The sequence below is a fragment of the Oceanobacillus sp. J11TS1 genome (assembly GCF_018333215.1).
In the GTDB taxonomy this organism is placed as follows: domain Bacteria; phylum Bacillota; class Bacilli; order Bacillales; family Amphibacillaceae; genus Oceanobacillus.
Window position 1 is genome coordinate 57,672 of record NZ_BORO01000003.1, and the last position, 115,343, is coordinate 173,014.

Below are 115,343 nucleotides of genomic sequence, written 5' to 3' on the forward strand. Positions count from 1 at the left end.
CACTGCCACCTCTGGCCATAATTTCTTAATAATCTGAACTGTTTCCTTCTCATGACTAGGATTGACATAAGAATGCAGATACGCTACTGCAACTGCCTCAACCTTCTCTTTTTTGAAATAATCTATGATTTCCCTAATCTGATCTGTATTTAAGGCCGTCAATTCTTCCCCTTTGTAATTGAGACGTTCATCCACTTCTCTTCTTAAATAACGTTCAATAAACGGCTCTGGCTTTTTATATCTGATATTGAATAAATCAGGCCGGTTTCCCCGAGCAATTTCTAAAATATCCCTGAAACCTCTGGTTGTGATTAAACCGGTTTTAGCACCTTTTCTTTCAGTTAACGCGTTAATGATTACGGTCGTTCCATGAATAAACGTGGAAATATCCTCTTTATTGGGGATATTTTTATCTATTACATTTATTACTCCCTTTTCAAATTTCGGCGGAGTGGTATGATCCTTTGCTATTTCAACCAGCCCTTTTTCATTGACATAAACCAGGTCTGTAAACGTTCCGCCAATATCTGTTGCAACTCTCATTCCATTCACCCTTTTTCTTTTAGATTCTAAAATATAACCGGCGTCAAAACACTTAACAGCACCGTTTCCTGATTCGAAGGATTCTTCCATTCATGCACTTGTTCAGATGGAAAATGAATCGAGTCTCCAGGATTTAATAGATACTCTTGTTCTTCTATTCTAAAAACTACACTGCCTTCAATAACATAATAAAATTCCTCCCCCGGATGACTATAACGTTCCACGTAAGATGTGTTTGCAGGGATGGTAACCATAATCGGTTCCATTTTTCTCTCTGGAAATTTCCCAGCCAGTCGTGTATAAACCTTATCCGTACCTTCCAGCTTAAACGTTTTCATTTCTTCTTTACGTACAACATAATTATGATTTTCAATATCATTAAAAAAATAAGTGATATGAATATTAAAGGCATCTGCTATTTTTTTTAATGACGTTATAGCCAACGAAGAGGAGCCACGTTCAATCTGTGACAGGAAGCTAATCGAAAGTCCTGTACGGTCAGCCAAATCCTTTAATGTCATTTCATGGTCTAATCTGAGACTTTTAATTTTCTTATGAATATTTTCCATTAACCCTTTCCTTTATATCATATTTTTTAAAGTATAAAAGTAATTATTACACCTCCACTTCATTTTTTACCATACTAGCATAATCTATTTAAAATTAAAAGAAAACTTTCTCAATTCTTTATACTGTAAACTTTCTATCAGGAAGAGTAATAACTTCAAAGATTGTCTATTAGATACCCTAAATTTTTATTACCCTCAATTACCTTATTAGAATTATCATTTCTTCCGTAAAGCAATATAAATAAATTTTTAAACTTAATGATAGTAAATTTAGTAGAAGGTTAAGGGCGTGGATTTAGCCAAGGCGAAACGGAATAACTCCGAATTCCCAAGACGTATACTCTGATGTCTGCAATCTTGCTTTCAATAAAACTTCCCTTTGTCCAACTAAGGAGCAGAACTGACTTTACTTATGATAATTTAACCGACGAAGAACGAGACATAATTGCTCTTGAACAGGAGAATGATATAATTGACCCAGCGGCACTTGATATTGCTGAAATGTCGCAGACAAGATAATCTGTTTTCTAATAAAAACCGCTCTTTTACCAACGAAAAGAACGGTTTTTTATTAGAAAAGGCTATTAGGCTGTGATTTTTCGTAAAAATGGAGATATACTCCCTCTTATAAACAGGGTAATAGCCTGATACTTCATCCTACTTTTGTCAGCGACGAGAGCAAAAAACCCCATAAGCAGCAGTTGTTCTTCTTCGCTTACAGGGTCTTCATCATTAAGTTACCTCTTACTTCTCAATTGTAATCGTACTCCCAGGCTTCACTTCAACAATCTCTTTATCTTCTAAATAAAGTGATCCAGATTGTCCTGGCTCAGTACTTCCATCAAATTTCAATGTGATATGTCCTAGATCATTTAAGTTCTTTCTTACTGCATCACCAACACTGGTAATTTGATAAGAAACATCATCCAGTTTTAAAATATCTCCTGCTTTAATTTCTTCATCGACAGATACTAAATTAATCACATAACAGAAATCTGCTAACTCACTTGGTGCATTATCTCCGAATAGGATCATCATTTTTTCTGCTTCAAATGCTTTTGCGTCTTTTCCGATACTTTTAATTGTTGTTTGATACATGTTAAAACACCCCTAAATTTATTAATCTTTTTTCAATTATTTATAGAGTCCAAAACTTGCCAGCCAGGCGACAAATACCCTCGGCACACCGTTTAAGAATCTAGAATACAAGACTGATGGTACACCGACTTCAATTGTTTTGGTTTCTGCTTCTGCTAGACCTAAACCAACTGGAATAAAGTCAGCAGCATTTTGTGTATTGATTGCAAACAATGCTGGTAATGCTAAGTTTGGCGGGATATTTCCTTTTCCAATCTCCACACCAATTAGTGTTCCTAGTACTTGTCCAATAACTCCACCAGGTCCGAGTAACGGACTCAAAAATGGTAATGAACAAATTAAACCAATAGCCATTAGTCCCCAAATGTTACCTGCTAGCGGTGACATAATATTTGCAAATAAATCACCAATACCAGAACCTTGGATAATACCAATTAATAAAGCAACAAATCCCATAAAAGGAATAACTGTATGCAGCATCGTTTCTACTGCGTCACGAGCAGCTTGATAGAAAGTATTAATAACTTTCCCCGCACCTAAACCAATTTTGGTAAGCAAACTTTTGTTTTCTTGCTCTGCCCTTGTCTCCATAATCTTCTTATCTTTAGAATAAGTGGATTTTTGCTCTGTCTCCGTTTCTTTCTCTGTTTCTTCAGAAGAAGTCTGCTGAACCGTCTCAGAAGGTTCTTCAGCTCCTTCTTCTTCACCAGCTACACTTACTTGATCCACATCTACATTCGATACATAAATTTCTTCTGTAATATACTGTCTTAGCGGACCACTTTTTCCTGTTGCCATAATATTAACAGTTGGAATACCTTTTTGCGGATAAATACCACATCTTAATGTACCGCCGCAATCAATAACAGCAACCATAATCTCATCTTCAGGCACCGAAGTTTCAAATCCGTTTACCGCAGTAGCACCAGTAATTTCACAAATTTTATCTACAATGGCAGGTTTATGACCGCCTGTCACATACATTACTTTATCTTTTTTACCATTTACACCGATTACTAAAGGGCCACCAAAGCCACCGGAACCTTTAACTATTTTTACCTTTTTACTCATGGCCAGCAACCTACCCTTCTACATGTACTTTTTTACTTAATTTTACTTTTTGCTGTTTTTCTACATAGCTTGTTGTAAAGTCAGTTACCCAACCACCGATAAAGTTCATAACTAAACCTACCAGTAAATAACGAATGGCCAAATCTGTCATCGGTAAGCCAAGCTGTTGAATTCCGCTTGCAATCCCCAAGAAAATAAATAACTCTGCTGGATTAATATGAGGGAAAATCCCATTACTTGTATGAGCAAACTGACCTGCTGCTGCAAAATAACTAGGCTTGTACTTTTCCGGCATAAACCTACCAAGTGAGTGCACCATTGGGTTTGCCAGCATAAAAGAACCTAAAAATGGCAGAACCATATATCTTAACAATGGATTCCCCGCTGATTTTTGAGCAATTTTATTAATACGATTCTCTCCAACTAATTGAATTAACGTATTCATCGCGATGAGTAACATAAGAACCAATGGTACGATAGATCCCATCCAGTCAATAAATGTATCTGCACCTGTTTGGAAAAGGTTGATAAACCCCTCCGCTAGTTTAACTATGAAGTCCATGTTTCCTGACCCCTTTCTTTGTGAACATTTTATTTACTTTTTTCACTGCTTTCATCATTGGTGAAGGGATTCGTTCAATTTCTCCACCTGCCTGTACCACATTAAATGTATGTTGCGCGTCTATAATGGCACGTTTTAAAAGCTTATTGCAGCTTGCAAAATCTGCTTCACGAAGCTTATTTATCTTTTTCCCTTCTAAGCCCTTTAATTGCTTAAACCTAGAAAACACGGTCACCCCTTGCATATAACGGGCTTCCTCAATTTCGTTTTTATTGTTTAATTGAAATAACACAAGTGTTCCTGATCTGATAATCGCAGGACGTCTTCCAATTGCTACACGGCCCTTTTCTCTAAGCTCCGTATAATGTTTTGTGAAATGCTTAATTTGCACAAAACCAAATAGATATTGGACGACAAAACCAATCGCCAAAATTATAATTAGCATGATAAAAAACATATGCTACTTCCTCATTTCTTGATTTAAAATATGTGCAAACGATGTATAATCCGTATCCTTTGTCAGTTTATGAAGCAGATAACTATTGGCAGTCATTGCTAATACTTCTTCATAAACTCTAATCAAAATAGCTTCATTGCCAGCTTGATCTGGTGTAGCTAATAAGATAACAATGTTGACATCTTGATAATCACGCAACGGTTTATCCAACAAAGCAACTTTAATAAAAATACCGTTTTTAAGATGGCTTACATGGGGGAAAGCTAATTTTCCTGCCACTGTTGATTTCGCTTGTTCCCGCGCAATGATACGCTCTGTAAATGCCTCGTCAACTTCCCCTTCTCGGATCATTTCATCAGACAAAAAGCGAATCACATCTTCGTAGTAATCAAACGTATCGATATGGTAAAAATCTTTTTCCTCAATAAAATCTACAAGGACACTTTGATTGAATAACTTTTTATTCTTCACATCTTTATAAACCAAGAATTGCTCTATTTTTAATTTCAGCAATTGGGTATCCAGGATATTCTCAATATAGACCACTTTATTAAACAAGCGACTTGTCCAAACGGTAGAAACAATTAAATCGAATTGCTGAATTGCCTCTGTTTCAAGTGCCTCTTCATTAAATAAACCGATTTCAATTTGATTACTAAATATTTTCTGTAAATTAATTGTCAATAACTTCGATGTGCTCAGGCCTTGATTTGTGATAATTGCAACCGACTTAATTTCACGAATTTGCTGCTCTAATTGCTCCAAATAGACACTAAAATATAACGATAGAAAACCTAGTTCATTAAGCGGGACATCCATATTTATTTCTTTTTTAATATTTTCAGCCAAAACACTCGATAACTCATAGGCAAACGGAAAGCGCCGCTGTACATCTTCCATCAAATTGTTATTTACCTTTACATCAAAAATCAAACGATTGATTAAATGTTTAATATGAAGCTGAATATCTTTACTAAACATCGATTCATCAATCTTAATCGTGTAATAATAATTAATGTCTTGAATTGTATTCTTTATAACCCGCTCAAGCATCGAATGCTCATTCTCATTAATCATTTCATCAACAATGGAAGCTCTGCGTCCTAACAGTTGAAGAACGATAACAAAAATTTCCTGATTCGGTTTTTCCAGAGCGTATCTATTTGTCATCGCTTCCTTTAATGCTTGAAAGCTTTTAAAGTCTTCTGATTGAAAAACCTGTTGGTCAATACCTAAATCTGCATCGATAAAGTTCCCGTTTTCAAGTCTAGATAGCGTTACTTGTGTAGCTAATCGCAATCTTGAAAAAGAGGACTCATCTAAGCTATATTTCTTCTTCAAGTCCAATAAATGGCTTTCCATTTCTTCAGGAATTGGCTGCTCTTGATACCTAATAGGAAACTGTTCAATAATCACTTTTCGAATCGCAAGCTCATTTCCTTCTAATCGTAACCCGACATTTTGTGTTCCATTGATATCCACTGCGTAAGATTGCAGCTTATCTTTTAAATCCGTCACAGTATTATTGATAACACTTTTGCTCAAAAACAACTCCTCAGCGATATCATCGATCGTGCTCTTCTTGTAATCTAACAAATGATGAAAAACAGCATCCAGCCGATCCCTCAATTCGTTCTCATAGCTATTCATTTCTTGTCTCAAAGTTGCCAGCCGCTCTAAAAATCCATTTTCATCGCTAATAAGCATCGATAAAATATGGTGCTCTTTTATGATTTGAGAAGTGCCTTCAAAGTAATCATTGATTTGTGCTATATAATTGGATAGCGTTCGTTGCGATATATTCATTAGATGGGAAAGCTTTCCGGCTGAAATAGTCTCCGACATAAGCACTTCTGTTATTTTCAAATGCTTTTTATTAAGCTCCATAACTCCTCCCCTATTCTAATTGGGGATTAACCTCTTGATTTACCCCCAGAGATATTGATTGTTGTTCCAGTGATATAGCTTGACTTCTCTGAACTTAGGTAACATACCAAATCAGCAACTTCTGTTAATTGACCAACACGACGAATTGGAATAGATTTAGAATAATCGCCATTTAATTGATCCACTGTTGTATTTCTTGTATAAGCAAGTGCTTCTTCATATTGCTGTGTTCTTAATCCTGTCTCTTCCAAGATTCCTGGTGCAATGGCAACAACACGAATATTATGCTTTCCTAATTCCTTTGCCCAACTTCTTGTGAATCCGATTAAAGCTGCTTTAGTTGCAGAATAAATGCTTTGTCCCTCAGAACCTTCTTGTCCAGCTTCACTAGAGATATTGATGATAACACCTTTTTGCGCTTTAATGAAGTAACGGGACACTTCTTGACTGAAAAGAACAGGCCCTTTTAAATTAACACCAAGCATAAGGTCCAGATCCTTCATATTAATTTCATATTCAGGCTTTTCCCCTTTTGCATCTACTAAAAGTCTTGGTAAATTAATACCTGCATTATTCACCAATACATCAATCTGAGATTGCTCTTCCAGGATAGAAGCGACAGTGCTGCGAACCGCTTCTACATCTGTCACATTTGTTTCTTTAAAGTGGTAACGCGGATGGTCCATCGGATTGTCGCGCAAATCTGTGTTATATACAACCGCACCATTATCTAAAAGAGATTGAACGATTTGTCTGCCGATTCCGGATGATCCCCCTGTTACAATAACAACCTTATCCTCTATATTTAACCAATTATTTTCCATGATGATGATGCCTCCTCTTTCTTCTTCCATATTCATTATATTTCTAATCGCTTTCAAAATTAATTTGGACTTTTATGCAGATTTGGGAAAAATGGAAAATAATCTAGTTAACACGAATTAGTCTCTATGTATTCAGATACATTTTTTCAATTACAGCACTTTTAACTTTGGAACAGGAATTTTCCTTAATTCATTTTCAATGGCTAAAACTTCATGCCCGTCGTTCAAATAAAAAACTATTTCCCCGGATAACTTAATAAAAATTCTAAAAATAAACACTATACAATCAATTCCGCCTCGTATATAATTGAGAAATATACTTAGCTCTCTGGTAATCATTTTCTCAACTCCATACGAAAACTAAAAATATTGATACCAGATAACAGAAAGCGCTAACAAACAATAAGGAGATGGATGATATGGAATATGGTGTGTTGTCGCTATTACCGCCAATACTGGCAATCATTATTGCCATCATAACAAAACAAACGATTATATCTTTATTTATAGGTGTCTGGCTTGGCGCAACAATAATCAATAGTTGGAATCCACTAGTAGGTTTTACATATACAATTACGGACACCATGATACCCTCTATTGCTGACCCATGGAATGCCAGCCTGTTATTGCTTGTTACAACGACAGGGGGATTTGTTAACATTCTCCGCACTACCGGAGCTGCGCAGGCGTTTGCCGAAACTACTACGAAAAAAATCAATACAAGAAGGAAAGCACAAAATTTTGTTTGGGGAAGTTCTTTTCTTTTCTCTTATACCGAGCCAGTCTTAATACTTGGAGCAGTCACCAGACCCATTACTGATAAAATAAAAATTTCAAGGGTGAAATTAGCATATATATTAGATTCTATGGGGAGTCCATTAGCCGCAATGTCTCCCATTAGCAGTTACGGCCCTTTTATTACAGGATTAATCGCAACACAAATTGCTGCACTGAGTATGAATGGTAATCCGTGGGGCCTATTTATACAGATGGTTCCCTATAATTTATATGGCGTCTTTGCGATGATTGGTGTTCTATTCGTTATTAACATGAATTTAGATATCGGACCCATGTATCAAGCAGAGAAAAAAGCAATGAAGACGGGAAAATTGTATGGAGATAATGATAAATTGATGATGGATGAAGACGAAGAAAATGCGCAGAACAACGAAAGAAAAGATGCAGATATATTTAGCTTTTTGATTCCTATGATACTGTTGCTAGGAACAATATTTACAGTCATATTTTGGACTGGCGATATTGGAGAAAATGGATTTAGAGGTGCATTTTTAAATGCTGATATCGTACTCGGTATCATTAGTGGCTTTATTTGCGGTTCTGCTGGCGGTATTGTCTACGCAAAATTGCGTTATGGTAGATCATTAGTGAATTTATTTGAAGATTTCACAAATGGGCTTTTAAAATTAATGATCGTTACATTAATTCTGATTATGGCATGGTCGATTGGCTCTATAGCCACTACGATGGGGTTAGGAGAATATATAGCTCATATTACTGGCAGTTACTTACCGTCATTTATTGTTCCAGCAATTATATTTATGGTTGGAGCTTTCATCGCTTTTGCTACTGGAAGTTCTTGGGGAGTATTCTCGATTATGATGCCAATCGCAATACCTATGGCTGCTGCAATAGACATCAGTTTACCAATAGCTATTGGTGCTGTCATTAGCGGCGGACTATTCGGGGATCATTGCTCGCCCATATCAGATACAACCATTATGGCTTCAACAGGAGCGGCAGCGGACCATATTGAACACGTTAAAACACAGCTGCCATACGCCATTATAATTGCAGCCTCGTCTGGAATTGGTTTTATTTTTGCAGGATTGACACAAAACCCAGTCGTAAGCCTGCTCGTTACAGCTTCAGTATTATTAGTTATTTTGTATTATTTGAACCGTAAAGTGAAAAAAGCGGATTTGTCTGTCCCCTTGGAGAAAACATCTTAGCAAAAAATATCGTATGATTACACAAAGGAGTTGTTTAGATGAAGGTTGATATCATTATTCACAATGGGCATCTTATGACAATGGAAGGAAAAGGTGTGGGCTATATTGCTGACGGAGCAGTTGCAATCAAACATAACAAAATTGAAGCAGTGGGGCAGACACAGGAAATTTTGCGTAATTATACTGCTGAAAGACAGATTAATGCTGCAAATAAGTTAATTATGCCAGGTTTCATTGATGCTCACATTCATACAGGTATTTGTCTCTTCAGGGGTGTCGCACAGGACATGTCAAACTGGATGCAGAAAGGATTGTGGCCATTCCAAAAACACCTCCGTCCAAAGGAAAGCGCCACTGGTTCCATGGTAAATATTATCGAGGGTATAAAAGCAGGCACGACAACATTTTGCGACTATGACGGAAGAATGGATCTCATTGTAAATAACTATAAAAAAATAGGCGCCCGTGCCAGAGTAGCTGAATTAGTAAATGAAATCCCGGACAACATCGGCGACCTTCCTGTAGGTGAATTATATACATTTGAACCATCTATTGGTGAAACAAAGTTGAATCGTAATCTAGAACTGTATGAAAACCATCATGATACAGAGGATGGACGTATTACAGTAATCTTGGGTCCACATGGTCCAGATATGATGAGTCTGGAATTGTTGAAAGAATTAAAACATCATGCAGAAAAACTAGATACAAAACTGCATATGCATGTAGCACAGGGGGATCGGGAAATTGATCAAATGAATAAGCGTTATGGAAAAAGAAGCATTGCATTTCTGGATGAACATGGTTTCTTAAATGAACGTTTGATCGCAGTACACTTGACAGAAGCTACAAATGAAGAGACTGCTTTTATAGCAAAAAGCGGTGCCAGCATGATTTACTGTGCCGGAAGTATCGGTATCATCGACGGAATGGTACCGCCCGTTCAGCATTTTCTGGATTCAGGAGGACCAGCTTGTTTAGGATCTGACCAGGCACCGGGAAACAACTGTAATAATATGTTTAATGAAATGAAGCTTGCAGCGATATTGAACAAGGTGAAATATAAAAACCCGCAAGTGTTCCATGCAACACAATCGCTGAGGATGGCTACCATCGAGGCCGCTAAAGTCATGGGCATTGAACATGAAGTAGGAAGTCTGCGCAAGGGCAAAAAGGCAGATATCATCTTAGTAGATTTAAATGCTCCTACCTTCTACCCGGTTTTAACCAAACCGATTCGCAATATCGTGCCGAACTTGGTGTATTCAGCAAGAGGCGATGAAGTAGATACAGTCATTATTGATGGTAAAATCATCGTGGAAAACAAACAAATTGTAACAATCAATGAAAAAGAGGAAATTGCGAAAGCGCAAAGGGTGGCGGAAAATATTGCCCGGCGAGCAGAGGAAGACATTTTAAAAGCAGATAGCGATATCTTAAACATGGTTCGCGATGGTCTATTATAAACATATTTTTTTCCATATCAAAGAGCCGCTCTTATTGCTAAAAAGCGGCTCTGACTTCTATTCACTTCTACACAAGCTTTCTTCTTTTTAGCTCACATCATGATTTCCTACATTACGTAAAACGATATACTCAGGGTTCTGAAAGTAGAATCAGTTCGACTTATCCTATATTCCTATTTATCCATTTCATCATTTTCCAATAAAAATCTATCCTAGCGCGCTTTTTGCTTTATCGTCTTTGACAATTAGAAATACTTTTCCTTCGTCCATATCTTCTTCATATTCTCGGGCATCTTCATCAGAAATTCCAAGTTCACGCAGCTTTTCTCTTAATTCATCACCTTGTTTTTCAAAGTCTTCTCCAATATCCTGCTTATTATAATCAATACCTTGCAATTCTGTGTTTTTCACAATACGTGCAGTACGGTCATCATCATGTGAGAGGACATAAATATCCTTTGAATGAATGTCTTTGTCTTTTAATGTCTTAACGTCATTTTCCAACATTTCATCGTTTGTATACGATTTTACAAAAGTCATATTTTATTACCTCCTAGGATGTTATATTATGTGTTTTCCCAGTTCTCTTAAAATAAAACTTCCAACGGCGGGAATTTTGCTGTTCTCCCACTGAATTAGCTATAACTATGACCACAACTTCAAAATGACCGCGAAAAACACTATTTAAGGAACTTCTATTTGAATACGTTCACGCTCTTCTCCATCCGCACTAATCACCCAATAGCTGTAGTCCGGCTCAGATGAAGCAAACCCTTTATCCACTGTAACAACCAGTTTATTTTGATTATTAAAAAACACTGGTTTGGTAACATGTTCACCGAATGACGTAATTTGCTCTGCCTGCTTCGTCTCCAAATCCATTCGGTATCCTTCGTAAATATAGTTTCCATTTTCACTTGTCCTAGCTACGTCAGAGAACGCAACGTACTCTCCATCAGGTGACAATGCAGGTGCAGCTATTATCGGTACATCGACATCGAAATCTCCTATAGGGGTAACCGTTGTTTCGCCTCCATCTTCCAAATCCTGAAATATTAACTGGTCTCTCCCATCATAACTTCGATACATTAATGCTTCACCATTAGGAGTTAAATCCAAGTCAGACATATCATAAGCCGCTTTTGCAGTAATCTGCTCAATCTCCTCTGTATCTAATTCAACACGGTAAATATCAAATTCATGAGGCCGTTCTGATGCAATTGGAGAGTAATTTGTGTGAACACCAGCTTCAAGGAAAAATAAAGACTGACCATCCGGTGAAAAGGCTGCCTCAGTCACTAAACCTTTCTCGTCTGTCATTTCTTTTATCTTTCCATTTGTGCGATCAACAATCATAAGCTTTCCAAACGGCTGCTCATTACCTTCTTCCCATTGTTCAACATAGGCAATTTTTTCGCCATCAGGTGAGAACGTTGGGTTAAGAAGGGATTTCCCTTCAGCGGCTTCCACTTCTAATTCCGCATTTCCACCGCTAACAGGTGCTGTATAAATTGCAGATACTCCATTATGTTCATAGACGAAGGCGATTTCCTGGTCATCCGGTGAAATATCTGTAGACTCACCGAACCCGGAATAGCCCTCAGAACCTCCAGCTAAGCAGCCTATCCCCAACAAAATGAGGAATAGTAATATCATTCCGAAGATAAAGCTTATATTTTTCATTTTTAGTGACATTTTTTTACCCCCCGAAAGAAAAGCGAAGAATGACAAAGGACAACGCGATAGCTAATGTAGAAACCAATAGTCCTGTCGCAAGAGATAAACCCGGTTTTCTCGCGATGAATGTCATTTGATACTTATAAAAAATTAGCCAAATAAGAATCGGAATCAACGTAATAAAGGCATATATGTTTATCCCAGAGAATAGAGCCAATGACCATAAGAAGAATAAACACAAAACGATAATGATAATTCCATACAGCAGATTCATGATATAACTAAATTTTACGAGCACTTTTCGATGTTTATTATCTGTTGGCTTAGTAGAATAATAGGAATTCCGAAAAACAAATAGGAAACCCAGACCAATTAAAATAAGCAAATAGAGACTGAAAAAGATAGCCTGCAACTGTGTCAAACTTGGCATCATCATCAAATTAATGCCATTCCAGATAATATTGACCATGAGTAGAACATTAAGTAAATAAAAATAACGGCCAACAATAGAAATATTAATGGCTGCCAACATGACCATGCTTCCTGACAGCAACTGGATGATCAGCCAAACAGGAGCTGGCTCACGGATAACAAAAATAAGGTTTACGTAAAAAATAACTCCGAATAAGATGGTGACAATTCCTATTAGATACAATAATCCCCTTTGAAACGGATACATCGATTCCTGCAACTCCCGTCCAATCAAACGTGGATTCCCAAATGCAGCTACTACTTTTTCCTCTGCTTGTTCTTCAGAGAAACCCTCGCTGATATAATTACTTTTCGCCTCATTTAAGTGACTAAGTAATTCCTCCCTTATCTCTTCACGTTCATTTTCCGGACTCTGCGTCTGTTTCAGCACCTCTTCTACATGTTTTTCAATCCGATTCATGATAAATCTCCAGATGTTTTCGTTATTAAATGATGAATACTGTTCCATTCTTCCAGTTTCTTTTCTAAAATGGCGCTACCTTCATCTGTTATCTGGTAGTACTTCCTTCTTCCATGTTCCGTTTCCGACCAGTAGGAATGAAGCCACTGCTTTTTTTCCATCCGCTTTAAGGCAGGATACAGCGTCCCTTCTCCCATGTTGTACAGCTGATCACTTTTATCTTTCAGCACTTTTACCATTTCGTAACCGTACATATCTCTTCCAGATAATAGATTAAGCAATAAAATATCAATGCTGCCCTTCATTATTTCTCGATCCATTTTATTATCACCCCTTTAAGCATATTGTAATACGATGTACATCGTATTGCAATGTATGGAGATAAAGTTTTTGTAGAGGACGACCCTTCCCAGTTCCGACAATTAACAAACCATACTACAGGAATAAATACTGTAGTGGATCTAATTTCATATACTTGTTATTAAAAAGGGTGCAGTTCTTTTTAAGAAACGCACCCAATAGAGAAACAAAATAGAACTTAGTTACTTACACTCACTTTCCTACACCCAACGCTTCTCTCGCCATCTGTGCATATTCCTCCACACCAGAAACGATTGCAAATTCCGCAATAGCTATAACATACGCCGCATCCAGTTCAATAATATGCTCCTTCATCTTCGGCCAATATATACCTCCAGCTTGTTTATAATAATGAATAAGCTTCTCAAGTGCTTCTTCTCCAAAAGCTTTATACTGAAATACAAAATCATTGGAAACATCGGTTACTTTTGCTTCTGTCCAATCAATCAAACCAATAACCCTTGTCTCCTCATCAATCATCATATGGCCGGCATGTACATCCCCATGCATCAGTCCTGTTTCTTTTGGCCACAGCTCTTCATTGTTCAACCAAGCTTGCCAACGATTCCAAAGATCATCCGCCACACCAAAATGTTCCTTTACTTTCTCCATTCGTTCCTTCATCAATGTTTTTGCTTCTCCAGCTGTATACGTAGGAATACCGGCTTTTTCTACTTCATTTTTAGGCACCCCATGCAAGGAAGCTAAAACACTAGCCTGCGTTTGGTGAAATTGTTCTGGAATGTTCTCAATATCCATCTCCCACTCATAGTTTTGAATTTCTGGATTAATTGTACCAGCTGGAACACCTTGCAGCTTTTTATATGCAATTAAGTCCTCTTCATAGATGGACCAAACCGGAACTTGAAAGGATACATGATCATGCACGACTTCTAAAACCTTCCGTTCATCAACTGTGCGCCCCATCACATCATCGCGTCGGGGTATTCTTAAAACCCATTCTGTTCCAGCTGTGTCCTGCGCATAAGCAACGAGAAAATCCAATCCAGATTCATTAAATTTAACAGAATCCTCTTTTAAATCTAACCCATATTTTGCAGCTAACGTTATCACGGTTTGTTTATCCAAATTTGCCACATCCTTCTTTTTATTTTAATTTAAGGTTGTATTTCAATCAGATTATTTATACTATATTAAATCATATAGCTTTAATATAATCATTTCTCTGAGACGACCACTAGGAACGGATAGCTCTGTTCATCCAAGCTTAAGCCTATTTGCAGCGGGGAAGCCTTTTGGGGAGCGACTTTGGCTATTTTCGAGCGGGTTAGCCTTGGCTTGGAGCGACTTTTACTTTTTTCGAGCGCTTTAGCCTTGGGATGGAGCGACTTTTATCTTTTTCGGGCGCCTAGCCTTGACTTGGAGCGACTTTCTCTTTTTTCGAGCGCTTTAGCCTTGGGGTGGAGCGACTTTCTCTTTTTTGAGTTCTTAGCCTTGGCTTGGAGCGACTTTTACCTTTTTCGAGCGCCTAGCCTCGGGGTGGAGCGACTTTTACTTTCTTCGAGCGCCTAGCCTCGGTTTGGAGCGACTTTCTCTTTTTCCGAGCGAGTTAGCCTTGGGATGGAGCACTTCCCACTTTTTCTGAGCGCCACGTCCCAGTTAATTGGATTTTCGTTCAGGTTATTTAAAAAGCAATTAGAGAGTTGAGGTCACATAGATGTTTACATTTTTTATTGTATTTATAGCAAATTTAATTATTGGCATCTTAGTAGGCTTATCCGGGGTATCTGGCTTCTTGCTTCCGATTATTTATGTTGGTTTTCTGGGATTGCCCGTTCATGACTCACTGGCACTCAGCTTCCTAGCTTTTATGGTTGCTGGTGTCATTGGCGCGTATTCCTATTGGAAGCTAAAATATATGGATTTAAAATTAGCGCTTTATTTAAGTATCGGCAGCCTGCCAGGAGCTTTTCTCGGTGTACAAATTAATGTACTTATTTCAGAAACAATGGCTAAGCTGCTTCTGTACTTATTTGTCTTATTGGCAGGACTATCGATTTTATTTAAGAAAAACAAGGACCAGCCTGAGATTGAAGCCGGGGCAAACCAATCATTTATTCTGAATCGTCCGGTGTTGACGATGTTGCTCGGTCTTCTTACCGCAGCAATTTGTGCCTTAACTGGTGCAGGAGGCCCAATATTAGTAGTGCCGTTGCTTGCAAGTCTTGGTGTAAATATTCGGACTGCAGTCGGCGTAGGTCTATTAAACTCGATTATTATTGCAATCCCATCTATTTTTGGATATTTTTCCTATGCCAGCATCGAGAACATACATTTATTTATCCTCTTTAGCTTGGTCGGGACAATGATTGGAATTTTAACTGGATCTCGAATTGTCAATAAAGTGCCTGTGGAACAGTTGAAAATTATCATTGCCCTAATTACCATTATTTCTTCTGTCTATATGCTTGGCAGTTTAGCATTTGCAGGGTAAAGAAAAAGCGCAACCTATTACAGGTGCGCTTTTTCTTTATCTATTAAAGTTAACTTCCTCTTTTGTATCATGTAACAAAATCGATGCTTCACTTGGTTTAGTATGAGCAATCATTGTTCCATTTCTGAAAGAATGTGTCACAACTGCCTGCTTGCGGATTGCATCATATTCATTATCAGCGGACAAGACGATGAAATTCGCTGGCTTGCCTACTTCCATGCCGTAACTCTCTTCTATATGAAGTGTTTTCGCACTGTTTTTTGTAATTAAGTCAATGGAATTAACAATCTGTTCATAACCCATTAATTGCGATGCATGGATACCCATGTGCAATACTTGCAGCATATTGCCAGTTCCCAGCGGATACCACGGATCAAAAATATCATCATGACCAAAACAGATATTTAGCCCTGCTTCTTGCAGCTCTTTTACTCGAGTCAGGCCTCTACGTTTTGGATACGTATCAAATCTGCCTTGAAGGTGAATGTTCACAAGCGGATTGGAAACAAAATTAATATTCGATAACTTTAATAAACGGAATAGTTTTGACGTATAGGCATCGTTATAAGAACCCATTGCCGTCGTATGACTCGCTGTTGTACGTTCACCTAAACCACGCTCATAAGCTTCTTTAGCGACTACTTCCACGAATCTGGATTGCTCATCGTCAATTTCATCACAATGAATATCCACTAATTTATCGTACTTCTCAGCGAGATCAAATGCTACTCTCATCGAATCTACGCCGTACTCCCTTGTAAATTCAAAATGTGGAATACCACCTACGACATCAGCACCCATTTTCAAAGCTTCTTCTAAAAGTTCCTTTCCGTTCGGATAAGAGTGGATTCCCTCTTGCGGAAAAGCAACCAGCTGAATGTCTACATAAGGAGCCATTTCTTCCTTTACTTCAAGCATTGCTTTTAAAGCAGTTAGTTCCGGATCCGTTACATCCACATGGGTACGGACATTCTGGATTCCTTGCGCGATTTGCCACTTCAATGCTGTTTTCGATCTCTTTTTCACATCTTCCATGGTTAATGTTTCCTTGCGCTCCGACCATCTTTGAATTCCTTCAAATAAGGTACCGCTTTGATTCCATGCAGGTTCACCTGCTGTTAAAGTGGTATCCAAATGAATATGCGGTTCAATAAAAGGCGGAAGCACCAATGATCCGTTCACATCCAGAACTTCTTTATCTTCAAAATCCTGTAATTCTTGGGTTATTGCACTAAATTTCCCGTCCTTTACAACAATATGCCAAACCCCATCTTTTCCTCTTAATTTTGCATTTTTAATAATCACTTACTACCTCATCCTTTTCTGTTAATGGCGCTATAACCGCTTCTTTTTGAGACATCATTTTCATTCCTGCTACATAAATAATAGATGTTCCTAATAATGCATTGATTGGCGGGATGCCCGGCACAAAGTTAGCAATAACTACTCCCCCTGCCCACGCAACAATGGAAACCCAATTTACTGCTTTAAACTTCATGGTTTCAAAAGGTTGATAGTTCCTGCGTTTTACCAGGAAATAATCTGCCAGGATAATCGCTCCAATGGATGGTAGCGCAGACCCTAGAATATTTAAGAATCCTACAAAGTTGTTATATAACCACATCGCTGCGATTGTTCCGACAATCCCGTTAAACACGACAATTTTTTTCTTCGGTAATTTTGTAATATTAGCAAATCCTAAACCAGAAGCATATAATGCACTGTCATTGGTTGTCCAAATATTTAAACCTAGCACAATAATAGCAGGAATCATCAGTCCCTGTAAAAACATCACGTCAGAAATATCCGCCACACCAAAAGCCATCGCTCCCACAGCTCCGAATAAAAACATCAATGAATTTCCAAGGAAAAAAGCAATAATATTTGCCCATACTGCTGATTTCGCTGATTTCGCAAACCGAGTAAAGTCGGGAGTAAGCGTCCCTGCACTAATAAATGACCCCACACAAATTGTTAGTGCCAACCCTATGCTGATAGCCTGTCCAGGTTCATAAGCGAACAATCCTTGCATGCCGCCCATCGTTCCTGCCGCATCCACCATCGAATAACTTCCAAAAATCGCAATCGCCGGAACACCGATAAATCCCAAAATCGTTAATGCCTTTATTCCAAAAATAGCTGAAAAAGTCATCAATAAACCAAAAATAACGATTAACAGATACACATTCGCTCCTGTTGCTTTCGCTACGGGTACAGCAAACATCGCCAGTCCTACCCCAAACCAGCAAACCTGTGTCGAAGCAAGCAAAAAGGAGGTTAAATAGGATCCTTTTTCTCCAAATGCATAACGGGCCAATAAATGCGTAGACAATCCTGTCTTTGAGGCAATATAAGCTAAGGACCCTGTATAAAGTCCAAGGATAAGGTTACCTGCCAGCACAATACTAATAAACTGCATAAATGAAAGCCCTGTTCCTAACGTGCCCCCAGACCACATGCTCGCTGAGAAAAAACTAAGCGAAAGCATTACCGCTAAAATCTTCCAAAATCCATTCCGATGCGATTGTGGCACCGGTTCTAATGAAAATTCTTTATCTGTTTGTGACATACCAATTCCTCCAAATATTGAAATTTAAGAAACTGGCACCGAAAAATATTATTCTATCGAGATAATAGACAAGAAAAAAAGCTCCTTGTCCAATCTCTGACAAGAAGCTTTTTCTCTATAATGCACACCGGAAGACACCCTTCATACAGGGTATCAGTGAGTGAAGCATTATATTTCGCGCTGTCCTTGTCAGCCTCTCTGGACTGATTTAAAGGTACCAGTATATTTATCAAAATACATTATGCCATAAAATTGCCGGGTTGTCATCTTAGAAATATTGGAAATTGGGATTTTTAAATAGTTTTCTATTTCAGTATTATGCAAAAGTTTACGCATGTATAATGTATTACAGATTCCAAAAACACACGCTCTTAGTTTTGAACGTGTGTTTTGGTATGCCACCGCTCCTCTTATGGAACAAGCTTAAGAGGTAGATGTGAAAAAGTTAGTGTTTTTTCAAAGCGATATGTGGACCGACTTTACCATGCATGTAATAAGGGCTTATTCATTTCACGATATCACTCATTATATAAATGTCTTCATTCGTAACAACATGATTAGATCGTAGTGCCTTCATCCGTTCTATTCCATTTTAATACTGGCGGATCTTTTATCATCATATCCTGTGTGTTTTCCCAGTCCTGATATTCATTATCCGCTGCCAACGTGTCCACGAAATCTGCAATAAGCCATTCATTTGCATCTTCATCATAAGTTAGTTCGTAAAAACGGACAGAGTGATAAGAAGCGTCTTCAAACGTATCTTCTTCTTTCAACTTTATTTTTTCGTCATAAGATACGAAGGCAGATACTTCTGCAGTCCAATCTCCATCAAAATAGCTGATATCAAAATCTCCTAAGTTTACAATGGCACCCTTATATTGTGACTGAATTTCACCGATATGCTCCTTAATCATATCAAATTCATTGTTTACCATCGTTTGATCGCTATCCATCATTCCCGCTACATTCGTAAATGTTGATAAATCAAATTCTGATGTCGTCCATTTTGACATATCACTATTAAACGTATCAAGGGCCTTCATAACATCTCGCTGTATCGTTTCATCTTCCTTTACCAGTTTATCTGTATCAGTGATTAAACTGACTTGATTATTTCCCCATATTTCCATTTCACGTTCATCTGTAACGGTTCCTAGATTATTCCGAATCGCAAGAACAACCTGATAGTCACCTGGTAAAACCGGTCCATACACACCATCATCATTTTCCTCAATTGCATTTTCCAGACCTTCTATTTGAAGATTTACCTCATCATTGTCATTTTGTCCACTTACTTTAATAAAAGCCGTATTTACATGCAATTTATAATCGGGAAAAATGCCCCACTTTTTCCCATCCTCTACTAAACTGATTTGCTGACTTGTTGCAGAAAAATTGTCTTTTTCAATTTGTTCATTTAACCCATCTTTAATCACTTGATAACTGTTATTATTTTTCTTAAGATATCTAAGCAAGGGCTGAATGGAACCATTACTTACTTCCGCATTATTATCATCTACAACAAGTAAACCATCTAACGATTCAGAACTTTCCTCCGTAATCGCTTCATCTAGTGCTTGAACAACTTTACCTGGTTTACTAAGTTGTTGGAGAGTAATAAGGATAGCTATAACAACACAAGCTAGCGACGCAATCAGAATATACAGCCATTTTCTTTTCACTATCTCATCATCTCCTTAATATCAGGACCCTGTTGAAAAAGCCTCAGCTAATCGTTCACTATTCCAGTCAGATGTATCAACAGACCAGTGACCGTCTTCTTTAACCATTAAAATCTCCAGTGTTTCACGTGCTGATTTCGGTTCAATATCATTTAATATTTTATCAAAATTCGATAAGGCATATTCCTCCATAGCATCCCTATCGTAATCATCCTTTTTTTCTCTATACTCATCCGCGTAATCACTTACTGGGTCATATAGATCCAATGGAAGTGTGGAATAGTCTACATTGACAACAGCTTTATTGTTTGCATTGGCAATGGTCTCTGCTGTGATTTCTACTTTATCAGTCAACAATGATTTATATGTTTCATAATTTTTGTCAATTTCCTCTTCTGGTACGTCCATCATAAACGGCGATTGCATTTTTTCTGCAAATAATTTTTTTGCTTCATCTTGTAAAGCTTCTTTATCTGCTGAAACTAACCTTTCATAATCGTCGTTTTCCTGATCCAAATAGATAGTATCGATATATGCTAACAATGCCTCTTCTGGTTCGTTAAGCGCATCAAAACTATCGGAGAACTCCGCAGTATCTAATGCAACCGTTACATCTTCAACATCAGCTTCAGGATTTGTTGAAAAAGGAATCATTCTAACTTCATACTCTTTATCTTTTTCAACATAAAAAATAGAAGTTATTTTTGCCATCTTCTCAGCTCCAATATCTCCTGAAAAAGTACTTTCCAGATCAACTTTTGAGTTATACAAATCCGTCTGCGGGTTTTTTTGCTCCCCTTCATCGTCTAATTTTATTCCATCATATGATGAGATAGTAATAGGATATTCATTATTATTTGTAACTGCAAACTCAACAGCAAGCATACCTGCATTCTCATTATTAGAAGTGCCACCTTCACCTGCTAAAATATAGGAAGCATTTTCAATTTCAACTTCGATATTTCCCTTTTTACCACCGCTAGTACTATCGCTAGCACTATCATCTGAGCCACATGCAACTAATCCTAAAAATAAAAGTAAGAGCAAAGGAATAATTCCGTATTTTTTACTCATGTTTCTCCCTCCATCCACAAGACCGGTATATCCAGTCTTCTCATTATTTTAAACCTTTTTAAAGGATAGCCAATTAAAAACCTTTCGTCAATATCTGTGTATTCTTTTCTTTATTTTCGGTAAAATCGTCTGATGTCATTTGAATAAACCAAGATTAGTAGTAGGTTTTTGTACCCAATTCTGTGAGTAAATATCTATACTTGATTTGTCTATTAATTTTGTGAAACAGTAGAAAAGAGATGTTTTCATGTGCCAATTTATTGGAGATAAGCCGTATATTTACTTCAAGCCCTTTAGTATTTTTATATTCAGATCACTGATTTCTGAAAAATGCCATTCAAAAGTGGTTATTATTCGATGAATTTCAAATAATATTCCCTCTACTTCTTCTCCATTCTCTTTATCAACCGTTTTAAAATTGGTTAATAAAATTCTTAAATCTTCAGTTAATCTATTCAAATCTATTAAATTGTCGTATTGTTCGTCTATTTCTTCTTTACTAATAATGTCAGTATGTAAATTAAGTTTTTTTTAATATATCCAATACCCCTTCTAGCTCTTTTTCCATTTGTATCCCTCCTCGTTTTCACTTCCACTCTCTAACTACTCTTCCTATTGCCAACAAATCGTCTTTTAACTAATATCAATAATGCGGGAAATTTAGTTACAACTTATCCGGCACCGAACCATAGGAAGGTTAATTGAAGAACACCAAATAAACCATGGCACTATAACGATTTGTATGTTCGAGTTTTGCGAACTCTCCGTTACCCTTTCTAGATAACGGAGCATAATTGTATTATAATAAGGATAGCATAGAGAAAGACACAGGGTGTTAGGGCACCTAAGTCAATCATAAATAGTTGTCCGCTTTGAAGAGCGACCAGCATTTTGAAGTGAAATTAAAAAGTAATCACCCGCTGAGCCGGCTAGCTAGGGGTGATTACTTTTTGCATGATCATAATTACAACCATTAGAAATGTTAAGGTTAATGTTGAGAAACGTACTATAACATTTGCTACATCTGCAGTAATTAACCGGCCTTACCCCCCTCTATTTCGGAGGTTTTGGCCGCTCACCTAGCTAGTACAACTATAACTCTAGTATACATTTTTTGCTGCTTTTTCCCATCGACCCAAGCAGGCTACATCAAATTTTGACACTGATTCATGGACTTTTTACCGCAGAAAAACTTTTCACTCTCTATTACATTACTTATATTCCCAAAAAAAAGAATTACCTTTCGTTTCCACTTCTTCGACAAATATATCTTTACATACTATACTCATTGTCATAATCGATAAATCAATTGAACTTTCAATAAAACTTTCATTTTCTTTATATTTCTTTATAGAGATATCTTGTCCATAATAACCTAATTGTCCTCCTCTCATATCTTTTACATTATCTATGTTTCTCCAGTTTGCATCCGTTTCATAGTTAACTTTATAACAGGAAATAAAACTAATCTTCCAGCATTTCTCTTCATCATTCTCTACAAATAAATAAACTTCATCTCCAAAGTATTGAGTTTGAACATCTAATATAGGCATATCCCAGTATGCCGTTTGTTCAATTCTTTTTTCCAAAACTTCAATCTTCATTATTATCCACCTCATTTATTTATCAGTCCATGGAATATGTCCCTCAGGACTCTTTTTATCAACTATCCCATTCAAAGTTTTTTTATCAGAATCATAAAGGGAAAGATGAGCTTGCTTCCTAGCCAAGCTTATCTCAGTTTTGAATCGCTTTAATTCTGGTTCCATTACTTCTTTACTTTAGACCAATCAAGTATTACTGGATAAAATGCATACACAACGGGAATAAGATACGATCATTTTTGATTTAGATTTCACCCAGCAGATACGTATAGCAAACAGGAACTGTCTGACTACAATACGCGCTCTGGGACAGTTGGTTATCATCCAATGGCTGCCTTTGATGGAGTAACAAGTGATTTTCTCAAGCCGGAACCGCGCCCAGCAAAACTTTATACGTCAAATTGCGTAAGATTTGGTGCGCTTGCTTATTGCGTATCACAACGAAAATTCCCCATGGATAACACCGTTTATGCGTGCAGACAGCAATTTTACCGTCCTAGATCTTATGATTTATGCGAGGACGAATCGGTTCCTGATGTGATTCGTTTAAAGCTGAATGCCAAACTACAGAGCTTGGCTGATGAACTGTATCTAGATTCTTCTTCAAGTCCGAGCGCTATTTTGAAGAGAGCGATCACAAGGCAAAACCATGGAAAAAGCACGAAAAATCATTATTAAATCTATTTGTCCTGCGGTAGAAATGTATTTCACACACAGCCTAAAAACAGATGCAGATCCAGACCATCCGGACACGTATCAGTAAAGTTGCCAGTAAATTAATGAAATCAGGACGTTCAACTCTATTTCAAAATGGCTTCGAGTTTTAAGTTTTACGGAGTGTACAATGTCTCCAGTTTGTGTAATTTTAAGAGGGAATGCTTAGAAATGTTATATAGAAAATGATTAGCTTTCATTTTGATTTGTACCTTTCAATTAATGGCAAATAATTCAGGCTAATTATTTGCTATCAATTGAAAAGCAAATAAACCCAAACATTAATTCGCTTTCTCCAAAATGATATTCACTTTTCAATGTTTTTATCATTTGTGGAACTAACGTATCTAAATAATCAATATAGGTATTGATAGCCCTAATAAATGTATCTACGTCATTATTTGAGCATAAGTAAAAACGTTTCCGTATATCATCTGATATTTCTTGACCCTCTTCACAACATTGATTTAGAAATGCATTAAGGTCATTGTCACTTACATTCTCTTTACATTCTAAATAAAATACCATACTCTCAAACTCAATTTGACCATTTCTCTTTGCATTTCTATAAAAAGGTATCATGGTTAAACTGTCCGTAGTCTCCCTAGCTTTCTTCACTTTATCTAGTACTCTAAATAATTGGGGAACTGATGGATAAATTCTATATTCTCCATTATGATATACTGTATTATCATATATTATTTCATTTATTTTCCCAGTTCTTTTTTTTATCATAAAATGTCGAGCCTCCTATAACCTTCCAAGAATTGAGGGATAGGTACAACAGATTAATCTTAAAGGTGAAAAATTTAAGGCTATCAAAGCTATTTATCCATAAACTTGCTTACTTGATTTCTTGTTGCAGCAACCATCTCTTCAGGTCTATTAATAAATTCATCATTTAAAATAGTTATTAAACAATTATCACAAGTCCTGTAAATAATTGTTTGATTGATAGAGAATGAGATCTTTAGATAATCTATCTTGACAACTTAGACATATCTCCTTTGTCATATAAGCTGCAATATCCCATAATAAATGTATTACATTTTCGCAAATATCTTTATTGCTAGCATTTTTTAATCTTCCAGCATAAAGATGTATGCTTCCTTCTAAATTTTCATCAGACGTGCCTAGAAAAAAATCTTTAGCCTTAAATGTTTTAACAACTTCCAAAGTATTTTCAAAAATAAATTCCCTAAACATATCATCATGTTTGTTTATAAATCCAATCAGCTTTTCAAAGAAAACAGATAAATTATCTTTATCAAAATTACTATACAGTCTAACTATTTCTTCATTCATAATACTTACCAACTCCTTTCGCTGTACCAAAAGCATTAATGGAGGTATTCCTCATAATAAACTCCGGTAAACAAATGAAAACGCGATTGTTCATATAAAAATTTCCCATTGAGTTTTATTTAGCATAATCTTCTTTATTTAGTTGTATTCGGCACTAGGGCGCTTCATATAAGAAAAAATTCCAGAGGAAGACTTTGTCAATCACGCTAGCAAGTAGTTGCAGAGATTCACAAGCCTCTTACGTATCAGTAACTACAATGAACATTTAGCTAAACCATTACGCTGGACTAAGGAGTTAAAACTTTACAAATTTCATGGTGGGGAAATTATTTCAGTGGTGTGCACTTCTATGTTCTTCTATCGTCACTATCGACTGCTTTCATTTTGTTAAAATTATTCAATTAAGTAAAGACTAAAACTACGATTTTCTCCGTCCACCATTGTTGTCACTACTTTTTCTTCCCAAAAACGAAAAGCATTTATTATCTATCCAGCTTAAATCTGTCATCCAATCAGTGAAAGAGTCCCACCCTGAGATATCGGGTAAATTATATTTCAGACCCATTATTTGAAAAAATTCTTCCTTAAATTGTACTTGCCGCCCATCTAAAATAACACTATAACAATTATTCTTTTTATCTTTATTTATTATGGAATCAATCTCATGGCTACTTATTTTAACTATTCTATTTTTAGTCATAAACAACCCTCTCCTTAGTTAACTTTCACAATACTTTTATAATGATTATTAGTATAATATATACTTCCAGCTTTTGTACCAGGCGTCTGTCCTTTAACATTACCATTCCATCCGTTTGCTGAGATTATTCCGTCCCTTATCCTTTCGTACTCCCAAGCCCCATAACATCGTCAAATGGTTTTAAAAATTTTAACGGAGTAAACGTAAAGGCAGCCGATATAACTTGCTCCCCCGAAGTTGATTCCGAACTTACCATCGTAACGACATCTTCCAATTGATAATTCACTACTGATGCAAATATATAACCTAACCCTAATTGGTCATATGTATCGGAATTGGCGGAAGTGCCTCCAAGAACTTTCTGTTTATCCCAAAACGTAATTTCATCACCTCTTGGAAATTCGTAATTTCCCACTGTATAGTCGCTATTGGATCCGTTTTCTTCCATATCCTTTACATAGTTTCTAATCGCTGCTTCTTCAGAGGCTGTCAGCGTATTTTGTTCTACCAACTCTTGATACTTCTCCGTTTTTTCTAATTCCCCACCATTGATCGGCTTTTGACTTACTTCATGATTTCGATACGTAATAATGCTAATTTAAAAAACATATTGCAACGGAACATATAGCTTAAAGTAAATAAAGTAAGAAGCCACATTTGCAAATCCATTAAAAATAAAAGAAAGATTCCTCTATCACAACACGATATAGGAATCTTTCTTCTTAATTATATTCATTCTATCAAAATCTATCTTTGTTAAATAAACAGACTTAAAACCATTGCAAATCCAAAAGCAACAAATGCCAGTATCGTTTCCATCACTGTCCATGTTTTAAATGTTTCCTTCACCGTTAATCCCATGTACTCCTTCACTAACCAGAAACCGGCATCATTTACATGCGATAGCATTAAGGAACCTGCCCCAGTTACAATAACGAGTAATTCTAGATTTACACCTGTCATATTGGCAACAACAGGGGATACAATTCCAGCAGATGTGGTTAATGCAACGGTTGCCGAACCTGTTGCCACCCGAATCAAGCCTGCCACTAAGAAAGCAAGGACTAGCGGGGATAAGGAAATCTGTTCAGCCATAGAAGCAATCGCTGTTCCGACACCGCTGTCAATAAGGATTTGTTTAAATCCGCCGCCAGCGCCAATAATAAGAATAATAGAAGCTAGTGGTAATAGGCACTCTTCAGTTAATTTCTTAAGTAAATTTCTATCCATTCCTTGGCGATATCCCAAGAAATAGTAGGCTGCAAAACAAGATATTAACAACGCGATGACAGGGCTTCCAATAAATAAGAAGAACTGTTCAACAAGTCCTGTAATTGGCAGGTAAGGTGTAAATACAGTTAAACCCATGAGTATAACTGGTAATAAAATAATAAAGAAAGAAATGCCTGTACTTGGCAGATCATTTTTTGTTTTTGTTTCTACGCGGATTAATTCTGGTTCACCAACAGGGATGACACGTTTGTGAATCCATTTTGAAAAGACTGGTCCAGCAATAACCGCTGTTGGAAAAGCAATAAGTAAGGAATAAAGCAGTACTTTCCCCATGTCCGCACCATAAATTCCAATCGCTGTCATTGCACCTGGATGTGGCGGCACAAGACCATGGACGATCGATAAACCGGCAAGAACTGGAATTCCAATTAATAAGATATTCTGCTTGGTTGATTTACGAATCGAGATAACTAAAGGTAGTAAGATTACTAAACCAACTTCAAAAAATACAGGAATCCCGATGATAAAACCGGATAGAAGCATCGCCCAAGGAAGCTTATTTGCTCCAAATTTACGGGTGAAGAAATCAGCTACTTGCATTCCTGCACCAGAGTCAGACATCATTTTACCTAAGATCGTTCCCAATGCTAATATACCGATTAAATGTCCAAGTACATCGCCAACACCTGTTTCATACGCAGTGACGATTTCGCTCATTTGCAATCCTGAAAAGACAGCTAAAAACAAACTGGCCACTGTTAAACTAATAAACGCATGCCATTTCCACCATGACACTCCTAAAATAACAATAACGATAGAGATAATCGTAATCCCTAATAAATATAATTCCATATTGTCCCCTCCAAGGCAATCGCTTACAAATCTATTAAAACAACTTGTATTCGGTAATTCTTCTGCTACTGAAACCATTCATTTTATCATTTACTAATGATCCGGAAAGATTTAACCGGTTTCATAAGCAGGCTAGTAAAGCTATTGATTAAAAATCATTATACGTAACAATATAGTTATGTTTGGGGGTATTATAGTAGCCTTCACTATACTCCAATATATCTCCTTTTGCATCGCTGGATTTTCGTATTCTTTTCAAAACAACCGAATCCTTTTCGAGATCTAATGTTTCGCATATATGATCTGGTGCTTTAGAAATCGTGAATTCATCTCGAAACGACTCCAAGCGAATATTATTTTCCTCTAGAAAACGGTACAAAGAAGTGATGTGAATGTCTTTTGCATCTTCTTTGATATCCAATGAAATATAATGCGTGAAGTAAATATACGGCTCGTGATTTAACAAATAAATGCGGTCCACCTTCAAACATTTACCGCCAAATATAGAATATAATGGCATTCCAGGAGATAAGGTAATCCTATCTATACTGATAATACTTTTGGTAATGTTATAGCCTTCTTCTACTAAAACTTCTGTGAAACGTTTCCCTTTTGAAAGCTTTGCAATCGAAACATTGGCAATCACTTTTGTGCCGATACCGCTTCTTTTTTCAAGATATCCTTCTTGTACCAGTTCTTTAATCGCATTTCTTATCGTAATTTTACTGACATTAAATTCTTTCTCTAATTGAGGCTCAGAGGGAATGTTTGTGTTAATTGCATATTCACCATGTAATATGCGGTCCTTTAATATTTCTTTGATCTGTAAATATAACGGGCCTTTCTTCTTCATAACATGCATTCCCTTTTCCCCTCTCCTTCATTTAACGTTTGACGTCTCCAACTGTTCCTGACATCGCTGCCAAAATTTCCGCTTCTGTTGACATAGGTGTATCGCCAACGATGGTACAAGCCAGCATGCCAGCAGCGGCTGCAAATTCCACTGTTTTCTCAGGTTCATAGTTTGATAATTCACCATGCAAAATTCCAGTAGTATACGCATCACCAGCACCAATTCTGTCATAGACCGAAAAGGTAATATTTCTGGAAAACACAAACTTGTCTTCTTTATAAATATAGCCTTTTAAAGAATGGGTGTTATCTTTATTAATTCCTCGGTGTGTACCTGCAATGGTTTGGATGTTATATTTTGCAGCTACTTTAGGAATTAAATCTTGAAGCTGTTCTTCTCTTTCTGTCTTCTCCGTTTCCATTCCTAATATATACATTGCATCTTTTTCATTCATCATTACAATGTCAGCGAGGGAAAGCATATCCTCATAATGGGGCTTTGCTTGCTCGTAGCCTCCATCCCATAAAGAAGGGCGATAATTACAATCAAAGCAAACCTTTCCGCCATTTTCTTTTACCTTTTTAGCGAGGATTTTCATGCTCTCACGGACTTTATCTGTCATCGCCAGGCTTATTCCGCAAAAATGGATAATGTCTGTACTCCCTGCAATCAAATCTACATCATAATCGGAAATATCCGCTGTATTAAACGTACTTTCTAAGCGATTGGTATAGGTAACACGACTCGCTCGCTGACCGAAACCGTTTTCCAAAAAGTACATGCCAATATATTTACCATCCCTTGCAATAAAATCACGCTCTATCCCTAAGCGCTGCAAGAAGGATATTGCCGCATCCCCCAAAGGATTGTCCGGCAACTTTGTGATAAGGTAGCCATTATGTCCAAGTTTTGTCATTGCAGAAGCAACGTTTATCCCTGTGCCTGAAAAGGAATACTGTAAATTGTTTGCTTGTGCCAGCAATTCATAGCCTGGCACTTGCAAACGCATCATTACTTCTCCAAATGAAACAATGTTCTTAGGCATATTTATCAGCCAAATCTTTACTAATAGCTAGAAGCTTTTTAACATCTTCCTCATTTGTTTTCCCCGTCTCCTTGTCAATGATAGAAGAATACACATGAGGGATTACTTTAGGCACTTTTGCTTCTAACGCAATTTCTAAGATTGTAGCGAAGTTGTCCAAATCAATACCGCCTGTTGGCTCTAAAGCAAATCCTTCTTCGCCACAAGCTTGGGCAACTGCGCGGAATTCGTCTTCACATTGCAATCCTTTCATCGGGAAATATTTCAATGCATTTCCGCCCATATCACGAACAAGCGCAACAGCAGATTTAATCGGAACAATAGCAGTTTCGCTAGCTTCTGCACTAATAGGACCAGTAGAAATGTTTACATAACCAACTTTCCCTGTAGGTGATACAAGGGAGTTAATCCAGCTATCTTTTTCACCTAAATTCGCACGTGTTGCCCCCACAGCAGGGAAAACCTGATTAATATGGGAACCTGGGTAATGCTTTGCAATCTCAGCAACAACGGCTGCTTGTCTGTTGTCCCCTGCCCCTAGTCCAATGGAAACAGCATCTTCAATGGCTTCCCCATATTCCTTCATGGCGGACACAGCTGCTTCGACGGTTGGATAATCCTTTGAAAGTACACCAACCAGCACATGGCCTTCTGCTGCATCAAAGACCTCTTTTGCATTTTCAATACTATTTGCTAACACGTTTAGTGCCACTCTATTTTTATAAAAACGATTATCAATATTCATTACTTGTTCCCTCCTAAAATGTGTGTTCAAAAAGGCTGTTAAAAAGGACCGAGAAGTTCGAGGCAGCGTAGCTTTGAGTAGCGGAATGTATGCTTTTAAATACATGAGCAACGCAGAAGCAAGCTAACGAAGAAATTCGACGCGTCATTTTGATTAGTCTTTTTGAACGTCCTCTAAAATGGATTTTAATTCTGATTCAATAACATAAATATCATCCCCCTGCAACGGGCGAGGATCGATATCAAAGAAACCTTGGCGAATTCCATAATCACGTGTATAAATTGCTATATCTCCATTACGAAGCTTGTCATTTACTTCTTTTGCCGTAGTTCCCGCAACAGCAGGATCAATTTGAATGCGAGCCCTGAAAATAGCACGTCCTGCCTCATCCTGTACAACCGTTACTGTTACACCATCGATTTCATTTAGTGACTGCAGAACTTCTAAACTCCTCTTTTCGGCTTCACTATTGTCCGTTTTCACAAAATACTCATCCAGTGCTTGCAGCAAGCCAAAGGTGGTTTCCTTCCCAACCTTCATGCTTCTTCCAATATAATGCAGTTGTGTTTTTACCCACTCAACATAATCTTTCTTACCTGCAACAATACCAGATGTCGGTCCTTCAATAGCTTTGGACCCGCTATAAATTGCTAGATCAGAAATCTGTACGTATTTTGTTAAATCTTCTTCAGCCGCTGCATCAACAATTAGCGGAACATTGTATGCTTGTGCAACTTCCCAAGCCTCTTCCACAGAGATCATATTTTTTTGCACGGCATGGTGGGACTTTACAAATAACACAGCTGCTGTATTTTCATTGATTGCATCGGCAATATGTTCTTTTCTTCCTTCATTGGCATAGCCTGTTTCTACAAGTTTTCCCCCGCCAAGTGTAACCATTGTTTCTACCGGTGCACCATATTGCACATTATGGCCTTTTAACATAACAATTTCATTTTTTTGGATTGCTTCTTGATGCAGTTTTTCACTTTTTCTGCTATTTCCTTCCGTCACCACCGCAGCGACGGAAAGAGCAATCCCACTAGAAGCAGAGTTGATGACAACGGCAGCTTCTGATTGCAGCAATCCAGCGATATGCTCCCCTGCTTTATCTACTAAATCCGAGATTTCAACATAATTTTGTCCCCCAGATTTCATCGCTTCCATTACTGTATCCGTTGGAGCAGAAACACCTAAAATACTCATTCTCCCACTGGCATTAATTACTCGCTTCAATCCATATTTAGCATTCAATGTATTCGCCATTGACAACCACTCCTTTTACAACTAACTTTTGGTCTGCTTCTCGCTTTTCACCTTCCGAGTCGATTAAATCAACTTTCTCGTCTTCTACGGAAAACAAGGTAAGATTTGCAACGTCTCCTTTAGCAATGCGTCCGAGTTCAGGCTTGTTCAGCCATCCTGCTGCGTTAACAGTTACAGCATCAATCACTTCTTTTAAGGGGTATCCTAAACATAAAAATTTATTTAAAACACTTGCCATATTATAAACCGGTCCATGTAATCGGTTTTTTCGATAAATATCTGTACTGATTGTGTTAAAATGGATATCATGTTTTTTCGCTTGTTCAGCTGTTTTAAAAGAAAAACTTGCATTCCCATGTCCAACATCTAAATGAACACCGCGCTTGATTGCATCTAAAGCTTTAGGGAGCGGCTTACCTTCATCATCGAATAAATTATTAGCCTTGCCGTTTAAGAAATGCGTAATCACATCATTTTTCTCGAGTAAATCTAATACATCGTTAATGTCCGGAGGTCCTGAACCAATATGGACCATTAATGGCAAGTCCGTCTCCTTGGAAAATTCTCGCGCAATCTTTAATGGCTCAACATCATTCGCGCCGACTACACTGCTGCTTATTCTTGCTTTCAGACCAACAATAAAATCTTTATTTTCTTCGACTGCCCGTTTTAATTCTTCTTTATTCAGTAAAGACAAATCCGATAACTCATCCACTCGCTTCAAACCAATTCGTGAAATATTAAGGAAAGCGAATACATTTGTCTTAGAATTTTTGGAATTACTAACGAGTTCATGAACCCGGTCAGCCCCCGTACTGCCCGCATCCACAATCGTTGTTACACCTGTTTTATAGCCAATCTCATCAATATCATCCCCATATGGATCAAATTCCGGAAAGGCATGCACATGCATATCAATCCAGCCACTGGAAACGTATACTTTATTTTTATAATCAATTACTTTTTCACCAGTTGCCGTTCCTGGTGAAACAATATCTACAATTTTTCTATTTTCTACAACAATATCTACAGAGGTACCATCCAACATTTTTATATTCTGAAGAACAACATTGTCTGCCATTTTTACCATCCCTTTTGATTAGGCTTCGTCGTTAAAAAATGATAACTGATATAATGAACAAGGGTATAAAACGGATTACGTTTACACTTGTTTAACTTTGTATAAAATAGATTAACATTAATTCTTCATTTGGTCAATATAACGTTATAATGTTTTATATAGAAACAAAAACGAGACGCATTAAGAAATTGTGTATTCTTAACATCGCCTCGTTTTAAATTACTCTGCTAACCCTTCTTCCAACAAGCTCTTCGCCTGCTCCGGATCCGCTTTTAGTTCTAATCCCGTATCAACCAATGAGCTGAGGGTAGAAACAGCTGGTAATTTATTACCTTCATAGAAAGAGATAAATTCATCCTGATTAATGGAATGTAGTACCGCTTGGCGTAGTGCAACATTATCGGCAAGTATACTATCGTTTAAATTAAAGGCTAAATATGTGATACCATTACTTTCATTTTGCTGTAAGGTTAAATTATCCTCTTCTTCCACTGTGTCATAACGATTTTCAGCTACACCATTTAAGATATGAATCTCATTATTACGCAATGCAGATAACGCACTTTCTGGATCTTGGATAAATTTCACAACTACCTCGCTGATTTTTGGCTCATAATCTGTTCCAGGCATATATCCTGGGTTCTTCACAAAATCTGCCTCATAGTCATTTTTAGAAACCATAATATACGGTCCGCTTGCATAAAGTGTGTTTTCATAGTCACTATCTTCTAGCACTGTACGCTGGTCACCATAAGCTATATCTTCGTTAACATCGTAGTCCTCTACATCAAATGTATTGATGCTTTCCACTTGTTCTTTTGATACAATACCAGCTGACTGATGCGCAAGGTAGTTCAATACTTGCGGGAATGGTTCTGCTGTAGTGATTTTCACAACTTGGTATGTTCCCGCATCATTATCTGCCTCTGTTTTATCACTTGTTAATGCTTCAATCTTTGTATCAACGCCTTCTTCTAGCGCCTGTTTAACAGTGTTTCCATCGATTGAAGAAGCATCTTCCAATTCAGAAAGATCATTTACAATTTCAATCGTTTCCATGTTTTCATGCAGACTATACGTACGATGATCAGGAACAGAATTTGGATCTTTTGCACGTTCTAAACTAAATTGAACATCTTCTGCACCTACGCGTTCACCTGTATCAACCGCTGTATCTCCATCTACTTTTGCAAAATTAATATCGTCACGCAGTAAGAAATAAAATTCTTGGCTTCCCTCTGCAATAGCATGATTTAAAGAAAGGGACCCATCGGAAACTACCTCATCATCATCAGTTAAGTTCACTAAACGAACATACATATTCGTATTCAGTGTATTGATAGAACCATCATTTCCTTTAATGGGATCTAATGAAGTTAAGTCACCAATCGCCTGATGAACAAGCAAAGGCTCACTATCGCGCAAGGATGTATCATTATAGTCTACATTTTCCCATACGGCTGCACGTGATTTCGGCAGACGTACTGTTTCTTCATTGATAATATCATGGTTAATACCTTGTGCTTTTAATGAAATATAAAGCGGTGCAAGATATGCTTGGTCAAAAACAATATGCTCTTCTAATTCTTTATAAGTTTCTTCATATTCACCCGGTAATTGGGTACTCGCTTCCTCAACTAACTCGTCAGCCTTTTCATCTGCAAATAAAGCATTGTCACCATCTGAAGTGAATAACGAACGAACAGCATAATCAGGGTTGCCGGTTACGGTTGTCCAGCCATTAATCGAAATATCATAATTTCCTGCTTCACGCTGTGTAGTAAAACTGCCGTAGTCTGGCTGAATATTTAATTCTACATTAAAGCCCGTATTCGTTAATTGATCTCGTAGGATATTTACGTTATTTTCATCTGTACTCATTGCTAGTATTTCAATGGTTGGTTTATCTGCATCTCCATCGCCGCTTGAACCTTCTTCCTGAACATCAGACTCTGTACTTACACACCCTGCTAATAGCAAAGCAAGTACGATTAGAAAAGAAAAGCTTAATTTCTTCATGTTGTGTATTTCCTCCCTTTTGTTAAGTTAATTTATTTTTGGATCTAACGCATCTCGCAGCCCATCCCCTAAGAAGTTAAAGGCTAGTACTAGCAAAATAATCGCTATCCCCGGAAAAATCGCTAAATATGGTTCTGTTTCTAAATAAGCACTTCCAATCCGGAGAACATTCCCCCACTCTGGAACATGAGGTTCTACACCAAGCCCTAAAAAGCTTAGACTGCTTGTTGCAATCACTGCTCCACCAATCGTTAAGGTAGCTTTGACAATCATTGGCGCAAAGGCATTCGGGATAGCATGCTTCGTCAAGATTTTCCAATCCGATTCCCCCAGTGCCTTTGCAGCTTCGATATATTCTAAATTCGATACCATTAAAATATTGGCACGCATCGTCCTTGCGTAAATCGGAATAGACCCAATACTTAAAGCAATAATTAAATTGATGGTACTGGAGCCAAACGCAGCGATAATAGCAATAGCCAATAAAATCCCCGGAATCGCATACAGCGCATCAAGTATACGCATGATAACTTGGTCAGCGGCATTATAATAATAACCTGCTACTGCCCCTAATAGACCACCAATAATCATTGGTATAATGGTTGTTAATAGACCGATGATTAAGGATATCCTTGCTCCAAAGACGATCCTGGAAAAGACATCACGGCCAAAGTTATCGGTTCCAAATGGATGTTCAAAACTTGGCCCCTGCAGCAACGAACCATAGTCATTAACTGTTGCAAAGCTGGTTACAAACGTACCAAAGCTTGTAATGGATATGGAAAAAGTAAAGATAACAAACAACAACCCAATCATTGCTGTAAAGCTCTTGCTCAGCTTTATCCAAAAGAACTGCCATTTATCTATAACAGATTGATCCTTTTTAGATGTTTTTAACAAAATGCTGTATGCCAGAATAAATCGGAATATATTTCCTGTTACGGTGGCAATAAATAACAAAAGAGCCAATAGGCGCAATGATTTTTTCCCGGTTAAGGAGGCGTCATTTTGCCGATGAAAGAAGATCACTAAAGCTATATCCATAATTAATAATGCTACTAGCACAGCCACCGATAACATAAAATAATTGGATACATACGGTTTAAATAAATTCAACGATGTAACCGCAATAATAAGAAAATCAGTAATGAGCATATAATATGCAAATGTGTATTCAATAGATGTGTTCTTCTTGAAGAGTCGAAAAGCAAATGTTGCTGTAAACACATTTCCACAAACTAGCGATAGAATCTGAATTGCTGCCAGCTTACGTGTACGATCTTGAATTTCTCCTGTTTGCAATAAATCTCTCCGTAATAACAGCACAATAAAAAGCTGGTATAGGCTATTCACTAGAAAGATAATCGTAAATATGCTAAAAACGGTGTGAAATGTATTACTTCCAAAATCATAACTATTGAATAAAAAGATGAATGTTATTCCCAAAGATATAACAAACGCAAAGTGACCGTGCTTGTAGAGGTCAGATTGCTTTAATGACTGTTGATTAGCACGATTCATGTAAACATTTCACCCCTAACTATTCTTCATTTGCGAACGAATACGCGGATTCAACATCGCATAGACAAGATCCACAATTAAATTAACAATCGAAATGGTAATAGCGATATAGACAACCCCTGCCAGAATCGCTGGCGTATCAGGAATAAATTGTTTATCGACAATGTAACTTCCTAAGCCACTGATATTAAAGACTTTTTCCGTTACAGCAGCTCCACCGAGCATACCGCCAAACTGTAAACCAATAACAGTCAAAATGGGAATCCACGCATTTCTTAGCGCATGGCCGACAAATGTTTCTCTGCCAGTTAATCCCTTAGCTTTTGCCGTAACCATATAATCTTCATGCATTACCTCTAACATGGAAGAACGTGTCATTCTCGCAATCGCCGCAGCTAACCCCGTTCCTAGTACAACAATTGGCATTATAAGTGATAAGAAGTTTCCAGGTGAGTAACTCGATGGCAGGAGGTCTCCTTGAATCGAGAATGTAATAATGAAAATGAGCCCTTGCCAGAAACTTGGAATAGATAGCCCAATCAAAGCAATAAACATAAACGTATAATCCCAAAAAGAATTTACACGTGCTGCCGAGATCATTCCTACAGGAACAGCGATAACAATTGCTAGAATAAGAGATGAAATGGCTAGGACCAGTGTCACTGGAAAACGATTTGAAATACTGTTCATAATCACTTCATTACCCGTATAGGATTGGCCTAAATCAAATGTCAAAATTCCGCTTAATGCATGCCATAGCTGCACAAAGTAAGATTGATCTAAACCATATTGGACATTAAAAGCATCTCGCTGTGCTTGTGTTGCAGACTCACCCAATATATTTGCCGCCGCATCTGATGGCGAAATATAAAGAATGGTAAATACAATGATAATCACGGAAACGATCACAAAGACAGTCATCACAATCCGCTCAAACACAAAACGTTTAAATGCTCCTTGATAAATAAAGTACATACAATAGGCTAAAATCCCTGGAATAAACGTAAGTAAAACGAAACGCTTATCTGTCAACAGACGATGAAAAAATTCCGTATAGTTCATCGGCTTTCTTACTTCTTGTCCTAATTCTTCTTGAACGATTGCCTCTGAACGCTTTTTAAGCTGACGTTGAACAAACTTTTCTTTTTCCGCCGCTTTTAGATTTCGGTTGAAATAGGCTTGTTTCATATCATACTGCTTTTCATAGCTTCTTTTTAAATTTACATAGGCTTCGGATTGCTTTAAATCCTGCATTTTTTTCTTAAACAACGCATCATATGTATTGGACTTTCTTTTACTGAAATAGATACAGAGAGCAATAATATGAACTGGAAACCCAATTAATACTTGAATCCATCTAAGAAATGCATGACGATGGACAACCATAAAACCTTGCGAAAACACATTTTCACGTGTTGAATGTAACAATAGTTTCCCTACTCCCTTCTATAAATCTTGATAATCCCTACCAATTTAGTATAGAATAGATCTATTAGGAATTATAGAAATAAATGTTGTAATTGTCAAATCAATTTTAGAGACTTTGAAACGCTCTACTATACCAAATTCATAGAATTTTCTTTTACAAGTATTGAGGACTGAAAATATTTAAATCACACACCATGCTAATTACACAATAATTGGAGATATGATAATGAAAGATATATTAAACGTACAAAATTTATCCGTTCATTTCGAAACTACAGAGCAACATGTGCAATCTGTGAATCAAATTTCTTTTGCAGTGAAAAAAGGAGAAACATTAGGTATTGTCGGCGAATCCGGCTCAGGAAAAAGTGTCACCGCAAAAGCAATTATGCAATTACTTCCTGGCCAATCTGCACATACCCATGCTGATACAATAGAATATGATGGGGAAAATCTTGCAAACTATTCAGACCATGAAATGCAAAAAATTCGCGGTCAAGAAATTAGTATGATATTCCAAGATCCAATGAGTTCTTTTAACCCAACGATGAAAATTGGTAAACAAATTGATGAAGTACTTATCAAACACCGCAAGCATTCTGCGCATAAAGCGCAAGAAGAAACCATTGAAATGCTGAGGCTAGTAGGCATCACATCAGCTGAAGAACGCTATCACCAGTATCCACATGAATTTTCTGGCGGTATGCTGCAGCGTGCCATGATTGCGATGGCATTAATTTGCCGGCCGAAATTATTAATTGCAGATGAGCCTACAACTGCATTAGATGTGCGCATTCAGGCACAAATTCTGCAATTAATGAAAAACTTACAGGAAAAGTTTAATATGAGCATCATCTTAATCACCCATGATTTTGGTGTTGTTGCCGGTATGTGTGATCGGATCGTTGTCATGAAGGACGGGAAAATTGTTGAACAAAATGATACAGCATCTATTTTTACAGAGCCGGAGCATCCTTACACCCAGCGCTTGCTTAACGCTTTACCACGAATTGACCAAAAGAAAGTTAGCAGGAGGACACAACCATTCCAAGATGCGGAAGCCTTGGTAAATGTAAAGGACTTGAAAAAGATCTTCCCATTAAAATCAGGAGGCCTTGTGCAAGCTGTAGATAATATTGACTTTTACATCAAACCTGGTGAAACCTTAGGATTGGTAGGTGAATCTGGCTCCGGAAAATCAACAACCGGTCGTCTTATCTTGAAACTGCAGCAAGCAACAGAAGGTGAAATTATTTACGAGGGCATGGGGATCCACGACTTTAATCGAAAGGAACTCAAAAAGCTCCGCAGAGATATCCAAATTATTTTCCAGGACCCGCAGGCATCCTTAAATCCTAGAATGAAAGTGCTTGATATTATTGGACAGCCATTGGATATTCATAAACTATACAAAACAAAAGCCGAAAGACGTGCTCGGATAGAGGAATTATTAGAGCTCGTAGGTCTTAAAAAGGAACACGCCAACAGATATCCTCATGAATTCTCAGGAGGACAGCAGCAGCGTATCGGTATCGCCCGGGCACTCGCTGTAAAACCGAAATTCATTGTTTGTGACGAACCACTCTCTGCTTTGGACGTTTCCATTCAAGCACAAATTGTGGAATTATTAGAGGACCTTCAAGAAAAGCTGGGACTCACCTATTTATTTATTGCCCACGACCTGGCGATGGTAAAACATATATGCGACCGTATTGCTGTCATGTATGCTGGAAAAATTATTGAAGTAGCAGAGAGCGAGGAGCTCTACGAAAATCCGCTTCATCCATACACCAAGTCATTACTTGATGCCGTCCCAATTCCAGATCCTAGTATTGAATCAAAAAAAATACGAGAGCATAATATCAAAACAGAAAATTATCATTTTGAAAAAAATCAGTTAGAGGAAGTACAGCCGGAGCATTGGGTACTGGTGTAGAAGGCAAATATTAAAAAGCTACAGCGATTCTGAATAGAATTGCTATAGCTTTTTAGTTGATAGATGAAGAGGGATTTCTAATTACTTATCAAAAATGCAAATAATTAAAGTCGATTCATCCCATGATTAAAATCACGAGTGTTCTCGGCGCTTTATAAATACTCATCATTCAATCTAAAATTCTTCTAATAACTTCTATCTTATCTCTATCCATTCCTTCATCAAACGTTTGATTAAACCTAACTCCACTTCCAAAATGATACTCCTCTGCCTGAATTACTGTATGCAGCTTTTTGATATTATCTACATGAAGTCCACTTCCCGGCAAAATACTTGGTCCCTGTAATCGATATTGCATTTGAACAAGCGTATGCAAAGCATCCTTTCCTTGGTCACAATTCGCAGCACCACCAGAAGTTAGGATTCTTTTAATATTTTCCCGATATGGTATTAGCGCCTGATAAGCCTCCACTTGATCCCTAACTTCATCAAAAGCACGATGGAACGTGACATCCAAATCAGGAAAGTCACGGAATAAATCCGCTAAAAAATCTATGTCTATCGTTTTATTTTCTGTCAAGGCACCAATAACAAACCGCTTATGCCCCATTTCATAGAATAGAGAAATATCTTTTTTCATCGTCATTTTATCTTCTGCACGATACATAAATCCATAAGGATGGGGCCTTATCATCACTTGAACAGGTATCTGCACACTATTAATCACATGATGAACAGTCCCGTATGAGGGAGTCAAGCCGCCTAACTCGATGGCTGAAAGCAATTCTAATCTTGTAACTCCTAACCTCTCTGCGTCTCTTGCATCTGGCGCATTTTGAACAATACATTCAATCATTGAAGTGCTCCTTTCCATGAGTATCATGGGTAATTAATTTATACATCAGTTTGATACAAGGACAAAGCCAAATTATAAGAATTGATATTCTTCGCTATGAGACTTTAGCCATTCGCAGAAGTAATATACCGATACAAATCATAATCTACTGGATTTTCTAACAACATATTCATATGAACAACTGGAATTTCTTTATCGTTCTTATCTCTCATGGTATCTTCTTCCACCGTCTTTTTATCTGGTATTGCTTCACCAAGATAATAAAATCCGCTTCCTTCATCATCATCCTTTTTCACAAAAAGATGGATATCAGACCCTTTATCTTGCGCATGAACTATTTTTTGTACTTCTTCCGACTTTAAAGTTCTATTGCTTCTCGTATACCATTTAAAAACATCTGGGTTAATAAACTCATCACCGTAATCCACACTAGATTCGACCTCATTATCTTTATGATACGTAACAAAAATCGGGCAAGTTTGGTGCTTTGGCTTATAGCCATACATTGTCGAGCTTTCATCCTTGTGCCAATTCAATAGTTTACAAGCATCTTTCCTTGTATATTTTTCATTTAATGTTAGTAACGTATTAGATTTATACTTTTTACTTCGTTCCATTCCCGCTTCCACAACATCCCGGATTAAAGATTTAAAGTACCTATTGATTTGTAAACTACGTTGTACCTCTTCATTAAATGCATATATTTCTCTCTCTGATAGATGAATTATTGCTTTATCACCATATTTTTTCCGATCGGTTTGTGTAAAAAATGATAAATCCATTATTCTGTCCACAGACTCTAATACGTTATTATCTGTCAAACAATTGTTACCTTCTAATGTACGTATATATTCCTGCTTATTTAATGTGCCATGTTCCAATAACAATTTTAATAATATCAACTCATGTTTCCTTTTACCGTCTAATAATTCTCTTGAAAACATTGCCAACACACGTTGCTCATAATCATTTAGTACAGGAATCTCCTCTTTCATCTTCATGAGAAATGCGTAATAAGTATTAAATTTACCAATAATAACCGTTGGATCAATAGAATGATTATGAATAAAATCCGCTAAATAAGGAATGCGTCCCAAGCGATTCTTTAATTCGATATAAGCATCTCTTAATACTTTTTGCGAAGTTAGATTACTTGAATTAATCGATTTGAAGATTTGTTTTTTAGCAATCTCTTCAAAATTAATACTAGAAACACCTTTAATATAGCTTGTTTCCACCGTATGCCTGCGAATATTATCCTTATTTTGTGTTTTATCACCAGATAAAGCAATTGGAATGAGATAATTATTTTTATAATTTCCGATAAAATCAATAATCGTCACAAAATCCTTGGACGCATGTTTACGCAAACCTCTCCCTAGTTGTTGGATAAAAATAATACTAGATTGTGTTTGCCTAAGCATGACAACTTGATTCACACTTGGTATATCGATTCCCTCATTAAAAATATCTACGGTAATAATATAGTCTAGGGACCCGTTTTCTAAACGCTCCACCTGCTGTAATCGAAATTCTTGAGCATCCGCTCCTGTTAAAGCTACTGTACGATATCCTCTACCGTTCAAAGCCTCTGACAATTCGATCGCTTCTTTATTTCTGCTACAGAATATTAAGCCTTTAACGCAATCACCGGAATAACCATAGTAATTCACCTTTTCAAGAATATGATTCACACGCTCTTCAGTAACCAAATTGGATACAACTGTAGTGTCATCTATCAGTTCACCATCATACTCTATATCTGTTACACCAAAATAATGGAATGGACAAAGCATGTCTTCCTCCAATGCTTCTTGGAGGCGGATTTCATACGCGATGTTGTAATCAAAAAGCGCATAAATGTTAAAATCATCCGTTCGCTCAGGTGTCGCTGTCATTCCTAATAAAAATTCTGGCTTGAAATAATCAATTACACGTTGATAAGAACTAGCACCAGCTTTATGTACTTCATCAATCAAAATATAATCAAAATCCTCTGGATCGAATTCATTTAATCTATCTTGTTTAGATATCGTTTGAATCGTTGTAAACAGATACCGAGCATCTGTCTCCCTACTTGTTCCTGATAAAATTCCAAAATCACTACTAAGACCACCGAGTACTCGTTGAAAGTCTTCTTTCGCTTTGCGTAAAATTTGCTCACGATGAACAATAAATAACATTCGTTTTGGCCCCACATTACGGACGTCAAACACAGATAAGTATGTTTTCCCGGTTCCAGTAGCTGAAATAACTAGCCCTTTATCATGCCCTTCTTGCCTTACTGCTTCAATTTCCTTTAGAGCAGCCTCTTGCATTTTATTCGGTTTGATGGATAAAGCTTCTTCTATTGCATTCTTTTGATATACTTCCGGCAATTCTATCAATTTTTCTGCATTAAAAAAGTCTACCGGTCTATGATTTTCCTCATAGTTACTAATCCAATCATCTGTCAATTTATCCGCATTCTCCCAAACATCCTCAAACTGGTTTTTAAAATGTGAAATCACTTCTCCATCCTGATAAGAAGTTAAATGAATATTCCATTCATAGTTTTGCTTTAAGGCATATGCAGTTAAATTAGAGCTACCAATAATTAACGAATAATGATTATCGTGATCAAATATGTATCCCTTTGAATGAAATCCTTCTACACTAGTCAAACGAACTTCTACATTTGTTATTTTCATCAACTCTTTGAAGATCTTAGGTTGATTAAAATGAAGGAATGTGGAAGTCAAAATTCTTCCTTTAATGCCTTTTCGTTTCAAGTCCAACAAATGGGATTTTAGCGTAGCTAGTCCACTCTCTGTTATAAACGCTACAGAAAATATAAAAGACCGACATTTATCCAGTTCTTCTAGTAATGTGCTAAGAACATTTTCACTGCTCTTCGAATTATTAATTAACAATCTCGGTTTATATCTATCTGCTTTCCCACTATCCTGATTGATAAATCCCTTATATAAAGAGGTTTCTAGTTCTTTAAGGAAATTATTCTCCATTATCCATTCCTCCCTCCTTTAAGTATAATATCTACCATAGTTCACATAACAGATTTTTTAAACCATTCATTTCATTATATTTTATAATCCATTAGCACCCTAATACAACCCATAGCATAGGGTATCGTTTCTTGGTCTTTACTTCATTGCCTTTTTAGATACCCCCAAAACCACATATTAATTATCCATATATCCCCTTTGCTAATGCCAATAGATTTCGTCTTATGAAAAACTGGTAGATACGTAATTTCGCCCTTCCATACACCTAGGGTTATTGTATACTAATATTAAACATAAAGGGGGGAATAGTCATTCGCACTCTATCTTCATATCTTATGTTAATTGGAATTTTAATGATTGCTTTAGAAGGCAATTGGATCGTATTAAACTATGATTCTTTATCTATTTATCCGTCAAATGCATATCTCATTTTGGCAATTGGTGCGGCCATTATTGTAATGGCATATATATTTAATCGCTTCTCATCCTATAAAGACGATACGAATGCAAAGGATAATAGGGAGTTTATAAATAAATGGTGGACTGAAACGGATTCAAAAATTATGAACTGGGTTTTGGCCATCGCCATTTTATCACTTGTTATCGTCGCAATTTATGATTGGCCAACTGCTTTTAAATTGTTTTATATCTTTTTATTTGTAGGTATAGCTGGGTTTGGTTTTCTTTACATCATGCATGGAGAGAGGGTAGACCAACCAGATGAGGAAACATATAAACCTATAACAAGAAAGTTCCTTGATTTAATTGATTACCGCCGCCACCCATTTAATCTTTCATTCGTCATCTTTGTACTTGTTCTCATAAGCTTTTTATTAAGTAAGGAATTTGGGATTCCGCTGGACACAGAAGTAAGTGGTAACCCTCGATATGTTACATCTCTGCCAGCTAGCGCATTTGTCATGTCAGGGCTGATGCTGGCTAGTACATTTGTTTATATTATTAATAACAGTGACATTTTTGGAATTCGTAAAGCAGAGCAAAATGAGGAAAAAGTGCTTCTGATTCATTTTATGGAGATTATGTGTTGCGGTGTAACCTTCTTTATTTGGCTTGTTACTGTTATAAGTGCTTTTATTTAATAAGATAGGATGGAAGTTTTAATGCTAATATATGTCATACAGTTTTGGATATGTAAAATGAACATATAGCGATGTGTCAATGTTCTCGCAGGTAAAAAGAATCATACGATATACACAAAAAGTGAGCATAACATCAGATGGAAAACTGTTATACTCGCTTTTTTAAGATATAGGAGACATTTCACTTATCCACCATATGTCTACTGATGCCAATTGGAGCGGATTTCTCTTTTTCCGATCGGTTTGGGTCCTGGTTGGAGCGACTTTCTCCTTTTTCGAGCGCTTCAGAACCCCGTTGGAGCGACTTTCTTCTTTTTCGAGCGCTTCAGAACCCCCCGTTGGAGCGACTTTCTCTTTTTTCGAGCGCTTCCGGATCCGGGTGGAGCGACTTTCTTCTTTTTCGAGCGCTTCAGAACCCCGTTGGAGCGGATTTCTCATTTTTCGAGCGCCTCGCACCTCGGGGGGAGCTTCTCTTATTTATCATTATTGTAGGTCGATGCGAAGTCTTTAAGGATTTTTTGATACTCTCTTACAGAGTCTACGTAGACCATTTCATTGTCGCCGTGCCAGTCATCCCCGGCTGGTCCAAACTCTACGACACAGCCACCATGTTTAATGAAAAATTGACCATCGTTTGAACCGTGCTGACCAAAGATGTTTACCGTTTTAAGTTGGGTTTGCTTCTTGATCGACTCGGCCAGTGAAATCACATAGGCATTATCCTCCTTCGTCTTGACTGGGTGATTTTTCATATGAATGTTTACGGTCCCCTCCGTTATCTCTTGAATCTGTTTAAATATCTCATTCGGAGATTGTTCAGGTAAATATCTAATATCAAGGGACATTTCGCATGTTTCTGGAACCTTATTATATACCGTTCCACCACGTATTTTTGCAAGATTAATCGAGGCTTTATCATACATTGGCGGACCTGTTTCTGTTGCAAAAGGAAGCTCCAGAATATTTTCATAAAGCTGGATTGCCTTTATGATCGCATTATCACCTTCCCACGGGCGGCTTCCATGCGCTGGCTTACCTTGAATAACAAAATCAAGCTGAAGCACACCTTTCGCTTGGACAGCAATTCCCAAGTTCGTAGGCTCTCCACAAATAATAAAGTCTCCTAAATACCCGTTCTCTGTTAAAAACTTGGTGCCATTGGTGCCTCCAGTCTCCTCATCTGGAACGATCTGCAACATTATTTTTGATGGTAAGTTACTGTTTTTTAATTCGGCAACTGTCTCCATCATTGCCGCTACTCCAGCTTTCATATCAGCAGAACCTCGACCATACATTTTTCCATCATTAATATATGGTTTAAACTGGCTATCCTCTGCTTCGATAACGTCAATATGACCATTAAATATAATGGTGTTATCTCCCTGACCAATCTCACATACTAAAATGCGATATCCGTTATTTTCTATTTTTTCTACAGGAAGACCTCGATTTTCTAGCCATTCTTCACAATAATCAATTGCTTTGTTTGCACCAGCTTTGGTAGAACTGTCTATTCTAATCAGTTGTTCTACCAATGGGATTGGATCACCCATCTTACCCCTCCTAATCTATTATTACTAGCAACTGGTTGTAAGACTCCCACTTCATCCATAGAGAGAAGATCTGATGATTGGAAGCGGAGATCAAACAGCCACTAACGACCCTAACAACCCGTTTCGTTCAAGAACTTTTAGGGACGCCTCTTTTGAATCATACCTTTAATTACACGCCCTTATGGTGTTAATATTCAATAACCTCTGAAAAGCAAATTAAAACATGGCAGGTTTCGTTTATGTTCTTTGGTGGAAATACAGTATAAATAAATAAACTTCCAATAATTTTAAGTCTGAGGAGATAAGGGGGATGAAAATGAAGAAGAATAAACCAATTATTGGCATAACCAGTACAATCCTTGATATAGAGATTAAGGGGGAGGTAAATCCTTCCGTACAAACGAATCATCAATATGTTAAAACAGTGAATGAAATAGGTGGCCTGCCAATTGTTCTCCCTGTGACTAATAAGGAAATTGCCAAAGATTATGCCGAGCTTTGTGATGGTATTATCTTTACGAGTGGTGAAGATATCAGTCCATCCAAATATAATAAACCGCCTTTAGAGGGGTTACAGAAACCACATATTACAAGGGATGAAGTGGAATTGCCCCTTGCAAAGTACGCCGTGGAAAACAAGATCCCTATACTGGGTACCTGTCGTGGACTAGGGGTAATAAATGTAGCACTAGGTGGTTCCATGAAGCAGAATATCGAGACAAAGGACAGGCCATTTTCTCACAATCAGGAGATTAGCCGTAAATTGCCCAGCCACCAAATAGCAATCAAAGAGGACAGCCACTTATACCAATTATTAGGAATAAAACATGCGATGGTCAATAGTAAGCACCATCAAGCTATTGAAGACTTGGCAGATTCTCTTAAGGTAGCTGCTGTAGCAGAAGATGGGGTGATTGAAGCTGTAGAAGCCAAAGATAAGGACTTGTTCATTCTTGGATTGCAATTTCATCCGGAAGAATTGTATGACCAGGATACCAATATGCTAAATTTATTGATGCTTTTCCGGGAAGCATGTGAGAAATGACTAAATGGTTTTAAAAAAAGTCCTTCATAAAATTAAATTGTATCCTATAGAGCAGACACTAAAAAAAGCCTACTTTATAGGGTACTTTTATATATAATGAGAGAAGATAATTTGTGTGCTTTAGGGCCAACACAGCAGGCAACGAAGTTAAACATTTTGAATTAACCTTTACGCAGGGCAAATAGGTGGTTTTTCAAAAAGTATTCGAACAAGGTGAAAAGGGATCTTTTTCATTCGACTCTTCAAAAAGTCGCTGTCATCTTTTATTTGACGGAAGAAAAACAAAAGGAAGCTGTTATGTGGAATTTCATCTCCCAAAACAGAAGTTATTACAATGAACGCAATATGTATAAATAGCTGTGCCCTACTTAAATTGTAGCTGCACAGCTATTTTTTACTGATAATCCTGTTTACTTCCTATTTCACTAGTCGTCGATTAATTACTTCAATATCTTCCGTTCCTTTTGCACTTGACACAGTTATTACAACGCCTCCCGGATCACCCGCTTATAATACAAAACGGATAATATGCCAAAAATAGAATACAATGCTGTATAAATAATCATGACAATAATCATCGGTGTCCATAATTCTGTCCCGAAAAAGAACCAGCCAGATTGGACTGCGAAATAACTGTGGGCGAGTCCAATTATCAATGGGATGCCAAAGTTAAAGAGCTGTTTTCTCTTGATACCGCGCAATAAATCTTTTTGTGTAAATCCCAATTTTCGTAAAATCGTGTAATTCGCTCTTTCATCTTCGCTTTCATCCATCTGCTTAAAATAAAGGATACATCCAGATGTAATAAGAAAAGCGAGGCCTAGAAATCCCACAATAAACATGATGAGTCCCATGGCACTTTTTTGGTTGTATAACATTTCAAGCCGGGAGACACTCGAACCATTATCCTTTAAGCCTAACGATTGGAAGACTTTATCAGCCTCTTCCAATTCAGATTGGTCTTCAATCTCAATTCCAATATAGACTGGTGGTTGATCTTGAATTGCTGAATCCATATTTTCCCTCAATTGCTCAAATATTGTGCTGTCAACAATAGCAGTTGGTAACCCGCCGCCAGTAAAATTATAGGAAAGGATGGCGCCTTCACGTAAGCCTAGAAATCGTTGCTTGATTGCCCCACTGGCAGTTTCCAACTCAACTTCACCAGATTCCTTAAATGACATCATCTGCTCCAGAACCCCGCTATAGCCAGTAAAGATAACCTCTTCCGAAGATACATCAATTCCTTCAACAGCTTCTTCACTGACGACAGGCAATATCATCTTATTTGGATCAGCTACCATTTCTGACTCGCTGAAATCGGCCTCCATAATTTCTGACACATCCACGTTAACTTGAACAACATCCATTTTTGTTTCTTCAAACGCAATGGCTTCCGTATTTAATGCATCTTTAAATGCTTCTGCTTCTTCTATCGTTGCTATCTGAAAATGATTTGGTGCACTTTGTTCTGCAGATTTTTCTGCTGAATAATAGGAAATATAGCTTAAACATAATAATCCAATTGCAAGGGCTGACACAGTGGTAATAATGGTTAAAAGCAATGCATTCGACTTCATGCGAAACATGATCGATGAAAGAGATAGGACATCGTTCAAGTTTAAATAGCCGCCCTTACTTTTCCGGATCAGGTAAAAGATAAAACTTACGGAACCTTTATAAAATAAGTAGGTGCCAAAGATGACAGATCCTAAGATAGCAGCCATCGCAATGAATAATTCGGTCATCGTTACAAAATCACCACTGAATAGTTTCGTTGAAAGAAAATAGCCAAGAATAATCAGGCCAATCCCGACAACACCGATACTAATCCCGAAGATGGACATTTTTTTCACGCCCGCTTCTGTTGTGGAACGAATCCGGAATAATGACAAAATGCTTTGCCTTTTAATAAAGATAAAATTCATTACCATTATACAAAGGTAAATCACAGCAAAAACGATTAATGTTTGAATCAAAGCCTCCGTTGAGAAGCGTAAATTTGCTACTTCCTCGATGCCAATCACGTTTAATAGAATCATCATAATAAATTTCGAAGCAGCAAAACCGATAAATATCCCGATGGCAAGTGATCCGAAGTATAAGATGAGATTCTCAAGCGTAAGGATTTGAAAGATTTTCCCTTTTGTCATTCCGATCAATTGTAATAGCCCAATCTCCTTGCTGCGTCGTTTAATAAAAATCGTATTCGCATACAATAAGAAAACCGCAACAATACCGACAAGGACAATGGAAGCAGCACGAATCCCAGCAGCCCCTTTAATCGACCCTTCAACCTCATCCATTGCCGGGTCAAACTGCAAGGTCACAAATGCAAAATAAAGCGCGACACTAAAGATCAAGGCGAAGACATAGAGATAATAGTTTTTCAGGTTTTTCTTTAAGTTACGGTAGATCAAACGATTAATGCTCATGATGAACCCCACCTAATACGCCCTGTGTTTTCATAATATCTTTGAAAAATGTTTGCCTTGTTTCATCACCCTTATTTAATTGGGTATAAATTTGCCCATCTTTAATAAAAATGACTCTGGAAGAATAGCTTGCAGCAACAGGGTCATGCGTTACCATCACAATGGTCGATTGCAGCTTTTCATTGAGATCGCTCAATTTATTTAATAGGTCAGAAGCAGCTTTTGAATCAAGAGCTCCTGTTGGTTCATCTGCAAAAATAATGCTCGGCTCATGAATGAAAGCACGCGCAGCAGATGTACGTTGTTTCTGTCCCCCAGAGATTTCATTTGGATACTTATCTTGGATATCGGCAATTCCAAGCTCCGTAGCAAGTACATGGAATTGTTGATCAGCCGTTTTTTTAGGCGTCTTCTTGACGGATAAAGGCAGGAGGATATTTTCCTTTACCGTTAATGTATCTAGCAAATTATACTCCTGAAAAATAAACCCCAAATGCTGCTTTCGGAATTCAGCTAACTGTTTCTCCCGCATGCGTGTAAAATCCGTGTTCTCAATTTTAATTGAGCCTTGCGTCACTCCGTCAATAGAGGATAACACATTGAGCAGGGTGGTTTTTCCTGACCCGGATGGTCCCATAATACTAACGAATTCTCCTTTATCCACCATCATATCAATGCCTTTTAACACTTCTTGTTTATTAAATTTATTTCCATAGCTTTTATGGATTTTAGTTGCTTGCAGAATATGCATGTTTCCACTCCTAATTTTTTATTCGTTACAATTAGCTTAAAGGATTCCTCCTTTTGTTTCCTTCGATTTACCGAACAAAAAGAAAAAGCATATGACAATTTTGTCACATGCTTGTGAGTTGTACAAATGCATTCTTTTTTGGAAAGGTTAAAGTGAAGGTGGTGCCTTCTCCAAGTGTAGATTGTACATCGATCTCAATTGCTAACGATGCAGCGACCTTTTTCGTCAAGTAAAGCCCCATGCCAGTTGCAGCATTATCATGGTGGCTTGTCGTTGATGTAAATCCTTTATCAAAAATACGCGGCAGGTCTCGCGGATCAATTCCGCGTCCGGCATCTTGAATCTCGAGCCTAACATGTCCCTCTTCTAGATAACTTGAAAGGAGGATGTCAGCATTCTCACTGTATTTGACGGCATTTGTTAACAGTTGCCGTACCATAAACGAAAGCCACTTTGCATCTGTTAAAACCTCCGTGCTCTGTAAGGAAAGATCAAATCCGATACCTTTTTGCATACACCATGATTGTAAATCCTTTATTTCTTTGTAAAGCAACGGCTCCAACGCAGTGACCTCGATGTATAAATCATTTTTAATAAAGGGAATGCGGCGCTGATGGAGCTGCTGATCGAGCAGGAGATGAATTCGTATCCATTCATTATTTAATTGCGTTCTTAAGTGTTCATCTTCCAGGCGGTCCATCATTAATTGCATGGTCGTTAATGGTGTTTTCACTTCATGAATCCAGCTTAACAAATCATCTTTTTCCTGCTCGATATGGGTCAGGTGATCGGATAATAATTCTTTGTAGTGCTTGGCTTGCTCCGTCAATTGTGTTTCTGTTATTTTTTCAAATGGTGTCCTCGCTTCCCTTAAGCTGATGAAGTCAACGTCATCATCCAATGCTTCTATTTCCTTATAAAAAGCTGTCTCTTTCTGATAACGTATTATTAAAAAAAGGACGAAAATGATGCAGCTCAAAAAAACAATGTACAAAATAGATGGAAAAGGAATCGATGCATCAAGGTATGCGATTAGCAGGAAGAGGGCTTGTAGGGCAAGAAAGAGGATGATCCAGCTGCGTCTTTCCATCATATATTTTCTAACCATGCGGATTTGCCTCTTCTATCGCGATATAGCCCTGTCCAACTTTCGTTTCAATAAAACGCCCTAACCCTAAATCTCCCAAGCGTTTACGTAACCGATTAACGTTAACGGTTAATGTGTTATCACTGACAAAACGCTCATCATCCCATAAACGTTTAATTAGTTCTTCACGACGAACAATTTGATTTTTTTGCTCGATTAAAACGTTCAAAATATACATTTCATTCTTGGTTAATTCAATACTCCCCAGATGATTGCTGACCATATTTTTCTTAAAATCGACTGTTGCACCACACCATGTCCGTAAGTCCGTTTGTTCGTTGTTGTAATTATACACACGGCGAAGGATCGCTTGGATCTTAGCGATAAGGACATCGAAATGAAACGGTTTTTGAACAAAGTCATCTGCACCAAGCTGCATCGACATCACCATATCTGTCGGATGGTCCCGAGATGACAAGAAGATAATCGGGACGTTGGAATGTGTACGAATCATACGGCACCAATGAAACCCATCGAATTTCGGAAGCTGAATATCAATAATAACAAGATCAGGCTTCGCCGCTGTGAATTCCTGTATTACCTGATTGAAATCTTGAATGCCATACACATCATACGACCATTGCGATAAGCGTTCTTTGATTTCGTTAAATAAGGAAGCATCGTCTTCCACAAGCATAATTTTAAACAAGGAAACCACCACATTTCTTCTTTGCATTCTATTATTATTGTACCTTAAAAAAGTGATGTGAAGCTAGGTCTTGGCAGAACTTTTAAAGAACTTTGACTGCTTGCAGACGAATGATCGCACTTTAAAAGTTTCCAGATAAAAACCAGTCTTTACCACAAACTCCTGTAAAGACTGGTATCAAAATAAAACTTCCGTTATTTCAAAAGCCGCTGATTAATTTCCTCAATAACACCAGGCAACTCCCCAAGCGTTCTAATCGTAAAATCAGCCCCCTGCTCCATAAACGTTTTTTCAACTCTTGCAATCAATTCCTCCTGCGCCACTTCTGATAATGCATCAAATTCTTCTTCACTTACTCCCATTTCCGAACTGCCAATAACCACTGCTACAGACCAGACTCCTGCGTTTAATGCTTCCTCTATATCTGGAACTGTATCGCCAACTTTGACCACATGGCGTGCTGCTGTTAATTTTAAAACTTCCATATTGCGATAAATCATATATGGATATGGTCTTCCCAACGAATTTGTCCCGTCAGCTGTAATATAGAAGTCAGGCTGGTAACCTTTTTTCTTCGCTTCTGGCACAACTACTTCCATCATTTTTTGCGTGTAACCAGAGGTAGAGCCAATCTTTAAGCCTTGATTTCTTAAATGCGCAATCGTTTCTAACACCTCTGGCTTTGGATCTGTATATATTGCCAACGTTTCTAAAAGAGCAGATTCAAAATCAACATACAAGCTCTCTATATCTTGCTCAGCGAATTCCCGTCCGTATTTCTCTTTCCATAACGCTGAAATTCTTGGCATAGAGAGCATGGTCCGAATATGATCAATCTTCGTCAGCCCCATCGGCTCCCTTGCTTCCTCTATTGTTACTTCTATCCCAGCATTTTTAAAAACGGTTATAAATGCATTTACCGGGGCAAAACAGCCAAAATCAATCGTTGTTCCTGCCCAATCAAATATGACGCCTTCTACTTTTTTCATTTTATCCCTACCCCCATATATTCTTGGATAACATTGCATAGTTTTTCTATATCCTCTTCATAGACTTCTCCAATATTACCAATCCGGAATGTATTCATTTCTGTGAGCTTTCCCGGATAAAGAACAAACCCGTTTTCCTTCACATACTGATAAAAATCTTCAAATTCAAAAGTGCTATTCGGGAACAGGAACGTCGTAATAATCGGTGACTGTCTCTCATCGGTTATATAAGCATGGAATCCAAGCCTTTCTAACCCCTCGCGCAGCAGCTGATTATTACGTTGATAGCGCCGGGATCTTGCTGGGATACCTCCTTCTGCAATTAATTCATCGATTGCTTTAGAAAAGGCTGCTACCACGTGGGTTGGCGAGGTATAACGCCACTTTCCATCCTTATTCATTTCCTTCCACTGATCATATAAATCTAAAGACAGGCTGCTTGCATTTCCCTCACACGCCGTTAATTTATCTTGCTTTGCAATAACAAAACCGAACCCAGGCACGCCTTGAATGCATTTGTTTGCACTGCTGATTAAGTAGTCTATGCCCAAATCCTGGACGTTCATTTCTACACCGCCAAAACTGCTCATTGCATCAATAATAAGTGTCTTCTGATAAGTTTTAGCAAGCTCAGAAATCATTTCAACTGGATTTAATATGCCTGTAGTTGTTTCGCAATGTACCATCACCAGATGGGTAATCGCAGAATCATTGTCTAAAATGGACCTTAATTCCATTTCATCTGGATAGGCATTATAAGCAACATCGTAATGTTTATAACGTAAACCGATATAATCAGCCATTTTCACGATTCGTTCCCCATATGTACCATTCGTGATAATCAATGCTTTATCCTCCTTATTCAAAGCTGTTGTCATCACTGATTCAACAGTAAATGTTCCGCTTCCCTGCATGAGTACAACCGTATAATCATCCGCTGAAGCATTCGCCAGATCAAGCAGCTGCTTGCGAATTTTCTGGGTAATATCCTTGTAATCCTGATCCCAAGTGCAGCGATCAAAAAGCATTTCCTCTTTCACGGAAGCAGATGTGGTTAATGGACCTGGTGTTAATAGTTTATATTGCTTCAAAATATATCACTCCATTTCATAGAATAAAAAAGTTTAACATTCCCCTCAGCGTCAGCCGCGTCCAGCCCCTATTTTGCAGAGTTGAAGATTTCCTGATGTTGTTTTAACAGTTCCACATTTAACGGCTGGTCAAATGTCATGGAATGCGCCGGTTTATGTGCATCATCCACCGTTTCTCCTTCGTAAAGAGCTACAGGGTAATAGGTTAACAGCTCTTCTCTCGCATCCTTTGTGATAACCTCCACCATTTCCATTGCTTTTTCTGATTTTTCATCATCATCCTTGTTAACAACTGCTACTGCTTCATTCAGTGAAAAATTCCCTTCTATCGGATCGACAAAGTCAATTGGTGCTCCAGATTCCTTTGCTGCAACCGCCTGATGCCTGAGCCCGAACCCAGCAGCAACTTCTCCTGCTTGCACCTTGCTGATTGGGCCCGATCCAGAGCTTTCCAGATGCGGCCCCGCATTGGCAATTAAATCTTGAAGAATTTGGCTAGCTCCTTCTTCCCCATATTCGCTGATTACCGCTTGTACCATCAGCCATGCTGTAGAAGAGTCATCAATATTTGGAATCGATACCAGTCCTTTATATTCTGGCTTTGCTAGATCTGCAATTGTTTCCGGAACTTCCAAGCCGTTTTCCTTTAATACTTCGGTGTTTACAAAAATGGCACCTGTATTTCCTAAAACCGGCGTATAATAGCGTGGATACTCTTCCAATGCATTCGTTTCAAACGTTAAATCTTTAAACATAGCATGCTGTTCCTGTGCACTTTCTAGAAAGTAAGAGCTCATTGTTACCACATCGGCTTCGATTTGTTCTCCTTCTGCTAGTAATTTCCCTCCCAATTCAGATGTCCCCTGAGACTGCAAAATATATTCGCCTTCATAGCCCGCAGCATCTAATGCATTCTCCATCGCTGACTGCGCTTCTTCATCTGCATTAGTATAAATGACAACATCATCACTTCCTTGTGCACTGCATCCTGCTAAAACAAACGCTAAACCAATTCCTAATCCTGTGACAGATTTCTTGATTGTTTTTATTGCTTTCAATATGTTTTCGCCTCACTTTTTATAGATTGCTGCCCTTTTCTGAAGAGCCTCACACACAAATCTGACCAATAAGTTAGTCAAGAAAATAAGTACAGATAAAACAAATATTTCATTGAACTTCGCAAAATGCTGCAGCTCATTAATTTTACTTGCTACAACCGTTGTCTGTGCGGATACCAGAAAGATAACACCGCTAATCGTTACCATTGCATTGATAAAATAGTAGCTGAATATTTCTATAACAGTAGATACAGAGTTTGGGAGTATAACGCGGTAAACCGTTTTAAGCCAATTATCCCCCAGCAATTCACCTGACGTTTCCCAGCTAGGATTCATCTTTGTCAATGCATTTTTAGCCATTAAATATGGGGTTGTAAAGTAATGCATGATATTACATAAAACAATAATGAGAAAGGTTCCTTTTAAACTGCTCTCATTAAAGAGCAATAAATAGGATAACCCCAGTACCATACCAGGCACTGTATTTGTAATCATCGAAAAGATATCTACGGTTTGTTTCCCTCTTAGCGGTGTGCGTGCATTAAGAAGCGCTGCTCCATAGGCAATCACTGTTCCAAAAACAGCTGTTAAAGCTGCAACGAGGAGTGAATTTCCATAAACAGAAACCAAGTCATTCGATTGGAAGACGTCTGTGATATGCTGCCATGAAAAACGTAAATCATATGGGAAAGCCGTCACAAATGGCGCAATAAACATGACCGCAAATACAGCAACCATCGCCAGCAGAATAACAAGAGATAGCGTTCCAAAAAAGCTGTCTCGGAATTTACTGGGGGTTAATTCTGTTTCACTGAACTTATCATAGTGAAAATTAAATCGTTCGAGATAGTTTAGGAGAAAAACCCCTACCAATGCCGGAAACAGCATCAGTACAGCAATTACAGCTCCTATGCTAAAGTCAGGAATTGACCCGAGCATTGCCTGGTAAAGCTGTGTTGCAACAACCTCATACGTCCCGCCTACGGAAGCCGGTATCCCAAAATCTGTGAAGCTAAGGATAAAAGATAAAACAAATGCCCCACCCAACGCTCCTAACAATGGACGGAAAACAGTGTTCAAAAAGCTTCTTAATGTTCCGTCACCCATCAGCTTAGATACGATAATAAACTTCTTATCAATATATTTGAATGAATTATGGATGACCAGAAACGCTGCCGGCAATGTATAGATAACATATCCAATCAGCAAGCCATTAAATCCATAGATTTCAAATAAATTTCTGTCAAAAAGCTTTGTCAGTAGCCCTTGGTTTCCAAAAGTATACATAATGGCAAAACCATAGGTAATGGTAGGGGTCAGCATAGGAATAAGAATCCCTGCTTTTACAGCATTTTTTAAAGGCTGATAGATTCTCGTACAATTCACTGCATAAGCTAAAGCAAATGCTAGCGTCGTAGTAATGACAGCTGCAGTACTTGAAACCTTAATGCTATTGCCGATTGCCCTGGTTAATGTTTCATCGGACAAAGACGTCATATAATTTGAAAACCCTACTCCCTCTTCTGTTACAAATGACCGAAACAATAAAACAATCAGCGGGGCTATCAGAAAAGCAAAGAATAGTAATAAGATTACGATAAAAATAATTCGCATCTCTGGTTTTGCATTACGCATATTTTTCACCAAACAGGTTGTATATATTTTGCCGTTTAATTTGCAGCTGTCTTAGAATAAATTCCTTCACAAAGTCATTGCTGGGCTGGTTAATAATTTCAAATGGTGTTCCAAACTGCGATATATTTCCTTGATTAATAATCAAAATCTTATCGGATATCGTTAAAGCTTCCTCTGGATCATGTGTCACAATAATTGTTGTCAAGTTAAATTCCTTGGCAATTAATTTAATTCTTTCTTTAATCGATTCCTTTATCACACCATCTAACGCACTTAACGGCTCATCCAAAAGTAACAGCTTTGGTTTGGTTACAAGGGTTCTGGCCAAGGCAACCCGTTGCTTTTGCCCGCCTGATAACTCACCAATTCTCTTTTTTAAATGCGGTGTCAGCTCTAAGAAATCAATATATTCTCTGACCTCTTCCGCTGATGCAGTGTCTTTTTGATTTCGTAAGCCATATACAATATTTTCATATGCGTTTAGATGCGGAAAAAGCGCATAATCTTGAAATACAATATTAAATCCACGATTTTTCATGCCTACATTACTTACATCCTCGTCATTAAATATGATTTTGCCCTGGTCCATCCTGGTCAGCCCCAGGATAATATTCAATAAGGTTGTCTTTCCACTTCCACTAGGTCCAAGCAGCGATACGATTTCACCGCTATTGATTTTAAGGTCAATATTCTCTAAAACAACTTTTTGGTCGAATTGTTTGCTTATATTTTTCAATTCCAACAAACGGACCACCTCCTCTGGGTTACCTCTAGCATATAAAACGAATATTAAGATAAATCACTTATTGTGTTAAAAATATGTAAGTTATGAATAGATAAAGCATAAGTAATGCATAAATAGTTACTAAATCTATTCAAATCTATGCATATTCTATTCTAATTTTTTGTAATTAGATTGATTATGCCGCAAACTGCTCGTAAACTGATATAAAGAATATCCAAACAAAACGTTACAGGAGGAGGAAAAAATGCTTCCAGTTGAGAGACAAAAGAAAATAATTGATTTATTAAAGATAAAGAAAGTGATGAAGATGCCTGAGCTTCAGGAAGAGCTGGCCATCTCTATCGATACACTCCGAAGAGATATCCACGCCCTAGCTGAACGAGGAAAAATCAAAAAAATATATGGCGGTGTCAAAGTGGTGGAGCCAAAGTTCGGCGAAGCTTCCATGGAGGAACGGATGATAAGCAATCTGGACGAAAAGGTGGCCATCGCAAAAACATGTAAGGAATATATTGAGGATGGTGACTGTATATATTTGGACAGCGGCTCTACTACTTACCAAATTGCAAAATATATTAAAGAAAAAAGGAACCTGACAGTCGTTACAAACTCTGTTCCCGTAATACTAGAATTAATGGACAACACGACGATTGAACTTATCGTTATTGGCGGCAAAATCAGAAAAAATGAGCGGTCTGTCGTAACATATGATCACTTATTTAATTTCAATCAATTAAATATCCAGAAAGCATTTATCTGCGCAAGCGGTATGACAATAGAAAAAGGAATTTCCGATTACAATATGGAAGAAGCCATCGCCCGCAAGAAGATTATTGACCTTTCTCAGGAAGTCTATGTTGCTGCGGACAGTTCTAAATTTGGAAAGAATGTAACCGTGCATATTACCGGGCTGGATGAGATTGATTATATTGTTACAGATGAGAAGGTGGATAAAGAGGTTGTACAGGAATTTAATGAAGTGAAGACGGAGTTGGTTGTTGCTGAGGGGTGAATATTATAACTGCCTACCTTTTAAACTACTTAAAAAGCATCTATAGACATCTGCGCAATCGTGTCTATAAATGCTTTTTTATATGATATTCGTTCTTAATATTTACTACACTTTTATCCTCTTTTTTTGTTACTAGTTAAACAAAGTCCATGCCTCATCTCCTTCAGGCGCCCCCGATGCTTTCCTATTGAAAATAAGTATGAAGCAACCAACCTTCCCTTTTTATATGAATAAATTAATTCCGCCCTATTACCACTATTAAAAACTAAATAATCAAAATAGTCACATATAAACGCAAACTCTCGAAATAGGGAGTATTTCTAAGATAACAACTTTATAAACTTTGTACAGTAAATATTGTACAAAGTTTTCGCATTATATGGACTAATATGGTGTTTTCTATTATTTCTATATTTTCATATACTAAGATAGTAGTTCAACACGGAGGTGCTTTAAGATATGTTAGAGTTTCATAATGTTACAAAGCGTTATGGTAACGGTAAACCAGCTGTCAACAATTTGAATTTAACAATCAAAAAAGGCGAATTTGTTTGTTTTATCGGTCCCAGCGGCTGTGGCAAAACAACAACAATGAAAATGGTGAACCGTTTAATTGACATAACGGAAGGAACTATTTTAGTTGATGGCAAAAATATAAAGGAGCAGGATTCAGTCAAATTGCGCAGGTCCATAGGATATGTAATCCAGCAAATTGGGTTGATGCCGCATATGACAATTAGAGAAAACATTGTGCTTGTAGGTACGTTACTCAACTGGACAAAGGAGAGAAAAGATAAACGAGCACGTGAGCTAATTAAGCTCGTAAATTTACCTGAAGAATATCTTGATAAATATCCACATGAGTTGAGTGGCGGGCAACAACAGCGAATTGGTGTATTACGTGCACTTGCTGTGAATCCGCCATTGATATTAATGGATGAGCCATTTGGAGCACTTGATCCGATTACAAGAGATGCCTTACAAGAAGAGTTTAAAAAGTTACAAAAGGAATTAAATAAAACCATTGTTTTTGTAACACATGATATGGATGAAGCATTAAAACTGGCAGATCGGATTGTCATTATGAAAGATGGAGAAATTGTTCAAGCGGATACACCAGAAGAAATTCTCAGAAACCCGGCAAATGAATTTGTGGAAGAATTCCTTGGTAAAGACCGTTTAATTCAAGGTCGTCCTGATGTTACAACGGTCGGTCAAATTATGAATAGTACTCCAATTACCGTACAAATCGGTACCACATTAAAATCCGCTATCACAAAAATGAGAGATGGACGAGTTGATTCCCTTCTTATTACAGATTCAGACAATGTTTTAAAAGGATTTTTAGATATTGAATCTATTAACAACAACTACAAAAAGGCAAGTAAGGTAGAGAATGTAATGGAAACAAATATTTATTCGGTATCTCAGGACAGTTTGTTGCGTGATACGATTCATAAGATACTCAGGCGCGGTGCACAATACGTTCCTGTTGTGGATGAAAATCACCGTTTGGTGGGAATTGTTACTCGTGCAACGCTTGCCACCCTTGTTTATGACACGATTTGGGGCGATGGAACAGAACTTGAAGAGATCGTAGCGCAGGCTGAGTAGGAGGTGGACTTAATGATGAATTTTTTTGCTACACACGGGAATGAACTAATAATTAAAACATGGGAACATTTGTATATTTCTATGGCAGCCATTTTACTTGGAGTGTTCGTTGCAGTTCCTCTTGGGATCTTGCTTTCTAGAGCACCAAATTTTGCAGACCGATTTATTTCTTTTATTGGTATTCTGCAAACTATTCCAAGCCTTGCAATCCTTGCATTTTTTATTCCGATTCTAGGCGTTGGGAAATTGCCTGCCATTATTGCGTTGTTTTTCTATTCGTTATTACCTATTTTACGTAATACGTACATTGGTATTCGTGATGTCAACCCTGCAGTCGTTGAAGCAGGGAAAGGAATGGGAATGAGTGCTTTGCAATCAATTATAAAAGTAGAACTCCCAATGGCACTTCCTGTTATCATGGCTGGTATTCGCCTATCAACCGTTTATTTGATTGGTTGGGCAACATTAGCAGCATTTATTGGTGGCGGTGGTCTCGGTGACTTTATCTTTGATGGATTAAACCTTTATCAACCTTCCTTAATTATTGCAGGTACAGTACCAGCGACCATACTTGCCTTAATTGCAGATCGCTTGCTAGCCTTTTTAGAAAATCGCTTGATGCCAGAGGGGTTAAAGAATTCGTATGAAACAGCATAAGAGGTTGTTCAAAAAGTCCGGTGAAAATGACGCATCGAGAACAGAGGACCTTCGACTAAAAACCGACACGTCCTGTGTCGAACGCCGAAGTCACCACATCCTGTGGAAGCTCGTTGGCTTGCTTTTCCGCTGCTCACGTATTAACTGCATACGTTCCGCTCCTTGGAAAAGAAAATCACTTTTCCTGCGTGCAAGAACGTTTGCTCAAAGCTGCGCCGCCTCGAACTTCTCGGTCCTTTTCATCCTCTTTTTGAACACGCACTATAAGCTTGGAGGTGAAAATGTTGAAAAAGATAGTATATAAAGGAATCATGATTGTACTCTTACTTGTGGCGCTTGCAGGATGTTCGTTGCCAGGCCTTGCTAGTACGACGAAAGACACGATAAAAATAGGTGCCTTGGCTACTTCTGAATCCCGTATTTTTGCTGAGATATTAGCGATTATGATCGAACGGGAAACAGATGCCAGTACCGAACTTGTGACACATCTTGGTTCATCGATTGTTCAACATCAAGGAATGTTAAGAGGAGATCTTGATATAACAAGTACACGTTATACAGGAACAGATCTATCTGGAGCACTTGGAATGGATCCGGTTACAGATCCAGAGGAAGCACTGGACATTGTAACAAAGGAATTTCAGGATCAATTTAATGAAACATGGACAGCACCGTATGGTTTTGAAAATAGTTATTCTGTTGCTGTGACAACGGAATTTGCCGAAGAACATAATATTGAAACCATCTCCGATCTCGAACCTTTCGCAGATGAATTGCATTTTGGAGTAGATAATTCATGGGTTAATCGTAAAGGAGACGGATATGACGGGTTTCAGGAATCCTATTTTTCATTTGGTCATGTTTTTCCAATGAATATTGGTCTTGTTTATCAGGCGGCAGCTACTGGTCATATGGATGCCGTATTGGCATATTCTTCAGATGGGAGAATTAAGGAATTTGATTTGAAGGTTTTAGAGGATGATCAGCGATTTTTCCCGCCGTATGATGCTTCTGCTGTTATTGATAACAAGGTTTTGGAGAAGTATCCAGAGATTGCAGCGATTACAGAACGTCTGCATGATCAAATTTCTACAGAAACCATGCAGGAATTAAATTATAAAGCGGATGTTCAATTAATGAATCCACAAAAAGTTGCCATGGAATTTCTAGAAGCCAATAACTTCTTTGAGGATATGGAGAAAGGAGAGAATTAATATGGATACATTGGAACAGTTAGTGCACTATGTCACCCAAAATGGCGGATATATCTGGGTTCAATTTTACAGGCACTTTCTAATGGCAGCTTATGGGGTTTTATTTGCCGCAATTATTTCCATTCCCTTAGGTATTCTTATTGCAAAATATGGGAAGTTGAGTAGCTGGGTATTGGCTCTTGGAAGTATTATTCAAACGATTCCTGCCTTAGGTGCGATGGCTGTCATTATGATTGTACTGGGGCTTGGCACCAATACTGTAATTATTACATTGATGCTGTACTCCATCCTGCCAATTGTGCAAAACACCTATGTTGGCATGAAGGATGTTGATAAAACCATTATCGAAGCGGGTTTTGCTTCTGGGATGACTCGATTTCAATTATTACGAATGGTTGAGCTTCCCCTTGCAATAAGCGTCATTATGGCAGGGATACGGACAGCACTTGTTATTGGAATTGGGATTGCAGCAATTGGCGCATTTGTCGGTGCTGGAGGATTAGGATCCATCATTTTAACGGGAACGAATGCAACGGATGGAACAGCAATTATTTTAGCAGGTGCTATTCCCACAGCATTGATGGCCATTATCGCTGATTTAATAATGGGTTGGATTGAACGGAAGCTCCAACCAATTAAAACTTCAAAATCACGCACAGCATAAAAGAGGTGAAAGTCTTGGGAGAAATCAGGATTAGGCTTGAGAAAAATGTTCCTTGTTCATTAGCTGATGGAACGATTCTACGATCGGATATATACCGTCCAGATGATGAAAAAAGCTATCCAGTGTTAATGATTCGGTTGCCATATGATAAAGAAACACCACGTTATTACGATGAATATTTGGAAGTACCGCGGATGGTACAAGCAGGTTATGTGGTGATTCTTCAGGACGTAAGGGGTAGATTTGCTTCAGAAGGCGAGTTTTATCCATTTATGTATGAGAGACGTGATGGATATGATGCAGTAGAATGGGCAGCAAATCTTCCTTATTCAAATGGAAAAGTTGGCCTGTTCGGTATGTCCTATCATGGATATACCCAGTTAGCTGCAGCTGTGGAAAAACCACCTTCCTTAAAGGCGATTGCCCCAGTGATGACAGGAGCAAACCTCATGGGAAACTTTCTAGGAAAAGAGGCAGGACCTCATCCAGTAGCAAAACTGGAAACGTGGGTTTTAGGATCGATGTTAGAAGATCATCTGAAACGGGAAGGGAATTTTGATAAAGAAAAATTCCACTTTTATTTCGATAAGATGGCAGAATGGTTCGTTGCTGCTCCTGCTGATGAATGGACACCGCTCAAAGACCTTGCTCCAGATTCGTATTATTTTGATTTTATGCAGGGTCGTTTATCAAAGGCATTTAAAGACGATGTAAATTTAAAACAAGACTTAATGGATGTGGATATTCCAGCATTATTTATAGGTGGCTGGTTTGACGGATTATTGGCACCAACACTAGAAACCTATCAAGCTTATAAGGGAACAAAAATGCTCTGGATTGGCCCTTGGACACACGAAGAAATGACAGGTCGATGTGGAGAGTGCTTTTTTAACCATGCAGCTTCTAACCTGGGCGTTGACAATATTACAGATCCAACTGATCTTCATATTAAGTGGTTTGATAAATGGCTGAAAGAAAAGTCAATGCCTATCAAGAAACCCGTTCATCTTTATCTGATGGGACAGGAGCGTTGGGAAGCTTTTGAGGAATGGCCTATCCAAAAGTCTGTAAAGTTAATGGAAGTATTCCTGCATAGCCAAGGTATGTCGCAAAGCCGAAACGGAGATGGAAAATTAACATTTCAACCTGGCCCTGCAGAAACAAAGAGTGCCTTAAAACTAGATCCAAAACATCCAGTACCAACACGCGGAGGCGGAACATTGATTGCAGGATATGCGTCAGGAATGTTTGAAGTGAGTGATATACAGGATCGACAAGATGTTCTCGTCTATACGAGTACAGAGCTTGACGAAGATCTTTCATTGCTAGGTTCTATCAAAGCAAGAGTCTGGGCTTCATCTCCATCTAAGCTTTTAGATATTTCCCTAAGGCTATCAGAAATTGATAGCGAAGGACGGGCGTATAACATTATCGATTCGTTTCATAGAAAAAAGGTAGAAAATGAGAATCAGCCAATTTGTTTAGATGTCGAAATAGGATCTACCGCATATACCTTGAAAAAAGGCCATCGCCTCCGTCTCGATATAGCAGCAAGCAATGCACCACTGTATGATATTAACTTAAATAACGGAACGACAACAAAGACACATTCAAAAGGGAAGTCTGCAGTGGAATATATTTATCAAAGTGGAGATAAAGCATCAAAATTGGTCTTACCAATCGCTAGGTAACAAAATGCTTTTCTTGGCAGATAAGATTTTATTCCGCTAAAAGAGCCTCTGAGAAATAAGTTATACAAGGAGGAAGTATATTGGGGAATTATGATGAACAGATTGACGCTGTTAAAACACAATTCATTGAAAAAATAACAGACAATATGAATGCATTCGGTGTATCTACAAGCATTGGGCGTGTGCTTGGAATTATATATATGAACAGGGAGCCGATGACGCTTGATGAGCTATCCGAAGAAACCGGGATGAGTAAGACACGGATGAGCCAGGTAGTCCGCGAAATGATCGATTTAAATATTGCGGAACGCGTCTTTAAAAAAGGGGTTCGGAAAGATTTATTTCGAGTGGAAGAGGATTATTATCAAACATTCATCTACCTTTTCACCTCTACATGGAAAAAAGCTATTAAACGCAGCAGGTCTTTTGAACAAAAAATGATGAAACAAATGGATCAATTACAAGCGGAAACAGGTTTGACGGATGAAGAGGAACAGTCCATCAATGAACTTCTGCAGGAAATGAAGGAATGGATGGATTACTATGATTGGATCCGCCGTGTCACGGAGTTCTTTGAAAGCGGCGAAATCTTTAAACATGTACCAAAAAAAGAACGGGGGAATAAAGCGTGAATAACAAAGTAATTTTATCGTGTGCAGTAACTGGAGCAGGAGAAACAACGGCAAAGAGTCCTCATGTCCCGATTACACCAAAAGAGATTGCGGATTCGGCAATTAAAGCAGCAAAAGCAGGAGCTACTGTCGCGCATATACATGTTCGCAATCCGAAAACTGGAAAACTGAGTCATGATGTCAACCTATTTCAAGAGGTTGTGGAACGAATTCGTTCATCAGAGACAGATATTATTATTAATCTTACCTCTGGTGGTGGTGGAGATTGGATTCCAAGCGAAGAGGATCCTTCCAGAGGTGGAGAAGGAACCGATATGCAAACTCCTGAAGAACGTCATGAACCAATAGGTAAACTTCTTCCAGAAATGTGTACCCTTGACTGCGGCAGTATTAACTTCGGTGATATGTTATATGTCAGCCCAACAGACTGGTTAAGGAAACAGGCAAAATTAGTAAAGGAAAGCGGAGTTAAGCCAGAATTAGAATGTTTTGATACAGGTCATGTTCGTTTCGCCAATCAATTAATTGAAGAAGGTTTGATTGCAGGAGATCCATTATTCCAGTTCTGCCTCGGTATTCCGTGGGGAGCAGCAGCAGATGCGGAAACCATGGCTTATATGAAAAACCGAATTCCCGAAAATGCAAAGTGGGCAGCTTTTGGAATTGGCCGAATGCAGATGCCAATTGTGGAGGAATCTATCCGCCAAGGTGGAAATATTCGAGTCGGCCTAGAAGATAACCTGTATTTAAAAAAGGGGCAGCTTGCAACAAATGAACAGCTTGTTGATAAAGCAATCGGGACTGTCCACTCCTTTGGTTCCGATGTGATGACACCTGCTGAAGCAAGAAAACATCTAAATTTACGAAACCCATACGGAAAGGAAGACTAGTAGCATGACGAATGACCCAACAATTCGAAACATCACGGTTGTCGGTACAGGTGTAATTGGTAATGGATGGATAACCCGCTTTTTAGCAAATGGTTACCAAGTAACGGCTTTTGACCCAGATCCGAAAACAGAAGAAAAGACACGAGCAGCGGTTGAACGAGCATGGCCCTGGATGGAGAAAATGGGGCTGCATAAGGATGCCTCAAAGGATAAACTGATTTTTCATTCCAATTTAGAAGAAGCATTAAAAGAAGCAGACTTTGTGCAGGAAAATGTGCCAGAGCGTGAGGAAATAAAACGGAAAGTTATTGCGGATATTGATACGTACGCAAAGGAAGAAGCAATTATCGCCTCCAGTACATCCGGAATACTGCCAAGTAGCTTACAGGCTGATTGTCACAACCATCCGGAGCGTATTATTGTCGCCCATCCCTTTAATCCAGTTTACCTTATGCCGCTTGTTGAGCTTGTTGGAGGAGAAAAAACGGATGCACATGCTATCGAAAAGGCAAGAAGTTTCTATGACTCCTTAAAAATGAAGCCGCTTGTTGTTCGCAAAGAAATTGAGGGGCACATTGCAGACCGCTTAATGGAAGCAATCTGGCGTGAATCCCTCCACATCGTAAACGATGGGGTGGCGAGTACAGATGAAATAGACTCCTCCATTATATATGGACCAGGGCTTAGATGGGCATTAATGGGTCCATTCATGACATTGCATATGGGCGGCGGAAAAGAAGGGATGCGTCACTTATTGGAGCAATTCGGTCCGGCATTGAAATTACCATGGACGAAATTAGAAGCACCAGAATTAACAGAAGAATTAGCTGACCAGGTGATTACGGGGTGTGAAGCACAAACAGCTGGAATAGAGATGGAAAAGCTTGAAGATCGCAGGGATCAGTTTTTAATTGAGCTCCAGCAGCTATTGGAAAAATATTGGCCAGGATCAACATTATCCGGAAAATTGTAAATGGGGACTCATCGGCTTTAAGAGGAGGCAAGAACACGTGAGGGAAGCAAAATTATTAATTCAAGATAGAGTATCAGAGGCTTGGATTGACTATAATGGACACATGAATGATGCAGAGTATGTTCGAGCATTCAGCCAGGGTGTCGATCAACTTATGAGCATGATTGGGTTGACCGAAGATTTTCTAGTGAAGCGTAAATATACGATTTATACATTGGAAAATCACATTTGCTATTTAGATGAAATGAAACAGAATGAACCATTTGAAGTCTTTATGAATGTAATTGATTATGACAATAAGCGTATCCATCTTTTTTTTGAACTGTATGGTGAAAATGGAAAGCGGGCAGCAACGAGTGAACAATTGCTAATGGGAATTAATCAGGAAAAGGGGAAAGCATCCCCTTTCCCAGAAGAAATGTTCACACATATACAAGAACTTGCCGCCAAACACACACCGTCAGAAACACCAAAAGAAGTAGGTCGCATTATTGGCATTAGAAAAAAGAAATGAACACATAATAAATACGTGGGTAGCCGTCTTGCACAGGGCTATATAAAGAAAGGAACGGTTTTCCTTTAGATGGGGAGCCATTCCTTTCTATTTTATGTCCATTTCTGAAAGGATCGGCAACAAAAATCCTTTTAAAGACCACTGATAATCTCCCCAATAACTGGCAATTCCTATTGGTGGAATCAAATAATGACTCCCCACCAGCAAGCGGAAAGTCACTATTTGTCATTCGCAATCTATCCCTCAGGAACCAACACTAACTCCATTCCATCCGTCTCATCCAATCTCGTCTCATGATAGTTCCCTTCCACCCAATCGTTCATTTGGTTATGATACCATTCACTTCTAAAATGCCCATCCTGACCTGGGCCGACAATATGATACCCTGCATTCATATCATTTGCATCGATCACAAATCGCCAGGAAGCGCCGTGATCAACTTCTCCTGTTACAGAATTGAAAGCTGCCGCCATTGGTGTCACACCGCTCCCTCCAACTGGAATTGCGTCCTCCTTATTAAAGAAAAACGCTAAGAAAGAGCTAACACCGGATAATGGATGATGGAATTGGACCTGATGATAGTCGCCCCATGCCCAGGCAGACATATCCTCTCCATATTCTTCTGTCAACTTTTCTATCGTAGTCGCCAGGGAGTTCTGCAACACACTTTCGATCCCGCCATTTTCTTCTATCCAAATAGACCGCTCGCCGCTTCCAGCTTTTCGTAACATATTTTCTACTGCTCGGGATTGGGTAGAAAATAGGCTTTTCATGGTATCCGGTATTTCTCCTGCATAAATTGTATGTTGAATTTCGTGCATCCAATGCTCAAAAAGGAGTGGCTGCGGGCTATCCTTATCTGCTACAAAGTCCCAGTCTGCAAGCAACTGTAATGCTTCTTGTTCTTGCTCTGTCAGTTCTACATTTGCTAATGCCTCCTGAAAAACAGGAACAAACTCACGAGCTCTTAGATCGGTCACATCCATTTGTAAATCCTGCATATCCTCAATCGTAAAATCATCACCTGATTCCAAAACTTCCTCAATCCGGTCATAACGGTAGGGCATTGCCCACACATTGCTAATATGATAAGGATAACTATCTGGCGCAATCTTATTATTAGCAGTTGCAATAAAGCCTTTCCCCGGATTGACAACCGTTGGAAGCTCATCAAACGGGATAAATTCCTGCCATTCATTCTCAGCTTCCCAGCCGTTTAATGGCAATAAAGCATCTTTTCCATCTTCATAAATCGGAATTTTCCCATTTGCTTTAAAGGCAATCGTGCCATCCGTGGATGCAAACACAAAATTCTGGGCTGGAACAAGGAATTTCTCCAGTCCTTTTTCAAATTCTTCCCAATTGGCAGCACGGTTCATTTCCATAATTGCTTCTAATTCCGTACTTGCATCCAGCGCTGTCCATCTTAAAGAAAGCACTGTCTCCTTCCCAGTATCTTCTGCAAACTCCGAAATAATTGGCCCATGCCGTGTTTCCATCACTTCATAAGCAATCGTTTCAGCGTCTTTTACTTTAATCGGCTCCTTAATGATTGTTGCCTCTTCCCATTCATCCTCGTATAAAAATTCATTTGGATTATCCGGATTGCGCTTCTCGATATATAATTGCTGCACATCTGGTCCCGTGTTCGTCACACCCCAGGCTATCTGCTCATTATGGCCAAGAATAATTCCCGGAACGCCAGCAAAAATAACCCCGCTTACTTGAAGACCATCTTCTGATTCCAAATGCATTTGCAGCCAAATAGACGGGGTAGCCAGTCCAAGATGCGGATCATCTGCCAAAAGTGGCATGCCGGACGCTGTTTTATCTCCGCTGACAACCCAGTTATTACTGCCATTGAAAGGATGAGGGATAACCGCATGCTCAAAACTCGCTGCAATATCTAATTCCTCATCTTTTATAATGGTTGAACCATTTTCTGGATAAGCAGGGAACAATTCATAGGCTTTTTCCTCTTCAAATTCATTTAGCAAATAGTAATTAAATGCTTGCTGTTGCCAGTGCCCGCCGAGGTCAAAAGCCATAAACTTTCCTATCGTTAACGAATCCACCGGTGTCCATTCCTCCGGTTCAAATCCCATTAATGTAAATTCAATCGGTAAGCTATTATTTGCCTTCGCTTCTTCCAGATAGGCATTCACCCCAGCAGCAAAGCCTTCCAGAACTTCTATCGATTCTTCAGAATAAACTTTATAGGATTCCTCCGCAGCACGCCTTAAGCCTAGCGTACGAAAATATTTGTCCTGGTTAACAGCATCTTCTCCAATCACTTCACTCAACGTACCCGATGCCTGCCTTCGTGATAACTCCATTTGAAACATGCGCCGATCCGCTTGTATATAGCCCTGTGCAATATACAAATCACGTGCATTCTCTGCTTGAATATGCGGAACCCCGTCCTTATCCGTAATAACGGTAACCTCATTTTCAAGTATCGAAAGCTCGATGGTTCCTTCTGTTGTAGGAAGTGATTTATTTATGTATCCGTTTACAAACAAGAAAACAACAAGACCCATCACAACGATAAAACTAAACAGCCCAAGTAATATCTTCTTTTTAGGAACTCTTTTTTTCTCAGATACTATTTCAGTGACTTCCTTTCTCTCTGCCATTTGCATACCCCCTTCTTGACTAGTGTTTGAATCTATTTATTTAAAAGAATCATAGCATGATAGGACGGGATGTCAAGACGCACATTTTTTAAGTATCAAAAAATGGATTATAAGATTAATGAACTACTGATCACACGGAAACTGGAGGGCAGCCTGAGATAAAAGCTACCCTCCTCACAAGTCCGTTCCGTTTTTTATTATTTTGTAAAGGAACCCCTCTCCTTGTCCTTTTTCTCCTCCTCTTCCTTCTCTCTTTCCTTCTTCAGTTGTTCATGCCGCTGTCTCTGACGATAGCCATAGGTTGCATTCAACACAACTTCTTCATTTTCTAATGCTGTGCCAAGCGCCCCGATGACCGTAGAAACACTTGTAGCAATCCAGGCAATCAAGAAATAATGGACTAAACCAGGTTCCCCTGAAAGTTGGGAATCAAGCATTCCCGTTGGAATAAACACAAACACGCCTACAAGAAATAAACAATACAGTGTCACATAGTAAATACAGACTGTGATAAACAAGGTGATAAACGTGGTCGCGTTATAGAGCCTTCGCACATAGTTATTCCCCTGATCCCGTTTCCTCTCCCATAGATGATGAATCAGAATAATCCATATCGTCATTGCCATAATCGAAAAGAAGGTAAGCAAAAACATTCTAGGAATCGAATAATACTCACTCAATAGCCACAAGGTCGGAAAAACGAGTGCATAAGAACCTGTAGCAAAAGCAATGGTCATAATTTTCATAAATGCCGGGAACAAGGACCAAGGCCGGTTTGCACGGACCATCCCCCCCAATAAGCGGAGAGAAATAATCCCTCTTCGTGCTACTGTAAAGCGAACATTCATATAATCATCTTCGTTATCGCTCGGCGTCTCACGTTTTAGCGGAGATAGCCACCCGAAGAACCGGCTCGTCATAAGATTTCTCGAATCTTTTAAATCTACATCCTTGCGCTTGCTTCTTTTTGATTCGATACGCGATGCAGAACGCTCCCGACTCTCCTCGGAGCTTCCATAATACATTTCATTCACCAGCTGCATAATAGACTCTCGCAGGCGCTTCATCATAAGAGTTGAACCAAAACTAGGCATACTAATCAGCGCAATATTTTCCTTCTCATTTACCTCCGCAACAATCATTCGCTTTTCTTTAAATAAAGGAAGATCTGTTAAACAAATCGCATAATCCCATTCCTTCTCTTCTCTCATTCTCTTTGTCGCTTCTAATATTTCCTTTGATTTTGCATCCCCGCCCAGTAAGGGATCTTCTATATAATTAATTTTCCATTCTATTCTTTCTTTCACATAATACGCTAATAGCGATGGTAACTCCTCTTGCAGCTTTGCCCCTATTTCATTCGGATAACCAGGTGCTGTAATTAGACCGATATATCTTGTTGTCTTACTCAACTTTCATTCACCTCGTTTTTTATGTATGCTGTTTTTTTCCCATACTTATCTTTTTTTAGCCGAAAACAGGGGGAGTTAAACCTTTTCTTACTGGAATATAATTGGCTGGAGGTTATCTATGTTTTCCTATAAGAGGTTGTTCAAAAAGTCCGGTAAAAATGACACTTCGAATTTCTTCGTTGGCTTGCTTTTCCGCTACTCACGTATTAATTGCATACGTTCCGTTGCTCAAAGCTACGCAGCCTCGAACTTCTCGGTCCTTTTATCCTCCTTTTTGAACACACACTATAATGTTATACGTATTAATTTGTTCTTAAGAAAATGCATCTTTTATAAAGGAAGAAACATTACCTTTGTTAAGGGTAGCAAAGTTTTTTTCAGCTAAAAAACCTCTGCCCATCTCAGGTAGAGGTTCCATCGTTGAAGAATTATACTTTCAAATAATCAGTGGTTCCTTTTGATATACCGTTACAGGCGAGAGTGCTTTCTAGCCATATTAAAAAAAGCACCCCCTTATTGGATAGATCCACCAAACAAGAAGGTACTTCTATATTTGTATACCTAATCCGTGCAAACCTTTTATAAAATCGATTACATCAAATGTATCGCGTGGAATACAATACCAACTACAAACAATCCAAGAATCATCACGATTGGAGAAACTTTCTTCCTCAGCAGCCACATACAAAGAAGTGTCAGCAATAATCCTGCCAAACCAGGAATTAAGCTATCTAAGTTGTCTTGTAAAGTAGTGACATTATATTCACTTAATGACCGACCAGCCTCTTGCTGTTCCAGTGCCGTCTTAATTCCTTCCGATCCCGCAGGCAAGTTTTCCCAATCAATATAAGCACCTTCATCCAATTTGACCTCCGATACCGTCGGGGTAAAGGCGACAGATACCCAGCGGTTAACTAGGGCTCCGAGAATGAACATACCCAGAATGGATGCACCTTTTGTAATATCTTGAAGCAGTCCGCCAGATAAGTCATCTGTAATTTTAGAACCAGCTCTGTAACCAAGTTCCTGTGAATACCACATGAATCCCATCCGAATCAGATTCCATAAAACAAAGTAAAGAATAGGTCCAAGTATATTACCGGATAGAGCAAGAGAAGCCGCTAATGCACCAAGAATCGGTTTCACCGTGAACCAGAAAGTAGGATCCCCAATACCTGCTAAAGGTCCCATCATTCCGACTTTAACCCCTTGAATTGCCTTGTTATCCACCGGCGCGCCATTCGCACGCTCTTCTTCAAGCGCCAACGTCACACCAAGAATAGGGGAAGCTACATATGGGTGCGTATTAAAAAACTCTAAGTGACGTTGCAGTGCAGCAGCACGATCTTCTTTTGTTTTATATAATCGCTTGATTGCAGGAATCATGGAAAATGCCCAGCCGCCGTTTTGCATACGTTCATAGTTCCAAGAACCTTGAAGGAAAGTGGAACGCCACCAAATAGCAATACGATCTCGTTTTGATAATTTCAGTTCTTGTGCCATCTTCATATCCTCCTTCTTTTTAGTAGTCATCAATAATAGCGCCTAGCGGATCGCCAGTATTTCCATTTCCGCCGCCTGAACCGCCTTGTTTAGAAAGTGCTAAGTATATAAGGGCGAGAGCTACACCAATACCGCCAAGACCTAAAAGCGTAATAGACGGGATTGTCGCTAATACGAAACCGATTGCAAAAAATGGCCAAACTTCTTTGGTAGCCATCATGTTAATAACCATCGCATAACCAACGGCTACTACCATTCCCCCGCCAACTGCTAAACCATCTGTCAGCCAACTCGGCATTGCCTGAAGCATCTCTCTCACCGGAGCTGCTCCGATAGCTACAATCAATGCAGCCGGGATTGCAATACGCAGTCCTTGCATGCAGATAGCGATAATATGCCACATTTCAATTTTGCGGTAGTTTCCTTCTTTCGCTGCAGCGTCCATTAAATGCACGATTCCTGTTGCTAGGGTACGAACAATAATTGTTAGTAATAAACCCGCAACCGCAAGTGGAACAGCAATCGCAATGGCTGAAGACACTCCAGCTTCCCCTTGACCGCCTAAAACGAGAATAATAGCGGATGCCACAGATGCCAAAGCAGCATCCGGAGCTACGGCTGCTCCAATGTTTGCCCAGCCTAAAGCAATCAGCTGCAAGGTACCTCCTAAAATAAGGCACGGTACTATTTCTCCTGTAACTAAGCCGATTAACGTACAAGCAATGATTGGCTGGTGAAAGTGGAACTCATCCAAGATTCCTTCGATACCAGCTAAAAATGCGACGATAACAATGAGTATTATTTGAATAATCGTCAAATCCATAATGGTTAATCCTCCCTTTTAATCTAGTGATTAGGATTATTTCTTTCTATTTAACTCTGCTTGAGCTCTTTTTAAAATCTCGTCCATATTGCCTTTTGAATCACTTGGAACTTTACGCACATCGAATTTCACACCAAATTCCTTCAGCTTATTAAACGTATCAATATCGTCTTGATCGAAAGCCAGTACCTTATTCGGCTGAACTTTACCTGTAGAATGAGACATCGATCCGACATTAATGGTATCCAGCGGAACACCGCCTTCCACTGCTCTCAGTACATCTTGCGGGTTCTCGAAAAGAAGTAATGCACGCTGTCCGCCAAAGTGCTGATCATCTTTTGCCAATTCAATCATTTTTTTGATCGGAACAACATGTGCCTTAATACCTGAAGGAGCAGCCTGCTGGATTAATCGTTTACGAAGGTCATCCTTTGCTACCTCATCAGACACCACAATGATACGCGTAGGCAGTGTATTTCTTGTCCACGAAGTTGCTACTTGCCCATGAAGCAAACGAGAGTCGATACGCGCTAATACGTATTCAAAGGAACCTGGAGCACCTGCGCTTGACGAACTGGCAGTAACTGCTGTGGCAGGGGTTTCTGGTTCTAATTCCTCAGGTTTTACCTTAACTGCTTCTTTCGCGGTGCCGATAATATGCTTAGCTATTTCATGCGCTGTGGTCATGGAGTGGCGCGACGCATAAGTTTCAATCAACATTGCTAAATTCATACCAGCAACGATTGCCCATTTGTCTTTACGTTCTTCTACCAGGCTGTTGGCTTGATTAAAAGGAGTTCCACCCCAAAGATCAACTAAGAATAATACTTCATCTTGATTGTCGAAAGAGGCAATCGCTTCTTCCATTTTCGCCTTTACATCATCAGGTCCTTCGCTCGGCAACAATGTAACAGCTTTTACATTCTCTTGCTCTCCAAAGATCATTGCTCCAGATTGCAAGAGACCCTCAGCAAATTCACCGTGACTGGCAACGATAATTCCTACCATCTTTTTACCTCCTCTTATGATGATTAAGACTAAAATAACTTGGCAAGCTCTTAAAGTAGTCATGTTTATTTTATAAAACGCTTTCAATAACAATAAAAAAGGCATGAGAAAAAAGCAGGTTAAATGAAGACAGGGATATAGAAGTGCCCTTGCTCTTCGCTTTAATCAATACCTTTCACTCATGCCTGATCGAATCAGTAACACGTAAAATACCATTACAGGAATTATTTAATTTTGCACTGAAAACGCTTAAAATATATTTTAAAATAATTGATTACTTAAATTACTTTAATAAGCTTCCATAAGTTATTATAGCACCCTCGTATTACCCTTTCAAGAGGAATTTCCCGCAACCATTTATTCATTAAAAAGGCTGATATGCTGGTATAAACAGAAACTTTCCAGCCTGTATCGGTTGCCTAACAATTATTTGTTAGATTTCATCTTGAAATTACGTTTGAGGACATCAAAGAAACTTAAGGATCGGACCATATGATCCGGATCAACATATTCCCGCATTGCTCGAAATACTTTTTTCGGATCTTTAGAAGAAAACGTAAATGTCCCATTCTGTTTCGTTTGAATCGCATAACGCGGAATCCATTTCCCTTTGAACATAACGGAAGCAATCACGTAATCTACTTCTTCCCAAGGAATTTGGATAAATTTACGAGCGTCACGTTTATTAAAGAATTCAAACCCTTTATCTCCAATCATAATCTTCCCATAATCTGAAACCCTTATATGTGAGGTTGCATCAATAACTAAATCGACTTTTGTATTGATAGATTGGACCATTTCATCTCCCCCCATTTCTCTTAATTAGTATTATACACGGTTTGGGAGGATTCGCAAAAGTAGTTTGGGTGGGTAATGTGCTATAGAACAATGAAGGAGAGTATTATGCCTTTTGGAGCCAAAGTTTATTTATTTCTGAAAAACCAGTTTTGGAAAAGGGATAACCCTTCGTAACTTCCACTCCTTCTGTATCCATAGTATTGCCAGCAACTAATAAACCTCCTACTGGGGGCTCTCGGAGTTTAATATAATCACAGTATATTTCATCAAAAGTAATAAAACATCTTAATTTTCGTACAGACAAATACATTCCCGCTCTCTCTTTGTACCGATAGCTATCTGGACTATTGTAAATGGTCTGGCGGGCTATTTTTATGTGATTTTCTTTCTACTTCTTCAAAAATAGTTTCTTGATCAGGTCGCTGCGATTGTTCACTCCATTGAGCAACTTGACCTTGTCCCGTTTGTTGATAAAGAAGGTTTTGTAGTTGCTCTATCGCATTTGCTAATTCCTTTACATCCTTCTTTGTTGCAGGCTGTAAATCTTCTTTTAATAATAACGCAACCTGGCCATTGGGTTCTAATGCGGCCCACAGAACATCATCTATCCGCTGAACACTTTGTTGTCGTAGCTTCATTTCTAATTGATCGACCGTCATTCTTAACTTTTTTAAATTTTGTTCCTGTAAGACACCATTTTCGATTATTATCTTAGATTTTCCTGTTATTAGCTTTTCAAATGAATCTCCTTTTATTTGCACGTATTCCATCACTACTAACGTCAAAACAAGAACAAGCCCTACAATTAAAGTACTCCATACACTCTTACCAGCTATTGGTTGAATAAGTAATGATCCAATTCCAACCATGATTACTGTTTGGGTAAGTGTCATTTGCGATATAGATTTTCTACCCGCTATCCGTAACAAAAAAGTCCCACCAAGGACGATAATAATTGCTTTCCATAATAAATCCCATTCCACTCTAAGTACCCCCTTTATCTTTTAGTTTTGCTTTAAGCTTTCGTTTTATACAAGTTAAAGAAAGAGGGTATTTTAGGAATACAAATATAAAAACGTATTTTTAATGTTTACGAAGTTTATTTTTGAATTTTGATGAATCATTAACGAATCGGATACAATTTCTCATTTGGGTTAAACTAACAGAAACGATAGCCTAGGAGTGATTGCATGTTGCTTACAGGGAACATTATTTCTGGAGAATTTGATGAACGTGTAAACGAATTTTCGATACAAAAAGTAAAGCATTTCACCACAGAATCGAGCATAAAAGAAAACCAGTTAAAAAGCTTACATGATTATTTAAAAAAGCATCAAAATGATGCAGATGGTCAAATCATTACGTTATACGATCAAATGCCGATACGGTTGAGCCAAGAGGAAGTTAACCTCATTATAAACGACCTTGAAAAAATTCAGACCATGTATCATTAGCAAAACGTAAGACTACCATTAAACAACTGTGTCAATTGCGGATGGGGTGATTTTAAGGGGTACAACGTATGGCTGAACACAATGATTAATTTAATTTTTTCAACCTATTATTTTTATTCAACTGTATCGGCCTCTTCAATAACTATTCATTTAGCATCTTTTTTAAGTTTTTATAACTGATTTCAATACTCTCCAGTTGATTTCTAGTAGTTAAATCTTGTTCTACTAAAATATATTCTGCACTTCCAATCTCCTTCGCCGTTTTGATGATTTCTGAAACTTCCATCATCCCATCTCCAATTTCCGTGAAGTACTCAGGCTGGGAAAATGGAATGAAGGCATCAAAATCAATTACTGCATTCTCATCTATACTTTCAAAGACATTTACCGGGTTCGTTGATGACGGCATATCCTTTTGGTGAATAATCTTACATCTCTCTTTTACTTTTTTAAGATAATCAACAGGGTCTACACCACCCCTTAACGTCCAATAAGCATCAAATTCCAGCTTTACCAGTTCAGGATCTGTGTTTTCTAATAGAATATCAAGGACATGTTCTCCATCAAATTTTTGAAACTCTTGGAAATGATTATGATAATAAAAGTCGAGCCCTTTTTCCTTACACATTTGCCCATATTTATTGAGTGTTTTACTAAACTCTAAAACTTCTTGTTTATTACTGAAAAATGCAATCGAACAGCCAATTCCTCCGCTTCCCAGCTCTAAGTTATAAGCAATCGCCTCTTCAATTATTTCATCAGTCAGAGGTGATACATGCATAGAAATTGCTTTAAGACCCAGCTCGTCTAATCTATTTTTTAAATCTTTCGCTACCAGTCCTTCTATCTTCATTTCCTTATCAGCATCATGGATAAAAAATTCTAAATTTTTATAACCAATACTGGCAATTCTTTTTAATGTAGAGAAATAATCCTTTGCCAACTCATCACGTACTGAAAATAACTGTAATCCCATAGATAATGTCATATGCGTCCTCTTTTCTATTTTGAGATCGATTACATTTTGAAATTTAATTTATACAAACCACCAAGACCGCTTTCCAAGATTTGTTCTTAAACATTCAAGATAGAATACACTCAAATTTCATAAAGCGGAATCGTTTATTTAGGAGTCTATAGCCACTCAAAAATAATGTCAAGAAAAATTCTTATTTGTCTGTTTTTTTATTGTTTTAAAACATTACGCAATATAGGAATACCTATTCAGGTAGTTTCACGCATAATTAACACGACTTCCTTTTCCTCTCCTTTAATCTTGCCCATAAGCATCTGAACTAAAATAATTCCGTGGTTAGTAGACTTATTGTGTTAACCTTCTTCGATGAGACATCACAAAATCCAGCTATATTTTCCTGTCATGTTGTTTCCTGCTCAGAAAAAACTGCCATCTCTTTGGTCTTCACTAAAAAAACTATAAGAACCTGAATAAACAATTCAGCTTGTTCATCCAGGTTCTATCCGTTTATCCAACAGCACCATTCTGCTTTTTTAATTTAAATGTTTAATTCCTGTCTCCAACATTTCCATCTGCAACAGTGTCTGCTCGTCCGTAATTGTTTTCTCTTTCCCATTTATAACAGCTTCATATAAATCATCATATACACGACCATAATCGCCATCTACTGACTTCACTGTTTCCTCGTGGACAGTACCTTCTTCATCGATATACGTCAGTACACCATAATGATTTATTGTATCTTTACCAAAATCCATATTGTCAGGCATATAAAATAACTTTAAGTGTTCTTCCTGACGATCTTTTGTTTCTTTGATAAAACATCCTTTTTTACCATGCACAACAAAGCTCGGTCTTTCTTTCAGTCTAAAATAACTGGATTTCACAGATACTTTTAATCTGCCATAATATAAATCTAAATCAAAATAATCATTCATTCTTCCTTGTCCCAGCAATTGTTTCACATCATAATGGATATCATCCGGCTTACCAAAGTAGCTAATTACCTGATCCAGTGTATGGCAGCCATGTCCGTACAGAAATGACGAATTAGGATCAAACGAATCGGCAGACTCCGGTACCTCGGGACGGTAATAATCAAAGTGCATCTCCACCTCTAACAAATCCCCAATTTTCCCTTCTTCTATCACTTTTTGAACCGTTAGAAAATCACTATCGAAACGCCGATTTTGATATGCCTGTACAATTAATCCTTTCTCTTTTGCCAATGCAAATATTTCTTTTGCCTGTTCGGATGTTTCCATAAAAGGCTTTTCAACAAGACAGTGCTTATTATGTTCCAAGACGCGTTTTGCGTACTCATAATGGCTATCATGTTTTGTGCAAATGACAATGAGTTGAATATCCTCATCTTGTAGTAATTCATCTAAATCAGAGGTATAATGTACTCCTTTAATCTTATCCCAGCTATCATGTTCAGGATTTCTCCGATAAATTGTTTTCACCTTTATATTCTCTCTTTGCAGTACGAACGGCAGATGGTATCTGTTCGTACTTTTCCCATTTCCAATATAACCGATTGTAAGCATAGCGGCCTCCTAAAATAGATTTATATGTAGTTTCTTTTATTATTACTTATAAATTATACTGGGTCAAAGACTTCATACAGCAGAACAAAAGGTACCTCATTCAATGGATAGATTTAACCAGAAGGCAGGTACTTATTTAGAAACCAATATTAAAAACCTTGGATAAACAAACTATATTTAGCTTGTTCATTCAAGGTTTAAGAATCTATCAAAATTGAATTTTTAACTACCTATATCCTTTGCTCAGTAGCATATATTGTCCTATCACTGCGCCTTGTAATCAGTCCAATCAGCATGTAGATAGAATGTTTTGGCTCAGGAAAAAAGCAATACAGGCGATACCCTTCATCTAAATAAAGGTAGTTATCAATGCGCCCCAAACCAATGTAAATAAAGCTGCAAAGATCATTGCCAAGGAAGAAAAGACAGATTCCTGTTTTCCATATTCTAATGCTTTATTCGTACCGACACCATGTGCGCCCATTCCTAATGCTAATCCCTTTGCAATTGGTGTCTTGATAGATAGCCACTTAATCACTTTTGGACCAACTATGCCTCCTACTATCCCCGTTATGATAACGAAAACTGTCGTCAATGTTGGCAGACCGCCAATTTCTTTAGATACTTCCATCGCAATAGGCGTGGTGATCGATCTTGGAAGAATAGAAACAATAAAATCATCGCTCAAATGAATTAATTTAGACAACAAAAATGTCGAAATCATTGCCACAAGTGTCCCAGTCGTAATACTGATAACAATGGTTCCGATATATTTTTTGATAATCGATAAATTTTTATAAATAGGTACTGCAAATGCAACCGTAGCCGGACCAAGCATATGCGATAAGAATTTTGAACCTTCCATATACTCATTGGCAGACACATGCATGATTGTAATTAATGCAATTAATAGGATTGGTGCTAACAATAGCGGATGAAAGATAGCCAAGTTCAATTTTTTATAAAACTTTTTTGAAAGGACATAAATCAGATACGTTACAATCGTAAATAGTACAATTATCAATGGGATTCCCCCTTTTTCTTAGCAGATATTTTTTCTGCCGTCAAAGCAGTGATCCCCATGACAATCATCGTACTGATAACAATCAAGAATACAATCGCTAATCCCTGCAAGCTGAAAATCTCTTGGTAATTGATAATTCCTACTGCGGAAGGGATAAAGAACAGCAACAACTCTGCCATTAACCATTTCGCACCTTGATCTACCCACTCTAACTTGATGACATTGCAGCACAACGCCACGAACAAGACAAATAATCCAAACATTGACGCTGGAATAGGCAATGGAATGAAATATTTTAACACGGCTCCTAAAATCAAAAAGACATGCAAAAAACAGATTTGTAAAATAACCTTTATGATTTTCACTGGCTTCCCCTTCTTTAAATAGTAATATCGAATCAACTAATTCCATATTACGCTGTAACCCTTCATTCGTAAAATACATATTAATCATCATTTTCATAACTAAAAGTTATAACGGGGAGTTTAAAATAAAATCAATAAACTTTCTTCCTGCATTGGAAATATACTTCCCTTTTTTCGTAATAACAGCCAGTTTCCACATAATTGTCGGTTCAAAGGAGATGATCTTAATATCTTTTGTAAACAGACGGTTACAGATTGACTGTGGCAAAATGGCTATTCCCAAATTTGCAGCAACCATCTCAGACATCAAATCCCACTGCATGCTTTTAAATAGAATTTTGGGTTCAAATCCAGCTATCGTAAAGAAATGATTTCGTATAATTTGGTTTAAGGCAAAGTCCTCATGATAAAAAATAAATTCTTCATCCCTCAAATCCTTTACATTTACTTTCTCATAGGAGGCCAGTGGATGATCCTTATGCACAATCAGTTTCATTTCCTCTTTCACGATCGGATAGACATTAAAGATTCTTTCATCTAAAGGAAGTACTGCCACACCAAGCTCAAACTCGCCCTCTTCCACACTTTTTACAACCCTGGCTCCCCCGTATTCGGTAATGTCTAATTTGATATTAGGATAGCTTTCATGAAATTTCTTCATAACATCCGGGAAAAAGAGACTTCCAATAAAAGGAGGAAGGCCAATATTCAGCTGTCCTACTGATAAATTCGTCAAATCACTTAGTGTCAATTTCATTTCATCTACTAAATTGGATATTTCTTGCGTGTATTCCAGCACCACATTTCCAGCATCTGTTAGATCTATCATCTTGTTTGTCCGAATGAATAAAGGAGTCCCTAGCTCCTCTTCTAATGATTTGATTGATTTGCTTAAAGCCGGTTGGGAAATGTGTATTTGTTCGGCGGCTTTGGTCACGCTTTTATGTTTTGCTACTTCTTTGAAATAGGTTAGTTGTTTTAGTTCCATGGTGGTTCACCTCTGGTTTTTATTATAGCTAATATGTTGGTTTTTGGTTAACCGATTTTAAATAGCACAAATATAATTGCCAAATTAATTAAGATAATATATGGCAGGCTCCTTAGTTTATAACCAACGAGCCTGCCACTTTTTTGAGCAGTATAGACAAACTTAGATTAACATCCCCAAATATTTTTCAAAGTTTATCCCTTCTATTTCAGGAACCTTTTCTTTCGATGAATCCTGGATAGCTTGTTGGAGGAAGGCGACAGCAAGCTGTACAGCATTTTCTAGATTATCATCACGCATCATACTTCCCATCATGACCGAAGCAAATAAATCGCCAGTGCCTGAATAGCTTTTCCCGTTATACTCCATCTCATGGTAAAAGGTTTTATTCCCATCCAAATACAGGTTACCAATAAACTGCTCTTTTGAATCAATTGATGGAGGATTCACACCAGTAATAATGACTTCAGCAGCCGTTGCTTGCTGTAGGTTATTCCCTGCTTCTTTCAACGCTTTCATATAATCCTTGCCATTTGAATAGCTATGTAATTTCTCATAGGATAATCCAGACAATAAACAGCATTCTGTCACATTTGGTGTAATCACATCTGCATGTCTCACTAATTCTTTCATTTTCTCCAATAGTTGACCGGTAAAAAGCTTATAGACTTCTCCATTATCTCCCATTACCGGATCTACCAGCAACTTTGTTTCTTTTCTATAAAACGTATCTAAAAAATGAAAAATATTTTTGATTTGCTCTCCACCAGTCACAAATCCAGTAAAGATCCCATCAAATGTTTCCTCGGACTTGTTCCACTCCTCTGTAAAATGGTTCATTCTAGAAGTGAAATCTTCCCAAAAATAACTCGGATAACCGGTTTGTGCAGATAGAACTGCTGTTGGCAGAGGACAGGCTTGCACACCCATGACAGAAAGAACAGGGATTGCAGCAGTTAAAGAGCATTTTCCAAAGGATGACAGATCTTGAATCACAGCAACTTTTTTCATACGAACCTCCTTGAACGAACTGAAACTTTTTCTATTTTATCATTTGAAGATTAGCTTGTCATTAAAGGCTCTAGGCGATAGTTTATCTCAGATTACGTGAACGTTTCCGGCTCGCCTTCCAACTGACCCTATCATTTTTTCATAAATTGACACTTAAAGGTAGGTCAATCTTCTGCTAGAGTAATAGAAAAATTCAAATTAGGAAGGTTTAAATATGGAGAATACCCCAGCTTATTTAAGGACACGTAAAAAAACACAAGACTTAATCATTACTTCTATGCTAATCGCACTCATTTTTATTTCTACAGCATTTCTAAATTTCAGACTGCCGATCGCTGCAAATGGAGGATTAGTACATATGGGTACAGCTATGCTATTTATTTCCTCTATTTTATTCGGACCCAAAAAAGGTGCCTTCGCCGGAGCAATCGGAATGGGTTTATTTGATATGATCGGGGGCTGGCTGTTGTGGACGCCTATCACGATTATAGCGCGCGGGTTGCAAGGTTACATTGTTGGTAAAATTGCTTGGTTTCAAGGCCGCAAAGGAAATAGCATCGCTTTAAACATTACAGCGACAATTGTTTCTGTTCCATTTATGATTGCTATTTATTACATTGGTGAATCCATTCTATACGGAAACTGGATTACACCACTTGCTTCCATACCTGGGGATGCCGTCCAAAGTGTCTTAGGAATTCTTATAGCTATCCCAATTTGCGTTGCTTTAAAGAAGGTTTATTATTTTAAATAAAGAAAGGTAACGGGACAGCAGGGCAGGCCTTCCGTCCCGTTACAGTTAATCATCCCGGTAAAAATTATGTGTTTCTTTCAGTAGCTTGAAGCAGAAATAAAGAAAAATCCCGTTTATCTAAAATACAATCGTTGGCTCAACCCATTTGAAGACAGATAAAGCTGGCCTTTTTTGTTTTTCTGATTCTCAAGTCAGGATTCTTCCTTCAACGCCGTTTCCCAACGTTCGCCAATCACATTCATTAGTTCATCCACAGAATAAGCTAAATTGTATCCTATGACGATAACAAACGCTATCGCCAGGTGACATCAGCTTTTGTATGTTTTCTTTCTGGCATTTCCCACAGTTAAAGCAGTAGGATTAGATTATTTTAGATCAAAAAAGTTTAGCATAGTTAAACAAAGTCATTCATATATTTAAATGAATTTTATCCTTTTCTTCCCTTATCTAATATGTCTTCAACATATTCCTTTAGATCATCATTATTTTTACCCAACATAGGATACAACTCCTTTAATGCTTTTTATTTTTAAATATCTTGCACTTGAAAAGAGGTTTTTATACATGAGAATAGAAATTGAAATGAAAGATGAAACATATGAAAAGATAAAGAATGTGATTGACTGGATTAATTTAGATAATTCATTTCGTGGGAAAAGTGATACTCCAGAAGCCAAAATTGAGGATTTTATAAAAGGGGCAGCAATTTCTAAATTATTGGATGTAGAAACAATGTCCCCTTTACTAAATTCCAGTGCCGTGGATAGTTTAGAAATTAAAAATCGATTTAAGGAGATTGCTAAAGAAAAGAAAATTAAACAAGTTGATATTTGTAAAAAAACTGGACTTAAAAAGGCAAACCTTAGTTTGATCTTTAATAATGAAAAAACGTTGAGAGCTGACACTTTTTTTGCTATTTGGCTGACATTAGGTTGTCCACCTATCCATGAATGTTTATACATAAAAAAAGCTGACTGAACAGCGATAAAACGAGTAAAAAAAACTCGTTTTTTTATTTTTTTTGGAATAGTACAAGTTGCCATCACCATAGGTTTAACTAAACTAAATAAAACAAACCAAAAGTTTTGAATAATTAAACTTCAGAATTTGAATCTCTGCTGGCTATATTGTAGTAACAGAATTTGCAAGTCATATAAAGAAGATTAGAAAAAACGAGTCCATCCTTCTAATGAATTTATGTGCGTAAGACTTTTCGTGGTGTCTCAATCCTCTGATTCAAAAAGAAAGGGGCTGAGAGGATGACGGTTTTCGAAAGCTTGGTCATATGTATTTCGTTTGCTTCTTTGATTGTAGGCGTACTGTCTTTTCACCAAAAAAAATAACCACTCATATCGCCTAGCAAGCAATTAGTGTGGTTATTTTTATTGATTTGTGAGCACCCTTTTAAAGAGCTACTGCACAAGCCCGCTTGGTGTTACAGCACCAAGCGTTTTTTATATTGTATGACTATTTATATATAGAGATACCCGATTTTAGCCTTTTTAAAGAACTTTGACCAAATCACAACCGGGCTTCTCTTTCAGTTTGAGGCGGCGTAGCTCCCCGTACTGGAACGTATGCAATTGATACGTGAAGAACGGGCTTGCACAGGATGCGCTGACTTCTACGTTGGCGATTGTCATGGGCGTTCTGTAAAAGTTCCCCTTTCGCTAACGTGCTTCTCGCGTGTTGTGGTGACTTCGACGTTCGGCACAGGACATGTCGGTTTTTAGTCGAAGTTCCTCTGTTTTCGATGTGTCATTTTCACCGGACTTTTTGAACAATCTCTAGCAGCAATATTCATAAGGGTGTAAAGGTGGTTTAGCAGGAAACCTCCATTTTGGTGTAAATGCCGGGTCCGACCAATGCCAAGCACCTAAAGCCGCTGCACAGGAATCAATCGAATGGCTGTGATTAGCAACTGTTTCTGGTATTCCGAATAGCTGTTGATGCTCTAGCCAATTTAGTAGAATCTTTCTCACTTCCAAGTCTTGTTTATACGCTAAAACATAATTCATTTCTGTCTGAGACAATCTAGAACCAATCACTGCACCAGGATGTACTTCCACGATTGAAATTGGGTGCAATGATGCTTGTGTTTCGATTTCTCTGCTGAGCTTGATTCCCCTCAATGTTAAATATACCATGCGATTTAAAGTCGGGGGCATGATTGAGCCGGCTTTCATTCCGATTTTGACAATAAACTTTCTTAATGCACGATCCGATTCCCTATCCCCTCCTCCATCTTCATATGATAAAGGGGCATCAATACCAATTATGACTTCATCTAATTGAGATTGTATGGAAACCTCTTTTAAAATATCTTCATCACTTATATTGCTCATGCTCTTAACAAAACTCAATTGCCTTTTTTGTACTTCGAATACCGTAAGTACTGTATCTTTGTGGTTACTCGGTCCTGATAAATCAATTCCTATAATTCTCATCCAATCCTTCTTTCTTTTAAAACTACCCATTTCTAACAAAAAACAAGATATTTCTGCGTTCGTTAAGCAGTACTTCCAAATGCCTCGGATGCTTCAACCAATTCCTTTGAGACCTGTCGGATAGCTATTCTTCGCTTCAATGTCACAAAGTGGTCCGTGTATCAATATCAACTGTTTTTAACCGTTTCATGATATGCTGTGCATTAGAACGACCCACATCTTTTTCAATTTATTCAACTTAATCATCTTCAGAAGAAATATTTCAAGTCCTATTGATTTAGCCCAATATAATAATTTCAGGCAGCATGTAATGAATCTACACGTTTCCCTTAAAAACGGGTAGGCTTTCTTACTCCTTTCTTTAACCATTTCGCTGTCAATGTTTCTGCATCTAACATCTCTTCTGGCGTACCTTCAAATATAATCTGACCGCCTTGTTTTCCTCCTCCTGGTCCCAATTCAATTACCCAATCACTCGCCGTAATAAAGTCTAAATTATGTTCGATTATAATAACAGAATTACCTTTGTTTACTAAATTTTGAAATACCTCTAAAAGTTTTCCATTATCTTTTATGTGCAGTCCTAAAAATGGCTCGTCTAACAGGTAGATTTGCCCTTCTTTTTGTAACTGGCTTGCAAGTTTCAGGCGTTGGATTTCTCCTCCGCTTAGAGAACTTGTCGTCTGTCCTAAAGTTAGATACCCTAATCCTACGTCTTTTAGCGTATTCACTCTTTTCATGATCTTTGGTAGTTTAAAATAGCTCATAGCCTCATCTATCGTTAAATCTAATATCTCCACTATATTTTTATCATGATATCGATATGACAGGGCTACGTCTGAATATCTTGTACCACCACATGCTTCACATGGTATTGTCACAGGATCTGCGAATGCTACGTCAGGCTTGATGATCCCTTTTCCTTTGCAGACAGGACATGCTCCTAAGGAATTAAAACTGAACAAACCTGCTGGTTGTCCTGTATCTTTTGCAAATATGGAGCGAATATCATCCATTATTCCCATATAGGAAGCTAGTGTCGAACGATTAGAGATACCTATACTTCTTTGTCCCACCATTATGGTTTCTGGATAACTCTCAAGGAATGCTTCCATCATTAAAGAGCTTTTACCTGAACCAGATACTCCGCATACAGAGACCAAAACATTTTTAGGAATATTTAAGCTTACACTTTTTAAGTTATGATTACTTGCTCTATTTATTGTAAAATAACCCTTTAAATCCCTCGGATTTTTGTTTATTTTTAGCTTGTGATTTAGGAGTGTTGCGGTTGGAGATTCTTTTAGCTCTTCTATTTTTCCTTGGTAGACAACTTCCCCGCCATTTATACCTGCTCCTGGTCCCATCTCTATTATTTCATCCGCAGCTTTTATGACTGATAAATCATGTTCAATTACGATTACGGTATTATGTTGGTCTTTTAAATTTTTCAGCATCTGTATTAACATATCCACTTCTTCTGGATGGAGTCCCGCACTTGGTTCATCGAAAATATACGTGATATTGTTTAAACTGCTTCCTAAATGACGAGCAATTTTTACCCTTTGAGCTTCACCACCGGACAGGGTGCCCATTTTTCTTGAAAGGCTCAAATATCCTAAGCCCATGTCAACTAGTTGTTTGATATGCGGAATTGCTTGGAGTGCTATCGATTCTCCCATAGAATCTTTTATGTTCGCTAGTTCTTTTAGTAATTCTTTAAGCTCTAATTGATCATATTCTGCAATATTTAACCCATTTATTCTACATTCTAATACTTTAGGGTTTAGGCCTGAACCTTGGCAGGTTGGGCATAAGAATTGTGTTGTTACAGCTAGGACATCATCTTGGGATACTCCTTTAAGCTTTGAGATGTCTCTATTGATATAAAGTCGTGTAAATCGGGGCAATAACCCATCCCAATCATGCTTTTGCGGTCCGTGTTTAGTGTGAAATGGCGCATTAACCTTTTCTCCTTCTCGGGGTCCATATAATAGCAGTTGAAGTTTTTCCTCTGGGTAGTCTTTTATCGGTCTATCTGGATCGAATAACCCGCAAGTCATCATCCAATTACCTTGCCAACCGGAAGGCGATAATGGTTTGAATTGCACTGCATACTCTCGAAGTGACTTATCTAAATCGACCATTTTATCGAGATCTGGCGCAATAACCTCCCCAAATCCACCACATTCTGGACATCTACCAAAGGAACTTTGACTCGAAAAATCGGTGGCAGAACCTATCGATGGCTTTCCTATTCTTGAGAACAAAAGTCGAATCAATGGGTTTATATCCATATAAGTGCCAACTGTTGAGCGTGAATTGCCCCTTAGAGATCTTTGTTCCACTACTACAACCGGGCTTAAGTTTTGCATAAGATCAGCGTGAGGTCTTTCGTATCTCGGCATTTGATATCTTACATAATGAGGATAGTTCAACGTCATTTGTCTTCTACTTTCTGTTGCTAATGTATCGAAAACAACGGAGCTCTTTCCTGAGCCAGAAAGACCAGTAAATACGATGATTTTTCCCTTTGGTATGTTTAAATCTACATTTTTTAAATTATTCTCTTGCAGCCCTCTTAAAATAATTTCATCTTTTACTTCGGACATTCCGTCATCCTTTCTGATATTAACTAAGAAAATTGTTAACCTTTGGTTCGCCAAGGAAGAAAAAATTGCCTTCTAACATCAAACAATATTTTGTTCTGCCTTATTAGCTTCTTCCCTTCCCCATAACACGTTCTGCATAACCATGCCAAAAAGCCCAAGTATTATTGTAATGATTCCTATCACTTGAAAAATCTTAACCACACCATATAGTTGTACAATGAAGCCACTTTTAAGGACTATCAAATCCATAAGCTGATGTTCCGTTAGTAATATTAAAGACCCCACAGAATTTACTGTGGAGTCTCCGCATTACAACACTTCTAGAATTATGATACCGGCGGACCGTTCTCTATTTACACAAAATTATTATTTTCAAGTTTTCCCAACGTTCGCCAATTGCATTCATTAGTTCATCCACAGAACAAGCCAAGTTCTTAATAGGTATGTTGACTTGTGATGGCAATAGCCCTTTGTTTAATCGGTTAAGTACTCTCTTCGTTCCGCTTGATCGGTTGATTCTCTCTCCGCTACCCTACTTTCACATCCGAATCTTCATCCTTGCCGGCTGTTTTATGTTTAACAAGTTGTCTGACAAACCAAGCAAGTACAGCCAACCAAATAACCATTCCTAGAGTCAGAGAAATACCATAGTCCAAGTTAAAGCCTTCTGGTGCATAAAACCAATACGTACTCACTACCGCTGTCATGAATAATGCTGGAATACTACAGATCCAATGAAACTTGTTATTTTTCACAAGGTACATGGCTGCAGTCCATAGCATTACCGTAGCAACAATCTGATTCGACCCACCCACATAGCGCCAAAGAAAGCTATAATCAATCGTAGAAAGAAATAGCGCTGGTCCTGCTATAGGTATAATAAGTAATGCTAATTTCCCTTTTCCTTTAAAGTCTTTCTTTGTTACTTGAGTCAATAATTCCGCAAGCATCATTCTTGAAGAACGTAATGCCGTATCACCGGTCGTAATTGGAAGAACGACAATACCCAATATCGCAAGAATCCCGCCAAATGTTCCTAGTGTTGTTAGACTGATTTCATTAACGACTCCAGCAGGCCCTCCCGCTTCCAGTGCTGTGTTCAATGCACCCGTACTACCGAAAAAGGTCATTCCGGCCGCTGCCCAAATCATGGCAATAACCCCTTCACCAATCATAGCGCCGTAAAATACTTTTCTACCCTCACTCTCTTTTTTCAATGTTCGAGCTAGTATCGGGCTTTGTGTACTATGAAAACCAGAGATTGCACCACAAGATATGGTTACCATTAATAATGGCCAAATTGGCAACTCTCCAGGATGTAAGTTACTTAATGTTAAATTTGGGATTGAATAATCAAAAAAGAACAACCCGATCCCAATTAATACAGCCATAAAAATTAAGATTGCTCCAAAAATCGGATAAACTCTACCAATCACCTTATTAATTGGTAGAATCGCTGCAAGTACTAAATAAGCAAATATAATAAGAAGCCATGACGTAAAGTTAAGCGGTGTTATTTGTGTTAGTAACTGGGCAGGTGCCGCAGTAAAAGCTGCTGCTACCAAAACCATTAATAATATCGAAACAATCGTCGTGATGTATTTTAATTTTTCACCCAAATATTTCCCGACAATTGTCGGAAATTGCGCTCCATTATGCCTAAGTGATACCATTCCTGAAAAGTAATCATGTACCGCTCCAGCAAAAATACACCCGATAACAATCCATATAAATGCTACAGGACCATAAAGAGCTCCCATTATTGCGCCAAAAATCGGACCGTTCCAGCGATATTCAGAAGCTGAATTAAACTTGCTCTCCACCAACTCATTGGCATGTAATCAAGACCGTCGTTGCTTGTATAGGCAGGCGTTGGATTTTGGTCATTAATTCCAAAAATTCGCTCAACCACCTTCCCGTAAACGAAATAACCAACGATTAACAACAAAATAGATGCTATAAAAGTAACCATCGCCGAAACCTCCTTTTTTCTAAAAATTTAAATATAATAATATAACGAAAAGAAGGAAAAATCAATAATATTTTCAATTTATTCTATAAATTCCCGCTATTTTAAGTGGATTGTTTTCATTTAGTCAATTATAATTCCAACAATTTATCCTTATTTATAATCTTTATATAAATATTACTAACATTTCCTAAGAAAGCCCTGCCACTTCAATGTGAAGAGACAGGGCTTTTGGATAACATAATTTTAGCGTGCGTTTATAGGTTAACTCACAATTTTCACTTTATCATTTGCACGTAAGTATCTGATAAAGCTCTCATTATCAGGAGATATACCAGAGATTCTGAAAATACCTACGAACCTATATCTATTAAAGCCAAGATTATCTTTATATTTTGCAAATACTGCCCTTTCACGTCCAGATTCAACCTCTCCCATATAGTTCTCGCTTCTTTCTTTAACAATTCCTCCATCTTGGTGAGATTCATCAATATATGACCAATCTTCTGCTAAAAGATTAAGCCACCCCCCAGCTACTGATCTAGTACCCCCGTTTTCAGTAATTGAAAGTTTAGGACACCATAACCACGTTTTATCTTTCACCCTAAAATAACTCCGTTGGTATCTTTTGGCGTTTTTCCCGAATACAGTATTTGCTATATCCTTTATATCCATGAACGATATATCATCGTAAATTGTTAGATATTCTTGTTGTCTCAATTGATTTAATTCTTCTTCATATGTTTTCCACTTCAATATAGTTTTTGAAGATTTATCTATGATAGCTGATACAGTCTCATTGATTCTATCATTTATCTTCTCTAACGATTTAGTAGCATCAATTCTAAAGCATTGGAAATCACTGATAGATTCTTCATTAACAGCCGAGATAATATCATCCATGCGAAGTTTATCTTCTTTTTGATTATCTTGATGGTACGCTTCATCCACTTCTATCCCAATATGTAATTGCGGAAAATACAAATCCATTAAAGCATGGGTGCCATTCTGGCGTTTTACATATTGCTGGCTAACAGGCTTGATGTCCATGTTGTCTAGTTTGTGCCAGATTGCAGTTAAAATATAATTCTCGTAATCTTTCCTTTTCGTACGTGAAAAGGTCTTTACTAAATAATCACGTTTATTCATCTCTACACACCTTTTATTAGATCATTTCTATTTTCAAGTCTTCATTATTAAAGCTGAAATCTTCTTGCTCTTTCTCTGTGAATAGCGACTTTTTACCATTTGTAAATTTTCGAACGAGTGCTTCAACCTTTATCATATCATACATATGATAAGGCTCACCGTAACGTTGGATAGAGTAAACTAACATTAAAAGAGTAGAGAAACATCCTCTCTACTCTTTTAATCTACTTAATTTAATTTAATTCTTACTTTTCCTGTAATCTATCTAGCAATTTATATATTTTAGACTCTCCTAAATTAGGTTCAACTACTAATTGATTTTTATTGCTATAGTTTGAAGCACTTAACGTTTTATTACTACTATTCAAAATCGATATCTCTATTTTACCTTCATTGAACTTTATTTTACCTTTATAACTTGTATACTCAGTCTCTGATATACAGAAAAAAACAACTACGTCACTTCCTACCAATGACTTAAATAGCGTAAACAGACCGTTGTCATAAGTGGCTCCTTCATCCTCAAGTGGTCTCACAGAAAACATCTTTTTAGTGTCACTTGTATCTTTAGATATATTTAATGTAACTCTCTTCTCTTCACCTTGGATTCTAAACACTGTAGTGAAGTTAACTACATCAATATCTATAATATGATGTACAAGAATATTCCTGTGTTCCAACTCAACCTTAATTCTAGGACTAAGAAAATCGCTTATTATAATACTTTCTTTTAAAGGTGTGTTTTCTTTAAAAAAACTGACCACTTCTTTGATATCTAATTGGTCTTTACTGTCGAATTTTAATGGTTGGTTTTTGTTAAATAGCTTCATTATATCTGGTAAATAAAGGAATGGTATAGAGATCAGTATTGTAGATAAAAAAATTAGTACTTTATCTGCAAAAGTTTTAGCGTCGCTAATGTATCCGAATAAGGACAACCACCATAAAAACACAATAAAGTATGACAAACCTTGAAAAAGAAATAAAGTCTTTTTATAGATTGCACTATTCGTAAGAAGGTAAACCATCTGATTAAAATCTTCTTTAACCATGTAGCTTTCAATTAGTTTTTCATCTTTATTAATCCTAATCTTTATGTCTCTTGCTATGTCATTTGCTTTCTGAATCGAGCGTTCATTAAATTGACTAAATACTATAGAGGTTAATGCTAGAATAGCTGCTACAATTGCTGTTACCCATCCAAGATGTTGCACAGAATAAACCGATATATCATTTAAAAATTTACAAATACAATTAACTTTCAATGTTCGGCTCGCATTCCTTTATAAGTGTCTTTGCTATGGCTATAACTTCCTTTATCACGCTCAAGTCATTAGTCATTTTATAAGTAATTAGCCCATTCGTATATACTTTCACCGAACTTTTCCAACCTTTAAGGTTTAACCAAGCACTTATTCCAAAATGTTTATTAATTTCAATTTTTTCCACTTCAGGTATATAAAGATCTTTATTTAGTTTAGAATTTAATGGCGTTTTTAATGTCTTTAATTCCACTTCATGGTTCAGCAACCTTGCTAAGACGTTAGACAAAACCTTTTTGTTTTCAACAGCAGAGGTAAACAAGTAGAAGAAATTTTCCTCCCGAAAGAACGAAACCATATTCATCTTCCCGTACTTAAAGGAATTCGACCAATGCAATTCACCTGAAGTGTTACTTGGAGAATCGAAGGAGAGAGCATTAAACGCATTCCCCTCTTCGTAAGCTATATCTTTGAGTTTTTTATCAAGGTGAGCAACATTTTGAACTTCTAATATAACCAAGCTAGTTGACATTATCATGACTCTCTCCTCCTTTTAGCTAGCGTCTTTTTCCTCTTTCAGAATGAAAGTATTTTTCAATATCTCTTTCTTTATCTGGTAATAATTTCTTAAGGTCTAATTCGATTTTATCAATATAAAAATCATAGAAAGTCCTTGCTTTAAAAGCGTTAGGCAGCAAAGCATCCTCAAAAATTTGAGTACCTTCTGCTGATGTCCTGTCATCGGCAACTAATTGATTTATTATATTAAATATTTCATACGTTACTTCATCTAGTTCGTGCTCTGTGGAAGTGGATTCATTCAGTATTATTTTAAGCATTCCCCTAAAATCAATAGTTAAATCAGCCTGCACACTACCTTCTTCTAAAGGTAGCTCCTTGTAAATTTGAATTGACACAGATGTTATTCTATCGCTATTACATATCCTTTCAATTATATCTGAGTCCTGAAAAAGATCAACCCCACCCAGTTTTGCGTTTTTAATTCTCGGCGCCCCATTATTATAGAAGGTTAATGAATTTACTCCCTCTACATCATAGCCTGCGTCTTTAAGCTTTTTGAAGACCAAATTTATTACTAATAAAGTAAGCGGATCGTATTCAACTTCTAGAGCTTTACTTCTCATTTTGTGTTGTGCATAATATTGTTTTATTATTGCATTTCCCCATAAAGCACCGTTAATGGATTCAATCATTTTATTTACAGCTTTATTGTAACTTGATTTAGTGGTAATCAATAACCGGTTTTTATAATCAAATTTAACGTTTAGATTTCCGCTAAGTAGAGGCCTTTCTTCTTCTCTTTGGTCTGTCATGGGGTTCAAATAATAATCAGTATACCTACATGTTATATTTATGCTTTCTCCTTCTGGATCGGTAATCAACTGTATATCTGTGAATTCAAAGGAGTCTTGTTGAATTGTTCCTATATTAATATTTTCATTAAGTATGTCACGAAGAGTGGCAAATTCGAGACCTTCTTTTAATTGAAGATTAGCAATAAGGTAAGGTTCACCTATCGAATATCTGTCTTCTAAAATAGCTAATATTTCATTGAAAACTTCGTCTTCTGAAATATCATCATCTTGTATAAACTGCATCACAAAAGCCAAGCAATTATCCTGATCTTCTTGAAAATCCACTTCCAAGTCGTGTTTCTCAAGGAAATAATTCTCTATAGCTTCAAGTCTTTTATTTTTATTATGTTTTATTTTTCTTGAAAACACTGATTCAAATTTAGTGATCGACACAATTCCCCAACTACTTTCTATTTATATTATAATGTTTTATTTCTATTCCATATATGAAGAAACCTTCTTTTTACACAAATTCATTTTTATCCTATATTTGTTTCTTGAGCGAATTTACAAACATCACTTAAAAAGCATACAAAACATCCTCCCGAAAGTCTTTATCTGTAAATAACCGTCTAGAAAGCTGATCATTTGAGTTTTTCATCGCCATAAAACTTTTCAGAGCCTGTGGTAGCTTTGAACGGACAAAGTTCTCACGCGAGATGTTTTGATTGATGGATAGTAATTTCACCGCCAAGCATCTCTTCTCTTATCTATGCAAAGAAAATACGTTCACTTGATTTAAATTCGATTTCAAACCGTTCATTGACGAAGTTTAAGATGACGCTAGGTCGATCTTTTTCATCATCAGACATACCTACTGTGCCGCTATCGGTTAATCTAGTGGAATCTTTCGCTTGTCCCAATCTTCCCTTCAAATGTTTTTGAGCAGATAAGACGTCAGCTAGAATTCATCATTAAAATTACAATTCGCCTGTGGCTTGTTTTTGGCAACTTTCTCACGACCGTTTACCATATACAAGTCCTCCATTTGTGAAACAAGCAATTTGACTGGTATATAAATACGAACAAATATATTTATTCAGCATGTTTTTGTATCCGGCTTATTCCATATCTATCAATGTTTTATAACTTCTATCACAGGGTCAACAATACGATGCAGTTCTGCCAGCTTCCCTTTTTGCTGATATTGCTATGATCAGAATAACACTTCGGCAATAATTCATCTACAAATTGACCTTTGAAATCTTTGAATTATATAAATTATTATCCCAATTACTATTAACGCAATAGTAACCTTTCTAAATTTCCTGCTGAATATGGTTTTCAAGAACCAGATGTTTAACAACAAAGGAAGTAAAATTCCACCTGCTATTCCTCCTAGAAGCTTTATGGTAGCTTTTCCTGATAAGTATTTGGAGAACTCGTCTTTCCCCGCCAATAATTCATAGGATATTTTAAACTTTTTAAGTAACTTTCTCGGAGGATAATCATGATTAAATTTCTCAACTAAAGGATAAATCAACGAGCCAAGCAAGGAAAGTGGAATGGTGGTATTGTTCTGGGCTACGATGGCGTTGATAAAGAGCTTAAGGTGAATAAAGATGAAGCTGCCATCGTCCAAGAGATCTTTGACATGGCTTCTAAAGGACATGGCTATAAGAAAATAGCGTATGACTTAAATAAGCGCGGCTATAGATCAAAGAAAAAGAAAGAGTTCTCCGTCGGATCTATTAAAGGGATATTGGATAATCCAATGTGTATTGGTAAGATTCGTTTTAACCAACATGAGAACTGGTCAGAAAAGCGCAGACGAGGGAAGAATTCAAACCCTGATGTGGTAGATGGTACGCATACGCCTATTTATTGAGGAAGCTTTGTGGAATCAAGTACAGGAGAAACGTAAGAAACGTTCCCTCCGTCCTGCTCAATCAGAAAAGCCTTACTTCTTAGGCCGATTGCTTAGATGCCCTGCCCTGATGGCGGTTATGGAATGGTTGCTGCGAAGGCAAAAGGAAAAAATGGAGCTGTCTATCGTATATATCAGTGCGGACAATACAAAAATAAAGGGAGAACCGTTTGCCAAGCGAATACAATAAGCGCTGATAGGGCTGAAAAGTATATTATTGATGAGCTTAAACGCGTTGTTATGATGCCTTACTTTATCGAGAAATTAGTCAAAAAAATGAATCGAGAGAGGATTAATGCTGAAAGTCCTCTACAGGATGAAAAGAAGCGATTATCAGTCAACAAACAGAAGACTGAAAAACATATTGATAACTTAGTTACGATGTTAATGGATGATCCTGATCTCCGGGATATTTACAGCCAGAAGCTCAAAGAGCAAAAACAGCAGCTCGCTACTCTGGAATTCAACATGTGTGGAGAACCAGCTTAAAAATGGCAGTAAAGATCTCATCAATGCAGAAGCACTCAAGCACACCTACTAAAGAACCTTGACACTATTTTGGACCATGCAGATGTAGCAGCAAAAAAAGGACTTCTTGCTTTGTTTGTGAAAAACATTCAGATCACGAAAGAAAAGGTTTCTTTTAAAGAAGGCCGTCAGATTAAAACCATCAACTTAATGTTTGATTTCACTATCGAAGCTCTTCAAGGAGGTACAGGCGTCCTTCTTAATGAAATGTGCACAATTGACTGTATCGAACCATTTGATTTTTCTATCTTGGATGATCCAGCTTATAAAGAAAAATCGTTAAGGGAATCACTCGGCTCCCTTAACCTTTTACCCTTATTTATGATAAGGTTCACCGTAATATCTAAATGAGGATTTATCATTTTTCATTAGATAAGTATTCACTAAAGAATAAGCGCTGATTAAACAATACTTCATTCAATGGTGATTTTCCTTCCTCACCACTAATGGCTAGTTGAAAAGAATCAGGAATTTATAGACTGGTTATTCCGATTTTTCTCTGTAAGTTCCGATTGAATAATCGGCAAAGCCTTCAAGATATCCTTCACCATGAAGTAAAATATAACAACTAAAATTAAATCAAGAATAAAGGATATTACAAATAGGTGAATGTTTGGAACTTCACTAGCCACAATACTTCGATTTAAGATTTCTGTACCGAGGAATAATATATAGTAGAAAGGAATGATTAGTCCTAATCTGTTACCTATATTAAAGGTTTTGTTATGTTCCTCAAAGTATCTAGACATCGTTGAGAAAATATTCCATAAACCATATAAATTATAGAATGGAATTATGATTCTTGCTATGGATCCTAATGGAGTAATTGGATAATCCGGATTTAATAGTCGCAAATCTGTATGTACCTTATAGATCCATATTAAATAAATAATACAAGTTATAAACCAAATGACACTATTGGAAATACTCACCGCCCAATCTACCCAGGAGATTAATAGATACACTTCATAAAGATACGCGTAAAAAAAGTTTGTCAGTGCAAGAATACCACCTAATATCATTCCAATAATTAAAAATATCTTTAAAACATTTCCAGTTGCTTGGTTGGTTAAATTCATCTAATCCCCCGCTTTGAAAGTTTTTTGAAAGGCTAATATTCGACCATAACCTCACAAGATATACGACTTTAATTATAGGACTACTTTGTTAATTCATTAAGAGTATTTAGTCCCGTATTACTTTTTTAATCAAACATTTTATAGTCAATACCATCCGTTTTAGATTCTGTTTAAAATGACCTGAACGGCTGATGTAAAAGAAAGGTTTGCAATATTTTTGGATACCTGGTGTCTACAGACTGCCATTTAAGCAAACAGAAGCAGGAACTCACTAAAATATAGGGCTATAATCACGCCTGCATGAAAAATAAATAACAGTTTCATCCTGTTTTCTATATTTTCCCTGTTCCTGTTGTCCTCTTTCAATTTGAGACGCTATGCTTTTCTGTTTTCGCCCATTCAGTTTATTAGAAGGAACAATCACAAATCGATAGGTTTTCCCATTAACTTAGCTTTAATTGAAGAAATCTTATGCACTGTCTGCAATAAAAATGGCTTTCTCCAATACTTCCGGCTTACCCTATTATTTTTTCATAAATTGACACTTAAAGGTAGGTCAATCTTCTGCTAGAGTAATAGAAAAATTCAAGTTAGGAAGGTTTAAATATGGAGAATACCCCAACTTATTTAAGGACACGTAAAAAAACACAAGACTTAATCATTACTTCTATGTTAATCGCACTCATTTTTATTTCTACAGCATTTCTAAATTTCAGACTGCCGATCGCTGCAAATGGGGGATTGGTACATATGGGCACAGCTATGCTATTTATTTCCTCTATTTTATTTGGACCCAAAAAAGGAGCCTTTGCCGGAGCAATCGGAATGGGTTTATTTGATATGGTCGGGGGCTGGTTATTGTGGACGCCTATCACGATTATAGCGCGTGGATTGCAAGGTTACATCGTTGGTAAAATTGCTTGGTTTCAAGGCCGCAAAGGAAATAGCATTGCTTTAAACATTACAGCGACAATTGTTTCTGTTCCATTTATGATTGCTATTTATTATATTGGTGAATCCATTCTATACGGAAACTAGATTACACCACTTGCTTCCATTCTTGGGGATGCCGTACAAAGTGTCTTAGGAATTATTATAGCTATTCCAATTTGCGTTGCTTTAAAGAAGGTTTATTATTTTAAATAAAAAATGGTAACGGAACACAGGGTAGGCCTCCCTCCGTCCCGTTACAGCTGATAAGATAATTTATATAGTCTGGTGAAACCAGCACCTAGCAAGAAAGACATCCTTCGCTCTATTCGCTCAGCTTAAAACTAGGGTGCCTGTCAAAGTGCTTTTATACGCATATTCATGAACTTTTGTGCTTATATATGACTTATTTAAACTGTATATTTTTCTTTAGCAAACTTTATAAATTTAGCAACGCTCCAAAGTCTGTCTCGATGTGATTCAGGATATGCCTTGTGGTATGGTTCTGGCACAACTAAAATAACCTGTTCATCTTGCATCTCCTCTAATTGATTTACAGTAATCCCTTGCTGTAACGTCAATAAATGCTTTACCGATATCCTATTAGCCTCGTTTAAAATCTGTCTCCATCTATCTTTACAAGTAGTTTTTGCACCTAAAAAGATGATATTGTTAGAATCATAAAGTTGATCTGCATACTTATTATTAGATGGGAGCAAAAAATCCGGTTTCTTATTCCCTTCTGTTTTTCCAGGATGGCTAAAAGGAATGTTGGTTTTTCTTAATATAAAATCAATATGGTGTTCTAGAGATTTCCCGGCTCTGCTTTTTCTTCTATTTAGTGCGCTATTTGCAAATTCTAATAGTGGTTCTATCTCATAAAAAGGCTCTGTTAAATATGGTTTATAGATATTTTTTTCTATTGCACGAAATACACTGTATTCCGTTTCAATCCACTTTAGGAGCATTTTATCTGGATCAAAGCTCTTTCTCTTATATACTTCTGTGTATAGTTCCCTTGCTAACTCTGCAAGTCTTATTGTTTCAGGAAATTCCTCAAAAAGTGCCGCAGATTCATTTATTTTCATTTCCAATTTTTGTGATAGGTCAGTATCCCTCTTTTCACCAGCAAAGTAAACAGCATTATTATTAATAAGCGAAAGAGAAAACGTCTCCTCAAAAGTCTCAATTTCTTCTTCAGTATCGAATATGCAAACCTTAAAATTTTCGTTATCTAAAGGAATAAAGATTATTAAGTTTCCGACCTGCTGTTCTTTTTCGTATGGGGAATTAGTCCAAAATCGTGTAATACGATATTCATTTCTTGTACCTTTTCCATAATATATTACTCTGCTTTCAAATGGATAATATCCATCAATATGCATTTTAACATATTTATCTTTATTTTCCCCTTTCACACCTTCTTCTTCAAAGAATATATTCCATGCTCCCTTGGCTATATGTAACCCTTCTTGGTGTGCATTAGTAAGTCCAACATCATTTGCAGTTACAAACTTACAATAAAAGCGACCATATTGCTTGGCCGCCTGAATCACTTTTGTTAATTGTTCTGAATTATGTGGTTGCATACCGAACCCGACCTTCTTCCACAGTGTCTCCGATTGTTTTATCCCGTTCTATGGCTTGTACCATTTTTTCTGCGACTAGCTGAACTACAGGAACAGCAACACTATTGCCAAATTGTTTATAAGCAGCGGTATTACTTACTACAATCTTAAACGTTTCTGGAAATCCTTGCAAGCGAGCACATTCACGTGGCGTCAGCCTTCTTGGATTTAATCCTTGCCCTTGCGGAATCAGAATTTCACTGCCATCTTTATAATATCTTGCACTTAAAGTTCTACTATAAGAATCTAGATCTGCAAGACCATATCCAAAACCATTTCCTTTTTTATTGTGCTTTTCTTTATAGGCCTTCAAATAATCCCAAAGTTTGTCTGATAAAGTGTATTTATCTTCTACATCATTTTCTAAAATTGTATGTAGGGCGGGACCTTCTTTCGGGATTTCAGGGAATTCGAATTTAAGAGGCTTTTTAAAGCCTACTATATAAATCCTCTCCCTATTTTGCGGAACAAGTCCTTTGGCATTTAAAACATCAGCATACACTGTATAACCAAGTTCCTCTTCCAGAATTTTCTTAATAACCTTAAATGTCTTCCCTTTATCGTGGCTTCTTAAATTTTTTACATTTTCAAGAAGGAATGCCTTCGGTTGTTTTTCTTTAATAATACGGGCTATATCAAAAAATAAAGTTCCTTGCGTTTCATCAAGGAATCCATGTTCTCTACCTAAAGATTTCTTTTTACTAACTCCTGCAATTGAGAATGGCTGACATGGGAAACCAGCCAATAAAATATCATGATCTGGTACTTCTTTTTCGTCCACACTTCTTATATCTCCAACAGGTTTTTCACCGAAATTAGCCTCATATGTTTCTTGAGCTTTTAAGTCCCACTCGCACGAAAATACACATTCTCCATAAAGTTCAAATGCAAGTCGAATTCCTCCGATTCCCGCGAACAAGTCAATGAATTTATATAACATATTTTTAATCTCCCTTCAACTTGTTCTAGTTGTTCTAATTGTTCTAGTAAGTTCATTATAACAAATTATGATTACTTTGAGTCAAAATATGTGATAAAATAGTTAAGTTACTTTTTAACAATAACCCTCAACGAAAGGGTGAAACAAATAGAAAATATAGCAATTTATTATCAAAAAAATAATAAAGAAAGCACAGACCAAGCAGTTTTTCGTATCAATGAATTGATTAATCAATTGAAAAATCTCCATATTAAAGGAGTTTTTTTTGATAATTTCAATCAGAGTACAGAGTTAATGGAATTATTAAACTCTCCATTATCTGAAATTGATTACCTATATATAAATAAACCTCTTGAAAATGAATTTGATAATGAGTTAATTAATCAACTAAAAAAAGCTGAACAATTTGAAATCATTTATTATAGTGGAGTATAGATATACTTTATTATTAAAATACTCTAAAAACAATTACTCCGGTTTCATCAAGCAACTCTTTAACTTTTCTGCTGTTGAGCACTCCGTAGACTGTAATTATTGCTAATGATTTGAGCCGCTTATGCTTAGTTTCAATCCACCAATTTCAGTAAATAGATCCATTATCTTTTACGGAATTAGGAGTCAACACAATAGATTTTCAAATAATTTGAATCAGATCATAGGAAATCTGCTTGCCATTAACTGTAACGACCGGTTCTAAGTATTTTATGGAAGGGATCGAACCAGCAAAAATTTAGAATTTGCTGGTTCGTGATATCATAATTGATAGATGTGCCAAATTAGCATTATTTATACCAAACTTGAGATTATTCTGTGACACGGACCAAGGTAAAGTCAATGGTGGCGAATAGCAGTATTGATGCTAATTTTTGCTACAGATGAAATTGGAAGGTACAACTTTTTTTATGCTTCAAAGTTTTTGGGACACAAGGACTTTGGATTATGAAATTTTCTACTAATAAAACATTCATTAAGATGTAATTTACAAATAAGCCGTTAATAAGTAAGTGTATAGAAACTTGTCAATTAACGGCTCGTACGTTTTCTTTTACAACTAATGCTCATCATAGCCCAATCTTAAATAACATCTAGAAAATCATCCATAGACATCTGTTCGTAGTTTTCAAAAATATGTTGCCCAGTTTCAAGAAATCCCTCTGAAAGTAGGTATCTCCTAACACTATCTACCTTTTTCTCTTCAACAGATCCAAACATATAATTCTGTTCTTGAACTGTAATATTTATTCCCAGTCGAGCAATTTGTTCAATAACTTCTTTTGTATAAATATGAACCCAACGCTTCATTTTCTGTTTAAACGGAGTAGGCAACTGCTCCCAAACAGGGTTAACTTTTTCACAAATATTTGTGCTATTAAAAGAAAAAGGGTTAGATCCAATATTTCTTCCAATCATACTTCTTAGTGAATTCCTTATTTGTGTTTGTAAAATATCTTCATTCTCTTTCTCTAACTGGCCGTTAATATCTACTGGAACAATATAAATTAAACTACTATCTAATAAAGTTATTTCATTTATTACCTTGTAGCTCGACACTTTCTTTCCTTCACTTACTGTAAGGTATAAACTATCAGATTTAATCTCAATCCCAAAAATTTCGTAGTTCAAAGCATGTCCTAACTTTTCTTTAACTGTTTCGCTTATAGATTGAAGTGTATGAGACATTTTCTGTTGTTTCTGCTGAGTAACACCATAAACAATTTTTGCATTAATTTTTGATTCACTTTCTAATCTAAAGAAATCTTTTAAATGGTTGGGTGTAAGACTTAAGTATCCAGCAGCCTGTCTTGTTCCATGATGGCTCCAATCAACATCAAAGTTACGAACCTTGCATTCAATTAATAGGTACTCTTTCTCATTATCTTTATATAAAATTACCTCTGGTGTCACTGCCTTTTTCTTCCCTATAACTTCACTAAGTTTTTTTATACTCACTGGTTCAAGAGGAATTGACTTTTCAATAAATTTTAAAGTATAACCTTGTCTATTAAAATACGGATAAAAGTTAGATCCATTTGGATAGGGCAAACTTAAATGTATTAATAAGTTCAATTGAAATAATGGAGTTAATTCTGTTTTCATTAATCTTTACCTCCTATTGTTTGATTTACTATTTTTTCATAAGGGATGTCACCAATAAACACATCAATTTTTGGGTCTAAGAATTTCTGGATATTTGTTACTAAGCGATGTATTGTGTTCCCACATGTGCCCTTTGGAAGAAATAAAATAAACTCTACGATATTTAAATCTAGAACAACATTTTGCCATAGATGAAGATCCACCCCATAAATGTGAACCCGTTCCTCACTAATTCTTTTTACTTCTCCATAAATCTTAAATGGTTCTCTTCCTTTAGGAAATGTAAATTCGACAAAATTATTAAATACATTTGTGTTTAACGGTTTACTAAACCTAATCGTGATAGGACTGGCCTTAAAGGAAGTATTGATTAGACCTTTACTTTTTATCTTTTCTACTTCTACCCATGTTTTCTTTTCCAAATGCTCTGTCACATCCTGATAAATTGAAACAATTTGTTTCAATTGCATCCGATGGTCAGAAAAACTATCAGAGCGATTGGTAACCTTTCCATTTTGATATACATCATGACCGCCTTTTCCAAAATTACTAGGAAATCGTAAACTACCAACAGAGTGGAAAGAAGAAAAATATTGCCTTACTCCATGTAGTTTTTCTACAATTCCACCTATCTCTTCTACCAATGATACTGAAGAGACTTTATGTTCAATGATTTCATCTTTATTTAGATGATTTTTCTCGAACATAGCATTAAATTCAAATTTCATTTTTGTAAAACGTTGAGGATGATGGAATGATGTGATTCCTTCTAAAAAGTTGTCATACATTTTACCGGATATCCATAACGAATCTAGAATTGGAGAATTCTTAATATAATTCCTCGCAAGTCGATCTGAATACCTAGAGGATTCAACTGTGTACAATGTACAAAATCGCGAATTTATTTGTTCTATAAACCCTATTAATTTATCACTTTCATATATTGAAAACAATTCTTCATCTATTGGCTGAAGTGAGTGCTTGTTATCTCCAAATAGATTATTTAAATTTAATAACTCCTTTTTAACACGTTTAGAATCAAAAAGACTCTCATCGAATGTTTCAAAAACATATGATTTTAAGAGTGTATTTTTCATTTTATAATTATCGATTTGCTGTTTTGTACTTTGGGAGTATTCTTCGAGGTAATTAAATACATCTTCTCTAGACTTCCATTGATTTCCCACTTTTATGTTCCCCCTAGTAATAAATTTGTGTATATAAAAACCCTCCTCATGCAGTGATGAAGAGGGTTTCGTGGGAACGATGCGCTCTGTTGCGCGGAGTGCTAGGACTCAATGTTCCCAAACATTGAATGCGCTCAATTACGCGGTGCGCTAAGGCACAACATACTATATTATATATATTCAGTAGTCTACTACATATTCCACATAATTGCAATATTTTATTATTTCTTTGTAGCAGCCGTTGCTTGATAAGCATTTTGTCGCAATTGTTCCTTCAATAACTCAATTTCTTCAATTAACTCTTTATTCTTCTGTTGTTCATAGACTAACTTATCCTTTGTTTCAGAGTAATTATGAAACATATTTGGCATAAAATGCTTCATAACTGATAAATCAATCTTATCCAATACTTCTGGTCTAACTTTTGCCTTTTTACCATCCTTTTCATGTTGGTATAGAACCCTATGTTTATCCACTCCACGAATATGCTCTAAACATATACCACATTTGTGCTTCAGCCCATCTGCAGAATCAACATCTATATGCAAAGGATCATTATCTCCATATTTTCCTGATGAAATTGGCGCAACAAGAAGTTGTCCTTGATTATTATCATAAAGGACTACTGCTGGATGTAAAAATGTTAATTCTCTATTAAAATGCCCAAACAATTCTACTTCTACTATATGGCCTCTTGATAGGTTTTTTCTAAAAATGCGAGAAATACTATTTGAATGAACTTTTATGTATCTCTCTAGCCCCATTAACCAACGAATACCATAGTATTGGTTTTTCTTCATTATCTCATTAAATAATTCTGATAGGAGATCGTTAGTATCCTTCATTAAAGTTAAATCTTCATGCATTTTAGGTATATTTTCATATTGATTTTCTTTAAAACCTTTTAGTTTTTTTCTATATTTATTTGTTCGCAAAACTACCTCTCCCAATTCAAATATATTTTCTATTATACCCTTAAAAACTAAATTCTTTAAAGGGGAATTTTAGATATGAGTGTCTACTTACAAATAATTGGGTTTCCAAATTGTTCGTTAAACACAAAGTTAAACATGGTCGATAATATGCTATTGTCCTAACTATAATTGAATCTCTCCCAAAAAAGTTATTAAAGTACAATCTGAGCCTAGTAAAAAATTCTTTTCTCAGATTGTAAGCGAGTTATCTAGTCTATTTCTTTAAATTCTTTCTTACCACTCTTCACTAATAATTATTTCCACTCTCTGCTTTACCTCTACTTATGGTAAGGCTCCCCCTATTAATCCGAAAACTTCGATAAACCTGCTCCAATAACACCAACTGCATTAACTAATGAGGAAATATCATCTTAGAAAACGAGAAAGCTAAATTACTCCGCTTCTGCAACCCTTCACTTATCCCAAGTGATCCGCCAATCACAAACACAACCTTGCTCTTCCCATAAGTTGCAAGCTCGTCCATCTTTTTCGCAAGCTGCTCTGAACTCAGCATTTGCCCCTCAATTTCAAGCGCAATCATAAAAGCATCTTGGCTAATATGTGTAAGAATACGCTCTCCTTCTTTGCGCTTGACTGCTTCCATTTCCGCTTCACTCATGGTTTCCGGCGCTTTTCCATCTGCCACTTCGACAATATTTACTTTGACATAGGCACCTAATCACATTTTATTCCTCAATACCCTGCTTCAAGTATTTTTCTTTTAACTTACCTACTGTGACAAGGGTTATATTCATTGCCATCTTCCTTTACCATTTCAATTTTCAGTTTCGTTAATTCATTTCCTTTATATTACCATAGTATTTACAAAACGGCAGTAGATCTCTGTTTTCAACCCCCCTTATTTATCTAGTCAAGCTGCTGAAAAGCAACCCTTCCTGTTCCCCGCAACTTCACTAAAATTAGCTCTACTCACATCAAATCAACATTTCAAACTTATCGCCTAAAGCTCAAACTGCCTAATCAATCCGTTCATTTCCTCGGCAAGCTTCGACAGAGCTTCCTGCAACTTCTTCCATGGAACTGTTTGTCTGCTGGTAGACGCAGAGGTTTGTTCGACGCCGGCAGCTGCTTCTTGGGAAATAGATGCGATTTCTTCTATGGATTCAATCATTTCCTGGCTACTTGTGGTGATGCCAACTAAGTTTTCCGTTACAAGATTGATGTTATCTGCCTGTCATATTGAAAATAGATACGTTGATCTTATTAAAGCTTTTTCCGGTTGTAATGATTTGGTTTGTTCCTTGTTTTACTTCAGTATACCCGTCTTTTCATGATTCGACGACGGTACTTGTTTCCTTCTGGATATTCGCTACGATACCTGTAATATCGGAATATCTGTGACCGAGACAAGATGGAGATGCTGCCGCAGCAGTTCTTATTGATAAATCAGAGGAAAAACGGGCATTAAGATTAAAAGCTCGGAAAGTTTAAAATATGTAGAGGCTGGGACATGACAGTCAAAATACAGAAAGAGGAATTTCACGCTCAGGTTGATGTGAAGTTCCTCTTTTTACTTGGTTTTGCATACATCTTCCAATTTTAACTAAATAAATAGTACACCTATTGCTATAAGAAATTCCTTATCTTTTCTTCCATAATATCAACAAACCTTTCCGCAGCTCTATTTAAAGGAACATTTTTTAAATAGCATATACCAATACTTCTTTTAGGTATAGGTTCTGTTAATGTCACTTCATTCAGCAGACCTTTTCTTAAAAACTCTTCAGAGAATTCTTTTGTCACGCAAGCAACACCAAGATTAATCTTTGCAAATTCTAACAGCAGTTCATGTGAACCCAGCTCAAATTCTGGCTGGATTTTAACCCCTTTTGTAAGAAAATATTCTTCCACATATCTCCGGGAATTGGAATTATCCAACAAAATAAGCGGGAACTTAACCAACTCTTCCAGTTTGATCGGCTTAGATAATACTTTCCGATATTTTTCCCCGTACACAAAGGTATCCTGAATTTCCAATAACGGCTTTACCTCTAATAACTTGTCATTAACGGGGAGATTACAGATAGCAATGTTCACTTCACCCGCTTTTAAAGCATCTATGATTTCCCACGTTGTCCCATTGACTATTTTAAATTTGAGATTTGGATACCGATTATGAAATGTTTCTAAATAGGGAAGCAAAAAGAATCGCGAAATGGTATCGCTGACCCCTATTTTAAACTCACCAATGAATAAATTTTTAAATTCTAAAAGCTTTTCTTCACCAGCTTGTATAAATTGAAGTGCTGAACTTACATATTCAAACAATAAGTTTCCTTCATCCGTTAGCGTTACACCTTTAGATAGACGATTAAATAGCCTTGTATCTAATTCCTTCTCCAATTGTGCAATGGATTGACTTATTGCTGGCTGTGACATATATAGCACTTTTGCCGCTTTGGAAAAGCTTTTATTTTTACCAACCGTATAAAAAAGATAATATAAATCCAATTTACCTATCATATAATCCACCCTTATACCCCGTATTAGATATATTGACTTTACTTATATCATTAAAAGCCGTATATTACAAGAGGAGACTGTTTGGATTGTTAATGTTTAAGGTTGATACTTTTTAATAAAGAGTAAATCTTTTATCAAATATAGCTAGATTGCAAAGAAGGAGCGAATTATTGTGGAAAGAGTTGTAGGAACTATTACCAGGGGGCTTCGTTGTCCCATCATAAATACGGGAGATAACATTGAGGAAATTGTTGCGGATAGTGTATTAAAAGCAGCAGAAGTTGAAGGCTTTACAATTCAGGATAAAGATATTGTCACCGTTACGGAGTCGGTTGTGGCTCGTGCACAAGGCAACTATGCCACCATTGACCATATTGCTAAAGATGTTCAAAGCAAATTTGGTGATGATACAATTGGTGTGATTTTCCCTATCCTTAGCCGTAACCGATTTTCTACTTGTCTCAGCGGGATCGCAAAAGGAGCGAAGAAAATCGTGTTAATGCTAAGCTATCCGTCCGATGAAGTAGGCAATCATTTAGTGGATTTAGATACACTGGATGAAAAAGGGATAAACCCTTGGACAGATGTTCTAACAGAAAAGCAATTTCGGGAGTACTTTGGCTACAATAAACATACCTTCACAGGCGTAGATTATATCGAGTATTACAAGTCCCTGATTGAGGAATATGGAATAGAATGCGAAGTAATCTTTTCAAATGATCCAAAGACGATTTTGGAACACACAAAAAGTGTACTTTGCTGTGACATTCATTCACGAGATAGAACGAAAAGAATTTTAAAGGCGAATGGCGGCGAAAAAATTTATAGTCTCGATAATATTCTTTCCGAATCAATGGACGGAAGTGGTTTTAATGAGGCTTATGGCTTGTTAGGCTCAAATAAAGCAACAGAAGATAGTGTAAAGTTATTCCCGCGCAATTGTCAGCCTGTCGTTGATAACATTCAGGAAATCCTTAAAGAAAAGACAGGTAAAACGGTTGAGGTCATGATTTATGGTGATGGAGCATTCAAAGATCCTGTAGGAAAGATATGGGAACTGGCAGATCCGGTTGTTTCCCCTGCTTACACAACTGGATTAGAAGGAACACCGAATGAAATTAAATTAAAGTACTTGGCTGACAATCAATTTGCCGACTTAAAAGGGGAAGAACTTAAAAAAGCCATCTCTAAATACATTGATGAGAAACAGGATGACTTGGTCGGAGCAATGGAGGCTCAAGGAACTACTCCACGGAGATTGACAGACCTTATCGGTTCACTTTCTGATCTAACTTCAGGCAGTGGTGATAAAGGGACACCGATTGTTTTTATTCAAGGGTATTTTGATAATTATACGAAATAAGTGTTACTAGAAAAAACTTATAGGACAAGGGAGGATGGCTCCTTTGTCCTGTTTTTATAGGTTGTCGGGTGCTTGGAAGAGAACTTGTTTATATAATGGTATGTTTTCTTTTTTTGACTCGATGGTAAAACTCCACTTTTCACATGAGATATTATTTACTTATGGTAAGGTTCACCGTGATGTATCTAAATGAAGTTTTTTAAACTCTCCGTTAATTGCATACTTAGTCCTTCGACTCTTCTGTAAGCTAAATTCCCCATCTCAAGATTATAATCTAAATTTTGCTTTAACTCTGATTCAATATGAACGGTGTTCCGATATTTGTATAGTTTTATTAGGTCGTCTTTTAGTTGAGTATCAATTAAATTTAATCTATAACAAACCTCAATTTTTTGGTCATATCTTATCTTTGTTTTATCCACTGGTTTCTTTTCTTTGTAAAACGTAAGAATCTCTTTCCCATCATGAATTAACTCTTTTTTTAATTTCTCTTTTTTGGAATTGGGAACCATAATTTGAATGTTTCTATCTTGAAATAGCAGGTCCTGAACAGGTCTTTTAGCTTCGAACAAATCAAAAAGAACATAATTTATTACTGCTTCTTGAATAGAAACATACATAATTACTTGAGTTTTAATTTGTGCTAGTAATAATTCATCTTTTGCTTGTAGTCCTTCAAAAATTTTATATATAACACGACTATTTCTATACTCAACAATTAGTCTCTGTCGCAAACTATCATTCTTTATAAATGTGTAAAAATTTTTATCGTACCACTTTTCACTAGGTAAGTGTCCATAAACATAATCAATAATTTTTTCCTGTAATTCTTTTGAAAAAGGCATATATCTTATCTCCTTTTCTTAACTGATTAACGATTTATTACATCTCAGTTCTTATCCATTCAGATAATAATTTTATGGAATCTTTTCCTGAATATTTTATGTATACATTCCAACCAATGAGTTTTATTGTACGCCCTAATTTCACTCCTAAGATTTCATCAGTCTGCGCAATATATCCTTCAATTCTATTGTAAGGACGTAAAAGTATTAGCTCATGCTTTATCCCAAAATATTTTAGAATCTCTTTTGATGTTGTTACTCCATTTTAGAAATAAGATATGAAATAAGATATTTATTTGGGTATGTTTAATAATTCCCGCTAATAACTCTAAGTCACCTGTACTAGTGAATGCTTTTTTTTGCTTTGTGTTCAGTTTTCCCAAGATATTTAATGTTGCCCATTGACTTAAATCGAGATGACATGCAGTTCCATCATAATAATCATAATCTGTACACCCTCTTAAAAAAGAAGATATACTATTAAACCATTCTTTATATACAATTCCAGGTCTTTTAAAATACCTTTCACAGTAGTCTAACACTTGATGCATATGATATTCATTAATATCTTCATATCTAGATAATCCTAGGCTTTTAAGATTGTGAAATCTCCTTTTACCTTTAACTATATGAAACTCTCTATAACTTGGATTTAGACTTATAGTAGCCACTTTTGCACTTCTAAATCTCCCGAATGCAATAACTGGGGTGCTTCCTGGCACTATAGTACAATCTAGCGGTGGCAATTTCTTTAACCGCCTAAAAATAATTTCATCTAATGCCATTGCTTCACCCCTTAGTATAAAATAAGCCTGCTCAACTTTGGAAAGTGAACAGGCCTTATTTTCATGTTTTAGGGTCATCTAATCGCAACTTAATTTTTTTCCAGTGATTTTTCACTTGAGTGTGCATAAGATTTACAGTTTTAGAATCTTCATCGAATATCTTCTGTGCCCTTTCAGCGTAACTAATAAAATTCCCATGCCCTTTCTTACTTTTTCCCAAGTGAGAGTAGTTCTTATATAATTCTCTCCTATATGATTTACGACCGAATTCTTTTGATTTACGATTGCAAACCCTTACTTTACGATATGCTCTCGTATAATACTTGAACAGACTTTTTTCTCTAATTCGAACTTCTTTTCCATTAAAACTGAATCCTAGATAGTCTAATTTTGTCTTATTAAATTCTAAATCGGTAATCTGATTATTAGCATAGAAATAATTCCCTGTCTTTTCAGGTTGAATTTCTAAATTTGGAATCTGTTCCTTAATGTCATCCACAACTTTTTGATAAATTTGATAGTTATAGTCTTGGACGTCTCCTTTAATAGGAATAACAATAATTAAATCATCACAATATCTTCTATATAGTCCCTTTTGTTCTTTAACATATTTTTGTATTTTTTCATCAAAATCTAGCAAATAAATATTAGAACAAACTGAGCTAATACCTGCACCTTGGGGAATTCCATAACTCTTAGAATTTTTGTATATATTTTTATGCTTAAAGGCTCTGAATTCCTCTTCTGTGAAATATTTATAACTATTTTTTATTTCACTTTCAGTATACTTAGTCTTCAATTCTGCTTCTATCGTATCTTTTATGAAGTAACTAAATCTTGTTATATTCTTAAAAACATTATAATAATCATCAGGTAGTGTATCCTTTTTAAGAACATAGCGGATTTTCTCTTTAAGATACCTATGGTCCAATGTATCAAAGAAATTAGTAAAATCAGCAACAAAAACATATGCACTTTTTTGCACTTTAATAAAATCAATAACTTCTTTAGCGAAGTTAATATTGCTTTTCCCAGATAAGTTATTTCTATATGCAGTTGCAACTTCATTAATACCTAGTTCATTTACAACAGAATTATAGTGGTCATTTAGCTTGTCTCCATAGTACTTATATATAAAGCTATCAATGTGAGAGGCATAAAAAATTTTACGTACTTTTTCTTTTGGTTGTTTTTCTTTCCTGCTATACTTTTGAAATTTTATTTCAAAATGCATAAAAGGGTAAAATCCATGCTCAGCAACCCATCGAGGGTTCTGGATTTTACTCTTAACTTTATCAATTGATTTTTTATTATCAAGGTGCTTATAACCTTTTACACGATACTTTTTTTATTCATATTTGGCAGAGCTAGCAAGGGTATGTAATTGTAGCCTATTACTCTATCAAAGAACCCTTGCAAGCATACTCTCCTTTCAAATTATAGACCATTGCTAGCCTATAAAGAGGCTACTAAATGCACTAATAGCTTATACTATAATTAGTATATTGAATTGGTTGATTATGACGATTGGAGGTATCCAAATGCCAAGTTATTCAGAAGCGTTATCGATTGTAATTAGCTGGGTCAGCCTTGTGATTACAATTGAGATAAAGCTTGACAGAAATTCACCAATTTCCCTCATAACTACTTTTATGAGGCGTTAACTATACTAATTGTACCTTTTTTCATCAGAGTAGTCAAAAATATCTGATTAAAATTTTAGTAGTCTTGTTCATCAATAATTTAAATAAAACAAAAGGCCCCCTTACTCTTTAACGAGTATAGAAGTCCTTTTGTTTATTAGCTACTTTTACTAGTACTGTAATCATTAAGCTCAATCTCTACGAACGTTGTACCGTATGAATCCTGCATAGAAGGGATTTCACGGAATCGTTTTCACACTTTCAATGGAGAAGTCTTTGTTCTTTTTTGTTCGATGTCCTTCTTTGTTGAGTTTGTTGCAATGGACTTATAACCATTTCCTTCAACATAAAGGTTAAATATCTTTCGAACCGTTTGGGCCTCTGTTGGATTAACAACAAGCTTAGAAAGCTTTCTTTTGCGATTCTCCCCTGGAACACTTACTACATCATAACCAAGACCTGACCACCATTCCAAGAGCCTTCCTTTGCTCTTGCCAACATTCCCATTTTCACATCATGAGCAATATTATCTCGTTCAAATTCAGCAATGACCGCCAACATACGAAATTGCATTTTTCCAGCTGGAGTTTCTGTTTCGTAGCGTTCCATATAAGAGCGGAAATCAATGTTTCTCTTTTCAAGTTCTTCGACAATATTAAGTAAGTCCTTTGTCTTTCGAGATAAGCGGTTCACCTTCCAGACAAGCACCAAATCAAAGTCTTTACTTTTGGCATCATGTAGTAGTTGCTGTAAATCAGGTCTTCCCTTGATATTCTTTTCGCTTTTACCTCTATCCACGTATTCTTTATGAACAACATATCCCTCACGTTCGCACAAATCTCTCAATACTCTTTTAACGAATACTTTTCATTTGATATATTTATCTTCTTCTCTCATTTAATCTGGCTATATAAGAATCTATACTTTCAATTATTGCATTTAGATTTAAACCTATTCCAAAAAAATTAGGCTTCAGTTCGAACCATTTAGCTTTTTCAGCCAACTGAGAGGCTAGTATTAGTTTTCCACCATTATCAAGAATTCGCATATCTTCCAATTTCTCGACCGCATTACTAGTAGTGAATGAAGGTACATAAGGTAGTTCTGGTTCATCAGTATCAATGAGCGACATTGTTCCTATTACTTCGAAAGAGAAGCTACCTCTGTTTGACCTCAACTCCATTTCTATCATTTGAGTATCATATTCTTTATCCCAAAACACCGAATACCTAAACTCCCTTTTTTCACTCATAATTTCTGAAGTATTATCGTATGGGTCAACTACCTTTAAATCCCTCAAACGCCAACGAGGAGGCAAGAGAAAATTCCATAAGCCACCGTTACCTCTATTAGATGGTCCTAGTGGTAAGTTTTTATGATTAAATTGAAAGCTAACAATATTTGAAGATGAGGTTTGAGTAAAAGTTCGTAATTGAGTTTCCATTTTTCTTATTTGACATTGGTCTGAATTATATATCATTGTTCCTCCAACCGACAAGTTCGGACTGCTTCTAAGTCTTTTTGCGATTGATAAAGATTCTACAATTACATGAGAGTTTAAATCCTTTGGTATAATATTAAAGTTGGTCAGTTTACCATCTATATTTAAATAATCAATTACTGCAACTTCTAAATACATCTAAACCTCTCCCTTAAGATATTTTTCTATAAGAATGCAAAAAACCTCTTTTATTTATGGTAAGGCTCACCGTGGTGATTTGAGAGGCAAAAAATAGGCATTGGTGAAGTACCGATGCCTATTTTAATATTCATTGGATTATATCTTTACAAAGTGAATTATTATATTTCCAAACCCTACATATACCAATTGTTTAAAAATGCTTTCAGTATTCTCTATAGTAATCTTCCATTTCACTTCTATATTCAGCTTCCATTTCAGCTAGCCATTCATTATGGGCCGACATCATCATGCATACACCACTTAAAAAAATAGCTAATTCGCCAAAAAAACTTACTATATTCTCTACATCTAATTTTTTAGATTTATTAAAGTGTAAATTCATGTGTTTATCTGTTGGATACCTAAATTTGTCTGCTTGCCCATCAATATTATGAAGTTGATTAATATATTTTTCTACATTAGTTAAAGTCGTATCATCTTCTGGAGCCTGAGCATGTTTTATAATATCTGATTTAATTGAATTCCATAAACCTAAAATACTATGTTTCTTATTATTCATTAATCCTACTGTCTCCTGAAAGCTATACGAGCATTCTTCAAATAAGATTTCCTTCATTGCAAGCTCAATTGCGTTTCTATAAAGATAGCACATAGGAATAAAAAGCAACCCATTAAGTTTTCTATCTTTACTCATACAATCATAAAGATACTCAGCTGATTCAGTATAGGCTTTTACATATGGATAAAATTTGTCCTTACTATATGAATAACCAATTACACTTTGATAATAATAATCTCCACCTTCTTCTAAGAACACTGGTTTATACTCTTTAAACAACTCATCTTTTATATC

At 37.1% G+C, this 115,343-nt stretch carries 104 protein-coding genes and 4 pseudogenes (2 of these 108 cut by a window edge); 27 read left to right on the plus strand and 81 right to left on the minus strand.

Annotated features, from left to right (window positions below):
- The 8 genes from KI343_RS03675 to KI343_RS03710 all read right to left on the minus strand — a co-directional run.
- Positions 1–543, minus strand: partial view of a hydantoinase/oxoprolinase family protein gene (locus KI343_RS03675; RefSeq protein WP_212925091.1) — the start only. It extends 1,503 nt beyond the left edge of the window; the window shows 543 of its 2,046 coding nt (coding positions 1–543); the start codon lies at positions 541–543; the stop codon falls past the left edge of the window.
- 26 nt (positions 544–569) lie between these two features.
- Positions 570–1,112 (minus strand): helix-turn-helix domain-containing protein, encoded by a 543-nt coding sequence (locus KI343_RS03680; protein ID WP_212925092.1) that lies wholly within the window; start codon positions 1,110–1,112, stop codon positions 570–572.
- A gap of 744 nt (positions 1,113–1,856) precedes the next feature.
- A complete protein-coding gene (locus tag KI343_RS03685; protein ID WP_212925093.1) occupies positions 1,857–2,210 on the minus strand; it encodes a PTS glucitol/sorbitol transporter subunit IIA in 354 nt (117 codons plus the stop codon).
- Positions 2,211–2,246: 36 nt separating this feature from the next.
- Complete coding sequence (gene srlE, locus KI343_RS03690; protein WP_212925094.1) at positions 2,247–3,281, minus strand: PTS glucitol/sorbitol transporter subunit IIB; 1,035 nt, start codon at positions 3,279–3,281, stop codon at positions 2,247–2,249.
- Positions 3,282–3,291: 10 nt separating this feature from the next.
- Complete coding sequence (gene srlA / locus KI343_RS03695) at positions 3,292–3,843, minus strand: PTS glucitol/sorbitol transporter subunit IIC (protein ID WP_212925095.1); 552 nt, start codon at positions 3,841–3,843, stop codon at positions 3,292–3,294.
- On the minus strand, positions 3,827–4,300 hold the full coding sequence (locus KI343_RS03700; RefSeq protein WP_212925096.1) for a transcriptional regulator GutM: 474 nt from the start codon (positions 4,298–4,300) through the stop codon (positions 3,827–3,829). The genes srlA and KI343_RS03700 overlap by 17 nt, the downstream gene beginning before the upstream one ends.
- Positions 4,301–4,303: 3 nt before the next feature.
- Complete coding sequence (locus tag KI343_RS03705; RefSeq protein ID WP_212925097.1) at positions 4,304–6,187, minus strand: BglG family transcription antiterminator; 1,884 nt, start codon at positions 6,185–6,187, stop codon at positions 4,304–4,306.
- 26 nt (positions 6,188–6,213) lie between these two features.
- Positions 6,214–7,011 (minus strand): SDR family oxidoreductase, encoded by a 798-nt coding sequence (locus KI343_RS03710; protein WP_212925098.1) that lies wholly within the window; start codon positions 7,009–7,011, stop codon positions 6,214–6,216.
- 419 nt (positions 7,012–7,430) lie between these two features.
- On the opposite strand from KI343_RS03710, the gene KI343_RS03715 reads away from it, so the two are divergent.
- Positions 7,431–8,981, plus strand: a complete 1,551-nt coding sequence (locus KI343_RS03715; protein ID WP_212925099.1) for a Na+/H+ antiporter NhaC family protein — start codon at positions 7,431–7,433, stop codon at positions 8,979–8,981.
- A gap of 38 nt (positions 8,982–9,019) precedes the next feature.
- The gene (locus tag KI343_RS03720) at positions 9,020–10,447 is read left to right on the plus strand and encodes an amidohydrolase family protein (RefSeq protein WP_212925100.1); all 1,428 of its coding nucleotides are present in this window, start codon (positions 9,020–9,022) and stop codon (positions 10,445–10,447) included.
- Positions 10,448–10,654: 207 nt separating this feature from the next.
- Here the strand turns inward: KI343_RS03720 and KI343_RS03725 are convergent, their stop codons facing one another.
- From KI343_RS03725 to KI343_RS03745, 5 genes are all read right to left on the minus strand, one after another.
- Complete coding sequence (locus KI343_RS03725; protein ID WP_212925101.1) at positions 10,655–10,987, minus strand: YflT domain-containing protein; 333 nt, start codon at positions 10,985–10,987, stop codon at positions 10,655–10,657.
- Positions 10,988–11,131: 144 nt separating this feature from the next.
- Positions 11,132–12,142, minus strand: a complete 1,011-nt coding sequence (locus tag KI343_RS03730; RefSeq protein ID WP_212925102.1) for a TolB-like translocation protein — start codon at positions 12,140–12,142, stop codon at positions 11,132–11,134.
- A 4-nt stretch (positions 12,143–12,146) separates the two neighbouring features.
- Complete coding sequence (locus KI343_RS03735) at positions 12,147–13,016, minus strand: permease prefix domain 1-containing protein (RefSeq protein WP_212925103.1); 870 nt, start codon at positions 13,014–13,016, stop codon at positions 12,147–12,149.
- A complete protein-coding gene (locus tag KI343_RS03740) occupies positions 13,013–13,336 on the minus strand; it encodes a PadR family transcriptional regulator (protein WP_212925104.1) in 324 nt (107 codons plus the stop codon). Before KI343_RS03740 ends, KI343_RS03735 begins: the two co-directional genes overlap by 4 nt.
- A gap of 232 nt (positions 13,337–13,568) precedes the next feature.
- On the minus strand, positions 13,569–14,465 hold the full coding sequence (locus tag KI343_RS03745; protein WP_212925105.1) for a macrolide 2'-phosphotransferase: 897 nt from the start codon (positions 14,463–14,465) through the stop codon (positions 13,569–13,571).
- Positions 14,466–15,054: 589 nt separating this feature from the next.
- Between KI343_RS03745 and KI343_RS03750 the strand changes: the two genes are divergently transcribed.
- The gene (locus KI343_RS03750; protein ID WP_212925106.1) at positions 15,055–15,831 is read left to right on the plus strand and encodes a sulfite exporter TauE/SafE family protein; all 777 of its coding nucleotides are present in this window, start codon (positions 15,055–15,057) and stop codon (positions 15,829–15,831) included.
- 36 nt (positions 15,832–15,867) lie between these two features.
- Here KI343_RS03750 and KI343_RS03755 read toward each other — a convergent pair whose 3' ends face one another.
- From KI343_RS03755 to KI343_RS03775, 5 genes are all read right to left on the minus strand, one after another.
- Entirely contained in the window at positions 15,868–17,136 is a 1,269-nt protein-coding gene (locus tag KI343_RS03755; protein WP_212925107.1) for a cytosine deaminase, read from the minus strand.
- Positions 17,126–18,400 carry a cytosine permease gene (gene codB / locus KI343_RS03760; protein WP_212925108.1) on the minus strand — a complete coding sequence of 425 codons (1,275 nt, stop codon included), beginning with the start codon at positions 18,398–18,400 and terminating at the stop codon, positions 17,126–17,128. Before codB ends, KI343_RS03755 begins: the two co-directional genes overlap by 11 nt.
- Before the next feature lie 557 nt (positions 18,401–18,957).
- Positions 18,958–20,085, minus strand: a complete 1,128-nt coding sequence (locus KI343_RS03765; protein ID WP_212925109.1) for a TcaA second domain-containing protein — start codon at positions 20,083–20,085, stop codon at positions 18,958–18,960.
- Positions 20,086–20,106: 21 nt separating this feature from the next.
- The gene (locus tag KI343_RS03770; RefSeq protein WP_212925110.1) at positions 20,107–21,159 is read right to left on the minus strand and encodes a DUF5105 domain-containing protein; all 1,053 of its coding nucleotides are present in this window, start codon (positions 21,157–21,159) and stop codon (positions 20,107–20,109) included.
- Between the two features lie 1,211 nt (positions 21,160–22,370).
- Positions 22,371–22,763 carry a hypothetical protein gene (locus KI343_RS03775; RefSeq protein ID WP_212925111.1) on the minus strand — a complete coding sequence of 131 codons (393 nt, stop codon included), beginning with the start codon at positions 22,761–22,763 and terminating at the stop codon, positions 22,371–22,373.
- A 273-nt stretch (positions 22,764–23,036) separates the two neighbouring features.
- Here KI343_RS03775 and KI343_RS20520 point away from each other — a divergent pair.
- A pseudogene (locus KI343_RS20520) lies at positions 23,037–23,441 on the plus strand (transposase); the annotation flags it as partial.
- A 279-nt stretch (positions 23,442–23,720) separates the two neighbouring features.
- Here KI343_RS20520 and KI343_RS03785 read toward each other — a convergent pair.
- The 13 genes from KI343_RS03785 to KI343_RS03845 all read right to left on the minus strand — a co-directional run bounded on the left by KI343_RS03785 (position 23,721) and on the right by KI343_RS03845 (position 37,525).
- Complete coding sequence (locus KI343_RS03785; RefSeq protein WP_212925112.1) at positions 23,721–24,212, minus strand: hypothetical protein; 492 nt, start codon at positions 24,210–24,212, stop codon at positions 23,721–23,723.
- A gap of 189 nt (positions 24,213–24,401) precedes the next feature.
- Positions 24,402–24,782 carry a hypothetical protein gene (locus KI343_RS03790; protein WP_244856700.1) on the minus strand — a complete coding sequence of 127 codons (381 nt, stop codon included), beginning with the start codon at positions 24,780–24,782 and terminating at the stop codon, positions 24,402–24,404.
- A 418-nt stretch (positions 24,783–25,200) separates the two neighbouring features.
- Positions 25,201–25,482 carry a barstar family protein gene (locus KI343_RS03795; RefSeq protein WP_212925113.1) on the minus strand — a complete coding sequence of 94 codons (282 nt, stop codon included), beginning with the start codon at positions 25,480–25,482 and terminating at the stop codon, positions 25,201–25,203.
- Between the two features lie 136 nt (positions 25,483–25,618).
- Entirely contained in the window at positions 25,619–25,993 is a 375-nt protein-coding gene (locus KI343_RS03800; RefSeq protein ID WP_212925114.1) for a hypothetical protein, read from the minus strand.
- Positions 25,994–26,238: 245 nt separating this feature from the next.
- Positions 26,239–27,567 carry a GntT/GntP/DsdX family permease gene (locus KI343_RS03805; protein WP_212925115.1) on the minus strand — a complete coding sequence of 443 codons (1,329 nt, stop codon included), beginning with the start codon at positions 27,565–27,567 and terminating at the stop codon, positions 26,239–26,241.
- Positions 27,568–27,715: 148 nt separating this feature from the next.
- The gene (locus KI343_RS03810; protein ID WP_212925116.1) at positions 27,716–28,429 is read right to left on the minus strand and encodes a GntR family transcriptional regulator; all 714 of its coding nucleotides are present in this window, start codon (positions 28,427–28,429) and stop codon (positions 27,716–27,718) included.
- A gap of 22 nt (positions 28,430–28,451) precedes the next feature.
- Positions 28,452–29,465, minus strand: coding sequence for a sugar kinase (locus tag KI343_RS03815; RefSeq protein WP_212925117.1), 1,014 nt, complete (start codon positions 29,463–29,465; stop codon positions 28,452–28,454).
- Positions 29,458–30,210 (minus strand): 2-dehydro-3-deoxy-phosphogluconate aldolase, encoded by a 753-nt coding sequence (dagF, locus tag KI343_RS03820; protein ID WP_212925118.1) that lies wholly within the window; start codon positions 30,208–30,210, stop codon positions 29,458–29,460. The genes KI343_RS03815 and dagF overlap by 8 nt, the downstream gene beginning before the upstream one ends.
- 153 nt (positions 30,211–30,363) lie before the next feature.
- Positions 30,364–31,476 (minus strand): DgaE family pyridoxal phosphate-dependent ammonia lyase, encoded by a 1,113-nt coding sequence (locus KI343_RS03825; RefSeq protein ID WP_212925119.1) that lies wholly within the window; start codon positions 31,474–31,476, stop codon positions 30,364–30,366.
- On the minus strand, positions 31,454–32,557 hold the full coding sequence (locus tag KI343_RS03830) for an amidohydrolase/deacetylase family metallohydrolase (RefSeq protein ID WP_212925120.1): 1,104 nt from the start codon (positions 32,555–32,557) through the stop codon (positions 31,454–31,456). Before KI343_RS03830 ends, KI343_RS03825 begins: the two co-directional genes overlap by 23 nt.
- A 219-nt stretch (positions 32,558–32,776) precedes the next feature.
- Positions 32,777–34,576, minus strand: coding sequence for an ABC transporter substrate-binding protein (locus tag KI343_RS03835; protein WP_212925121.1), 1,800 nt, complete (start codon positions 34,574–34,576; stop codon positions 32,777–32,779).
- Between the two features lie 27 nt (positions 34,577–34,603).
- Positions 34,604–36,097 (minus strand): ABC transporter permease, encoded by a 1,494-nt coding sequence (locus KI343_RS03840; RefSeq protein WP_212925122.1) that lies wholly within the window; start codon positions 36,095–36,097, stop codon positions 34,604–34,606.
- Positions 36,098–36,112: 15 nt separating this feature from the next.
- Complete coding sequence (locus KI343_RS03845; RefSeq protein WP_244856702.1) at positions 36,113–37,525, minus strand: ABC transporter permease; 1,413 nt, start codon at positions 37,523–37,525, stop codon at positions 36,113–36,115.
- Positions 37,526–37,751: 226 nt separating this feature from the next.
- On the opposite strand from KI343_RS03845, the gene KI343_RS03850 reads away from it, so the two are divergent.
- Positions 37,752–39,461, plus strand: a complete 1,710-nt coding sequence (locus KI343_RS03850) for an ABC transporter ATP-binding protein (RefSeq protein ID WP_212925123.1) — start codon at positions 37,752–37,754, stop codon at positions 39,459–39,461.
- Positions 39,462–39,630: 169 nt separating this feature from the next.
- On the opposite strand, the gene KI343_RS03855 is transcribed toward KI343_RS03850, so the two are convergent.
- Positions 39,631–40,317: a copper homeostasis protein CutC gene (locus KI343_RS03855; RefSeq protein ID WP_212925124.1), complete on the minus strand. Its 687-nt coding sequence runs from the start codon at positions 40,315–40,317 to the stop codon at positions 39,631–39,633.
- Positions 40,318–40,421: 104 nt separating this feature from the next.
- Positions 40,422–43,322: a DEAD/DEAH box helicase gene (locus KI343_RS03860; RefSeq protein WP_212925125.1), complete on the minus strand. Its 2,901-nt coding sequence runs from the start codon at positions 43,320–43,322 to the stop codon at positions 40,422–40,424.
- A 353-nt stretch (positions 43,323–43,675) separates the two neighbouring features.
- Between KI343_RS03860 and KI343_RS03865 the strand changes: the two genes are divergently transcribed.
- Positions 43,676–44,422: a nucleotidyltransferase gene (locus KI343_RS03865; protein ID WP_212925126.1), complete on the plus strand. Its 747-nt coding sequence runs from the start codon at positions 43,676–43,678 to the stop codon at positions 44,420–44,422.
- Between the two features lie 473 nt (positions 44,423–44,895).
- Here KI343_RS03865 and KI343_RS03870 read toward each other — a convergent pair whose 3' ends face one another.
- On the minus strand, positions 44,896–45,975 hold the full coding sequence (locus KI343_RS03870; RefSeq protein ID WP_212925127.1) for a M20 family metallopeptidase: 1,080 nt from the start codon (positions 45,973–45,975) through the stop codon (positions 44,896–44,898).
- A gap of 316 nt (positions 45,976–46,291) precedes the next feature.
- Between KI343_RS03870 and KI343_RS03875 the strand changes: the two genes are divergently transcribed.
- Positions 46,292–47,020, plus strand: coding sequence for a gamma-glutamyl-gamma-aminobutyrate hydrolase family protein (locus KI343_RS03875; RefSeq protein ID WP_212925128.1), 729 nt, complete (start codon positions 46,292–46,294; stop codon positions 47,018–47,020).
- A 482-nt stretch (positions 47,021–47,502) separates the two neighbouring features.
- Here the strand turns inward: KI343_RS03875 and KI343_RS03880 are convergent, their stop codons facing one another.
- The 9 genes from KI343_RS03880 to KI343_RS03920 form a co-directional block, all read right to left on the minus strand.
- Positions 47,503–49,455 carry an FtsX-like permease family protein gene (locus KI343_RS03880; protein WP_212925129.1) on the minus strand — a complete coding sequence of 651 codons (1,953 nt, stop codon included), beginning with the start codon at positions 49,453–49,455 and terminating at the stop codon, positions 47,503–47,505.
- The gene (locus tag KI343_RS03885; RefSeq protein ID WP_212925130.1) at positions 49,445–50,206 is read right to left on the minus strand and encodes an ABC transporter ATP-binding protein; all 762 of its coding nucleotides are present in this window, start codon (positions 50,204–50,206) and stop codon (positions 49,445–49,447) included. Before KI343_RS03885 ends, KI343_RS03880 begins: the two co-directional genes overlap by 11 nt.
- Positions 50,207–50,309: 103 nt before the next feature.
- Positions 50,310–51,314 (minus strand): sensor histidine kinase, encoded by a 1,005-nt coding sequence (locus KI343_RS03890; RefSeq protein ID WP_212925131.1) that lies wholly within the window; start codon positions 51,312–51,314, stop codon positions 50,310–50,312.
- Positions 51,307–52,002 carry a response regulator transcription factor gene (locus tag KI343_RS03895; RefSeq protein WP_212925132.1) on the minus strand — a complete coding sequence of 232 codons (696 nt, stop codon included), beginning with the start codon at positions 52,000–52,002 and terminating at the stop codon, positions 51,307–51,309. The genes KI343_RS03890 and KI343_RS03895 overlap by 8 nt, the downstream gene beginning before the upstream one ends.
- A 194-nt stretch (positions 52,003–52,196) precedes the next feature.
- Entirely contained in the window at positions 52,197–52,991 is a 795-nt protein-coding gene (phnX, locus tag KI343_RS03900) for a phosphonoacetaldehyde hydrolase (RefSeq protein WP_212925133.1), read from the minus strand.
- A complete protein-coding gene (gene phnW / locus KI343_RS03905; protein WP_212925134.1) occupies positions 52,988–54,082 on the minus strand; it encodes a 2-aminoethylphosphonate--pyruvate transaminase in 1,095 nt (364 codons plus the stop codon). The genes phnX and phnW overlap by 4 nt, the downstream gene beginning before the upstream one ends.
- 68 nt (positions 54,083–54,150) lie before the next feature.
- The gene (locus KI343_RS03910; RefSeq protein ID WP_374705409.1) at positions 54,151–55,131 is read right to left on the minus strand and encodes an extracellular solute-binding protein; all 981 of its coding nucleotides are present in this window, start codon (positions 55,129–55,131) and stop codon (positions 54,151–54,153) included.
- 21 nt (positions 55,132–55,152) lie between these two features.
- Positions 55,153–56,775, minus strand: a complete 1,623-nt coding sequence (locus tag KI343_RS03915; RefSeq protein ID WP_212925135.1) for an ABC transporter permease subunit — start codon at positions 56,773–56,775, stop codon at positions 55,153–55,155.
- A complete protein-coding gene (locus tag KI343_RS03920; RefSeq protein ID WP_212925136.1) occupies positions 56,768–57,520 on the minus strand; it encodes an ABC transporter ATP-binding protein in 753 nt (250 codons plus the stop codon). The genes KI343_RS03915 and KI343_RS03920 overlap by 8 nt, the downstream gene beginning before the upstream one ends.
- A 244-nt stretch (positions 57,521–57,764) precedes the next feature.
- Here KI343_RS03920 and KI343_RS03925 point away from each other — a divergent pair, with 244 nt between their 5' ends.
- From KI343_RS03925 to KI343_RS03970, 10 genes are all read left to right on the plus strand, one after another.
- Positions 57,765–58,532, plus strand: coding sequence for a DeoR/GlpR family DNA-binding transcription regulator (locus KI343_RS03925; RefSeq protein ID WP_212925137.1), 768 nt, complete (start codon positions 57,765–57,767; stop codon positions 58,530–58,532).
- A gap of 459 nt (positions 58,533–58,991) precedes the next feature.
- Positions 58,992–60,146: a betaine/proline/choline family ABC transporter ATP-binding protein gene (locus KI343_RS03930; protein WP_212925138.1), complete on the plus strand. Its 1,155-nt coding sequence runs from the start codon at positions 58,992–58,994 to the stop codon at positions 60,144–60,146.
- Positions 60,147–60,149: 3 nt separating this feature from the next.
- Positions 60,150–60,803 (plus strand): ABC transporter permease, encoded by a 654-nt coding sequence (locus KI343_RS03935; protein WP_212925139.1) that lies wholly within the window; start codon positions 60,150–60,152, stop codon positions 60,801–60,803.
- Between the two features lie 311 nt (positions 60,804–61,114).
- A complete protein-coding gene (locus tag KI343_RS03940) occupies positions 61,115–62,017 on the plus strand; it encodes an osmoprotectant ABC transporter substrate-binding protein (protein WP_374705410.1) in 903 nt (300 codons plus the stop codon).
- A gap of 1 nt (position 62,018) precedes the next feature.
- The gene (locus tag KI343_RS03945) at positions 62,019–62,681 is read left to right on the plus strand and encodes an ABC transporter permease (RefSeq protein WP_212925141.1); all 663 of its coding nucleotides are present in this window, start codon (positions 62,019–62,021) and stop codon (positions 62,679–62,681) included.
- A 14-nt stretch (positions 62,682–62,695) separates the two neighbouring features.
- Positions 62,696–64,372, plus strand: a complete 1,677-nt coding sequence (locus tag KI343_RS03950; protein WP_212925142.1) for a CocE/NonD family hydrolase — start codon at positions 62,696–62,698, stop codon at positions 64,370–64,372.
- A gap of 80 nt (positions 64,373–64,452) precedes the next feature.
- Positions 64,453–65,004, plus strand: a complete 552-nt coding sequence (locus KI343_RS03955; RefSeq protein WP_212925143.1) for a GbsR/MarR family transcriptional regulator — start codon at positions 64,453–64,455, stop codon at positions 65,002–65,004.
- Complete coding sequence (locus KI343_RS03960; protein WP_212925144.1) at positions 65,001–65,894, plus strand: beta-keto acid cleavage family enzyme; 894 nt, start codon at positions 65,001–65,003, stop codon at positions 65,892–65,894. Before KI343_RS03955 ends, KI343_RS03960 begins: the two co-directional genes overlap by 4 nt.
- A 4-nt stretch (positions 65,895–65,898) precedes the next feature.
- Positions 65,899–66,867 (plus strand): 3-hydroxyacyl-CoA dehydrogenase NAD-binding domain-containing protein, encoded by a 969-nt coding sequence (locus KI343_RS03965; protein WP_212925145.1) that lies wholly within the window; start codon positions 65,899–65,901, stop codon positions 66,865–66,867.
- Between the two features lie 37 nt (positions 66,868–66,904).
- Positions 66,905–67,381 (plus strand): thioesterase family protein, encoded by a 477-nt coding sequence (locus KI343_RS03970; protein ID WP_212925146.1) that lies wholly within the window; start codon positions 66,905–66,907, stop codon positions 67,379–67,381.
- Positions 67,382–67,617: 236 nt separating this feature from the next.
- On the opposite strand, the gene KI343_RS03975 is transcribed toward KI343_RS03970, so the two are convergent.
- The 7 genes from KI343_RS03975 to KI343_RS04005 all read right to left on the minus strand — a co-directional run bounded on the left by KI343_RS03975 (position 67,618) and on the right by KI343_RS04005 (position 76,544).
- Positions 67,618–70,023 carry a penicillin acylase family protein gene (locus KI343_RS03975; protein WP_374705408.1) on the minus strand — a complete coding sequence of 802 codons (2,406 nt, stop codon included), beginning with the start codon at positions 70,021–70,023 and terminating at the stop codon, positions 67,618–67,620.
- A gap of 191 nt (positions 70,024–70,214) precedes the next feature.
- Positions 70,215–71,429, minus strand: a complete 1,215-nt coding sequence (locus KI343_RS03980) for a hypothetical protein (protein WP_212925148.1) — start codon at positions 71,427–71,429, stop codon at positions 70,215–70,217.
- 591 nt (positions 71,430–72,020) lie between these two features.
- The gene (locus KI343_RS03985) at positions 72,021–72,932 is read right to left on the minus strand and encodes a PTS system mannose/fructose/sorbose family transporter subunit IID (protein ID WP_212925149.1); all 912 of its coding nucleotides are present in this window, start codon (positions 72,930–72,932) and stop codon (positions 72,021–72,023) included.
- A gap of 19 nt (positions 72,933–72,951) precedes the next feature.
- Positions 72,952–73,749, minus strand: a complete 798-nt coding sequence (locus KI343_RS03990) for a PTS mannose/fructose/sorbose transporter subunit IIC (protein ID WP_244856724.1) — start codon at positions 73,747–73,749, stop codon at positions 72,952–72,954.
- Between the two features lie 42 nt (positions 73,750–73,791).
- Entirely contained in the window at positions 73,792–74,763 is a 972-nt protein-coding gene (locus KI343_RS03995; RefSeq protein ID WP_212925151.1) for a mannose/fructose/sorbose PTS transporter subunit IIA, read from the minus strand.
- A 426-nt stretch (positions 74,764–75,189) separates the two neighbouring features.
- On the minus strand, positions 75,190–75,561 hold the full coding sequence (locus tag KI343_RS04000; protein WP_212925152.1) for a DUF956 family protein: 372 nt from the start codon (positions 75,559–75,561) through the stop codon (positions 75,190–75,192).
- Between the two features lie 344 nt (positions 75,562–75,905).
- Entirely contained in the window at positions 75,906–76,544 is a 639-nt protein-coding gene (locus KI343_RS04005) for a DUF421 domain-containing protein (protein WP_212925153.1), read from the minus strand.
- A 207-nt stretch (positions 76,545–76,751) separates the two neighbouring features.
- Here KI343_RS04005 and KI343_RS04010 point away from each other — a divergent pair, with 207 nt between their 5' ends.
- Positions 76,752–77,015 (plus strand): hypothetical protein, encoded by a 264-nt coding sequence (locus tag KI343_RS04010; RefSeq protein WP_212925154.1) that lies wholly within the window; start codon positions 76,752–76,754, stop codon positions 77,013–77,015.
- A 142-nt stretch (positions 77,016–77,157) separates the two neighbouring features.
- Here the strand turns inward: KI343_RS04010 and KI343_RS04015 are convergent, their stop codons facing one another.
- The 6 genes from KI343_RS04015 to KI343_RS04040 form a co-directional block, all read right to left on the minus strand.
- Complete coding sequence (locus KI343_RS04015) at positions 77,158–78,003, minus strand: sugar phosphate isomerase/epimerase family protein (protein WP_212925155.1); 846 nt, start codon at positions 78,001–78,003, stop codon at positions 77,158–77,160.
- A gap of 521 nt (positions 78,004–78,524) precedes the next feature.
- Positions 78,525–79,541 (minus strand): oxidoreductase, encoded by a 1,017-nt coding sequence (locus tag KI343_RS04020; RefSeq protein ID WP_212925156.1) that lies wholly within the window; start codon positions 79,539–79,541, stop codon positions 78,525–78,527.
- 349 nt (positions 79,542–79,890) lie between these two features.
- Complete coding sequence (locus KI343_RS04025) at positions 79,891–80,565, minus strand: LrgB family protein (RefSeq protein ID WP_212925157.1); 675 nt, start codon at positions 80,563–80,565, stop codon at positions 79,891–79,893.
- A complete protein-coding gene (locus KI343_RS04030) occupies positions 80,562–80,930 on the minus strand; it encodes a CidA/LrgA family protein (protein WP_212925158.1) in 369 nt (122 codons plus the stop codon). Before KI343_RS04030 ends, KI343_RS04025 begins: the two co-directional genes overlap by 4 nt.
- 106 nt (positions 80,931–81,036) lie before the next feature.
- Positions 81,037–81,918 carry a LysR family transcriptional regulator gene (locus KI343_RS04035; protein ID WP_212925159.1) on the minus strand — a complete coding sequence of 294 codons (882 nt, stop codon included), beginning with the start codon at positions 81,916–81,918 and terminating at the stop codon, positions 81,037–81,039.
- A gap of 162 nt (positions 81,919–82,080) precedes the next feature.
- A complete protein-coding gene (locus KI343_RS04040) occupies positions 82,081–82,929 on the minus strand; it encodes a pyridoxamine kinase (protein ID WP_212925160.1) in 849 nt (282 codons plus the stop codon).
- A 214-nt stretch (positions 82,930–83,143) separates the two neighbouring features.
- Between KI343_RS04040 and KI343_RS04045 the strand changes: the two genes are divergently transcribed.
- From KI343_RS04045 to KI343_RS20525, 3 genes are all read left to right on the plus strand, one after another.
- Positions 83,144–83,683 carry an ECF transporter S component gene (locus tag KI343_RS04045; RefSeq protein ID WP_212925161.1) on the plus strand — a complete coding sequence of 180 codons (540 nt, stop codon included), beginning with the start codon at positions 83,144–83,146 and terminating at the stop codon, positions 83,681–83,683.
- A 564-nt stretch (positions 83,684–84,247) separates the two neighbouring features.
- Entirely contained in the window at positions 84,248–84,661 is a 414-nt protein-coding gene (locus KI343_RS04050; RefSeq protein WP_212925162.1) for a helix-turn-helix domain-containing protein, read from the plus strand.
- Positions 84,662–84,942: 281 nt separating this feature from the next.
- Positions 84,943–85,026, plus strand: a complete 84-nt coding sequence (locus KI343_RS20525) for a putative holin-like toxin (protein ID WP_374705411.1) — start codon at positions 84,943–84,945, stop codon at positions 85,024–85,026.
- 444 nt (positions 85,027–85,470) lie between these two features.
- Here the strand turns inward: KI343_RS20525 and KI343_RS04055 are convergent, their stop codons facing one another.
- The 9 genes and pseudogenes from KI343_RS04055 to KI343_RS04090 all read right to left on the minus strand — a co-directional run bounded on the left by KI343_RS04055 (position 85,471) and on the right by KI343_RS04090 (position 95,361).
- On the minus strand, positions 85,471–86,130 hold the full coding sequence (locus tag KI343_RS04055) for a DUF429 domain-containing protein (protein ID WP_212925163.1): 660 nt from the start codon (positions 86,128–86,130) through the stop codon (positions 85,471–85,473).
- A 329-nt stretch (positions 86,131–86,459) separates the two neighbouring features.
- Positions 86,460–88,742, minus strand: a complete 2,283-nt coding sequence (locus tag KI343_RS04060; protein WP_212925164.1) for an ATP-binding cassette domain-containing protein — start codon at positions 88,740–88,742, stop codon at positions 86,460–86,462.
- 527 nt (positions 88,743–89,269) lie between these two features.
- A pseudogene (locus KI343_RS04065) lies at positions 89,270–90,714 on the minus strand (carbon starvation CstA family protein).
- Between the two features lie 261 nt (positions 90,715–90,975).
- A complete protein-coding gene (locus KI343_RS04070; RefSeq protein WP_212925165.1) occupies positions 90,976–91,860 on the minus strand; it encodes an AbaSI family restriction endonuclease in 885 nt (294 codons plus the stop codon).
- Positions 91,861–91,876: 16 nt separating this feature from the next.
- On the minus strand, positions 91,877–92,005 hold the full coding sequence (locus tag KI343_RS20305; protein ID WP_280530109.1) for a hypothetical protein: 129 nt from the start codon (positions 92,003–92,005) through the stop codon (positions 91,877–91,879).
- 100 nt (positions 92,006–92,105) lie between these two features.
- Positions 92,106–93,125: a hypothetical protein gene (locus tag KI343_RS04075; RefSeq protein ID WP_212925166.1), complete on the minus strand. Its 1,020-nt coding sequence runs from the start codon at positions 93,123–93,125 to the stop codon at positions 92,106–92,108.
- A complete protein-coding gene (locus KI343_RS04080) occupies positions 93,115–93,660 on the minus strand; it encodes a hypothetical protein (protein WP_212925167.1) in 546 nt (181 codons plus the stop codon). The genes KI343_RS04075 and KI343_RS04080 overlap by 11 nt, the downstream gene beginning before the upstream one ends.
- 19 nt (positions 93,661–93,679) lie before the next feature.
- Positions 93,680–94,891, minus strand: a complete 1,212-nt coding sequence (locus KI343_RS04085; protein WP_212925168.1) for a hypothetical protein — start codon at positions 94,889–94,891, stop codon at positions 93,680–93,682.
- A gap of 317 nt (positions 94,892–95,208) precedes the next feature.
- Positions 95,209–95,361 carry a hypothetical protein gene (locus tag KI343_RS04090; RefSeq protein WP_212925169.1) on the minus strand — a complete coding sequence of 51 codons (153 nt, stop codon included), beginning with the start codon at positions 95,359–95,361 and terminating at the stop codon, positions 95,209–95,211.
- A gap of 689 nt (positions 95,362–96,050) precedes the next feature.
- Between KI343_RS04090 and KI343_RS04095 the strand changes: the two genes are divergently transcribed.
- Together KI343_RS04095 and KI343_RS04100 are read left to right on the plus strand one after the other, a co-directional pair.
- Complete coding sequence (locus tag KI343_RS04095; protein WP_212925170.1) at positions 96,051–96,326, plus strand: recombinase family protein; 276 nt, start codon at positions 96,051–96,053, stop codon at positions 96,324–96,326.
- Positions 96,327–96,422: 96 nt separating this feature from the next.
- Positions 96,423–96,854 (plus strand): recombinase zinc beta ribbon domain-containing protein, encoded by a 432-nt coding sequence (locus KI343_RS04100; RefSeq protein WP_212925171.1) that lies wholly within the window; start codon positions 96,423–96,425, stop codon positions 96,852–96,854.
- Positions 96,855–97,357: 503 nt separating this feature from the next.
- On the opposite strand, the gene KI343_RS04105 is transcribed toward KI343_RS04100, so the two are convergent.
- Positions 97,358–97,972, minus strand: coding sequence for a hypothetical protein (locus tag KI343_RS04105; protein ID WP_212925172.1), 615 nt, complete (start codon positions 97,970–97,972; stop codon positions 97,358–97,360).
- Positions 97,973–98,578: 606 nt separating this feature from the next.
- Between KI343_RS04105 and KI343_RS04110 the strand changes: the two are divergent.
- Positions 98,579–99,118 (plus strand): annotated as a pseudogene (locus tag KI343_RS04110) (ECF transporter S component).
- 194 nt (positions 99,119–99,312) lie between these two features.
- Here KI343_RS04110 and KI343_RS04115 read toward each other — a convergent pair.
- Together KI343_RS04115 and dcm are read right to left on the minus strand one after the other, a co-directional pair.
- Positions 99,313–100,491: a type II restriction endonuclease gene (locus tag KI343_RS04115; protein ID WP_212925173.1), complete on the minus strand. Its 1,179-nt coding sequence runs from the start codon at positions 100,489–100,491 to the stop codon at positions 99,313–99,315.
- Complete coding sequence (gene dcm, locus KI343_RS04120) at positions 100,478–101,470, minus strand: DNA (cytosine-5-)-methyltransferase (protein WP_212925174.1); 993 nt, start codon at positions 101,468–101,470, stop codon at positions 100,478–100,480. The genes KI343_RS04115 and dcm overlap by 14 nt, the downstream gene beginning before the upstream one ends.
- A gap of 138 nt (positions 101,471–101,608) precedes the next feature.
- On the opposite strand from dcm, the gene KI343_RS04125 reads away from it, so the two are divergent.
- Entirely contained in the window at positions 101,609–101,905 is a 297-nt protein-coding gene (locus KI343_RS04125) for a hypothetical protein (RefSeq protein WP_212925175.1), read from the plus strand.
- Between the two features lie 639 nt (positions 101,906–102,544).
- Here KI343_RS04125 and KI343_RS04130 read toward each other — a convergent pair.
- From KI343_RS04130 to KI343_RS04155, 6 genes and pseudogenes are all read right to left on the minus strand, one after another.
- Positions 102,545–103,567, minus strand: a complete 1,023-nt coding sequence (locus KI343_RS04130) for a hypothetical protein (protein ID WP_212925176.1) — start codon at positions 103,565–103,567, stop codon at positions 102,545–102,547.
- Complete coding sequence (locus tag KI343_RS04135) at positions 103,567–104,754, minus strand: hypothetical protein (RefSeq protein ID WP_244856713.1); 1,188 nt, start codon at positions 104,752–104,754, stop codon at positions 103,567–103,569. The genes KI343_RS04130 and KI343_RS04135 overlap by 1 nt, the downstream gene beginning before the upstream one ends.
- A gap of 221 nt (positions 104,755–104,975) precedes the next feature.
- Positions 104,976–105,689 (minus strand): type II toxin-antitoxin system PemK/MazF family toxin, encoded by a 714-nt coding sequence (locus tag KI343_RS04140; protein ID WP_244856714.1) that lies wholly within the window; start codon positions 105,687–105,689, stop codon positions 104,976–104,978.
- 317 nt (positions 105,690–106,006) lie between these two features.
- A pseudogene (rlmH, locus tag KI343_RS04145) lies at positions 106,007–106,483 on the minus strand (23S rRNA (pseudouridine(1915)-N(3))-methyltransferase RlmH).
- A gap of 206 nt (positions 106,484–106,689) precedes the next feature.
- A complete protein-coding gene (locus tag KI343_RS04150) occupies positions 106,690–106,860 on the minus strand; it encodes a hypothetical protein (protein ID WP_212925177.1) in 171 nt (56 codons plus the stop codon).
- Between the two features lie 455 nt (positions 106,861–107,315).
- Positions 107,316–108,212, minus strand: a complete 897-nt coding sequence (locus KI343_RS04155; protein WP_212925178.1) for a LysR family transcriptional regulator — start codon at positions 108,210–108,212, stop codon at positions 107,316–107,318.
- A 172-nt stretch (positions 108,213–108,384) separates the two neighbouring features.
- Between KI343_RS04155 and KI343_RS04160 the strand changes: the two genes are divergently transcribed.
- On the plus strand, positions 108,385–109,575 hold the full coding sequence (locus tag KI343_RS04160; RefSeq protein ID WP_212925179.1) for a coenzyme F420-0:L-glutamate ligase: 1,191 nt from the start codon (positions 108,385–108,387) through the stop codon (positions 109,573–109,575).
- A gap of 185 nt (positions 109,576–109,760) precedes the next feature.
- Here KI343_RS04160 and KI343_RS04165 read toward each other — a convergent pair whose 3' ends face one another.
- The 3 genes from KI343_RS04165 to KI343_RS04175 all read right to left on the minus strand — a co-directional run bounded on the left by KI343_RS04165 (position 109,761) and on the right by KI343_RS04175 (position 112,439).
- Positions 109,761–110,420: a hypothetical protein gene (locus KI343_RS04165; RefSeq protein WP_212925180.1), complete on the minus strand. Its 660-nt coding sequence runs from the start codon at positions 110,418–110,420 to the stop codon at positions 109,761–109,763.
- A 212-nt stretch (positions 110,421–110,632) separates the two neighbouring features.
- Positions 110,633–111,205, minus strand: coding sequence for a hypothetical protein (locus KI343_RS04170; protein ID WP_212925181.1), 573 nt, complete (start codon positions 111,203–111,205; stop codon positions 110,633–110,635).
- A gap of 61 nt (positions 111,206–111,266) precedes the next feature.
- Positions 111,267–112,439, minus strand: coding sequence for a reverse transcriptase domain-containing protein (locus KI343_RS04175; protein WP_244856717.1), 1,173 nt, complete (start codon positions 112,437–112,439; stop codon positions 111,267–111,269).
- Positions 112,440–112,746: 307 nt separating this feature from the next.
- Here KI343_RS04175 and KI343_RS20310 point away from each other — a divergent pair, with 307 nt between their 5' ends.
- On the plus strand, positions 112,747–112,869 hold the full coding sequence (locus KI343_RS20310; protein WP_280530110.1) for a hypothetical protein: 123 nt from the start codon (positions 112,747–112,749) through the stop codon (positions 112,867–112,869).
- 232 nt (positions 112,870–113,101) lie between these two features.
- Here KI343_RS20310 and KI343_RS19990 read toward each other — a convergent pair whose 3' ends face one another.
- From KI343_RS19990 to KI343_RS04190, 4 genes are all read right to left on the minus strand, one after another.
- The gene (locus KI343_RS19990; RefSeq protein WP_244856718.1) at positions 113,102–113,323 is read right to left on the minus strand and encodes a recombinase family protein; all 222 of its coding nucleotides are present in this window, start codon (positions 113,321–113,323) and stop codon (positions 113,102–113,104) included.
- Entirely contained in the window at positions 113,290–113,685 is a 396-nt protein-coding gene (locus tag KI343_RS04180) for a recombinase family protein (RefSeq protein WP_244856720.1), read from the minus strand. Before KI343_RS04180 ends, KI343_RS19990 begins: the two co-directional genes overlap by 34 nt.
- Before the next feature lie 43 nt (positions 113,686–113,728).
- Entirely contained in the window at positions 113,729–114,487 is a 759-nt protein-coding gene (locus tag KI343_RS04185) for a hypothetical protein (protein WP_212925182.1), read from the minus strand.
- A gap of 205 nt (positions 114,488–114,692) precedes the next feature.
- Positions 114,693–115,343: the 3' portion of a hypothetical protein gene (locus KI343_RS04190; protein WP_212925183.1), read on the minus strand. Its footprint extends 603 nt past the window's final position; the window shows 651 of its 1,254 coding nt (coding positions 604–1,254); its start codon lies off the right edge, out of view; it ends in the stop codon at positions 114,693–114,695.

Coding starts and splice junctions, on each gene's coding strand:
- KI343_RS03830 (WP_212925120.1), bottom strand. CDS start 32,557: ATGGCAGACAATGTTGTTCTTCAGAATATAAAAATGTTGGATGGTACC.
- KI343_RS03770 (WP_212925110.1), bottom strand. CDS start 21,159: ATGAGTAAAAAATACGGAATTATTCCTTTGCTCTTACTTTTATTTTTA.
- KI343_RS03725 (WP_212925101.1), bottom strand. CDS start 10,987: ATGACTTTTGTAAAATCGTATACAAACGATGAAATGTTGGAAAATGAC.
- KI343_RS04060 (WP_212925164.1), bottom strand. CDS start 88,742: ATGTCCGAAGTAAAAGATGAAATTATTTTAAGAGGGCTGCAAGAGAAT.
- KI343_RS03835 (WP_212925121.1), bottom strand. CDS start 34,576: ATGAAGAAATTAAGCTTTTCTTTTCTAATCGTACTTGCTTTGCTATTA.
- KI343_RS04150 (WP_212925177.1), bottom strand. CDS start 106,860: ATGATTGAATCCATAGAAGAAATCGCATCTATTTCCCAAGAAGCAGCT.
- KI343_RS04100 (WP_212925171.1), top strand. CDS start 96,423: ATGCCCTGCCCTGATGGCGGTTATGGAATGGTTGCTGCGAAGGCAAAA.
- KI343_RS03705 (WP_212925097.1), bottom strand. CDS start 6,187: ATGGAGCTTAATAAAAAGCATTTGAAAATAACAGAAGTGCTTATGTCG.
- KI343_RS03740 (WP_212925104.1), bottom strand. CDS start 13,336: ATGGATCGAGAAATAATGAAGGGCAGCATTGATATTTTATTGCTTAAT.
- KI343_RS03975 (WP_374705408.1), bottom strand. CDS start 70,023: ATGCAAATGGCAGAGAGAAAGGAAGTCACTGAAATAGTATCTGAGAAA.
- KI343_RS04050 (WP_212925162.1), top strand. CDS start 84,248: ATGAGAATAGAAATTGAAATGAAAGATGAAACATATGAAAAGATAAAG.
- KI343_RS03965 (WP_212925145.1), top strand. CDS start 65,899: ATGACGAATGACCCAACAATTCGAAACATCACGGTTGTCGGTACAGGT.
- KI343_RS03775 (WP_212925111.1), bottom strand. CDS start 22,763: ATGAAGATTGAAGTTTTGGAAAAAAGAATTGAACAAACGGCATACTGG.
- KI343_RS03985 (WP_212925149.1), bottom strand. CDS start 72,932: ATGGCACAAGAACTGAAATTATCAAAACGAGATCGTATTGCTATTTGG.
- KI343_RS04035 (WP_212925159.1), bottom strand. CDS start 81,918: ATGGAACTAAAACAACTAACCTATTTCAAAGAAGTAGCAAAACATAAA.
- KI343_RS03720 (WP_212925100.1), top strand. CDS start 9,020: ATGAAGGTTGATATCATTATTCACAATGGGCATCTTATGACAATGGAA.
- KI343_RS04070 (WP_212925165.1), bottom strand. CDS start 91,860: ATGAATAAACGTGATTATTTAGTAAAGACCTTTTCACGTACGAAAAGG.
- KI343_RS03850 (WP_212925123.1), top strand. CDS start 37,752: ATGAAAGATATATTAAACGTACAAAATTTATCCGTTCATTTCGAAACT.
- KI343_RS03865 (WP_212925126.1), top strand. CDS start 43,676: ATGATTGCTTTAGAAGGCAATTGGATCGTATTAAACTATGATTCTTTA.
- KI343_RS03880 (WP_212925129.1), bottom strand. CDS start 49,455: ATGAGCATTAATCGTTTGATCTACCGTAACTTAAAGAAAAACCTGAAA.
- KI343_RS03855 (WP_212925124.1), bottom strand. CDS start 40,317: ATGATTGAATGTATTGTTCAAAATGCGCCAGATGCAAGAGACGCAGAG.
- KI343_RS03735 (WP_212925103.1), bottom strand. CDS start 13,016: ATGAATCGGATTGAAAAACATGTAGAAGAGGTGCTGAAACAGACGCAG.
- KI343_RS03885 (WP_212925130.1), bottom strand. CDS start 50,206: ATGCATATTCTGCAAGCAACTAAAATCCATAAAAGCTATGGAAATAAA.
- KI343_RS03715 (WP_212925099.1), top strand. CDS start 7,431: ATGGAATATGGTGTGTTGTCGCTATTACCGCCAATACTGGCAATCATT.
- KI343_RS03750 (WP_212925106.1), top strand. CDS start 15,055: ATGTTTACATTTTTTATTGTATTTATAGCAAATTTAATTATTGGCATC.
- KI343_RS03685 (WP_212925093.1), bottom strand. CDS start 2,210: ATGTATCAAACAACAATTAAAAGTATCGGAAAAGACGCAAAAGCATTT.
- KI343_RS04115 (WP_212925173.1), bottom strand. CDS start 100,491: ATGCAACCACATAATTCAGAACAATTAACAAAAGTGATTCAGGCGGCC.
- KI343_RS20310 (WP_280530110.1), top strand. CDS start 112,747: ATGCCAAGTTATTCAGAAGCGTTATCGATTGTAATTAGCTGGGTCAGC.
- srlE (WP_212925094.1), bottom strand. CDS start 3,281: ATGAGTAAAAAGGTAAAAATAGTTAAAGGTTCCGGTGGCTTTGGTGGC.
- KI343_RS04080 (WP_212925167.1), bottom strand. CDS start 93,660: ATGATAATGTCAACTAGCTTGGTTATATTAGAAGTTCAAAATGTTGCT.
- KI343_RS04175 (WP_244856717.1), bottom strand. CDS start 112,439: ATGCATTTTGAAATAAAATTTCAAAAGTATAGCAGGAAAGAAAAACAA.
- KI343_RS04130 (WP_212925176.1), bottom strand. CDS start 103,567: ATGAAAACAGAATTAACTCCATTATTTCAATTGAACTTATTAATACAT.
- dagF (WP_212925118.1), bottom strand. CDS start 30,210: ATGAATATTGATAATCGTTTTTATAAAAATAGAGTGGCACTAAACGTG.
- KI343_RS03875 (WP_212925128.1), top strand. CDS start 46,292: ATGAAGAAGAATAAACCAATTATTGGCATAACCAGTACAATCCTTGAT.
- KI343_RS03785 (WP_212925112.1), bottom strand. CDS start 24,212: ATGATAAAAAAAAGAACTGGGAAAATAAATGAAATAATATATGATAAT.
- KI343_RS03930 (WP_212925138.1), top strand. CDS start 58,992: ATGTTAGAGTTTCATAATGTTACAAAGCGTTATGGTAACGGTAAACCA.
- KI343_RS04020 (WP_212925156.1), bottom strand. CDS start 79,541: ATGCTTACAATCGGTTATATTGGAAATGGGAAAAGTACGAACAGATAC.
- srlA (WP_212925095.1), bottom strand. CDS start 3,843: ATGGACTTCATAGTTAAACTAGCGGAGGGGTTTATCAACCTTTTCCAA.
- KI343_RS03680 (WP_212925092.1), bottom strand. CDS start 1,112: ATGGAAAATATTCATAAGAAAATTAAAAGTCTCAGATTAGACCATGAA.
- KI343_RS04015 (WP_212925155.1), bottom strand. CDS start 78,003: ATGACATTATCTATGGGATTACAGTTATTTTCAGTACGTGATGAGTTG.
- KI343_RS04170 (WP_212925181.1), bottom strand. CDS start 111,205: ATGGCATTAGATGAAATTATTTTTAGGCGGTTAAAGAAATTGCCACCG.
- KI343_RS04155 (WP_212925178.1), bottom strand. CDS start 108,212: ATGATAGGTAAATTGGATTTATATTATCTTTTTTATACGGTTGGTAAA.
- KI343_RS03730 (WP_212925102.1), bottom strand. CDS start 12,142: ATGTCACTAAAAATGAAAAATATAAGCTTTATCTTCGGAATGATATTA.
- dcm (WP_212925174.1), bottom strand. CDS start 101,470: ATGTTATATAAATTCATTGACTTGTTCGCGGGAATCGGAGGAATTCGA.
- KI343_RS03915 (WP_212925135.1), bottom strand. CDS start 56,775: ATGCGTAATGCAAAACCAGAGATGCGAATTATTTTTATCGTAATCTTA.
- KI343_RS03815 (WP_212925117.1), bottom strand. CDS start 29,465: ATGCCTAAGAACATTGTTTCATTTGGAGAAGTAATGATGCGTTTGCAA.
- KI343_RS03810 (WP_212925116.1), bottom strand. CDS start 28,429: ATGCATGTTATGAAGAAGAAAGGCCCGTTATATTTACAGATCAAAGAA.
- KI343_RS04000 (WP_212925152.1), bottom strand. CDS start 75,561: ATGGTCCAATCTATCAATACAAAAGTCGATTTAGTTATTGATGCAACC.
- codB (WP_212925108.1), bottom strand. CDS start 18,400: ATGTCACAAACAGATAAAGAATTTTCATTAGAACCGGTGCCACAATCG.
- KI343_RS20525 (WP_374705411.1), top strand. CDS start 84,943: ATGACGGTTTTCGAAAGCTTGGTCATATGTATTTCGTTTGCTTCTTTG.
- KI343_RS04105 (WP_212925172.1), bottom strand. CDS start 97,972: ATGAATTTAACCAACCAAGCAACTGGAAATGTTTTAAAGATATTTTTA.
- KI343_RS03870 (WP_212925127.1), bottom strand. CDS start 45,975: ATGGGTGATCCAATCCCATTGGTAGAACAACTGATTAGAATAGACAGT.
- KI343_RS03700 (WP_212925096.1), bottom strand. CDS start 4,300: ATGTTTTTTATCATGCTAATTATAATTTTGGCGATTGGTTTTGTCGTC.
- KI343_RS03825 (WP_212925119.1), bottom strand. CDS start 31,476: ATGGCGAATACATTGAATGCTAAATATGGATTGAAGCGAGTAATTAAT.
- KI343_RS03795 (WP_212925113.1), bottom strand. CDS start 25,482: ATGACTAAAAATAGAATAGTTAAAATAAGTAGCCATGAGATTGATTCC.
- KI343_RS04055 (WP_212925163.1), bottom strand. CDS start 86,130: ATGAGAATTATAGGAATTGATTTATCAGGACCGAGTAACCACAAAGAT.
- KI343_RS04010 (WP_212925154.1), top strand. CDS start 76,752: ATGTTGCTTACAGGGAACATTATTTCTGGAGAATTTGATGAACGTGTA.
- phnX (WP_212925133.1), bottom strand. CDS start 52,991: ATGAAAAAAGTAGAAGGCGTCATATTTGATTGGGCAGGAACAACGATT.
- KI343_RS04165 (WP_212925180.1), bottom strand. CDS start 110,420: ATGCCTTTTTCAAAAGAATTACAGGAAAAAATTATTGATTATGTTTAT.
- KI343_RS04040 (WP_212925160.1), bottom strand. CDS start 82,929: ATGAAAAAAGTTGCTGTGATTCAAGATCTGTCATCCTTTGGAAAATGC.
- KI343_RS03860 (WP_212925125.1), bottom strand. CDS start 43,322: ATGGAGAATAATTTCCTTAAAGAACTAGAAACCTCTTTATATAAGGGA.
- KI343_RS03890 (WP_212925131.1), bottom strand. CDS start 51,314: ATGGTTAGAAAATATATGATGGAAAGACGCAGCTGGATCATCCTCTTT.
- KI343_RS03840 (WP_212925122.1), bottom strand. CDS start 36,097: ATGAATCGTGCTAATCAACAGTCATTAAAGCAATCTGACCTCTACAAG.
- KI343_RS03925 (WP_212925137.1), top strand. CDS start 57,765: ATGCTTCCAGTTGAGAGACAAAAGAAAATAATTGATTTATTAAAGATA.
- KI343_RS03805 (WP_212925115.1), bottom strand. CDS start 27,567: ATGGAATTATATTTATTAGGGATTACGATTATCTCTATCGTTATTGTT.
- KI343_RS03710 (WP_212925098.1), bottom strand. CDS start 7,011: ATGGAAAATAATTGGTTAAATATAGAGGATAAGGTTGTTATTGTAACA.
- KI343_RS03995 (WP_212925151.1), bottom strand. CDS start 74,763: ATGGTAGGAATTATCGTTGCCAGTCACGGTGAATTTGCTGAGGGTCTC.
- KI343_RS20305 (WP_280530109.1), bottom strand. CDS start 92,005: ATGTATGATATGATAAAGGTTGAAGCACTCGTTCGAAAATTTACAAAT.
- KI343_RS04045 (WP_212925161.1), top strand. CDS start 83,144: ATGGAGAATACCCCAGCTTATTTAAGGACACGTAAAAAAACACAAGAC.
- KI343_RS04185 (WP_212925182.1), bottom strand. CDS start 114,487: ATGTATTTAGAAGTTGCAGTAATTGATTATTTAAATATAGATGGTAAA.
- KI343_RS03940 (WP_374705410.1), top strand. CDS start 61,115: ATGATTGTACTCTTACTTGTGGCGCTTGCAGGATGTTCGTTGCCAGGC.
- KI343_RS03790 (WP_244856700.1), bottom strand. CDS start 24,782: ATGAATGAAGAAATAGTTAGACTGTATAGTAATTTTGATAAAGATAAT.
- KI343_RS03945 (WP_212925141.1), top strand. CDS start 62,019: ATGGATACATTGGAACAGTTAGTGCACTATGTCACCCAAAATGGCGGA.